This window comes from Shinella sp. HZN7 (genome assembly GCF_001652565.1).
GTDB lineage: Bacteria > Pseudomonadota > Alphaproteobacteria > Rhizobiales > Rhizobiaceae > Shinella > Shinella granuli.
In genome coordinates, this window is record NZ_CP015736.1 from 1,176,734 (window position 1) to 1,288,202 (window position 111,469).

Here is a 111,469-nt window from a genome sequence, read left to right on the forward strand (position 1 = left end):
GTCATGGACCGTGTCGCCCCGGCGCCTTCGGAAAGCGCCAGAACCGTGTTCGTCGTGCCGAAATCAAGCCCGAGTGCCCGTGCCATCGCCGTGCCCCTTCGATCGTCGAAAATGTGTTGAAGCGGAGCGAAAGCCCCGCGCGAAAGGCGCGTCGGCGCGCCCGGAAATGGGAGAGCGCGCCAGATGGCACAGGCGGGCGGGGAAGGCAAGGGGGAAGGTATGATTGCCCCTCAGCCTGATCTTCTCCCCGAGGTGGGAGGCCTGTTGCCTATGGAGTTCGGCGTCGCCCCATCCCCTTCTCCCCCGCAGGGAGAAGGTGCCGGCAGGCGGATGAGGGGGATGGCGAAGGCGCAGACGATCCGTCCGAACCACCTTCTCATCCGACCCTTCGGGCCACCTTCTCCCCGGGGGGGAGAAAGGAAAACGGCAACGGTTTCCTTCCCTGTGCGATGGCCTGCCGGACGAGGGTCGGCCCCCGACACCTCAGACCGAGCGCGCCGCGCCGCCGTCGCAGCGGATGAGGCTGCCGGTGACGTAGCTGGCCGGCGCGCTGCACAGGAAGGCGGCGGTCGCCGCGAATTCCTCCACGGCGCCGTAGCGCCGGGCCGGGATCGCCCGTTCCGAGGCCGCGCGCACCTCGGCGACGCTCCTGCCGCTGCGCTCGGCGGCGGCGGCGTCGAGGCTCTTCAGCCGGTCGGTCAGGATGCTGCCGGGCAGGAGCATGTTGCTGGTGATGCCGTATTCAGCGACCTCGCTCGCCAGCGTCTTCGACCAGCCGGCCAGCGCCGGGCGCAGCGTGTTGGACAGCGCCAGGCCCGGGATCGGCTCGATGACGCCGGAGGAGGCGACCGTCAGGATGCGGCCCCAGCGCTGCTCCTTCATGACGGGCAGCAGCCGGTTGGTGAGCGTGATGATGCGCAGCACCATGGACTGGAAATAGGTGGCCAGCTTTTCCTCGCTCATGTCCTCGGTGGAGCCGGGCGTCGGCCCGCCGGAATTGTTGACGAGGATATCGACCCCGCCGAGCTTTTCCCGCGTCGCCTTCACGAGCGTCTCGACGACGTCCTCGTCGCTAAGATCGGCCTGCACCCAGTCGGCGCGGCCGGGGCCTGCCGCATTGATGGCCGCGCAATTGGCCGCAAGCGTCTCGGCGCTGCGCCCGCACAGGAGGACATGCGCGCCCTCGCGGGCGAGCGCTTCGGCAATGCCCTTGCCGAGGCCGCGGGAGGAGGCGAGGACGAGGGCGCGTTTGCCGGCAATTCCTAGATCCATCGTGGTCTGTCCTATGTTCGGGGCGCGTCGGCGCGATAGGGCACCTTGCCCGGATTGAAGAGGTTTTTCGGGTCGAGCGCGGCCTTGATCGCCTGCGCCACGGCGCGGCGCGATGCATTGCCGTAGCTGAGATAGGCGCGGCGCTTCTCCGTTCCCACCCCGTGCTCGGCGGAAAAGCTGCCGCCGAGCTCCGCGACGCCGGTATAGACGGCGTCCTCGATCGGTTCCTTGACGCCCGGTGCGGCCACGCCGTTGCCGATGACGGAAATATGCAGGTTGCCGTCCGCGACATGGCCGTAGACATAGGCGTCGAAACCCGGATCGACGGCCTTCAGCCGCTGCCGCAGGCCGTCGACATATCCGTCGAGCGCGCCCGGCGGCACGGAGACGTCGAAGGACGGTGCGGCCGGGAAATGCCGGTACATGAAGTCGCCGTCCTCGCGCAGCGCCCAGAAGCGCCGGGCCTGGTCGAGCGAGGCGGCGACGATGCCGCTGGTCAGACCGTGCTCCTCCCAGAGGGCGGCGAGGCCCTCTTCCAGCGCCTCGCGGGCCTCCGCCTCGCTGCCCGCGGACACTTCCATCAGGAGGATGGCGGGCGTATCGGCCTCCAGCCAGCCGAGGTCGAAGCCCTTGTCCGCCGCGCTGTCGCGCAGATAGCGCTGCCACATCAGCTCGGCGCCCTCCAGCTGCAGGGCCGGCCGGCTGCGGAAATGGGCGATGAGCGCGAGGGCGGCCGTGGCGTCGGGCACGCCGACGAGCGCGGTGGCGCGCATCGGGTTGAAGCTTTCGAGCTTCAGCACGGCGCGGGTGACGAAACCGTAGGCGCCTTCCGAGCCGATGAGCAACTGCTTGATGTCAGGCCCGGCGCTGACCTTCAGCACGCGCGTCAGGTCGCTGACGAGGCTGCCGTCCGGCATCACCGCCTCGATGCCGAGCACCTGGTGGCGCATCACGCCGTTGCGGAAGGCGAGGATGCCGCCGGCATTGGTGGCGATCATGCCGCCGATGGTGGCGCTGCCGCGCGCGGCAAGGTCGATGCCGGGAATGAGGCCGACGTCCGCCGTCGCCTCCTGCAGGGCCTGCAGCGTGACGCCGGCGCCGACCGTGACGGTGCGGGCAAGGGGATCGATGGCCTCGATGCGGTCGAGGCGGGCGGTGGAGAGGATGAGCTCGCCCGGCCGGCTGATGCCGCCGCCGACAAGGCCGGTGCGCCCGCCCTGCGGCACGACGGGCACGTCGTTTTCGAAGCACCAGCGCACCACGGCGGCGGCCGCCTCGGGCGTCGCCGGCTCGGCCATGGCGCCCGCGCCGAAATTGCCGGCATGTTCGCCAGGATGCCGGTTCGTCAGCCGGTCGCTTCCGACAAGGTGGAGCGTGTCGCCGAAATCGTTCAAGTCGCGTTCGAGCGATCGGATAATCTCGGACATGTTCCCGTTTCCTCTGCCGATGGGCCGGCTCGAATGCGTAGTGCGGCGGAGAGGCGGAATCAAGCGCGCACCGGCTGATACGGGCGGCAATCGATTGACGTTTACGTGAAAGTCAATAAACTTTCGACCCTGTCATGATGTCATGCGCAAATGCAGGGAAACTCTGTCGCAGAACGGCTCGACAAGACTTTCGGCATTTGCCATGACAGGCTAACCAGAGGGAATTGCCGCGGCTTTTGAGGGGTTGCGGGGTGGAGAGGCGAATGAGCGAAGAAATGGAACTCCCCGAACGCGAAAGCATGGAATTCGACGTTGTGATCGTGGGTGCGGGTCCTGCGGGCCTGTCGGCAGCGATCCGGTTGAAGCAGGTGAACCCTGACCTCACCGTCGTCGTGCTGGAGAAGGGCGCGGAAGTCGGCGCGCATATCCTGTCCGGCGCCGTCGTCGATCCCATCGGCATCGACCGCCTCTTGCCTGACTGGCGCGAGGACGCCGACCATCCCTTCAAGACCGAGGTGACGGACGACCATTTCCTCTTGCTCGGCCCCGCCGGCTCGGTGCGCCTGCCGAACTTCGCCATGCCGCCGCTGATGAACAACCACGGCAACTACATCGTCTCGCTCGGCAATGTCTGTCGGTGGCTCGCGACCAAGGCGGAAGAACTCGGCGTCGAGATCTATCCCGGCTTTGCCGCGACCGAAGTGCTCTACAACGACGAGGGCGCCGTCATCGGCGTCGCCACCGGCGACATGGGCATCGAGCGGAGCGGCGAGCCCGGCCCGAACTACACCCGCGGCATGGCGCTGCTCGGCAAGTACACGCTGATCTCCGAAGGCGTGCGCGGCTCGCTGGCCAAGCAGCTCATCGCGAAGTTCAGGCTGGACGAGGGCCGCGAGCCGCAAAAGTTCGGCATCGGCCTCAAGGAACTCTGGCAGGTGAGGCCCGAGAACCACAGGCCCGGCCTCGTCCAGCACTCCTTCGGCTGGCCGCTCGGCATGAAGACCGGTGGCGGCTCGTTCCTCTATCACCTGGAAGACAACCTCGTCGCCGTCGGCTTCGTCGTGCACCTCAACTACAAGAACCCCTATCTTTTCCCCTTCGAGGAATTCCAGCGCTTCAAGACGCATCCCGCCATCAGGGGCACCTTCGAGGGCGGCAAGCGGCTGTCCTACGGTGCGCGCGCCATCACCGAGGGTGGCTACCAGTCGGTTCCCAAACTGTCGTTCCCGGGCGGGGCGCTGATCGGCTGCTCGGCCGGCTTCGTCAACGTGCCGCGCATCAAGGGCAGCCACAATGCGGTGCTCTCGGGCATCCTCGCCGCGGAGAAGCTGGCGGATGCGATTGCGGCGGGCCGCGCCAATGACGAGCCGATCGAGATCGAGCAGGGCTGGCGCGACAGCGCCATCGGCTCGGACCTGAAGAAGGTCAGGAACGTCAAGCCGCTGTGGTCGAAGTTCGGCACGGCGGTGGGCGTGGCGCTCGGCGGCCTCGACATGTGGACGAACACGCTGTTCGGCGGATCGATCTTCGGCACGCTGAAGCACGGCAAGACGGATGCCGAGAGCCTGGAACCGGCGGCCAAGCACAGCCGCATCGACTATCCGAAGCCGGATGGCGTCTTGACCTTCGACCGCCTCTCCTCGGTGTTCCTGTCGAACACCAACCACGAGGAGGACCAGCCGATCCACCTGCAGCTGAAGAACCCGGAGCTGCAGAAGACCTCGGAGCTCGACGTCTATGCCGGTCCGTCCACCCGCTACTGTCCCGCCGGTGTCTACGAATGGGTGGAGAAGGACGGCAAGGACGTGTTCGTCATCAACGCGCAGAACTGCGTGCACTGCAAGACCTGCGACATCAAGGACCCCAACCAGAACATCAACTGGGTGCCCCCGCAGGGCGGCGAAGGGCCGGTCTATCCAAACATGTGATGTCTGGGAGAGGTCGGGCTGCACGGACCCTCGCCTGAAAGAGCACGGCGAGGGGACGGTCTGTCCTGATATGTGATCTTCGGCCGGCCGCAGGGATGCGTGCCGGAGGCACTGGCGAAGGCCCGATCCATCCGGCCGGGAGCAGGGCAACCGCATGTGGAGTGCGACAATGCCGCTCCTCCCTTCTCCCCTGCGGGGAGGAGGTGGCCCCTACGGGTCTCGCCAGGGGCGAGCCCGAGGACAGGCCCCGGGTCGGATGAGGAGCGGCTTGGGCGGATCGGTTGCGCCTCCGCCATCCCCTTCATCCGCCTGCCGGCACCTTCTCCCCGCGGGGGACAAGGGGGATGTGGCAACGATTTCCTTCCATAGGCGATAACCCTGCGGCCGGGAGCGGTGCGGAGGCGCCTGCCTGTCCTCTTCCGGCAGCTTCAAGTTGCCGGGCCGGCCCTGTATAGTTCTTGCCGAACGGGGGAGGGATCGGCGACATGCAGGCCGGGCCGGTATTCGGAAGGGCTGGGCGCGGGTGGCGAACCGGCATTGCGACCATCATTGGCGCCGTGCTCGTCGTCGTCGGGCTGCTGGCGGCCTGGGGGCTGTGGTCGGTGCATGGCATCTACCGGGACCTGGCCTCGTCCGGCCACACCGTCGAGGCGGAGATGACGGGCTTCGAGGCCGCCTGGGTGGGAAGCCGCGCCAGCCGCCGCGAGGTCTATTACCCGATCCTCGAATTTACGACGGCCGAGGGGCAGCGGATCCGCACCACCTCCTACACCGCCATCGACCCCGCCGGTTACACACCGGCCGCGCGGGTGACGGTCATCTATTCGGCGGCGGATCCGGCGCTTGCCATGCCGGTCTCGGCCCTTTCGGCCTGGCCGGATGGCACGGCCTGGGCGATCGGTGCTTTCAGCCTGTTGTGCCTTCTGGTCGGCGGCATCCTGCTGCGGGCCGGCCTTGCGCGGCCGTGAATGCCGGCGCTTAACCTAGCATTAACCATAAACGCATAATTTTCAGCCCCATAGATGACATATTAGGGGCTTTGGACATGTCGATTTCCCGCCGCGGATTCCTGCTCGGCGCATCCGCACTGCTTGCCGGCTGCGCGACGAACGGCACCAGCGACCGTGCCAATTACGGCGACAGGCTGGACGAGAAATTCCCGCTGAAGGCGATTCCGATCGACAAGATCAAGCCCGAGCTGCGCCGCCAGGAAGTCGCCTATGACACCGGCCATGCCGCCGGCACCGTCGTCGTCGACACGCCGGCCCGCCGGCTCTACTACGTGCTCGGCAACGGCCGGGCGATGCGCTACGGCATCGGCGTCGGCCGGCAGGGCTATTCGCTGGCCGGCAGCGCCTATATCGGCCGCAAGGCGGAATGGCCGAGCTGGACGCCGACGCCGAACATGATCCGCCGCGATCCCAAGAAGAACCTGAAATATGCCGGCGGCGTGCCCGGCGGCCTCAACAACCCGCTCGGCGCCCGCGCCATCTACCTCTACCAGAATGGCAACGATACCATGTTCCGCATCCACGGCACCAACCAGCCGTGGTCGATCGGCGAGGCCATGTCGAGCGGCTGCGTGCGCATGCTCAACCAGGACGTGATCGACCTCTACGAACGGGTGAAGACCGGCGGACGCGTCCACGTCATCCAGGGCCGGCGCATGGCCTGACGGGCGGCACGCTCGCGACAGCGCGCACGTGACGCGCAGCAAGAGGGGTCGGCGTTCGCCGGCCCTTTCGGTGTTTTCATTCTTTGAAAAAACTGAATTGCATCATAACATTGCCGTCGCGACCCCACGCTTGGACAAAGTCGGGGCGGTCTTGCGAATTTGGCCTTTCCATGACGCATAGGGGTCAATGGCAGACGCATTCGTACCGGCATTCGACCGCGTAGCTGCAAAAGTCGAGGATGCGGCATCGTGGAAAGAGAAGGCCCCCGACTGGCCCTGTCCAGGATGGATCCGCAGAGGAATCACGGGCCCGGCGCCGGCGGTGCAGCGGGCCCTTGTCGGCACAATGACACCGCCGAAATGAGGGAACGGACATGAAACATCTACTTGCTTCCACCTGCCTCGTCGCCGGCCTCCTGGCCATGACGGGCGCGGCGCGCGCCGAATGCGGCGACGTGACCATTGCCAGCATGAACTGGCAGAGCGCCGAGGTTCTCGCCGCGCTCGACAAGTTCATCCTCACCGAAGGCTATGGCTGCAATGCCGAAGTCATCGTCGGCGACACGGTTCCGACCATCACCTCGATGATCGAGAAGGGCGAGCCGGACCTGGCGCCCGAAGGCTGGGTCGACCTGCTGCCGGACGTCGTCAACCGCGGCATCGAGGAAGGCAAGCTGATCGGCGCTGCCGTCGCCCTTTCGGACGCCGCCGTTCAGGGCTGGTGGATCCCGAAATACATCGCCGACGCCAACCCGGACATCAAGACGATCGACGACGCGCTGAAGCACCCCGAACTGTTCCCGGATCCGGAGGACAAGTCGAAGGGCGCCGTGCACAACGGCCCGCAGGGCTGGGGCGGCACGGTCGTGACCGGCCAGCTCTACAAGGCCTATGGCGGGGAAGCGGCGAATTTCACGCTGGTCGACACCGGCTCGGCCGCCGGCCTCGACGGCTCGATCGCGAAAGCCTACGAGCGCAAGGAAGGCTGGGTCGGCTACTACTGGGCGCCGACGGCCCTTCTCGGCAAGTACGAGATGGTGAAGCTCGACCACGGCGTTCCCTTCGACGAGGCCGAGTGGAAGCGCTGCAACACGGTTGCCGACTGCGCAGACCCGCAGAAGAACGACTGGCCGAAGGACAAGGTCCAGACGCTGGTGACCAAGGCCTTCTCCGACCGCGCCGGCGCTGACGTCATGGGCTATCTCAACAAGCGCGCCTGGTCGAACGACACGGTCAACAAGCTGATGGCCTGGATGACCGACAACCAGGCGAGCGGCGACGATGGCGCCAAGCATTTCCTGGAGGAGAACGAAGCCCTCTGGAAGGATTGGGTCTCGCCGGAAGCGGCCGAAAAGATCAAGGCCGCGCTCTGACCGGCTGATCGAACCAACCGGGCGGCGCGTCTTCGGGCGCGCCGCCTCACCTTCGTTTCATCACATGCCGCCGGCGCATCATCGGGCGGCATCTATCAGGGTTGGCTTGAAGACCGGCGCAGATCGGTCAAGGCCGGAAGGGGATCGACATGGAATGGTTCACGAAATTTCCGACGATGGACGCAAATAGCCTGCGCGATCTCAAGAAGACGATCGATGAGGGCTTCCGCACCTTCACCCGCGCCTATGGCGACGGCATCGAATCGATCTTCGAGCCGCTGCAGCACTTTCTCATCTGGTCCGAGCGCTTCATGACGCGCACGCCCTGGCCGATCATCCTCCTGCTGATCGCGCTCGTCGCCTGGTTCGCCAGCCGCAACTGGAAGATCGTCGCCGGCGCCATCGGCACGCTGCTGGTGATCGGCTATTTCGACATGTGGGACGACACGATGAAGACGGTCTCGATGATCTTCGTCTGTACCGTGCTGTCCATCGTCATCGGCATTCCGATCGGCATTCTCATGTCGCGCTCGGACCGGGTGCAGAGCGTCGTCAACCCGATCCTCGACGTGATGCAGACGATGCCGAGCTTCGTCTATCTGATCCCCGTCGTCATGCTGCTCGGCATCGGCAAGGTGCCGGGGCTCATCGCGGTGGTCATCTACGCCATCCCGCCGATGATCCGCCTGACCAATCTCGGCATCCGCCTCGTCGACAAGGACGTCCTGGAAGCGGCGGATGCCTTCGGCTCGTCGAGCTGGCAGAAGCTGAAGAACGTGCAGATGCCGCTGGCGCTGCCCACCATCATGGCCGGCATCAACCAGACGATCATGATGGCGCTCGCCATGGTGGTCATCGCCTCGATGATCGGCGTGCAGGGCCTCGGCCAGCCGGTGCTGAAGGCCATTTCCAACCAGTATTTCACGCTCGGCATCTTCAACGGCCTCGCCATCGTCGGCATCGCGATCATCTTCGACCGCGTCAGCCAGGCCTTCGGCAAGCGCCTGCAGAAGCACCGCGAGATCATTCACGGTTGATAACGGGCACAGGGCACGAAGAAGGGCACCCCGGCGAGCGCCGCGGGTGCCTTTCCTGTTTGCCGGTCAGCGTTTCGGCGAGAGGACGCCGGTGGAAAGGGCGACGCCCGCTCCGACGACCAGCGCCGCCGTGATTTCCGCCGCGCCGAAGCTCTCGCCGAGGAACACCGCGCCGCCGAGCGTCGCCAGCACCGGCGTGATGGCGGTGAAGGCGGCGGCCTGGCTGCCGCCGAGCGTGCGGATGGCGGTGCCATAGGCGAAGGTGGCGATAAGGCCGGAAAGGATGCCCTGGCTGGTGACCTGCAGCGCGAGGTCGGGCAGGGAGGCCTCGCCAAGATGCGTGCCGAAGAGCGCGGCCAGGACAAGATGGATCAGGAAGGACCAGACGGCGATGAGGGCCGCGCCCTCGAGGGCCGAGAGGCCCGAGCGGCGGAAGGCATGGGTGAAGCCGGCCCAGAGCACGGCGCCGAGCGGCAGCAGCAGGAAGCCGGTCGTGGTCATGCCGCTCTTCTGCAGGCTGGCGGCAAGCAGGATGACGACGCCGGCGACGATGGCCGCAAGCCCGGCAAGCCGCATGCGATCCGGCCGCTCGCCGAACAGCGTGATGCCGATGAGGGCCGTCGCGAGCGGCATGGACCCGCCGAGCAGGATGCCGCCGGGCGCGGCGGGCGTGGTGTGCAGCGCCGCCGCCGTCACCTGGAAGAACAGCGCGCCGGCGCCCGCAACCATCACGACGACGAGTCTTGCCGGCACATGCTTCGGCATCAGCCCGGTCTTCAGCCAGACCGGCGCGAGGAGGAGGGCCGGCACGCCGTAGCGGATGAGGCCGATATCGATCGTGCCGAGCGGCGTTGCCGCCGTGTGGCGCGTCGCGAGCACCCAGGTCGCCCAGATCAGGACCGTGACGACCGCGCCGGCATAACCGGCGACGAGGGGATTGGTCTTCCCCTCGGAAGAAAGCGAGACCATGGCCATGGCGATGTCCTTTCTGCGCTGTGGCTCAATTCATGGCCGCAACTTAGCGCCGAAGGCCGGGGCATGTCCTTGCGTGTTGTGCCGTCTGAAATGTAGGATGCGCATGATCATGCCAGGAATAGCCAGAAAAGTTCTCGAATATGCCAAATCTGGATAAATTCGACATCGCCATCCTCAAGGTGCTGCAGGAGGATGCGCGGGCGACCAATGTGGAGATCGCCGAGCGGGTGAACCTGTCGCCGTCGCCCTGCCTGCGCCGCATCCGCAACCTGGAGAAATCCGGCGTGCTGCGCGGCTATCGCGCCGATATAGACCGCAAGGAGGTCGGCCTCGGCCTCACCGTCTTCGTGGAGATCAAGGTGGGGCAGCACAGCCGGGAGAATGCGGCCGCCCAGCAGGAGGCGCTGCTCGCCATTCCCGAAGTCGTCTCCTGCTTCCTCATTTCCGGCAATGCGGATTTCCTGGCGGAAGTGGTGGTGGAGGACCTGTCGGCCTATGAGACGCTGCTGACCGAAACCCTGCTCGCCTTGCCCGGCGTCACCGACATCCGCTCCAATTTCGCGATCCGCAGCATCAAGACGGGCGGCCCGCTGAAGCTGCCGACCCTCTGACGCGGAAAACCGCCCCGACGAGCGGCGTCGGGGCGGTTGGGACGGCCGGAGAGGCGGGGCCGTCCTGGGCGGTGCTCCCGGAGAGAGGGAGACGCCGCCCGGCCTGTCGTCAATGCGCAGGGACGACAGGCGCTTTTGAGGATTTCCAGGCGACGACCATCAGCGCGCCGATGACGGTGATGTGCTCCATCACGACGTAGAACTCGATCGTGCGCAGCGGCTCCTGCATGGTCCAGAAATTGTGCGCGATCGGGATGGTGAGGGCGGTGAAGACGGCGAGCATGCCGGCGCCGAGCCAGGTCCAGCGGTTGGCGATGATCAGCGCCGAGCCGACGAGCTGTGTGATGGCGACGGCGATGTTGAAGAGCAGTGCCGGCTCCAGCCCGAAATGCGCCATCTCGGCGACGCCGGCGTTGAAATCGGCGAGTTTGGCGATGCCGGAGAGCCAGAACATCGAGGTGAAGATCGTGCGGGCGAGGACGCCGAAGGCGCGGCTGCCGGTGATGCTGTCGATAAGCGCGGACATGCGATGTCTCCAGGGGTGTTCAGGGGCCTGCGGAGTGTCTTTCGACCGTTCTCCGATTGCAACCCGCCGTTTCATTCGTTGCGTTCAGCGGGTTGCGATGGCCTATATCTACCAGAGTCCCGGCCCGGCCCTGTCACCCCGGTAACAGGGTGCGGAAACGAGAACGGCGCCCGAAGCGGGCGCCGTGCAAGTCGTTTTCCGGTTGTGGCGGGTCACTCGGCCGGGCAGGCCGACGCTGCCGCGCGCTCGGTCTTTTCGAGCGCCAGCGAAACGAGGAAGACGCCGAAGCCGATCACCGCGGTCGCCGCCCCCACGAAGCCCATCGCGCCGTAGCCGTAGCCGGCGCTGATCGCCATGCCGCCGAAGAGCGCGCCGAGCGCATTGGCGACGTTGAAGGCGGAGTGGTTGAGCGCGGCGGCAAGCGTCTGCGCATCGCCGGCGACATCCATCAGCCGAGTCTGCAGTGCCGGGCCGACGACGAAGCTGCAGCCGATGAGGAAGCAGCAGATGCCGAGCAGGACCGGGTTCTCCGCCGTCAGCGACAGGCTGATCAGCACGAAGAAATAGAGCACCAGCGACCAGCCGATGGTGCGCATCAGCGAAAGGTCGGCCAGCTTGGCGCCGAAGATGTTGCCGACGATCATGCCGCAGCCGAAGATCGCCATGATGACCGGCACCATGCCGACATTCAGCCCCGCGACCTCGGTGACGATGGGCGAGATGTAGGAGAAGACCGCGAACATGCCGCAAAAGCCGCTGGCGGCGATGCCGAGCGTCAGCCAGACCTGCTTGCGCTTCAGCGCACCGAGCTCGGTGAGCGCGTTGATGCCCTTCGGCGCCTTGTCGCGCGGCAGGAAGATGGCGATGAGCGCGACGGTCAGCAGACCGGTGATGCCGACGGCGACGAACATGAACTGCCAGTCGAACAATTGGCCGAAGAAGGCGGCGAGCGGCGTGCCGATCAGCGTGGCGACGGTAAGCCCCAGCATGACCTTGCCGACCGCCTGCGTGCGCCTGTTGACCGGCACCATGGAGGCGGCGACGAGCGCGGCGACGCCGAAATAGGCGCCGTGGGGCAGGCCGGAGAGGAAGCGGAAGAGGATGAAGCTCTCGAAGGTGGGCGCGACGGCGCTGGCAAGGTTGCCGGCGGCAAACAGGCCCATCAGCACCAGCAGAAGATCGCGCCTGCGGAACCGCGCGCCGATGACGGCGATGACCGGGGCGCCGACCACGACGCCGAAGGCATAGGCGCTGATGACATAGCCGGCCTCGGCCGTCGTCACGCCGAAGGTGGTGCCGACATCCGGCAGGAGGCCCATGATGGCGAATTCGCCGGTGCCGATGCCGAAGCTGCCGACGGCGAGCGCCAGGATGATGAGGGTGACGGTGAGCGCCGAAAGCGGCGGCTGCCCGGAGGAGAGGGCGGCATGGGGCAAGGCATGTTCGGACACGGGATGGCTCCGCAGGGATTGCCCAGGCGCGACGAACCGGCGACAGACCCGGCACGGGCGGCCACTCCTCCTGGCTGCTGATGCGGTATGGTCCGGCCGGAAAGGCCACGATGGGGAAGGTACAGTCCGGCCGGCAAGCGTACTCCCGACGCAGGCGACCGGGCGGCACTATATCAGAGCCGGCCGCGCTGCCTACTGCGATTTTTAACCCGTCCCCCATTTGGCCATGGGGCGGTATGCTCACGAATTATTGCGCCATGTTTCACGCTCGCCTGCTAATCGCCGCTTTCTCGCTTAATCTAATGGATCGATCATCACCCTTCAGGCGTTCTCGGCCAAGACGCGGAGTATGCGAATGAGAGTACAGGCGATATTCAACAGGGACGGGGGGACGTTCCGCACCACCGACATGGAGGCCTATGCCCGCCACGCGGAGAAGGTCTTCTACGAGGCGGGGCACCACCTCGACTGCGATATCGTGGAGGGGGCCGATATCGAGATGGCGCTGCGCCGCTGTTCGGAGCGCACGGATCTCGACGCGATGCTGGCGGGCGGCGGCGACGGCACGGTTTCGGCCGCGGCCGGCCTTGCCTGGCAGAGCAAGATGCCGCTCGGCATTATTCCCGCAGGCACGATGAACCTTTTCGCGCGCTCGCTGAACATCCCGCTCGACATCTGGCAGGCGATCGACGCGCTGGCCGATGGCGACATCGCGGCGGCCGACATCGGCACGGCGGACGACCGGGCCTTCGTGCACCAGTTCTCCGCCGGCCTGCATGCCCGCATGGTGCGCCTGCGCAATGCCATGACCTACCGCTCGCGCCTGGGCAAGATCGCCGCCAACACCCGCGCTGCCGTCGGCGTCATCCTCGATCCGCCGGAATTCGAGGTGGAGTTCAATGTCGACGGCGTCGAGGAGCATCGAAAGGTCTCCGCCATCAATGTCTCGAACAACCGTTTCGGCGAGAACGGCCTGCTCTATGCCGACGACCTTACCGGCGGCCATCTCGGTTTCTACACGACGAAGCCGCTGAAGCCGGCAGGCGTGGCGAAACTCGCCTTCGACATCCTGCGCGGAAAATTGCGGGAAAATGCCGACGTCACCGAGATGACCGGCACGGAGGTCGACCTGCATTTCCCGAGGGTCGACCGGGCGATCAACTGCGTCATCGACGGCGAACTCTTGCCGATGGACCGCGACGTCTCGATCCGGCTGCATCCGGGCGAATTGAAGGTGATGGTGCCGAAGGTGCAGGCGAAGACCATGGCGACGAGCGAACCGGCGGCGGCTTGAGTCTGGCGCTACCCCCCTCTGCCCTGCCGGGCATCTCCCCCTCAAGGGGGGAGATCGGCAAGGAGCGGGAACTTTGCTCAAATTACCAGTCTATGAGGGGCGAAACGGTGCTCCATCCGATCTCCCCCCTTGAGGGGGAGATGCCCGGCAGGGCAGAGGGGGGTAAGCCGCGTTCGCCCTAAATCCGCGGCAGATAGGTCTGGTAGTCGAAATCCGAAACCGTGCGCAGGTAGACGATCGCCTCCTTGCGCTTCGTATCGCCGTAAAGCTTCTGGTACTCCGCGCCGAACGCATCCTTGATGAAGGGCGAGGCCGAAAATTCTTCCACGGCCGTCAGGAAGTCGTGCGTCAGGCGCTTGGCGTCCGGCGCGTCCTTGCCGGGCTCCGTCACCGGACCCGGATCGAGATCCTCATCGAGGCCGAGCAGGATGCCGCCGAGGATCGCCGTCAAGAGCAGGTAGGGATTGACGTCGGCACCCGCCACGCGATGCTCGACGCGCGCCGCCGGGCCGTCCTTGTCCGGAATGCGGATGGCGGTGCCGCGATGGCCAAAGCCCCAGGTGAGATCGACCGGTGCGAAGGAGCCGGGCTGGAAGCGGCGGTAGGAATTGGCGAAGGGCGCGAAGACGAGCTGCGCGTCGCGCATCGTCTGCAGCATGCCGGCTGAGACCGATTTCAGCTTCACCGGCTCGCCGCCCCGGGCGTCGAGGATGTTCCTGCCGTCCCTGTCGATGACGCTGCAATGCACATGCAGGCCGGAGCCGGCATGCTCGGCATAGGGTTTCGCCATGCAGGTGGATTTCAGCCCGAAGCGGCGCGCGGCCTGCTCGGCGATGCGCTTCAGATAGATGCAGTCGTCGGCGGCGGCGAGCGCATCCGGCCGGTGCAGGAGGTTGATCTCGAACTGGCCGGGGCCGAATTCCGCCGTGGTTGCGTCCGCCGGCAGGTCCATCGCCTTCGCCCAGGCACGCACCGTCTGGAGATAGTCGTCGAGCGCATCGGTCGCGCGCATGTCGTAGAGCTGGAAACCGTTCGGCTGGTCGCGATACATCAGCGCCGCCGGCGGGCGCGGCTTGCCGGTCACGCGAAAATCGTCCTCCACCACGTAGAATTCCAGTTCGGTCGCGACGACGGGTGTCAAGCCCCTGTCTTCGAACCGCTTCAGCATGCGGGCGAGGATGGCGCGCGGGTCCATGAAGGAGGCGGTGCCGTCGAATTCGTGCATCGTGGCGAGCACCTGGCGCGAGCCTTCCGGCGCCCAGGGCATGGCGGTCAGCGAGCGGCGGTCGGGAATGCACACGCCATCCGGGTCGCCGACGGAAAGGGACAGGCCCGTGATGTCGTCATTGTCGTCGCCCCAGATGTCGAGCGACTGGGTGGAGGAGGGCAGGCGCACCGAACCGTCCCAGATCTTCTTCTCGCCTTCCGGCGGAACCTGCTTGCCGCGCAGGTCGCCATTCATGCCGACGAGGAGGATTTCGATACGGGGCGGGGTATTGGCGGGCGGCGAACCGGCTGCCTTGGTGTCGTTTGTCATGGTGCCTGCTTCGGTTTGGCGGGAGGCATGGACAAGAAATTTGCTTTCGCTCGATCTCTTGCCAAATGCCTGTTGTATGGGCATTTTCGTAACCCATTCTGTCCCGCCGTTCAATAAGGCGGGATCTACCCCCAAGGATGTAGTCAAATGTCGAACAGCAGTGCAGCAGCCGTATCCAACCTCGGTGCCCTCGATGCCGCCCATCACCTTCATCCCTTCTCGGACATGAAGAAGCTGAACGCGACCGGCACGCGCATCATCGAGCGCGGCGAGGGCTCGTACATCTTCGACAACCACGGCAAGCGCTATCTCGACGGCTTCGCCGGCCTCTGGTGCGTGAACATCGGCTATGGCCGCAAGGAGATCGCCGAGGCCGTCGTGCGCCAGATGAACGAGCTGCCCTACTACAACACCTTCTTCGGCACGACGACGCCGCCGGCCGTGCTGCTCGCCCAGAAGATCACGTCGCATGCCGGTCCGAACATCAACCGCGTCTTCTTCACCGGCTCCGGCTCGGAAGCCAACGACACCTGGTTCCGCATGGCCCGCGTCTACTGGGGCGCCATGGGCAGGCCGACCAAGAAGGCGATCATCGCCCGCAAGAACGGCTATCACGGCTCCACCGTCGCGGGCGCTTCGCTCGGCGGCATGAAGTGGATGCACGAGCAGGGGGACCTGCCGATCGCCGGCATCCACCACATCGACCAGCCCTTCTGGTATGCCGAGGGCGGTGACCTCTCGCCGGAAGAGTTCGGCCTGAAGATGGCCCGCCAGCTCGAAGAGAAGATCGACGAACTCGGCGAGGACAATGTCGCCGCCTTCGTCGCCGAGCCGATCCAGGGCGCGGGCGGCGTCATCGTGCCGCCGGCCAGCTACTGGCCGGAGATCGCCCGCATCTGCAAGGCGCGCAACATCCTGCTCGTCGCCGACGAGGTGATCTGCGGCTTTGGCCGCACCGGCCACTGGTTCGGCCACCAGCATTTCGGCGTGGAGCCGGACCTCGCGCCGATCGCCAAGGGCCTTTCGTCCGGCTACCTGCCGATCGGCGGCGTGATGGTCTCCGACCGCGTCGGCAATGTGCTGGTGGAAGAGGTCGGCGACTTCAACCACGGCTTCACCTATTCCGGCCACCCCGTCTGCGCCGCCGCGGCGCTGGAGAACCTGCGCATCATCGAGGAGGAAAAGCTCGTCGAGCGCGTGCACGACGATATCGGACCCTACCTAGCCGCGGGCCTGAAGTCGCTGGAAGACCTGCCGATCGTCGGCGAGGTCCAGCAGGTCGGCCTGATGGCCGCCGTCCAGCTCGCCGAGGACAAGTCGACCCGCAAGCGCTTCGAGGACAAGGAAAAGGCCGGCGTCACCGTGCGCAACCATTGCCTGGAAAACGGCCTCGTCCTGCGCGCCACCGGCGACCGCATGCTCTTCTCCCCGCCGCTCGTCATCACCCATGCGGAGGTCGACCAGATGATCGACATCACGCGGAAGGGGCTGGAGCATGCGTGGGAGGTGATGACGGCCTGATTGGCCTTACGCGATCCGAAGGCCGAGATGCTCGGCCATCGGATCGAAATCCCTGTCGGCATGGAGCAGGCTGTGACCGTGCTCCATGCAGTAGGTGCCGATGATGAGATCGGCCGTCTTTCGGATGGTGATGCCCTTCGTACGGAGAAGACGGAAATTCGCGGCGGCTTTGACTGCAATTTCTGGCGAAAGCATCGCGGCTTGCGCGAAGGCCGCCAACTCTTTCTGCAGGTCGGTCGCATGCTTATCGCTACGAGCGCCGCGCAGAACTTCCAATAAGACGATATCGCCAACGATGGTTTGTGCCGGGTTCGGAATTGCCCTGAGCCGCATGACCTCGGGCGTATCGCGGTCATGGATCAGCGCGATCCAAACAGAACTATCGACAGCGATCATTCCGCAGCGTCTGGAAGCAATTCTTCGTCCGGATCGATATCCGTGCGCATTTCGTCGAGGTCGCCCTCCCAGCCCATGCCGCGAAGGTTTTCGAGAGCTTCGCGGCGCTCCCAATTTTGCACGAGTTCACGAAGCGCCAGATCCACGATAGCCTTCTTCGTGGACAGGCCGGTGAATTCTTTTGCTTTCGCAATCAAATCGTCATCGAGATCGATGTTCGTGCGCATGGCGGCCTCGTGTGCATGAAGTAGGAAAATCATACACCAAAATGAGGCAGATCACCACGAAATCACTGAAACGCCGTCTCGAAGAAGCTCCTCAGTTTGCGTGAATGCAGCTTCTCCGTCGGCATGCCCGCGAGCTTTTCCAGCGCCCTTATACCGATCCGCAAATGCTGGTTCACCTGCGTCCGGTAAAACGCCGTCGCCATGCCCGGCAGCTTCAACTCGCCGTGCAGCGGCTTGTCGGAAACGCACAGCAGCGTGCCGTAGGGCACGCGGAAGCGGAAGCCGTTGGCGGCGATGGTGGCCGATTCCATGTCGAGCGCGATGGCGCGGGACTGGGAGAGGCGTTTGACCGGGCCGCGCTGGTCGCGAAGCTCCCAGTTGCGGTTGTCGATGGTGGCGACGGTGCCGGTGCGCATGATGCGCTTGAGGTCATAGCCTTCGAGGCCCGTCACCTCCTCGACGGCGCTTTCCAGCGCCACCTGCACTTCGGCCAGCGCCGGGATCGGCACCCAGACGGGCAGGTCGTCGTCGAGCACGTGGTCCTCGCGCACATAGGCGTGGGCCAGCACGTAGTCGCCGAGCGTCTGGCTGTTCCTGAGGCCCGCGCAATGGCCGAGCATCAGCCAGGCGTGCGGGCGCAGCACGGCGATATGGTCGGTGATCGTCTTGGCGTTGGAAGGGCCGACGCCGATATTGACCAGCGTGATGCCGCCATGACCCTTCTTCTTGATGTGATAGGCCGGCATCTGCGGCAGGCGGGCGAGCGTCAGGTCGGTCTCCGGCTTGTCGGCGCCGGCGGGCGTCACGATGTTGCCGGGCTCGACGAAGGCCGTATAGCCGTTGCCGCCCTCGGCCATCTGCAGGCGCGCCCAGGCGCAGAACTCGTCGACATAGAACTGGTAGTTCGTGAAGAGCACGAAGTTCTGGAAATGGTTCGCGCTCGTCGCCGTGTAGTGGCTGAGGCGGGCGAGCGAATAATCGATGCGCTGCGCGGTGAAGGGCGCGAGCGGCGAGGGCTCGCCGGGGCCGGGCTCATAGGCGCCGTTGGCGATCTCGTCGTCGGTGGTGGTGAGGTCCGGCGCATCGAAGAGATCGCGCAGCGGCAGCTCGATGCCCTCAGCGATCTCCGCCTCCACATAGGCGCCTTCGCCGAAGGCGAAATGCAGCGGGATCGGGGTCGTCGATTCCGACACGATGACGCGAACGCCGTGGTTGCGCATCAGCAGGCCGAGCTGTTCCTTGAGATAGTGCCGGAAGAGTTTCGGGCGCGTGATGGTGGTCGTGTAGACGCCCGGCGAGGCGACATAACCGTAGGACAGGCGGGAATCGACATGGCCGAAGCTGGTCGTCTCGATGGAGACCTGCGGATAGCAGGCGCGGAAGCGCTTGTCCGGGCTGCCGTTCTTGCCGAGCGAGACGAAGGCGTCGGTCAGGAAGGTCGTGTTGCGGTCGTAGAGGGCCTGCAGGGCATCGACCGCGGCCACCGGATCCTCGAAGGATTGCGGCTCATAGGGCTCGGGCGTCGCGAAGGAAAGGGGCTTCGGGGAAAAGATTCGTTTGCTCATGAATCACTATAGGTGTTGCTTTCTGACAAGCAAACGACAACTTCAGCGCGCCCGCAAGACCTAACGCGGGGCCGCCAGGATGATGCCGGCACCGACGAGCGCCAGCGTTGCGCCCGCCATGTCGAAGCGGTCGGGGCGAAGCCCTTCGGCAAACCAGAGCCACAGGAGGGAGGCGGCGATATAGACCCCGCCATAGGCCGCATAGGCGCGGCCGGCAAAGGCGCTGTCGACCTGCGTCAGCAGCCAGCCGAAAAGCGCGAGCGAGACCATGCCGGGCAGCAGCCAGAGGATGGTTTTATCGAGCCGCCACCAGGCCCAGAAGGCGAAACATCCGGCGATCTCGGCAAGGGCCGCGGCGGAAAAGACAAGAAGGGATTTCATCCGTGGCTCCAGGCTCAGGCACGTCGCCATGCGCCCCCTCTTTCGGATTTCCGCTGACGGGAAGGGATATGCGCTGGCCTGACCGGTTTAGCACGAATGGCAGGAGGGAAAAGCGTAATCTCAGCTCATCGACTGGCGCTGGAGCGTGACGAAGAGGACGAGGCCCGCCCCCTGCTTTTCGATGCCGAGACCGCCGGCATTGCTCCAGGCGAGCGCGCCGACCGGGGCGATCATCATCGCCGAAAGAGCGAGGATGCGCAGGGCGGTGGCGCAGGTATGGGCAAGGGCGGTCGTCATTTCGGTGTGTCCAGCAGTCTTGGAGGGAGGATCAGAGCGAGGCGCGGCACATGTCCGGCGTCGCGCAGGCGACGAACTTGCCGGTCGTGTTGTGCGTGCTGCGGCGGTAGTCGGTCTCGACGGCGGCGGCGAGCATGATCGCGAAAATGGCCATCAGCAGGGTGATGATCGTCAGGCGGCGCGCGAGGATGTCCATGGTGTCGTCCCTCATTGACATGTTTCAGTGTGACCCTTGTCGCATTGCGGGACTGAACACTCCCTGAGAGGCCGGTTCATCTCCCGTTCAGGAAAGCTGTGATCGCGCCTTGCGGGGAGGGAACGGGCCGCGTGGAACGGCAGCAGGCAGGGCGCACCAGAAGGGGTGGCCACTCATCGAGTCGGCCGGTTGGCCGGCATCAGGCGGCTATGAGCCCAATATTCGGCCCGGGGGAACTGGCATTTTCATGTGGAGAAACAGATTGGCCCGGGAAAGGGCGAGCAGCGCGCGCCGGCGCGCTGAAAATCGCGGGAACGGCCGAATGCCGGCGCCGGGGCGCCGGCCGGTTTCCTCAATCCTTGCCGTTCAAAGCCGCGACCAGGTCTGCGACTTGCAGAGCACCTTCAGGACGCAGCCCTTCATCTTCAGCGAATGGCCGCTGACCGAACCGGAGCCGCTATAGGTCTTGTCGGCTGCCGGATCGGTGATCGAACCGGTATAGTCCGCGCCGGCGCCCTCCAGCCTGCCGATGCGCTTGCCGGCGAATTTCCCGGTTTTCAATGTGATGCAGAAACTGCCGCCGCATCTGGCGATGGCCGCGGTCTCGCCGCTGGCGGTCTTCCAGGTGCCCTCGATCGGCTCGGCGGCAAGGGCCATGCCGGGAACGACGAACAGCGCCGCGGCCATCCATGTCTTCAGCTTCATTCTTTTCCTCCTCCAGAATGCGGGGAGAACGATATCTTACGCGAACGTAAAGGTAAATATGCCGGAAGGGCGGATTTGCGCGCGTTTTCGCCCTCGGCGCCGACGAAAATTTGCATCCGGGAAAAACCCGACCGGTTTGCGTGGTTAGCGAAAGGTTGAAATCGCCGGTTGAACAATCGGTAAATTTTGAAGCGAATGCGGCGGTTTCCAGCGTTTCCGATGTTTAACGAAAACCCAATTTTACCAAGCGTTTGGACTTTGTTTGTCTCAAATTAAGCATGCATTTTAAGCGCATTTTGAAAGGCCCGCGGCATAGTGGAGCCATAAGACGAGCAGGGAAAACCCGCCGGCAAAACTCCGAAGGAAGACCAAGGCCGCTGAAGACGGCAGGCGCCCAAGGAGGCCCGAAAGGGCAGGTAAAACAGGACAATACGAGCAGAAAAACCAGGTAGACAGGGACAATCGAAATGGCACGCTTTGACTTTCAGAACACCGAAACGGCCGCCATGACGGGCGGCGAGAACCGCGCCGAGATCTTCTGCGACATGGGCCTCATGTATGCCACCGGCCGCGGCTGCGCCGTCGACGTGGTGCAGGCGCACAAATGGCTCAACATCGCCGCCATCAAGGGTTGCGAACGCGCCGCCGAGCTGCGCGCCGACCTTGCCGCGACGATGACGAAGACCGACCTCGCCCTGGCGCTGCGTGCAGCGCGCGAGTGGATGACGGTTCATTGATGGGGGTAGCCAGTAAGCAGTAGGGAACAGGAAGGCACCACGGTCAAAAGAAAAAGCCTTATCCGACCGCGACCGGCCAAATTCCCCTGCCTACTGTCTACTGCCTATTGCCTCCAACACCTGCGGCAACGCCTCCTCCAGCAACGCCATATCGTTTTCCGGCCCGACGCTGATGCGGATGCATCGGTTGAGGGGGGCGATGCCCGGCATGCGGATGAAGACGCCATGTTCCATCAGGCCGTCGACAATGGCGCGGGCGTGGGTGCCGTCCCGGCCGCAGTCGATTGTGACGAAATTGGTGGCGGAGGCGAGGGGGGACAAGCCGTTGGACCGCGCGATCTGCGAGATGCGCTCGCGGGAGGCGCCGATACGGACGATGACGTCCGCAAGATAGGCCTGATCCCTCAGCGCAGCGAGCGCCGCCTGGACCGAGATCCGGGCCATGCCGAAATGATTTCGGATCTTGTCGAAGGCCTGCGCATTGCCGAGCGTGCCGATCGCATAGCCGATCCGCGCGCCGGCAAGACCGTAGGCCTTCGAGAAGGTGCGCATGCGCAGGATGTTCGGCTGGCCGATCAGCGCGCCGATCGGGGGAATGGTGCCCGCCGGCGCCGTCTCGCCATAGGCCTCGTCGAGAATGAGCAGCGTCGTTTCCGGCAGCGCCCGCGCGAAGGAGACGACGCTGTCGGCGTCCCACCAGCTTCCCATCGGATTGTCCGGATTGGCGAAATAGACGAGCGGCGCATTCTCCCGCCGCACGGCTTCGAGGAGGCCGTCGAGGTCCTCCCGGTCGTTGACATAGGGCACGGTGACGAGCCGGCCGCCGAACCCGTTCACATGGTAGTTGAAGGTCGGATAGCCGCCGAGCGAGGTGACGACCGGCGTGCCCGGCTCGACGATCAGCCGCACGATCTCGCCGAGCAGCCCGTCGATGCCGCCGCCGATGGCGATGTTGTCGCGCGAAATGCCGTGATGAAGGGCAAGCGCCTCCCGCAGGTCGAAATTCTCCGGATCGGCATACATCCAGGTCGTGCCGGCGGCAGCGCCGATCGCCGCCAGGACGGACGGCGCCGGGCCGAAGCCGCTCTCGTTCGCGCCGATGCGGGCGCGCACGGCAAGGCCGCGATTGCGCTCGATGGCTTCCGGCCCGACGAAGGGCACGGTTGCGGGCAGGGACTGGGCGAGGGCGGTGAAGCGGGAGAATGCGGACATGGGACCTGCTGGGATCGATCGACACGGATGCGGGAGGCCGCTGCCGATGCGCCGCAAGATCGCGCCGCCGGAATCGGTTCCCGGCGGGCAGCCTAGCCAATAATATCGTGACGCGAAACGATCAGTTGGCGGCCGAACCGATGCCGGCTTTCTCCACGCCCACCATGTAGCGCCGTTCCGGCTGCTTGAGGCGGCCGGTGATGCCGCCGGTGAAATAATCGGACCGCACGATCATGCGCAGGAGCTCCTCGTCGATCTCCTTGATGAACTGCACGCCGATGCGGTTGTCGTTGCGATAGACTTCCGCGCAGCCGATGCGCGAGGCGACGCCGACGATGGAGAGGTAGTAATGCAGCGGCAGGCCGATCGTCGTGCCGACGGTAAAGCTCGCGCCGCCGAGCGATATGTCGATCAGCCTGCAACTGCGCGTCTTGGGTGCCATCAGGTCGAAGCCGACCGTCATCAGCATGCCCTGCCGGTTGACCGCGAACCGCTCCCATTTCCGCTCGTAGAGGCCTGCGCCTGTGCGCTGCTTGGCGTCGTCACTCATTGCCGCTTTCTCCCAAAGAGGACGTCATGTCCGACAGAGACGGGCAGAGTGTCGCAGGCGATTATTTTGTTTCGTTGAAACAAATATTTAAAAGTTTAAACGCTCCGCTTTTCGGCGCAGGCGCCGCTCAGGCCTCGTGGTCCTGCGGCGTGCGGCCGAGCACCAGATCGAGGAAATCCGCATCCAGGAACATGTTGAAGCGCACCACCAGCTCCTCGCCGTCGCGCTTGAATTCCGTGCAGGGGATTTCGTCGCGGATGCCGTGGATCTCCAGGTAGAAGTTCTCCGGCAGGGTCAGCGCCTTGTTGATCGAAAGCACCGCGCCGGCGCTGGAAATGCTGCGGATGAGGCAGGTATAGCGCATCGCCGTGCTGAGATGGTGGCCGATCGGCGTGACGAAGCCGGGCCTGTCGATGCGATACTGGACGAAACTGCGCTTGGGATGGCGCAGGCGAAGCTGGTCGTGGACGTGTTCGAGGGGCATGGCTCCCTCCCGCTCCTGTGGCTCGTGACCGAGTGTACCGAAACGGGATGGACAAAACGTGAAGACGGCCGCTTGCATTCGAACAAGCGGCCGCCGGATGGGTAAAGGGCTGCGGCTTACTGGAAGGCCTGGAGACCCGTCTGGGCGCGGCCGAGGATGAGGGCATGGATGTCGTGCGTGCCCTCGTAGGTGTTGACCGCCTCCAGGTTCATGACGTGGCGGATGACGCCGTATTCGTCGGACACGCCGTTGCCGCCATGCATGTCGCGCGAGACGCGGGCGATGTCGAGCGCCTTGCCGCAATTGTTGCGCTTCATCAGCGAGATGAGCTCGGCCGGGGCGCGGTGCTCGTCGAAGAGGCGGCCGAGGCGCAGCGCGCCCTGCAGGCCGAGGGCGATCTCGGTCTCCATGTCGGCGAGCTTCTTCTGGATGAGCTGCGTGGCGGCGAGCGGCTTGCCGAACTGCTTGCGGTCGAGCGTGTACTGGCGGGCGGCATGCCAGCAGAACTCGGCGGCGCCCATGGCGCCCCAGGCGATGCCGTAGCGGGCGCGGTTGAGGCAGCCGAAGGGACCGGCAAGGCCGGCGACCTCGGGCAGCAGGTTCTCCTCGGGCACGAAGACGTCCTGCATCATGATCATGCCCGTCACCGAGGCGCGCAGCGAGAACTTGCCCTCGATCTTCGGCGTCTCGAAGCCCTTCATGCCGCGTTCCAGCACGAAGCCTTTGATCTTGTTGTCATGCGCGTCGGATTTCGCCCAGACGACGGCGACATCGGCGATCGGCGAATTGGTGATCCAGTTCTTGGCGCCGGAGACGAGGTAGCCGCCGTCGACCTTCTTGGCGCGGGTGATCATGGAGGAGGGGTCCGAGCCGTGGTCGGGTTCGGTGAGGCCGAAGCAGCCGACCCATTCGCCGGAGGCGAGCTTGGGCAGATACTTCTTGCGGGTCTCTTCCGTGCCGTAGGCGAAGATCGGGTGCATGACGAGCGAGGACTGCACGGACATGGCCGAGCGGTAGCCCGAATCGACGCGCTCGACTTCGCGGGCGACGAGGCCGTAGGAGACGTAGTTGGCGCCGACGCCGCCGTATTCTTCCGGGATCGTCGGGCCGAGCAGGCCGAGTTCGCCCATCTCGCTCATGATCTCGCGGTGGAAGATCTCGTGGCGGTTGGCCTCGGTGACGCGCGCGGCGAGCTTGTCCTGGCAATAGGCGCGGGCCGTGTCGCGGATCATGCGCTCTTCGTCGGTGAGCTGGTCTTCCAGGAGGAAGGGGTCTGCCCAGTCGAAGGGCGCCATCTTGGCGCGGGCCTGCTGCGGGGTGGCGCTGTGATGCTCGCTCATGGATGTCCTCCTGTCGCGGTTTTGTCGTTGCAGAAGTGCTACATCAGCTCGCCCCTCTTCGAAAGGCCGGGAACGAAAGGGATCGCCAAACCCTTTGGCTATTTGTGAATGCCCTCATGAGCCTGGAGAATGAGCCATCCCCCGCATTTTTCCCGTTCCGCCTTGATCCTGCCGTGCCGGATGAGCAAATACCTGACGATGAGCAATTCCACGAAAGAGAGGCCAAGCATGCGGGACCGTTTCAAGCGATCGGTCGAACGGCTGCTGCCGACCGAAGCGCGCCTGGGTGACCTGTTCTGGCCGTTTCACCGCAACCCGGAGCGCAAGGCGCCCACCGCCCGGCGGCGCCCGGCCGGCGCCTCCAGGCTTGCCGAAGTCGCCGGCTTCGGCAGCAATCCGGGCTGCCTTCTGATGTTCGAGCATATTCCGGAGGACCTTCCGGCAGGACGGCCGCTCGTTCTGGTGCTGCACGGCTGCCGGCAGGATGCCGAAAGCTATGATCGTGGGGCCGGCTGGGCGTCGCTGGCGGAAGAGCGCGGCTTTTCGGTCGTCTATGCCCAGCAGCGCGAGGCGAACAATCCGCGGCGCTGTTTCACCTGGTTCCGGCCGAGCGAGGTGACGCGCGACCGGGGCGAACTGATGTCGATCCGCCAGATGGTGGCCCATACGGCCGAGCGTGCGGCAAGCGATCCGGAGCGCGTCTTCATCACCGGCCTTTCGGCGGGCGGCGCGATGACGGCGGCGATGCTTGCCAACTATCCCGAGCTCTTTGCCGGCGGCGCGATCATCGCGGGCCTGCCCTTCGGCGCCGCGCGCGACGCCACCCGCGCCTTCGACGCGATGGGCGAGGCGCCGGAGAAGAGCCCGCGCGAATGGAGCGAGCTGGTGCGCACCGTCTCCCCGCGCATCTCGCGCAAGCCGGCCATCTCCATCTGGCACGGCACGGCGGATGAAACCGTCGCCCTGTCGAACGGCCTCGCCCTGGTCGAGCAATGGCGCGACCTCTATCGCCTGCCGCAGGAGGCCTTCGTGGAAAAGCGCATGAAGGGCCGCCGCACGCGCATCTGGCCGGACAGGGAGGGCAAGCCCCTCGTCACCTTCCATGAAATCGACGGCATGGGCCACGGCACGCCGGTGGAGCGCGGCGAGGGCGGCGGTTACGCCGCCACCGTCGAGCCCTTCATGCTGGAGGCCGGCTTTTCCTCGACGCTGGAGATCGCCAGGACCTGGGGCCTGACGCGCAGGTGGAAGCGGTAGCCGGCGCTCACGCCAGCAGCCACTCGTGCTCCTTGGCGTTGTGGAACTTCCACACGCGCTTCGGCCCGGCCATCACGTTGAGATAATAGAGATCGTAGCCGTGGATGGTGGCGCAGGGATGGTAGCCCTTCGGCACCAGCGTCACGTCGCCGTCCTCCACCGCCATCGCCACGTCGAGCGAACGGTCGTCCGTATAGACGCGCTGGAAGGCGAAGCCCTGCGGCGGGTTGAGACGGTGGTAGTAGGTCTCCTCCAGGAAACTTTCGTGCGGCAGGTTGTCCTGGTCGTGCTTGTGCGAGGGATAGGACGAGGTGTTGCCGCTCGGCGTGATCACCTCCACGACGAGCAGCGAATGGGCCGAATTGTCGTCTTCCGGCATGATGTTGTGGACATGCCGGACATTCGAGCCCTTGCCGCGGCTGATCTTCGGATGCGTGCCCGGCGGAATGGCCTTGGCCCTGTAGTCGCCGCCGCCCGGGGCCGAGCAGACGGCGAGCTCCAGGTCCGTCTCCGCCGTCACCGACCAGTTGGAATCGGCCGGGATGTAAAGCGCATGCGGGGCGCTGTCGAAGGGGCTCATGCGCTCGCCGAGGATGCCGAAATCCTCGCCCGCCGCCGTCGCCTTGCCCTTGCCGGAGATCCACACGAGGCAGACCTCGCGGCTTCCCGTCTCGGCCGCCAGGATCTCGCCCGGCTTCATGCGGTGCAGGTCGAAGCCGACATAGGTCCAGCCGGCGCTTTCGGGTGTCACATGGCTGACGCGGCCATGGTTGCCTTCGGGTTTGATGATGAGGGTCGACATGGCTTCTTCCTTTCAGTCGGCATCGGGGGAGGATTATCCTTTCGGAAACCCTTCCGTCTCCACGGTATAGCCCGCCGCCGTCATGACGCGCATCAATTCCGCATGACCGACCTCGGCCATCTTCTGCGGCGGCGCTTCACGCGGATCCTGCTCGGCCTCGACGACGAACCAGCCTTCATAGCCATGATCGGCGAAACGCTGCACGATGGCGCCGAAATCGAGCGAGCCGTCACCCGGAACGGTGAAGGCGCCGAGCGCCACGGCGTCGAGGAAGGACTGTTTCGTGCGGTCGAGCCCGTCGACCACGGACCGGCGGATGTCCTTGACGTGCACATGGTTGATGCGGGCGTGGTGGTTGTCGATGGCGCGCAGCACGTCGCCGCCGGCAAAGGCGAGATGGCCGGCATCGAGCAGCAGCGGAATGCCTTCGCCGGAATTCTTCATGAAGGCGTCGAGCTCCGGTTCGGTCTCGACGACGGCGGCCATGTGATGGTGGTAGGACAGCGGCATGCCCTGGTCGGCGCACCATTCGCCGAATGCGGTGAGGCGGCGGCCATAGGCCTTCATCTCGTCGTCGGAAAGGCGTGGCTTGGTGGCGAGCGGCCTGGAGCGGTCGCCCTGGATGGACCGGCCGACTTCGCCATAGACGATGCAGGGCGCGTTGACCGCCTTGAACAGCTCGATCATCGGCAGGATGCGGTCCTTGTTGGCCGCAAGCTCCTCGTCGACCAGCGTGCCGGAGAACCAGCCGCCGCACAGCGTCACGTCGGCCGCGCGCAGGATGGGCAGCATGACGGCGGGATCCTCGGGGAAGCGGCGGCCCTTCTCCATGCCGGTGAAGCCGGCGCTGCGGGATTGCCGCAGGCACTCTTCCAGGGATACGTCGTCGCTGAGTTCCGGAAGGTCGTCGTTCCACCACGCGATGGGCGACATGCCGAGTTTGGCTTTCATTATCGTCTCCTTGGCGGGAAGCGGGACTTCCCTTGCATTGTCATTATCTCTTCCCTCTCTTTCGTCATCCTCGGGCTTGACCCGAGGATCCACGCATCCGCACCGTCCTGCCTGTGGCATGGATCCTCGGGTCAAGCCCGAGGATGACGGTGGAGAGGAGGAGAGGGCGTTATCTATCCTAGCCGATCCGCTGGGCTTCGAGCGCCTTCACATAGGCCTCGCGCGCCGTGTTGACCTCGTCGCGCGCGCTGACTTCCGGAACCGCGACATCCCACCAGTGACCGCCGTCCTTCGTGGTGATCAGCGGGTCCGTGTCGATGACGATGACAGAGGTGCGGTCGTTGCCCTTGCTTCTCTCGATAGCGGTTTCGAGGTCGGCGATCGACGACACCTTCACCGCGACCGCGCCCATGCTCTCGGCATGCGCCCTGAAGTCGATGTCCGGCATCGTCTCGATCATCGAGTCCTTCAGCAGGTTGTTGAAGTTCGCGCCGCCGGTCGCCATCTGCAGCCGGTTGATGCAGCCGTAGCCGCGGTTGTCGAGCACGACGATCGTCAGCTTCTGGCCGAGCATGATGGAGGTCGACAGCTCGGAGTTCATCATCATGTAGGAGCCGTCGCCGACCATGACGACGACATCGGCCTCCGGCCGCGCCAGCTTGACGCCGAGGCCGCCGGCGATCTCGTAGCCCATACAGGAGAAGCCATATTCCATGTGGTAGCCGCCGGGCCTGTTGGCCCGCCACAGCTTGTGCAACTCGCCCGGCAGGCCGCCGGCGGCGCAGACGAGAACCGAATTGTCGCCGCCGATCGCGCGCTGCACCGCGCCGATGACCTGCGCATCGGAGGGCAGGGCCGCGTTGGTGGCGGCGGTCGCCCGGTTGGCGGCGGCCATCCATTCGTCCTTGCGGGACTTTGCGGCCGCCTCCACCGCGGCCGGCGCCTTCCAGCCGCCGAGCGCCTCGGACAGCAGCGTCAGGCCCTCGCGCGCATCGGCGACGAGCGGCTGGCTGTCGTGCTTGGCGGCATCGAAGGCGGCGGTGTTGAGGCCGATCATCGTCACGGCGTCATTTTTGAAGAGCGACCAGGAGCCGGTGGTGAAGTCCTGCATGCGGGTGCCGACGGCGAGGATGACGTCCGCCTCCTCGGCAAACGCATTGGCGGCCGAGGTGCCGGTGACGCCGATCGAGCCCATGCAGAGCGGATGGTCGTCCGGCAGCGCCGATTTGCCGGCCTGGGTGACGGCGACCGGAATGCCGTGCATGCCGGCAAAGGCCTTCAGCTCGGCGGTCGCCTGCGAATAGAGCACGCCGCCGCCGGCGATGATCAGCGGCTTTTCCGCCTTGCGCAGCGTGGCGATGGCGGCGGCGAGCTCGTCGCTGTCCGGGCGCGGCCGGCGGTGCGTCCAGACCTTCTCTTCGAAGAGGCTCGCCGGATAGTCATAGGCTTCGGCCTGCACGTCCTGGCAGAGCGAGAGCGTCACCGGCCCGCAATCGACCGGATCGGTCAGCACCTGCATGGTGCGCTTCAGCGCGGGGATGATCTGCTCCGGCCGGGTGATGCGGTCGAAATAGCGCGAGACGCAGCGGAAGGCGTCGTTGACGGAGACGGTGCCGTCGCCGAAATTTTCGATCTGCTGGAGGACCGGGTCGGGAATGCGGTTGGCGAAGACGTCGCCGGGCAGGAAGAGCACGGGCAGGCGGTTGACATGGGCGACGCCCGCCGCGGTGATCATGTTCAGCGCGCCGGGGCCGATCGAGGTCGTGCAGGCCATGAAGCGCTGGCGGAAGCTCGCCTTGGCGAAGGCGACGGCGGCATGCGCCATGCCCTGCTCGTTGTGGGCGCGCAGCGTCGGCAGATCCTCGCGCACCTGGTAGAGCGCCTCGCCCATGCCGGCGACGTTGCCGTGGCCGAAAATGCCCCAGACGCCCGCGAAGATCGGCACCTTCTTGCCGCTCTCGACCGTCATCTGCGCCTTCAGGAAATGCGCGACGGCCTGCGCCATCGTCAGCCGGATCGTCTTTGCCATGGTCTTCCTCCCGAATTCTCTTGCTTGCCGCAATCCCTGACCGGGCGAACCGCCTCACGTCTTGCGGGATTGCCCTGTCCCTTAAAGGCCGCGCGTCCGCAGCCAGGCGTCGGTCAGCGCGCGGAAGCGGCCGGCCATGTCCGATATCGCCGCCTCGTCGTCCATCTTTCCGGCCATCCAGGCACGGGCGGCGTCAACGAAGATCGTGCGGCCGACGGCAAAGCCCTTGACGGCCGGCGCCACCCTGGTCGCCTCGAAGGCCTTCACCAGCTCCTCGGTCGGCGCTTCGAGGCCGAGCAGCACGATGCCGCGGCAATAGGCGTCGTTCCTCGCGATGACGGCCTCGATGTTCTCCCACGCGCCGCTGGAGGCCTGCGGCTCCAGCTTCCACCAGTCCGGCTTGATGCCGAGGTCGTAGAGCTCCTGCAGCGCCGTCGACACCGTATCATCCTTGAGCGGCCCGTTCTTGCCCGCGATGATCTCGATCAACAGTTCGCGTCCGACGCGGCGCGCGGCTTCGAAGAGCGCGCGCAGCTTCTCCTGCTGCTCCGTCTTGAGCGCGGCCGGATCGTCGGGATGATAGAAGCACAGGCACTTGATGCAATGGTCGAGCGGCCATTCGACGAGCTGCGAGCCGATGTCCTGGCTGAACTCGAAGCGCAGCGGCCTGGAGCCCGGCAGCTCGACCGGCCGGCCGAGCCAGGAGAAATTCTGCGTCGCGGCGTCGAAGAAGGCGTCGCGGCCGAAGCGCTCGTCGATCAGCATGCCATAGCCGGGGCGGCCGTCCGCGACCCGCGCGGCGGCCTTGACGGTCAGGCGCTTGAATTCGGAAATCTTCTCGTGCGGCACCTTCAGCTCGTCGGCGACGTCGACGAGCTGCATGCGGTGGTCGCAGGCAAGCGCCATCAGCAGCGGGATGTCGTCCTGCTTGCGGTTGGTCGCCCAGTGGATGTGGTTGATCGCCTCGTCCTTGCGCAGCGCCCGGTGCTTGCTGCCGTTCGCCAGGAAGAAGGCGAGTTCGTCCCAGCTCGGATATTCCGGCGAGCAGAGCAGGCGGGAGACGGCGAAGGCGCCGCAGGCATTCGCCCAGGTGGCGGAGGTCCTGTGATCCTCGCCCTTCAGCCAGCCGCGCAGGAAGCCCGACATGAAGGCGTCACCCGCGCCGAGCACGTTGTAGACCTCGATCGGGAATCCCTGCCCGACGACGCCGTCCTCCAGGTCGTCGGAGATCGGGCCGTCATAGACGATGCAGCCCATGGCGCCGCGCTTCAGCACGATCGTCGCCGACGAGACGGCGCGGATCGCCTTCAGCGAGGAGAGCACGTCGTCGGCACCCGAGGCGATCATGATCTCCTCCTCGGTGCCGACGATGAGGTCGCAATCCGGCAGCACGGATTTCAGGATGGCGGAGACGCGGTCGGATTTCACATAGCGCTCGAAGCCTTCCGCATGGCCGGCAAGGCCCCAGAGGTTCGGGCGGTAGTCGATGTCGAAGATGACCTTGCCGCCGCTCTCCTTGGCGATGCGGATCGCCTTGCGCTGGGCGGCCTCGGTGTTGGGGCGGGAAAAATGCGTGCCGGAGACCAGCACGGCGCGGGAGGAGCGCACGAAGGCCTCGTCCACGTCGCCCTCGTCGAGCGCCATGTCGGCGCAGTCGGTGCGCACGAAGATCATCGGCGAGACGCCTTCGGCCTCGATGGCGAGCAGCACGAGCGCCGTCAGCCGCTCCTTGTCGGTCCTGATGCCCTCCACATTCACGCCTTCGCGGGCGCATTGCTCGCGGATGAAGCGGCCCATCTGCTCGTCGCCGACGCGGGTGATGAGGGCGGACCGGAGACCGAGGCGGGCGGTGCCGATGGCGATGTTGGCCGGGCAGCCGCCGACGGATTTGGCGAAGGAGGCGGTGTCCTCCAGGCGCGTGCCGAGCTGCTGGCCGTAGAGATCGACGGACGAACGGCCGATCGTGATGACGTCGAGCGTCTTGTCCTGGCCCTGGTCAGTGTGCGGCATGTCTTCCTCCCGGTCTCGCGACGCCGTCATTCAGGGTGCGGCGGTCCGTGCGGAAAATGAAACATGAATTCCATAATTATGTCAATTCGGAATATACATTCCGTTTCTATTCCACAGCATTTCCCTTCGAGGAACGCTTGAGGCTGCGCCGCTTTTCGGCAATGGCGACCGGCAGCGCCATGGCGAGCGCCATGGAGGCCGAGAGCGAGCGGAAGCCGGCATAATCCGCCTCGGAAACCTCGAACCAGTGGGTGGCGGAGGCGGCCAGCGGCGAGAAGACCGAGTCGGTGATGGCGACGATCGGCACGCCGCGGGCGGCCAGTTCCTGCGCCTGCGCCAGGCTTTCGGCGGCATAGGGGGCGAAGCTGGCGGCGATCACCGCATCCTTGCCGGTGGCGAACTGTGCCATCTCGGCGTCGATGCCGTTCGGCGAGGCGATGATCTGGTGGCGGATGCCGAGCTTGCCGAGGGCGTAGGCCATGTGCGCGGTGAGCGGGTAGGAGCGGCGCTTGGCGACGAGATAGATCGTCTCGGCCCGCGCCAGAAGCTCGACGGACCTGGAGAAGGTCTCGCCGTCGATGGTGCTGGCAAGCCGCGCGACGGACTGGCTGGCGGCGGTGAGGAAGCCGGAGAGCAGCTCCGTGTCGCTGTTGGACGCCGGCCCGGCCTCCAGGGAGAGCAGGCGTTCCTCATAGGAGAGCGTGCGATCGCGCAGCCGGGCGCGAAAAACGTTCTGCAGGTCGGAAAAGCCTTCATAGCCGAGATGGTGGGCAAGGCGCACCAGCGTGGAGGGTTGCACGTCGGCCGCCGTCGCGATGCTCGCCGCCGTGCCGAAGGCCATCTCGTCGGGATTGGAAAGCGCATAGGCCGCCACCTGCGCCAGGCGCTTCGGCATGCTCACCTTGCGCTCGATGATGACGCTGCGCAGGCTGTCGAAATCACGGGGCACGCGTGCCAGGGCCGCTTCGGTGCTGTTCATGGTTCTGTCCTCCCTCGTGCGGCCATTCTGCGACAAACGAAATAAATATTCTATTTTATCGGAAAAGATAGTTTTCGTTCCAAATCTTTCCCGCTATGCATGGTGCCGAAGACGCCCATGCGGCGAGGTATAGAGCAAATCCGGCGCGAATGCGTAGCGGTTTTGCAGCCGCATTCGCGTGGAAAGGCAACCCCGGCAGATGGAGGAGACGGCATGAAGGCCTTGGGAATAGGACTGATCGGTACCGGCTACATGGGCAAGTGCCATGCGCTCGCCTGGAACAATGTCAGCGCGGTCTTCGGCGACGTGGAACGCCCGCGCCTCGTGCATCTGGCCGAGGCCAATGCGGCGCTTGCCGCCAGCCGCGCCCGCGAATTCGGCTTTGCCAGATCGACCGCCGACTGGCGTGATCTCCTCGCCGATCCCGAGGTCGACGTGATCTCGGTGACGACGCCGAACCAGTTCCACGCCGAGATGGCGATCGCTGCGCTGGAAGCCGGAAAACACGTCTGGTGCGAAAAGCCGATGGCGCCGGCGCTGGCCGATGCCGAGCGCATGCTCGCCGCCCAGCGTTCCTCCGGCAGGGTCGCGGTCATGGGCTACAACTATATCCAGAACCCGGTCATGCGGCACATCCGTTCCCTCATCGACGAGGGCGCGATCGGCACGGTCAACCATGTCCGCGTCGAGATGGACGAGGATTTCATGGCCGATCCGGAAGCGCCGTTCTACTGGAAGAGCGAGGCCGCTTCCGGCTACGGTGCGCTCGACGATTTCGCCGTGCATCCGCTCTCGCTGCTGTGGAGCCTGTTCGGCCATGTCGAGGCGGTGATCGCCTCGCTGGCAAAGCCCTATGCCGACCGCCCGCTGAAGGAGGGCGGCCGCCGCGCCGTGGAGAACCACGACATCGCCAGCGTGCTGATGCGCCTTCCCGGCGGCATTTCCGGCGTGCTGATGGCCAACCGTTCCGCCTGGGGCCGCAAGGGCCGCATCGCGCTGCAGGTCTACGGCTCGAAAGGCTCGATCCTCTTCGATCAGGAGCGCATGAACGAGTTCCAGCTCTATACGGTGGACGGCCGTGCGAGCGAGCAGGGCTTTTCCACGATCCTGACGGCCCCGCACCACAAGCCCTACGACCGGTTCATCCCGGCCCCCGGCCACGGCCTCGGCTTCAACGATCTCAAGGTCATCGAATGCCGCGAGCTGATCGCCGCCATATCGGGCATGGCCTCGCATTCCATCGACTTCAACCATGGCCTGCGCATCGAGAAGTCCGTTCATGCCATGGCGCAATCTTTTCGGGAAGGCCGCTGGGTCGAGATCGCCGCCGCGTGATTTTTTCGGCGGCCGGACCAAAAAAATCCGGCCGCCCGCACATTGAAACGGCAGGGGCCATACGTAATACTCTCGGCAATAATGCCGGAGGGAAGGGCATGATCAAGCAATTGCAGAGACGCTGGGCGCCGGTCCTCTTCGTCTCGGTTGCTGTCGTCGTGTTGAATGCGGGCGCCGCCGAGGCGAAACGCGTTGCACTGCTGATAGGCAACCAGAAATACGAAGAGACCGCCCAGCTCAACAACCCTGCGAACGACGTCGAGCTGATGCGCGCCTCGTTCGAAAATGCAGGCTTCGATTCCGTCAGGACCGTCCACGATCTCAACCGCGCCGCCATGGTGAAGGCGCTGCGCGAGTTCGAGGACGATTCGATGGATGCGGAAATGGCGGTGGTCTACTATTCCGGCCACGCCATGGAGATGAACGGGATCAACTACCTGATCCCCGTCGACGCGGCGCTGAGGAGCGACCGGGACGTCGAGGACGAGAGCGTCGCCATCGACCGCGTGCAGCGCTCGCTGGAAGGCGCCAAGAGACTGAAGCTCTTCATCCTCGATGCCTGCCGCAACAATCCCTTCGCCGCCTCGATGACGCGGTCGATCGGCACCCGCGCCGTCACGCGCGGCCTTGCCCGCGTCGAGCCCGAATCGGCCGACACGCTGATCGCCTTCGCCTCGAAGGCCGGCACGGTGGCGCTGGACGGCGAGGGCAGGAACAGCCCGTTCGCGACGGCACTCTCCAAATACCTGACGGAACCCGGCCTCGACGTGCGCATCGCGCTCGGCAAGGTGCGCGACGAGGTGGTGGAAGCCACCAACCGCGAGCAGGAGCCCTTCGTCTATGGTTCGCTCGGCGGCGCGCAGATCTTCCTGAACATCAAGGAAGTGAACATCAACGTCACCAACAGCGGCAACACGCAGGAGGTCTCGCCGAACGGCCAGTCCGAGGCGGCGGCCGACTGGCAGAACATCCGCGACCTTGCCGACGAGGACCTGATCGCCGCCTTCATCGCCAAGCACGGCAAGGATCCCGTCTACAAGATGCTGGCCGAAAAGAAGCTCGCCAGCCTCAAGGAGGCCACCCAGAACGACGGCCAGGACGCGGCCGGCATCGCATGGGAGGCCCTGAAGGGCTCGACCGACGCGGCCGCGCTCCAGCGCTTCATCGAGCGCTATCCGGACAGCCAGCACCGCAGCGATGCCGAACAGCTCATCGCCGCGCTGGAGCCGAAGAAGGGCCTCAGCGTCGACGTCGCCGGCAAGGAGACGCCGGCCTCGCGCGACTGCTTCCTGCTCGCCGGCGAGCCGCAGTCGCTGCCCGGCTTCATGGGCGTCAACTTCCTGAAGATCGATGCCAAGCGGGCGCTCACCGCCTGCGCGCAGGCCGTCAACGAGAACCCGTCCGACGGCATGCTCGTCAACCTGCTCGGCCGCGCGCACGACGCCGACCGCAACTATGTCGAAGCCCGCCGCAACTACGAGAAGGCGATCGAGCTCGGCAACATGTACGCCATGACGAACCTTGCCTGGTTCTCCGTCTACGGCACGGATGGCCCGGTCGACGTCGCCAAGGGCCTGTCGATGTTCGAGAAGGCCTCGATCGCCGGCAATTCCTATGCGCAGGCCTCGCTCGGCTGGCTCTACCGCGAAGGCTACGGCGGCACCCGCCAGGACTATAACGAGGCGGTGAAATGGTACCAGCAGTCGGCCAACCAGGGCTATGCCAATGCCATGGCGACCATGGGCTGGTTCTACCGCGAAGGCCTCGGCGTTTCGCAGGATTACGTCCAGTCGCTCAACTGGTACCGCAAGGCGGCGGAGGCCGGCGATGCCAACGCCATGTCCTCGCTCGGCTGGGCCTACCAGAACGGCCTCGGCACGGCGCAGAGCTATACGGAGGCCAAGGTCTGGTACGAGAAGGCCGCCAATATCGGCGATTCCTACTCGATGGCCTCGCTCGCCTGGCTCTATGACGTCGGCAACGGCGTGAAGCAGGACTATGTCGAAGCCCGCTACTGGTACGAGAAGGCCGCCAATGCCGGCAGCGCCTATGCCATGGGCAACCTGTCGCGCCTTTACGACCAGGGCCTCGGCACGCCGGCCGACGCCAAGGAAGCCGTCCGCTGGGCGGCCGCCTCCGTCGAAAGCGGCGATGCCAACAAGCTGACGGAGCTCAAGGACAATCCGGGCAACTTCACCGTCGCCTTCCGCAAGGAGATGCAGAACCTCCTGAAGGAGCGCGGCTATTACAGCGGCTCCTCGGACGGCGAATTCGGCCCGGCGACGCTCGCCGCCATCGACAAGCTGGCGACCGGCCGCAACGAGAGCAGCTCGCTGACGAACACCAACACGACCACCACCACCGACGACAGCCAGTCGACGGTGACCCTCGGCGGCTCGGATACCGACCAGTGCTACGAGCTCGCCGGCGAACCGAACCTGCGCCCGGGCTTCCTCGGCAAGCTCTTCGCGCAGATCGACTACGGCCGTGCGATCCCGGTCTGCGAGGCGGCGCTCAACGCCAATCCGACGGACAACTCGATCCGCAACATGCTGGGCCGCGCCCATGACGCCGCGCGCAACTTCCCGAAAGCGCGCGAGCTGTACCAGAAGGCCGCCGACGAGGGGAACCTCTACGCGCTGACCAACCTTGCCTGGTACTCGATCTACGGCACGGACGGCCCGGTCGACATGGCCAAGGGCACGCGCATGTTCGAGCAGGCCTCGAATGCCGGCAATCCCTACGCCCAGGCCTCCCTCGGCTGGCTCTACCGCGAAGGCTACAACGGCACGCGCAAGGACTATGACGAGGCGATCAAGTGGTATCGCAAGGCCGCCGAGCAGGGCTATGCCAATGCGCAGGCCACGATGGGCTGGTTCTACCGCGAAGGCCTCGGCACGCCGCGCGACTACAATGTCTCGCTCGACTGGTACCTGAAGGGCGCGGAAGGCGGCGACGTCAACGCCATGTCCTCCGTCGGCTATGCCTACCAGTCCGGCCTCGGCGTCGCGGTCGACTATGTCGAGGCGCGCAAGTGGTACGAGAAGGCCGCGGGCTTCAACGACTACTATTCGATGGCCTCGCTCGGCTGGCTCTACGACGTCGGCAACGGCGTGAAGCAGGACTATGCCGAGGCCCGCAACTGGTACGAGAAGGCGGCCAACGGCGGCAACACCTATGCCATGGGCAATCTCTCGCGCCTCTACGACCAGGGTCTCGGCACGCGCGCCAACGCCAAGGAGGCCGCCCGCTGGGCCGCCGCCAGCGTCGAGGGCGGCGACCAGGGCAAGCTGCAGGAACTCAAGGGTTCGCCGGCGAACTTCACGCCGCAGTTCCGCAAGGAGTTCCAGCAGATCCTCAAGGATCGCGGCTACTACAGCGGCCCGATCGACGGCGACTTCGGCACCTCGACGCAGAACGCGATCGACCGCCTGGCCGCCCGCACGTAAACACAGCACCGGCCCAGCACCCGGAAAGAAAACCGCCAGCGTCCGAAAGGGCGCTGGCGGTTTTCGTTGAGGAACGGCTTTCCGAAGTGCCGATGATTCGGGCGCTGCAAAGAGAAATGCCGCACGCGTTGCTGGCGCGTGCGGCATGACAAGCTCGGGAGCGCCCCCTGTGCCAGGGGCGGAGCTTAGAGCAGGAAGTCGCTCGAATAGTAGCGCGTGAGGCCGGCGTCAATCTCGAAATCGGCGCGGCCGTCGCCATTCACGTCGCCGGAGATGATCGTGCCGGAGTAGCGCAGTTCGCCCGCCGTGCCGGAGAAGGCATCCTTGCCGATGAAGGTGAAGGCGTTGTTGCCGCTTCGGCCCGTATTGGCGTCGATGTCTCTGAGGTCGATGACGTCGCCCTCGCTGTCCGGCTTGAAGTCGTCGATCACGTCGCGCTGCGAGCCGACCTTGCTGTCGGAAACGCGGGTGAAGCGGAACGTATCGGCGCCGGAGCCGCCGACGAGGAAATCGTTGCCGCTGCCGCCGACCAGGAGGTCGTTGCCCGCGCCGCCGAGAAGGTCGTCATTGCCCGAACCGCCGTAGAGCTTGTCGTTGCCGCTGTCGCCGTAAAGGTCGTCGTTGCCGTTGTCGCCGTAAAGGATATCCTTGCCGGCGCCGCCATAGAGCCTGTCGTTGCCGCCGAGGCCTTCCAGTTGGTCGTTGCCGTTGCCGCCGCGCAGGATGTTCTTGCCGCCGGTGCCGATCAGCGTGTCATTGGAGCCGGTGCCCGTGGCGTTCTCGATGCTGGTCAGCTTCTCGTTGCGCCCGTCGACGGCCTTGGCGAAGCCCTTGTCGAGGTCGACATAGATGCCGCGGCCTTTCTCGCTGGAGGAATCCTGCAGCGAATAGTTGACCGTGTCGGTGCCGGAGCCGCCGTTGAACGCGTTGCGGTAGCCGACGGAGTAGAAGGTGTCGTTGCCGCTGTCGCCCCAATAGTCGCTGGCATAGGTCTTCACTTCGAACCGGTCGTTGCCGTCGCCGCCGTGGACCTTGTCATATTCGCCGCTGGCCCTGGCCGCGCCGCTGTGCTTGTAGACGTCGTTGCCGGAGCCGAGGAAGATATCGTTGCCGCCCTCGAAGCTGTTGCGCACGAGATCGTTGCCGCTGCCGGCCTCCACATAGTTGAGGCCGCCCCGGCTGTCGGTCCGGTTCAGAACGATTTCGTCATCGCCGCCATAGGTGTAGATTTCCACCTCGGTGCGAGAGTTCTGGACGACGTAATCGTCTCCATTCGTGCCTCTGTATACATAGGCCATGTCCTCGTTCCTTTCTGCAACCACGTGCCGTTGTCCGACTTCTAGCGCCGGCAAGCTGAACCGCTGTTGAACAAAGTGGGGAGACAGAAGGCATTTTCGAGGCCGGTTGCCAAAAAATCCGCAGCCGCAAGCCGGCGCGGCCAAAGCGGAAAACCTGCCGGGCCGCCGCCCGGGAGAATCACATTCCCGGAAAGTCGCTGGTTTCGAGGCAGATCCGAAAGCACGAAAGGCCGTTTGCCGGCCGCGTGCCGCAAGGTCTTCTTTCTGTGGGGGAACTGGCGGAGAAGAAGTCCGCTACACTCGCATACGCGCTTGTTCATCCCCGTTCAAAATAATCCTTATTCCCCTATGGTCCGCGCCGTGGCATGTTCGGCGGCGTTCACTTTTGTTCACGTCTAGCCGCGAATGAAAATGGGGAAGGAAGTGGGGAAGGATGGCAAGGGCCCTCAACATACTCAACGATGTGAAGGCGAAGAACATCAAGAAGGCCGGCCGGCATAGTGACGGCGGAGGGCTGTACCTCAATGTCGCCAAGGGTGGCTCAAAAAGCTGGCTATTTATGTGGACCCGCGACGGCAAGCGGCGCGAAATGGGCTTAGGGGCGTATCCGGCCATCGGCCTCGCCGCGGCACGGGCCGCCGCAACCAAGTTTCGCGAAGTCGTTGCCCTGGGCGGAGACCCCATCGCGGATAAGGCGAAGGAGGAAGAGCCGACCTTTGCACGGTGCGCAGAGATGTTCCTGGAAACCATGAAATCCGGCTGGCGGAATGAAAAGCATCAGGACCAATGGGAAATGACGCTCGGGGACGCCTACTGCAAGGATATTCGTTCGCTCCGGGTTTCTCTTATTGGCACCGACCATGTTCTAAAAGTGCTTTCCCCGATATGGACGGAAAAGGCTGAAACTGCCTCGCGGCTGCGGGGTCGCATTGAGCGCGTGCTCGACTTCGCAAAGGCTCGTGGCTGGCGCTCCGGCGAAAATCCTGCCGCCTGGCGAGGCAATCTCAAGCTCCTCCTCCCATCCCGAAAACGGCTCACTCGCGGGCACCATAGTGCAATGCCATATGCTGTCCTGCCATCTTTTATGGCGACCTTACGCGAGACCGAAGGCCTTTCAGCACGCGCCTTGGAATTGCTTATTCTCTGCGCCAACCGCTCCGCGGAGGTACGTTTGGCCGAATGGTTAGAGTTCGACCTTGACGCCAAATTGTGGATTATCCCCGCCGTGCGGATGAAGATGGGCAAGGAACACCGCGTTCCCTTATCAGATGCCGCGATCGATATGCTTCGTCAGCTCCATCAGCAGCGCCACGGGGACTATGTGAGAGCGGCGGTGCAAAAGTCGGCCACGGTAGCGGCGGCATAATGCTGCTGCGGGCGGAGTAAAATCCGGCCACCTATCTTCCTTCTGCAATGATCGCAGGAGGGACAGGGGATCTACACCGTGGAACTATATCTGAAGGTTCGTCTGGCTGTTTCGGAAGGGATGACGCAGCGTCAGGCGGCGAAGCATTTCAACATATCGCGCGACAGCGTGGCGAAGATGGTGTCGTATTCGACGCCACCCGGTTACCAGCGGCGATCACCGATCCGGCGCCCGAAGCTGGATGCGTTTGTTTCGACGATCGAGCATTGGCTCGACGAGGACCTGAAGGTGCCGCGCAAGCAGCGCCATACCGCCAGGCGGGTATTTGACCGCCTGCGCGACGAGTGCGGGTTCACCGGCGGCTACACGATCATCAAGGACTACATGCGCGAGCGGGATCAGCGCCGGCAGGAAGTGTTCGTGCCACTTGCCCATCCGCCGGGCCACGCGCAGGCCGATTTCGGCGAGGCGATGGTGGTGATCGGTGGTATAGAGCAGAAGGCCCGCTTCTTCGTGCTGGATCTTCCGCATAGTGATGGCTGCTATGTTCGGGCCTATCCGGCGGCGGTGGCCGAGGCCTGGGTGGACGGTCACATCCATGCATTCGCCTTCTTCGGGGGCGTGCCGCAATCGATCGTCTATGACAACGATCGCTGCCTTGTTGCCAAGATCCTGCCCGACGGCACCCGCAAGCGGGCGGCGTTGTTCAGCGGCTTCCTGTCCCACTACCTGATCCGCGATCGATATGGCCGTCCCGGAAAGGGCAATGACAAAGGGAATGTCGAGGGCCTTGTGGGCTACGCCCGGCGCAACTTCATGGTGCCGATCCCGCAGTTTGCGACATGGGATGCGTTCAACGCCTTTCTGGAGGAGCAGTGCCGCAAACGCCAGCGCGACAGGCTGCGCGGCGAGAGCGAGACGATCGGCGAGCGCCTGCAGCGGGATTTGGCGGCCATGCGTCCATTGCCGGCATCACCCTTCGATGCCTGCGATCAGGCCAGCACAAGCGTAACGGCCCAGTCTCTGGTACGCTACAAGACCAACGACTATTCCGTGCCTGTCGCCTACGGTCATCAGGACGTCTGGGTGCGGGGCTATGTCGACGAGGTGGTGATCGGCTGCCGTGGCGAGATCATTGCTCGCCATCCGCGATGCTGGGATCGGGAAGACGTCGTCTTCGACCCTATCCACTACCTGCCGCTGATCGAGCAGAAGATCAATTCTCTGGATCAGGCTGCACCTCTCCAAGGCTGGGACCTGCCCGGAGAGTTCGCCACACTGCGTCGCCTGATGGAAGGTCGCATGGCCAAGCATGGGCGGCGGGAATACGTGCAGGTTCTGCGCCTGCTGGAAAGCTTCGAACTCGCCGATCTGCATGCGGCCGTTAAGCAGGCCATTCAACTCGGCGCGATCGGTTTCGATGCGGTGAAGCATCTGATCCTGTGCCGGGTCGAGCGCCGGCCACCGCGGTTGGATTTGGCGATCTATCCTTACCTGCCACGGGCGACGGTCGAGAAGACCTCGGCAAAGGCGTATATGCGCCTCCTGTCGCCTGATGCGGGAGAAGCGGCATGAGCACTGAAGCACCCGAGATCCTGCTCGCGCACTATCTCAAGGCCCTGAAGCTGCCGACCTTCCAGCGCGAGCACCAGAAGCTGGCCCGGCTATGCGCAACCGAGGGCGTCGATCACGTCGGCTACCTGTTCCGGCTTGCCGAACGGGAAACGATCGAGCGGGATCGCCGCAAGGTCGAACGCCGGATCAAGGCGGCCAAATTCCCTGTCGTCAAAAGCCTCGACAGTTTCAACTTCGCCGCCATCCCCAAGCTCAACAAGATGCAGGTGCTGGAACTGGCGCGCTGCGAATGGATCGATCGGCGCGAGAACGTCATCGCTCTCGGTCCCAGCGGCACGGGCAAGACGCATGTGGCTCTCGGCCTCGGCCTGGCCGCCTGCCAGAAGGGCTTGTCCGTCGGCTTCACCACGGCCGCCGCCCTGGTCAGTGAGATGATGGAGGCGCGTGATGAGCGGCGTCTTCTCCGCTTCCAGAAGCAAATGGCGGCCTACAAGCTACTGATCATCGACGAGCTGGGCTTCGTCCCGCTATCAAAGACCGGCGCGGAGTTGCTGTTCGAGCTGATCTCGCAACGCTATGAGCGCGGTGCCACCCTGATCACCAGCAATCTGCCTTTCGACGAATGGACCGAAACCCTGGGATCCGAGCGTCTGACCGGCGCCCTGCTCGATCGCATCACCCACCACGTCAACATCCTCGAGATGAACGGCGACAGCTACCGTCTCGCCCAAAGCCGCGCCCGAAAGGCCGGCTGAAGCCTTCTCTGAAAATCGCCGCGCGCGCCTGAGACCCCCGCTCGGGCTACGCCCTCCCGGCGGTCTCAGGCGCGCGCCAAGGTGGCCGACTTTTGCTCCGCCCCGTGGCCGGTTTTTACTCCGCCGTTGACAGATGAACGCACATGACGAAAATCGCTGTAACTCTTCCTGAAGCCGTAGCGCTGAGCGGCATCGGTCGGACAAAGCTCTATCAGCTTTTCAAGGACGGCACGCTGAAGCCGCGGAAAATCGGTTCGCGCACTCTCGTTATCGTGGAAGAGCTTGAGGCCTACCTCAAGAATCTTCCGGTTGCCGCTTAACGGAGGCAACCATGAAAACGACGAACCCGGCGGCGCGAGCAGGCGCCAACCGGGTCCAGAATGTCAAAGCGTTTCACAGCAGCATCGACAATCTGGACCTTACCGAAAACACCCTCAAAAATCAATCTGAAATGCTGGCGGCCCACTCCGTCATGCGTAGGTTCGGCGTGTCGTATTTCCACGCCCTGACCGTCTGCCAGCTCTCCGGCCTTGGAGGTACGGCAGCATGACAAAGCTCACCTTGCGCGCAGTCATCACACTTCCGGACGGCTCCGAAAGCCTTCCCGTCACCGTCGTGGGTAGGGATGCATGGCTTTTGGATCAGCTTATCGAAGTCGGCTCCCGCGGCCTGACATCGATCGAGCGGCCCGCTCCTCGAATTGCCCACTACTGCTGGAAGTTGCGGGGCTTCGGCTTCGACATCGATACCGAATATGAAGAGCATGCCGGCCCGTTCCCCGGCAAACACGGTCGTTATCGCCTCCTCTCCAAAGTCCGCATCATTGCGGACAGTCGGAAGGCGGTGGCAGCGTGAAGAATATCAAAGCTCGCCACATCGGTAGCAAAGAAATCAACGGCCGGCCGGTGGGGTTCTTTACCCCGCCGCACGGCGAACCGGATTTCCTCTGGGTCGAGGTCGAGGCTTTGGCCGGGGCGTTCTTGCCAGAAGATGCAGCGCGCCGGATGCTGGAGCATTGCCAAAACTTCGACCGGGATAATCGGCCCGTAGTAGCTGCTCAAAACGGTAGCTCAATCGTGACGATCATGTGCCACGCCATGGCGCAAGGCCTCTGCGGCGCAATCGATCAACTACTACACGACTATCAGAAATCCGATGATGAATGGGGCGGCGGCCCGGCAGAAACCGCGTACTGCGTAGCTGCTGGCCAGATGATGGCTGACCATTGGCCGCTGCCCATCGTGCAGCTTGCCGAAGCCTTTCACAATCAGGGCGGCCCATTCATGCGGGGTGGAAAATGAGCACCGCCCTCGACGCCAGCTATATCCCTGAACTGGAGCAAGAGGTGCTTGGCGCGCTCCTCCTCTCCGGTGACGTCAAACATGTACCCGGCTCTTTGGAGCCGGGACACTTCATCGAGCCATTCCACCGCGAACTGTTCGCCAGCATGAAGCAGGCGGCCGACCAATACCGCTCCATCCGCCTGGATCTCGTTCGCAACGTGCTGGCCGCGACCGTCGACATGGAGGGGGTAGCAAAGCAGCTCGGCATTCCCGTGCCGGAATACCTCGCCCGCCTGGTCGGTGGCACCGTGCGCGGCGCCGCCGGCCTGAAGGACAGCGTTCCTGCCATGATGCACCAGTGGGCGCGCTTCTCGTTGGGGCGCGAGGCCGAACGCGTGCTGCTCGCCGCGGCTGATCCGGGCACCAGTCCGGCGGATATCATCCGCACTGCGACCCAGGCCTTCGATGAAGTTTCGTCCGCTCTCCGGCGCGGCAAGCATCGCAAGACCCTGTTCAGCATCGGCGAAGCTTCAGAGAATGCTGTCTCGGCAGTGTCCGACGCGATGAAGCAGGGCGGCGGCCTCACGGGCACGACCTGGGGCCTCGCCGACGTAAACCGCGCCACGGGTGGAATACAGGCGGGGGAGATGACCATCATCGGCGCCCGCCCGTCGATGGGCAAGACGGCGGTAGCCCTCTCCATCGCCATCCAGGCGGCGCAGGCCGGTGCCGGTGTCGGGTTTATCTCGCTGGAAATGGCAGCTCGCTCCTTGGCCTTGCGTGCCCTGACCGACATTGCCTTCAACGAACATGGTGTGTTTCGGCATGGAATAAGGACCCCGCAAATGGGGTGATCGGCGTCCAAACGGGACCCCCATCTGCGATGGGGTTACAACAGCCTCCGGTTTCATTGGAGGCTTTTTATTTGGATGCTTGTTGTGGAGACAATTCTGAAGATACGTCGGCTTTCCCGTGTGCAGGGCAAGACGATCAAGGCGATCTGCCGGGAGTTGGGTGTATCGCGGAAAGTGGTGCGGAAGGTTCTGCGCAGCGATGAGACGGAGTTCAAGTACGAGCGGACCCGTCAACCTCAGCCGAAGCTCGGCCCCTGGCGCGATCAGCTCGATGGAATGCTGCTCGCCAATGCGGCCAAATCCTCTCGCGAACGGCTGACACTGATCCGGCTGTTCGAGGACTTGCGCGACCTCGGCTACGAGGGCGGTTACGACACCGTCCGGCGTTACGCCCGAACCTGGGCGAAGGAACGCGGCTCGGTTACGGCGGAAGCCTACGTGCCGCTCTATTATGCGCCGGGCGAGGCTTACCAGTTTGACTGGAGCCACGAGATCGTCGTGCTGAACGGCGTGACGACGACGGTAAAGGTGGCGCATGTCCGGCTCTGCCACAGCCGGATGATGTATGTGAGAGCCTATCCGCGCGAGACGCAGGAGATGGTCTTCGATGCCCATGACCGGGCATTTGCGTTCTTCGGCGGGGCCTGCACGCGCGGCATCTACGATAACATGAAGACGGCGGTGGAGACGGTCTTCGTCGGCAGGGAACGACAATACAATCGCCGCTTCCTGCAGATGTGTAGCCATTACCTGATCGAGCCGGTGGCCTGCACGCCGGCGTCGGGGTGGGAGAAGGGCCAGGTCGAGAACCAGGTCAACCTGGTGCGGGAACGCTTCTTCACGCCACGGCTGCGCTTCAAGTCCTACGATGAACTGAATGGCTGGTTGCTGGACAAGTGCATCAGCTATGCCCGCGCCCATAAGCATGTCGATCAAACGGAGCGCACGATCTGGGAGGTGTTCGATGGGGAACGGCCGCACCTGGTCGGCTATCCCGGCAAGTTCGACGGCTTCCACGCGGTGCAGGCCTCGATCGGCAAGACCTGCCTCGTGCGTTTCGACAACAACAAATACTCGGTGCTATCCACGGCAGTCGGCCGCCCGGCCGAGATACATGCCTATGCAGATCGCATCGTCATCCGGCAGGATGGCGTGGAGATCGGCCAACACGATCGCTGCTTCGGCCGTGGCGAGACGATCTATAATCCCTGGCATTACGTGCCGGTCCTGACCCGCAAGCCGGGAGCACTGCGCAACGGTGCGCCATTCCACGACTGGGTTTTGCCCGCCGCCATGGAGAAGGTGCGCCGCCGGCTGAAGTCCATGCATGACGGCGACCGGCAGATGGTGTCGATCCTCGAATGTGTGGGCCTGGACGGGCTCCCCGCCGTCGAAGCGGCCTGCCAGGAGGCGCTCGATCAGGGCGTGTTCTCGGCTGCCGTCATCATCAACATCCTGGCCCGCAAGCGTGATCCGCAGCCGGCCGCCATCCTTTCCATTCCCGATGCGCTTCGCCTGACCCACGAGCCTCTGGCCGATTGCGCGCGTTACGACAGCCTCAGGAGGGCAAGCTGATATGGAACGATCCCAAATCCTCGACATGATGGGCACGCTGAAGCTGTTCGGCATGCGCAGCGCTTATGACGAGATCATGGCCTCCGGCATCAAGCGGCAGCACGAACCGCCGCGCATCGTGGGTGACCTGCTACAGTCGGAGATCGCCGAGAAGCAAGCACGCTCCATCAAATACCAGATCACCGTCGCCAAGCTGCCGCTGGCCAAGGACATCGACGACTTCGACTTCACCGACACGCCGGTCAACGAAGGGCTCGTGCGCCAGCTTGCGACAGGAGCCTTCCTCGCCGAGCAGCACAATATCGTTCTGGTCGGCGGAACCGGCACGGGGAAGTCCCACTTGTCCATCGCCCTTGCTCGTGCTCTGATCCGCAACGGAGCACGCGGTCGCTTCTTCAACGTCGTCGACCTCGTCAATCGGCTTGAGACGGAGGCACGTAGCGGAAAGCAGGGGCGGCTGGCCGACTTCATCACCAGGCTCGACTTCGTCATCATGGACGAACTCGGCTACCTCCCATTCGCTCAGGCCGGCGGCCAGCTCCTCTTCCATCTGATCAGCAGGCTCTACGAGCGGACCTCGATCATCGTCACGACAAACCTGGCGTTCGGCGAGTGGCCCGCCGTATTCGGCGACGCCAAAATGACCGCCGCTCTGCTCGACAGACTAACCCACCATTGCGAGATCGTGGAAACCGGGAACGAATCCTGGCGCTTCAAAAACCGCTCTCAAAGCTAAAGCCGAAAAGACAAACAACCCGCGCCCGCAGGCCCCTGCGCTAAATGGAGAGCTCCGGGCCTACGCGCGCTGACCCGATGCAACCAGAGGCAGGGGTCCCTTTTGGGAGCCGATAGGGGGTCCCGTTTCGATGCCGATTGACAGCAAAAAAAATCGCACCGCCTTAACAGAGACGTTACAGGGCCCACGGAATGAAGCACGCTCAGGCTCACCGCTTCGCGGCGACGTCGCTTTCATCGCGCGTCAGGAACTGCAGCGTCACGGCGCCGATGTTCTCCTCAAGCCATTTTGCCATTGCAAGCTCCTCATCGAGGATGCGACGGCAGACGGTAGCCGTCTCCTCATCGCCAACGTATTCGGCCGTGGCAATCAGAATTCTGTAGCTGGCGATTTCCATATGTTCGAAGGTGTAACTGGCAAGCGAGCCTTTGACCACTTCATCGCTGGCGAAAACGCCCCCCATCCCCTGAGCCATTGCCGTGAGTTTGCCGGCGGCGTCTTTGAAAGCCGAGTTGCCTTCGCCTAACCTGTCCAGGCACCCCTTGAGTAGCAGTGCTTGCTGCTTCGTTTCATCGATATGCTTGCCGATCCGGGCTTTCAACTCGGGATAATTTTCCAACCGTTCGAACTGCGCGTTCAGCATCGTCTCGGCCTGCTCTTCCATTGCGTGGGCGTCTCGAAGCCATGCGATCAGATTATCTCGGGCGCTTGTAGCCATTTGCTTTTCTCCTCTTGTGAAGAGAGCGGAACCATGGCGCCGCTGCATTGTTCCCATGATGAAAGGAGAACAACGATGTCAAAGCCCGACAAGACCGAAACCGTCTCGCCCACGCCTTCGGTCGAGGATCCACACCCCGGCAGCATCTCTGACGGTACGCACCCTGCAGCAAGGGAACACAAGCAACCAAACTCGACTGAAACCAGAAGCGCGGAGCGTGTTTCCGGAAGTGGCGGGAAGCCGGCGCCCAAGGATGAGGGGAGACGGATCAATTCTGAAGCTCCAAGACACCCGAATAAGGGTGCCTACGGGACTTGAGAGCCGCACATCCAGCCCAGCATCAGTGTCGGCCTAGGTTAAGGCGAGGCTGTCAGATGAGAAGGGTCGCTCGAACACGGCTACAAATTTTTGTTGCCCCGCCGAACGATGACTCCCACGCAAACGAACATCGCGGCCGCGGCGAGCGAGGCAAACACCACAAGCGGATGCGCGGCGGAAACGGGGGCGACACCCGAAAATGCGAGAAGGGGAAGGAGTATGAGAACGATGGTCCCCGCAAAGTACAGATAGGCTATTCGTTTTCCGAGCTCGTTCATTTATCTGCTTTCGGTTTCGCCATCCGCACTCCCTTCCCCTCCGTATAGCTATGTCAGTTATCCAAACCGATCAGGGAGCAGAGTCAAGCCCATCCGATTGGAATAGCATCCCGGGTCGTTCAAGCTATGTCAAATAGCCCGCCTCAGTTGCGGCCGCTAGAAAAGCCTCTCGCGCCTTTTGGGGCGGCGCCTTACCCTATAGGGCCAGCAAGCAGACGGACTTTACAGTGCGAGTGCGTCGCCTTCATCGACTGGCCACTCTCCTAGCAAGATGAGGGCCGCTTCGGCGGCGCTGGAGACCGACTGATTTCGACCCAGCTTGGATGTGTCGATCGTTACAGGTGGGTTCCAGTACCCGCAATTCATCGCTCTCCTGCGCCCAAAGCGAAGGCCCGCCGGAGCGGGGCAGGTAGAAAAGATATAGTGAACGTGTCGGCGAACGCAAAGCCGGAGACGTTGTTCCCCTAGAGAGAATTTATGATAGGAGCTGGTCGCTGAGTAAAGCGAGAGCTGTTGATGTCACGGCTGACCCGGTGCATCTGCATCTGGCCGTCGATATGGTGAGTGAGGATGCCCTTGAGGTTTTCCTTCGGAGTGGCCGGGTTCAGCCACCCCTCGAAAACCTCGGGATCGAGGATGACGGGCATACGGTCGTGGATCTGGCTAATAGGTGCCACTGCCGGCGCGGTGATGATGGTGCAGCTGGTCACGTCGAGTTTGCTGTTGTGCGCCCAAAGGCCGGCGAAGGCGAAGGGCTTCTCCCCCGGCATCTGGATAAGCCATGGGTCCTTGCCGCCATCGTTGGCCTTGGTCCATTCGTAGAAGCCATCTGCGGGGATCAAGCAGCGCCGCGACTTGAACGCGTCCCGAAAAGCCGGCCCGGTATCGACGGTCTCGATCCTCGCATTGAACATCGCGGCCTTGGGCATCTCCTTGGCCCAGTGAGGCACGAGCCACCACCGGCCATCATCGACGACCTGGTTGCCGTCATCATCAATTCGGACAAACGGGACGGTCTGGGTCGGGGCGATGTTATAGCGCGCCTCGGTGTTGCGGATCACATACTTGTCGGTCAGGCGGTAGAGCGAAACGAGCTCCCGCCATGACAGCATCTGCGTGAAGCGGCCGCACATATCCCTCCCCCCTCAGTCTCGAAGCTTCCTGATCGAGACGCTTGTCCGGTTGTTGCAATCGATCGCCAGGATGTGATGGTCCGCCAGGGAGGCGATAGCCGCGCAGGCCTCGCCCTCATCCCATCCTGCCTTGATCGCCTTCCAGACAAGCGCCTGGAATTCTGCCTCTAACGCCTCTTCGCATTGGAGAAACCGGTCTTGTTGGCTGCTGGTCGCGCGAGGTTCGGTGATTGGCATGCGATGGAGGATAGGGCGCTGGCGTCGGGCCGACAAGATAGTGCCGGTACGCGTCGATCGGCATCGTAGGCCACCGGTTCCTAGTTTCGTAAGGCGCGTTAGCCGAAATCCTGAAGAGCCGAGGCGATTACGACGGCGTTCATAAACAGCAACAGCCCGATCATTCCGACTGCAAGTGCAATCGATATCTGCCTGCCAGCCGAAATGCGGTGCCGTTTCTTCAATAGATTAACCTTCCAATAAAGACCTCGGTTAAAGGCTAATGGGCAGGCAACACTTTCGTTCCGCAATGGATGGAACCGCTGCGCCCTAGCCGCATTGGTGATGCGGGCAAAGGATTGATACCTATGGCTTTGATAACACCGCCTAGAGAACTGCCGGTGCAAGGCGACCGGTCGCTTGAATGCGAACTTGCGCTAGACCTTCCACTTCGCCAGTTGGTCGACGACGCAATATCAGCCGGATGGGAGCCCAACGAGGTATTCGGCGCGCTCACCAGGCTCACGGAGAAGGCGTGCGCGAGCACGTCTGACCAGTGTGTTCGACTTTGAAAAGCAGTGTCTCAAGCTCTCTAGCGCTGAAGCTCGATTCGAGCCTACGTTTTGCTTCGTCCACCAAAACCTGATCCGGCACTTCGGATGCAGTATTGATTGGGACAAGTGCCAAGAGTTCATGCCCCGGCTGATTTCGATAAGCTCTTACGATTAATAGGTTCGCCATTTCTCTCCCCTTTTTCGTCTACGGCGATAGTACGTTGACTGCTTGCATCGTGGACGTGTGAGAATGGGGGCTTATTCGAGTGTCGAAGAGTTTCATATTCTCGGCATTGCCTAGGCGATGCCAGAGTTCTGCGAGCAATACGCGCACGCGCGCGAGGGGATGTGCGGCGCCAGTGTCGAGACAGGAGAAAACGATGGCTAACCGTAACGACCTGAACGACCACATCAACCGCCTCCGCGACCAACTCCGTCTGTTGGCATTAGCTGCACGGTCACTAGAGGATTCTGACGACGCGAGTGCAATGCATCTCGGCGTCTCCCAGGCGAAGATGGTCGCTGATGAGATCAAAGCCCTGTTGGTGAATGATATCGGCCCCGCCACATCCACGAGCGAGGAGCACTAGCTATGGACGCATCCGGTAGCCGGGTGGATTTCCAAATCAGCGCTGGCGGTAATGTGCCCGTGGGGCACATTTATACGCCGAGGCGTGGCGGTCGGGGCCTCAAAGAGGGTGATGCTAGCGCGGCGGCTATTTCGATCGGCTGTTTCTCTTCGCCGAACCCAAGAGCCGGCGGTATGCGCCAGTGTAATCGGGCTGGACCGGAAGCTCGCTCATCCATTGCTGCACATCCGCCATCCGCCAACGCACGGCTTTGCCTCCCAGGCCAATTGGACGAGGGAACGTCCCGTCCTTGATCTTACGGTAGATAGTCGCCGCGCTGTACTTCGTTATCTCCTTGACTTCACGCATACGGAGCAAAGACTCGAGACCGAGCTGTAGTGATGGCGCCTCAGGCGCCAGGTTGGGTGGTGGTGGCGATTGCGGCACGGCTCGCCTCTTCGCTTCGTCTTCGGCGTCCATTCGCGCCCTTCGTCGAGCTAGAGCCTTGACCAAGTCCGTTAGCGCCTTTTCCACATCCTGTAGAAGCTCTCGATCCATCTTTTCTCTTCCGCTAGAACCAAGTCGCAAAACGAGGCAGATGGCATTTTCGGTGATAGTGAATGCCCGCGTGAAGGCCATCTTGAAAACAATCAAAATTAATCAAGTTGGGAAAGCGCCCAGATCCGCTACGCGTGGAAATTAGAGAATCATCGCTCACCCAAAGCAAGCGGTCAAACTGATCACGGAAATGTGAAGTGGGGAAAGGTGTGGGGAAGGCCAATTCCCGGCGTCAGTTTAATGATGGATTACAACGCTCTAGGAAAAGAAACTGGCGGAGAAGAAGGGATTCGAACCCTCGATACCGTTTCCGGTATACTCCCTTAGCAGGGGAGCGCCTTCGACCACTCGGCCACCTCTCCGCTCGCGGTTTCACTATGCGGCAGAGCTTGCGATTGCAAGGCCTTTTTGTTTTTCGCCCACATTTTGATGACAGCGCCGGGCCTTCGGGGTGAAAGCCGGATGGCGGCGCTGCCGAATTCGGCCTCCTGCGCGCAAGGCCGTTCCTGAAAGGGATGCCCGGCGGACAGCGGCGTCGGCTCCGAGGCGTGATTCACGGCGCGGGCGGGTTCGAAAGGGCGTTTTCGCGCACGGCCGGGTCGCAGGTTTGCGACCTTATATATAGGGTCGTGTCGGAGGGCCTGTTCCCAGGCCCATGATCCCGGCGGGCGAACCGCCTCGTTGGAGCCGGAAAACCCGCCGCGTGATTCCCCGAATCGAAACGCGAAAAGCGGATGTCCAGGCCTCCGGTTCGGGCTGCCGCGGCGTCTCCGGCGGGCGGGCGGCGGCGCGCAAATCGTCTTCGTGCCACGGGAAAGGGCGGTCCTTGCCCTTCTTTTGCCTGGTCTATGGCAAGGGAATTGAGGAAATCCGCTTCGCTAAGTGCCCGCTTCATAAGGCCTTTTGTTAATGATCCATAAACTTTTAGCGATCCGCCCGGCCATTTTGTGTCCTTTCCGCAACAGCGCGGGGCGAAGGCTGACACAAACCCGACCTGCTTTCAGTTTGGAGATTGCTTACGGAGGCGCGTCTTGTATTTTCACCTTCGGAAGCAGGGGCGGTTGATCGTCCGCTTCCTGAACTTGGGGATGGGGCAGGGAACGCTGTCCTTCAGCAAAAAACCCAGACCCGTTTGAAACTTTTTGACTGGAGGTCAGAAATGAACATCAAGAGCCTTCTTATCGGCTCCGCTGCTGCACTTGCAGCAGTATCCGGCGCCCAGGCTGCCGACGCTATCGTTGCTGCCGAGCCCGAGCCGCTGGAATATGTTCGCGTTTGCGACGCATTCGGCACGGGTTACTTCTACATCCCGGGCACCGAAACCTGCCTGCAGATCAGCGGCTACGTCCGTTTCCAGGTAGACTTTGCTGAAGATTCGGCTGGCATTAACAGTGACGACTGGGGTTACCGCGCTCGTACCCGTGGTTACCTCTCGCTCGACGCCAAGAGCGACACCGAGCTTGGCACGCTGACCGGTCACATCGACCTTCAGGCCGACTCGCACCAGGACACGTTCCTTGACGGTGCATGGATCCAGCTCGGCGGCTTCAAGGCTGGTTACTTCTACACGGAATGGGATAAGGGCATCAACGGCGAGACCGATTGGCTCGATGGCGACGGCATTGGCCTTCTGGGCGGCGCTGCAGGCGGTCACACGCTGCTGAACGCCGTATCGTACAAGTACGAAGGCGGCGCCTTCGCTGCTACCGTTGCTCTCGAATCCTTCAACAACGCCCGTGACGGCTTCGCTGAATTCGAAGACGGCCTCGGTATCTCGGGTGTTGTCACCGGTTCGTTCGGCGCCGTCAGCGCTGACTTGCTCGGCTCCTACGACTTCGACGCTGAACAGGGCGCCATTCGTGGCCTCATTTCTGCTGACGTCGGTCCGGGCACGCTGCAGGCTGCTGCTGTCTGGTCTTCGGGCGCAAGCCGTTACTGGGATGCTTCCGAATGGTCGGTTGCTGCTTCGTACAAGGCTAACATCTCTGAAAAGCTGGCAATCACCCCCGGCTTCCAGTACTGGGGCACGATCGACCACGCTGGCCTCGGCGGCGACTACATTGGTGACCGCGACGCTTGGCGCGCTGGCGTTACGCTCGATTACACGATCGTAACTGACCTGGCCCTGAAGACTACGGTTAACTACACCGACATCGATGAAAACGGCCCTCTCCGTTCTGTCAAGGGTGACGGCAGCGACCGGTGGTCGGGCTTCGTCCGTCTGCAGCGTTCGTTCTAATCTGACGTTGGTTGGATGAAACAGCCCGCAGCCTCCGAAGGCTGCGGGCTGTTGCGTTTATGACACACAAGTTGCCGCATATACTGTCGAAAGTTGAAGGCAATTCAGTCTCCCCTTGAAAAGCCCGAGGGTCATGTGAGGCACTGCCCACAGACACTTGCTTTACGAGATGACTGTGGTTCGTTCGGCGAAAGACGACGATAGCAGCAGTTTCGGGCATCCCGCATCGGGTGCCTACAGCTTGCACTATCAATTCTCGCTCGGCGCTTCTGTCCGAGCGGTGAAACACGTCACTTTGAAGGAGTTGCTCAAGCGGTACGTCGACATTCTCTGGGAGCCAGGGTCACATAAATACAACGTGACATCATTCGTCCTGGAGCTCGATGAAATCCGGCTTGGTAGCGAATTCACTGTTTTTACCGACGAAATGGTCGACGAACTTATCGCCTCACTTCGCAAACGCGGCAACAGCAACGCAACCATCAATCGCAAGATGGCTGCGCTTAGCAAATTGCTGCGGAAAGCGTACAAGATGGGCGACATTCATAGCCTGCCAGAGTTCAAGCGCCAGAAGGAAAAGGCTGGCCGTATCCGTTTCCTTGAGCCCGAGGAGGAGGCACGGTTGTTCAATGCGATCGCCGCCCGTAACGAACTCTACGGTCGCTTCTGCATATTCCTTGTTGATACAGGCGCGCGACTTGGGGAGGGCATATCGCTCCAGTGGCAGGACATCCGCAAAGGCCGGGTGACCTTCTGGATAACGAAATCCGGCAAAAGCCGTTCTGTGCCCCTGACTGCTCGAGCCCTGGCTGCTTTGAAAGCATCGGACAGAGCAAAACGCGGTCCGTTTTATGGGATCGAACAGGCCCAATTCCGTGCCGAATGGAACAAGGCCAAGGAAGAGGTCGGCCTCGGCCATGACGATGACGTTGTTCCTCACGTTCTCAGACACACCTGCGCATCGCGACTTGTTCAGGGCGGTGTTGATTTGCGACGTGTGCAGACGTGGCTGGGTCATCAGACCCTGCAGATGACCATGCGCTATGCGCACCTGGCGTCGCACGACCTCGACATGTGCGTTCCTATTCTCGAGCGTGCTGCTCAACCGCAGCCCCCCGGTAGGGAATACGACGACTAATCTCACCAGTCGCTGTTCTAACTGCACTCTGATCCCAAACGAAAAATTCCATTTTTTGACTGGAGGTCAGAAAATGAACATCAAGAGCCTTCTCATCGGCTCCGCTGCCGCTCTCGCAGCAGTATCCGGCGCCCAGGCCGCCGACGCTATCGTTGCCGCTGAGCCGGAGCCGCTGGAATACGTTCGCGTTTGCGACGCATTCGGCACGGGTTACTTCTACATTCCGGGCACCGAAACCTGCCTGCAGATCAGCGGTTACGTCCGTTTCCAGGTTGATTTCCAGGATGACGTTGTCGGCAACGACGCTGGCTACCGCGTTGGTACGCGTGGTTACATCTCGCTCGACGCCAAGAGCGACACCGAGCTCGGCACGCTGACCGGCCACATCGACCTCCAGGCTGACTCCCACCAGGACGTCTTCCTCGATGGCGCATGGATCCAGCTCGGCGGCTTCAAGGCCGGTTACTTCTACACCGAGTGGGATAAGGGCATCAACGGCGAGACCGACGCTCTCGACGGCGGCTTCCTGAACCTCATCGGCGGCAACTCGCTGCTGAACGCCATTTCGTACAAGTACGAAGGCGGCGCCTTCTCCGCTACCGTTGCTCTCGAGTCCTTCGCCAACAAGGCTTGGTCGCGCTTCGAAGACAACCTCGGCATCTCCGGCGTTGTCACCGGCTCGTTCGGCGCTGTCAGCGTTGACCTGCTCGGCTCCTACGACTTCGACGCTGAAAACGGCAACATCCGCGGCCTCGTTTCCGCTGACCTCGGTCCGGGCACCCTGCAGGGCGCAGTCGTCTGGTCGTCGGGCGCAAACCGTTACTGGGACGCTTCCGAATGGTCGGTCGCTGCCTCGTACAAGGCTAACCTGACCGACAAGCTGGCCATCACCCCCGGCTTCCAGTACTGGAACACGATCGACTACAACGCCAATGGCGACTACCGCGGCAGCCGCGACGCCTGGCGCGCTGGCGTAACGCTCGACTACACGATCGTTACGGACCTGACCACCAAGGTCAGCCTGCAGTACACGGACATCGACAACGGCGCTGGCAACAAGGGCGCTGGCGACGACACCTGGGGCGGTTTCGTCCGTCTGCAGCGTTCGTTCTAATCTGATCTGACATCTGTCAGTGATGGGAGACCCGGCTTTCGAGCCGGGTCTTTTTCGTTTCAGGATGCTGGATTGCGGAATGCGCGCGCCTCCTCCACGCCTTGCAAAAGGCGCGGGCGGATCCGGCGAAACGGGGTAGGGGTCAGCCCAGGCCGGAGAGGAATGCCCTGACCGACGGGAAGACATCGGCGTGGTGCAGGAGCGGGGCGTGGCCCTGGCCCGGCGCGGTCAGCGTCTGGACGGTTGCGGCATGGGCGGCCATGCGGGCGAGCGTCTGCCGGGAAAACAGGCGGGAACGTTCGCCGCGCACCACGAGCAGCGGCTTTTTCGCCAGGAGCTCGAACTGCGGCCAGAGCGTCGGCAGCGGCTTTGAAAAGTCGATGGCCTTCAACTGGTCGGTCAGCCTCGGGTCGAAGTCGGCGACGATCCGGCCATCCCGCTCGGCATAGATCGCTTCGGCCATGTCGTGCCAATCGGCGGGCGCAAGGGCGGGAAAGGTGGCGCCGTGAATGGCCTTGAGCCCTTCGGCCGCCGCCTCGAAACTGGCGGGAGCGCTCGTGCGCGAAAGATAGTCGTTGATCTCCCTGAGACCGTCCGCCTCGATTTGCGGTCCGATATCGTTGAGAATCGCGCCGGCAATGCACCCGGGTTCTACGGCCGCCATGACATGCAGGATCAGCCCACCGCGCGAGGTTCCCGCAAAGAGCGCGCGGGTGAGGCCAAGGGCGGACAGGACGGTGAGGGCGTCCCGGCATTCCACCGCGACGTTGTAGCTGGCTGGATCGGCCTCACGCCCAGACAGGCCGCGCCCGCGATAATCGAGGGCGATGACCCGGCGCGGCTCTGCGGCATCCCGCGCGAGGCGCAGGGCGAGCGGGTGGAAATCGCGCGCGTTGCGGCTGAGGCCGGGCAGGCAGACGAGCGGCAGGCGGCCGCCGGCCGTGGCCGGTGCATAATCGCGTGCATGCAGCAGCACGCCGTCCTCGGCGGAAAAGAAGCGGCTTTCGAATCCGTCCATGTCTGTGCACTCGCCTCGGCAACGGGGAAGGACGCTCGTGGAGTTGCCCCCAAAAGACCGGACATGCTCAGGTTTGAGATTGCGAGCTGATGAACTCGCGCGGTGATTGATATCCTAAAGCACTGTGCGGGTGAAGATTGTTGTAGTGCTCGAACCAGAGCGGCAGTTGCGCGATGACGGTTTCGGCATCCGGGGTGGGGTTCACCGCGACGTAGTCGCGCTTGAAGGTTTTGACGAAGGCCTCGGCCATGCCGTTCGATTGCGGGCTGCGCACGGGCGTCGTGCACGGCTCCATGCCGATGTCGCGGAGCAAGGATGCGGTATCCCTGGCGACGAAGCACGAACCGTTGTCGGTGAGCCATTCGATGGGCTCGGACAACATGTTGATGCGACCGAAGCGGTTCTCGACGGCGGTGATCACGAGGTCCTGCACGTCCTGGCTCTTGATGCCCTCCGTGGTGGCGACATGGGCGATTGCCTCACGGTCGCAGCAGTCGAGGGCGAAGGCGACACGGACCTTCTCCTTGTTGTCGCAGCCGATCTCGAAGCCGTCCGAGCACCATCGGATGTTGGAGCGTTCGACAGCGACCTGACCATCGTGGCGGCGATCATCGACCGCTCCGGTGTGGCGCACCAGAAGCAGGTTGTGCAGCTTCATGACCCGATAGACGCGCTTGGCGTTGGGCCACGAACGCCCGTCTTTCCGGGCATTCCGGCGCAGGATGGCATGGACCCGCCGATAGCCGTAGGTGGGCATGTCGGCAATGACGGCCCTGATTTCTTCCACCAGCTCCCGATCCGGGAGTGGCGGCCGTCCTCTGGCTCTGGAAGCGGAACCCGTGGCACGCGCAGCGATATTCGAGCGGGCGACACCCAAGGTTTCGCAGATGGTCTTCATTCCAAAATCCCTCTCGGCAGAGAGATCGAGCGCAACATCCGTTTTTTTGGGCCACCGGCGATTTCGAGGGCTTCCTTGAGGATTTCGCTCTCCATCGTCTTCTTGCCCAGCAGGCGTTGCAACTCCTTAACCTGGGCCTGAAGCGCCCGGTATTCGGATGCCGGAACGACCTCCTCTTCGGCGGCCGTCGCCGTCAGTGCTCCCTGGGATGCCAGCTTGCGCCAGGCGAACAACTGGTTCGGCTGGATGCCGTGCCGACGCGCGACGATGCTCACCGTTGCGTCCGCCTCGTAGGTCTCTTGAATGATCGCCAGCTTCTCTGCCGTGCTCCAGCGCCGCCGACGTTCCGGCCCGGAGAGAACTTCCATCTTAAAATTGCTACCAGTCATATTACCAACATTACTCCTACCCACTTAGCTAAGTGGGGGAGCATGTCCGGGCCTTTCGGGGGCTAATTCAGCTCGGGCCTGGACCGCGCCGAGCGGGAAGAGGAAGGCCAGCCTAGAGCATTTCCCGCCGCAGCGGTATCGTTTCGGTGCCGGATAATGCGGCAGGAACAAGAGTCGGTTTCGCGCCGGCAATCGCAGCGAGACGAAAGGTGGCGTCTTTGCGATTCGGAAAAAAGCCGAAAGGCGCCGGCGGCTGTGCAGTCGGCAGGGCCTGTGGCCGGCCGCGTCAGCGGCCGACGCGGAGGTCGTGCACGATATCGGCCTTCTGGCCAAGGCGGGTCTTGTAGACCTGGTAGTTCTCCATCACGCGCTGGACATAGCTGCGGGTTTCGGAAAAGGGGATGCGCTCGATCCAGTCGACGACCTCGTCGATCGGCTTGCCGCGCGGGTCGCCATAGCGGGCGATCCATTGCGGCACGCGGCGGGGGCCGGCGTTGTAGGCGATGAAGGTCAGCACATAGGAGCCGCCGAAATCGCTGATCTGCTCGCCGAGATAGTGGGCGCCGAGCGTGGCATTGTAGGCGGCGTCCGTCGTCAGCCGCTCCTTGGAATAGGCAAGGCCATGGCGTTTTGCCACGCCCTGCGCCGTGCCGGGCATCAGTTGCAACAGGCCCTGCGCATTGGCGGGGGAGACGGCGGCCGGGTTGAAGGCGCTTTCCTGCCGGGCGATGGCATAGGCGAGCGCCTTGCCGGAACCGGCAATGTCGGCGCTGTCGGGGATGACGCCGATCGGGAAGGCCAGCGCCGCCACATCGATGCCGCGCCCGAAGGCGATCTTGCCGATCTGCAGCGAAAGCTGGTGGTTGCCGCCCTTTTCCGCCTGCGCGGCGAGAAGTGCAAGTTCGCCCGGGCTCATCAGCTCGCCGGCGAGCGCCCGGTAGAGGCTGTCGCCACGCCAGCCGTGGCCGGCGGCCTGCAGGCGGGCGATCGCCTGCACCGCCTCGCGCTGGTTGAAGCGGGCGCGCTCCTCGACGGTCGGCTTCGGATAGGCGACGTTCAGCGCCGTGCGGCCGAGTCGCGCGGCGGCAAGCTGGCCGTAGAAGGTGCCGGGGAAGTTCGCCGCCTTGGTGAAATACTCCCTTGCCTCCGCCGGATTGCCCTTTTCCGCCGTCCGTCCCAGCCAGTACCAGGCGCGGGAGACGGAGAGCGGCCGGTCGGAGACCTGCAGGATGCGCTGGAAGTGGCCGGCCGCGGTCCTGGGATCGTCGAGATCGCGCAGCGCATACCAGCCGGCATGGAACTCCGCCTCGACGATGTCGGTCGGCTCGTCCGCGCCGTGCCGGGCCGCGACGCGATAGGCATCGCGGAAATCGCCGAGATCGGCGAGGCCCCGGCTGACGATGCGCTGCTCGTTCCACCAGGCGCCGGGATTGATCAGCCGCGCCGGATCCTCCGGCATGGCGGAGAAGAGTTTTCCGGCCGCACGATATTCCTCGTTGTTGCGCAGATGGCGGATGCGCAGGAACGTATAGGCCGGGTCCTTCTGCCAACTGGCATCGACGGCCTTGATGAGCGCGCCCGCGGTCTTGTTCTTGCGGATGACCGCCGCCCAGGCGCGGTAGAGCGACTGCGCCTTGCCGAGATCGCCGAAACGCTGCGCCTGGTCGGCGCGGTCGCGATAGAGCAGCATCTCCATGCGAAACTTGTGGTCGGCCTCGGTCAGAAGCGCGCCGAACTCATCGAGAATCTTCGTCTCGATATCCTTGGAAAGCGTCTCCTTCCGCCAGAAGGATCGCAGCACCTCGCCGGCGCGCGCCGTGTTGCCGCCTGCAACGAGCGCGCGGCAGAGCACGATGGCCCCTTCGGCCGTTTCCGGACGCGTCGTGCCGAAGGCGGCGATGACGTCGGCGCTCGGCGGGTTTTCGCGGGCGAGCGCCCGTTCGGAATGGGCGCGCAGCGCCTTCAGGCCCGGCCAGCCCTTCAATTCGTTCTGCGCGGCGGCGATTTCCCAGGAGGGCACGCCGCGCTGGCCGGAAACGGCGATCGCCCAGGTCAGGATATGCCGGTCGAGGCTGTCCTTGGGTAGGCGGTTGCGGGCGGCAAGGGCGGTGGCCGCGTCGCGGTTGGAAAGCGCATCGAGCCCTTTGCGCAGTTCCGCGCTTGCCGGCTCCAGGCTGTCCGCGCGCGGAATGGCATTGGTGATGATGTCCTTCGACGGCATGTCCGCGGCAAAGCCGAGCGGCTTCATCGCCGGAACGACGCTATTGTCCGCCTCGACGGGCGAGGAGCGCAGCGCAAGGCCGGCCACACCGGCAAGGAGCAAGGCGCAAAGGGCGAAACTGTTTCTCGAGATCATGTCATATCCCGGTGCCTGGCCGGCGGCGCGTTGCGAACGTCATTTTCCGCCGGATCCTTGACAATCAATTAACCCTTTGTTGCCTTAACGAAACCTTAAGCGCAGCGCTCACCAAGCCGTGAATGGGCCCGCTTTCCAGGCGACGGATCAGAGGAGGCGAATATTCGCGCATCCGCCGCCCTTCCGCCTTGATCATGCATGAAAAACGCCCCTCGCGCCGCTTGCCGCAAGACTGTCACATGATTATTGTGCGGGCGTTTTTAACCACGGAATACGGCCAAAGCATGTAAGCCCACGGGCGGCTCTGGCCTCAGGAGTTCTCGATGCTCAAGGGATCCTTTCCCGCTCTCGTCACCCCGTTCACCGATGCCGGCGCCGTCGATGAAGACGCCTTTGCCGCGCATGTCGAATGGCAGATCGGCGAAGGCAGCCACGGCCTCGTACCGGTCGGCACGACCGGCGAGTCGCCGACGCTGTCGCATGACGAGCACAAACGGGTGGTGGAACTCTGCATCAAGGTGGCGGCCGGCCGCGTGCCGGTGATCGCCGGCGCCGGCTCGAACAACACGAAGGAAGCAATCGACCTCGCCCAGCACGCCGAAAAGGCGGGCGCGGACGCCATCCTCGTCGTCACGCCCTATTACAACAAGCCGACGCAGAAGGGGCTCTTTGCGCATTTCGCGGCGGTCGCCGAGAACGTGAAGCTGCCGATCGTCATCTACAACATTCCCGGCCGCTCGGTGGTCGACATGTCGCCGGAGACGATGGGCGCGCTTCACAAGGCGCATCCCTCGATCGTCGGCGTCAAGGATGCGACCGGCAAGATCGAGCGCGTTTCCGAACAGCGCATCACCTGCGGCAAGGAATTCGTCCAGTTTTCCGGCGAGGACGCGACCGCGCTCGGCTTCAACGCCCATGGCGGGACGGGGTGCATCTCGGTGACGGCCAATGTCGCCCCGCGCCTGTGCGCGGAGTTCCAGCAGGCGACGCTTGCCGGCGATTATGCAACGGCGCTAGAATATCAGGACAAGCTGATGCCGCTGCACAAGGCGATCTTCCTCGAGCCCGGCCTCTGCGGCGCGAAATATGCGCTGAACCGTACGCGCGGCATGAACCGCTTCGTCCGTTCGCCGCTGCTTTCCGCGCTGGAGCCGGCCACGGAGGCGGCCATCGACGCGGCGCTTCGCCACGCCGGCCTCTTGAACTGACATGGCGACGAAAGCGCGTCCGACGACGGTCAAGAAGATTGTGGCGGAGAACCGGAAGGCCCGCTTCAACTACGAGATCATCGATACCTACGAGGCCGGTCTTGTTCTGACCGGCACGGAGGTCAAGTCGCTGCGCGAGGGCAAGGCGAACATCGCGGAATCCTACGCCTCGGACGAGGGCGGCGAGATCTGGCTGATCAATTCCTACCTGCCGGAATATCTGCAGGCCAACCGCTTCAACCACGAGACCCGCCGGCGGCGAAAGCTCCTGCTGTCGCGGCGGGAAATCCACCGTCTGCGCAATGCGATCAACCGCGAGGGCATGACGCTGGTGCCGCTGAAGATCTACTTCAACGATGCCGGTCGGGCGAAACTCGAACTCGCGCTCGCCAAGGGCAAGAAGCTGCACGACAAGCGCGAGACGGAGAAGGAACGCGACTGGAATCGCCAGAAGAGCCGCCTGCTGCGCGACCGCGGCTGAGGCGTCTTCTTCCCCGCTTCTTTCCCTGGAGCAATTCCAGCAAAAGTGCGAAGCGGTTTTGCGTCCGAAATTGCGTAAAAACAAACAGATAGAGCGTTTTCGCGATTCGAAGAAAAGCGGAAATGCTCTAGAACTGGTTGTAGAGCTGCGCGATGACCGACTGGCGCGCGCTGCGGGCAAGCTGTTCGTTGCCGACCTCCGCGGGCACGTCCGGCGAGGCGGCCGGGTTGGCGCTCGGCGTGCGGGCGGTCAGAAAGCTCGACATCAGGCTGTTGAGGTCGTTGCTGTCGATGGCAAGGCGCGCGGTCGGGTTGCTGCCGCCGGTGACGCGCCCATCCGCCGCCGCCTGCGAGGGCGGAACGGCGTAGGAGGGCAGGGCGGAGACGCCCGGCAGCCCGTTCGACGTGTAGAGGAAGCCGAGGTCGCCGATCTCCTCGGCGATGTCGGATGGGGTCGAGACCTGGGTGACCGGCTGCGGCGCGGCAAGCGCGGCGAGGGCGGACACCGCGGGGCGGGTTTCCGCCGCCATGGCCGGTGCGCGCATGTCGAGCGTGCCCGATGCTCCCCGGTAGCTGTTTGCCGAAAGCGATACTGCGTCCACCATCGTGCCGATGTCCCAATGCGAAATGACTGTCCGGTATCGGGAATAGCAGGGGAGTCTTGAAGAACCTTAAGACCCGGCGGGGGAATTTGATTCAATGTTTAAGGAAAGCTTGAGAAGCCTGGTTTTCGGGGACTTTGCCCTCATGGAATCCACAGCCGCACCCGGAGCATGGATGGTCGGGGCGAACCCGACCACGACGAAGGAGAGGCAGGCAGGCCTGCAAGATCGCCTCAATCGGCGACATTCTCCACCGGCTCCACGGCGCGCTGCGGGCGCTCGGACGGATCGCGGCCGATCTCGGCCTTCAGCGAGCCGAGATCGATGAAATAGTCGGCCTGGCGGCGCAGGTCGTCGGCGATCATCGGCGGCTGCGTCTGCATGGTCGAGACGACGGAGACCTTGCGGCCGCGGCGCTGCAGCGCCTCGACGAGCGTGGTGAAATCGCCGTCGCCGGAGAAGATGACGAGGTGGTCGACGGTTTCGGACTGTTCCATCGCGTCGATGGCCAGTTCGATGTCCATGTTGCCCTTGATCTTGCGGCGGCCGAGCGAGTCGGTGAATTCCTTGGCCGGCTTCGTGACGACCTTGTAGCCGTTGTAGTCGAGCCAGTCGATCAGCGGGCGGATGGAGGAATATTCCTGGTCTTCGATCAGCGCCGTGTAGTAATAGGCGCGCAGCAGATAGCCGCGCTTCTGGAAGGCCTTCAGGAGCTTTCTGTAGTCGATGTCGAACCCGAGTGTCCTGGAAGCCGCATAGAGATTTGCACCGTCGATGAAGAGGGCGATTTTCTCGCGGGGGTCGAACATACTGCGAAATCCTTTTAAATAGAAGTTGATGTAAACGGTTGGGTTTTGGCCAAGTGCCGAGGTGGCCGGATGCACTATCCGGTTGAATTAACTCTTTTTCATATAATCTTCATTTAGGGCAGAGGGCCCGGCTTTCCAAGCAAATCTAGGTTGCGAAGGCGATTTTTCCCTCCGGCATCGTTTCAGCAAATTCGGGTCCTCCGGAATTGGGGAATAGTTCCCGCGCTTTATCCTATTTGTCCGATATTTCGGCCTTTTACTTTCCGTAACGTGAGGGCTAAATCAGAAGTTACATGGGCAGCCTTACGACACGCGCCGCAGCGGCACGGGGAAGGAAAAACTTGAATTTGCCTTCCATTGCCTGTATCGGGCATGCAAACTCATGAAATTCTCGATCACAAAGGACAGGCAATGGCCCGTGTCACCGTTGAAGATTGCATTGACAAGGTAGACAACCGCTTCGAGCTGGTTCTCCTTGCAAGCCATCGCGCCCGCCTCATCTCGCAGGGCGCCGCCATCACCATCGACCGCGACAACGACAAGAACCCCGTCGTCGCGCTGCGCGAGATCGCCGACGAGACGCTTTCGCCCGACGACCTCAAGGAAGACCTGATCCACTCGCTGCAGAAGCATGTGGAAGTCGACGAGCCCGAGCCCGATCCGGCAAGCCTGGTCGCCGATGCCGCTTCCGGCATCGCTGCGATCGAGGAGGACGAGGATCAGCCGGAAACCATCGCCTTCGACCGCATGTCGGAAGAAGAGCTGCTGGCCGGCATCGAAGGCCTCGTGCCGCCGGAAAAGAGCGACGATTATTGATGCCGGGGCAGGCAGTGCGCAGTAGGCAGTAGGCGTTGCGCCCACAAGACGGCCGACATGCCAATCCCTATTGGCTATTGCCTAATTCCTATTGCCTATTTTTATATTGCGGATGCCGGTGCGCCCCTCTTAAGGTCGGGGCGCACTTTTTTTTGCCCCGCCGCGCCGGGGAGGGAGCCGACCGAGAATGATGCGTCAATATGAACTCGTCGAACGGGTTCAGAAATACAAGCCGGATGCCAACGAGGCCCTGCTGAACAAGGCCTATGTCTATGCCATGCAGAAGCACGGGCAGCAGAAGCGGGCGAGCGGCGACCCCTACATTTCGCATCCCCTCGAAGTCGCCGCCATTCTCACGGACATGCGCCTCGACGAATCGACGATCGCCGTCGCCCTGCTGCACGACACGATCGAGGACACGAGTGCGACGCGTGCCGAGATCGACGAGCTGTTCGGCGAGGATATAGGCACGCTGGTCGAAGGCCTCACCAAGATCAAGAAGCTCGATCTCGTCTCCAAGAAGGCCAAGCAGGCGGAAAACCTGCGCAAGCTCCTGCTCGCCATTTCCGATGACGTGCGCGTGCTCCTCGTCAAGCTCGCCGACCGGCTGCACAACATGCGCACGCTCGACCACATGACGCCGGAAAAGCGCGCCCGCATCTCCGAGGAGACGATGGACATCTATGCGCCGCTCGCTGGCCGCATGGGCATGCAGGACATGCGCGAGGAGCTGGAAAACCTCTCCTTCCGCCACATCAACCCGGAAGCCTTCGACACCGTCACCCGCAAGCTGGAGGACCTTTCCCAGCGCAACGAGGGCCTGATCCGCAAGATCGAGGACGAGCTGCGCGAGCTGCTGGTGGTGAACGGCCTGCCGGACGCTCTCGTCAAGGGCCGGCAGAAGACGCCCTATTCGGTCTTCCGCAAGATGCAGTCGAAGTCGCTGTCCTTCGAGCAGCTTTCCGACGTCTACGCCTTCCGCATCCTCGTCGACGACATTCCCGCCTGTTATGCGGCGCTCGGCATCGTGCACACGCGCTGGCGCGTCGTGCCCGGCCGGTTCAAAGATTACATCTCGACGCCGAAGCAGAACGACTACCAGTCGATCCACACGACCATCGTCGGTCCGTCGCGCCAGCGCATCGAGCTGCAGATCCGCACCAAGCGCATGCACGAGATCGCCGAATACGGCATCGCCGCCCATTCGCTCTACAAGGACAAGGAAGTGGTGAACGGCGACGAGCGCACGCGTTCGCCCCGCTCCAACGCCTATGCCATGCTGCGCCGGACGATCGAATCGCTGGCGGAAGGCGACAATCCCGAGGAATTCCTGGAACACACCAAGCTGGAGCTCTTCCAGGACCAGGTCTTCACCTTCACCCCGAAGGGCCAGCTCATCACCCTGCCGCGCGGGGCGACGCCGATCGACTTTGCCTATGCGGTGCACACCAATATCGGCGATACCTGCGTCGGCGCGAAGATCAACGGCCGCATCATGCCGCTCGTCACCCGCCTCAGCAACGGCGACGAGGTGGAGATCATCCGCTCGGGCATCCAGGTGCCGCCGCCGGCCTGGGAGGAGATCGTCGTCACCGGCAAGGCGCGCGCCGCCATCCGCCGCGCCACCCGCGCCGCCGTGCGCAAGCAATATTCCGGTCTCGGCTACCGCATCCTGGAGCGCACCTTCGACCGCGCCGGCAAATCCTTCTCGCGCGACGGCCTGAAGCCCGTGCTGCACCGGCTCGGCCAGAAGGAGGTGGAGGATGCCATCGCCGCGGTCGGCCGCGGCGAGCTCTCCTCGCTCGACGTGCTGCGCGCCGTCTTCCCGGATTACCAGGACGAGCGCGTCACGGTGAAGCCGAGCTCCGACGACGGCTGGTTCAACATGCGCAGCGCCGCCGGCATGGTGTTCAAGCTGCCGGGCAAGACCAAGGCGGCTCTCGAAGGCGCGGCCCAGGAGACCGGCCCCGAGGCCCTGCCGATCCGTGGCCTCTCCGGCAATGCCGAGGTGCATTTCTCCGCCGGCGGCGCCGTGCCGGGCGATCGCATCGTCGGCATCATGGAAAAGGACAAGGGCATCACCATCTACCCGATCCAGTCGCCGGCACTGCAGAAGTTCGACGACGAGCCGGAGCGCTGGATCGACGTGCGCTGGGACCTCGACGAGGCGAACAACACCCGCTTCATGGCGCGCATCATGATCAATGCGCTGAACGAGCCGGGCACGCTTGCCGAAGTCACCCAGACGATCGCCACCAGCGACGTCAACATCCGCTCCATGTCGATGACGCGGGTCGCGGCCGACTTCACAGAGGTGCATATCGATCTGGAGGTCTGGGACCTGCGCCAGCTCAACCAACTGATGAGCCAGCTCAAGGAACTCCAGTGCGTCTCGACGATCAGCCGGGTCTTCACATGACGGTTCTATGCAAAAATGTGGCATCCTGCCCTGAATAAGGCAGGTTTGCCCAAGATTTGACCAGTCATTATGCGCGCCTTGCATAGCTGTATTGGCATAGTGTCGCTGGTGTCTTTGGGGTGGAGATCCTATCTTCTGCATCGGGAGGTCAACCGAAAGAGGTTTACCAATGTTGAAGCAGATCAAGAATTTCACCCGCGCCCTGCGCATCCCGACCGCCGAAGACCGCGAAATGGCCTACCTCAATGGCGCCATCGACCGGATCGACCTGGAATACCGCCAGCGTCAGATCGACCGCGGCCTCTTCCGCAAGTCCTACTAAGCCCGCGGAACCGTGTGGCGCCCCTCCGGCGCCACGGCGACCGCCCTATGTGGCGCCATGAGGGCGCCATTGAAATGCCACTAACGGATCGGCTATGTCTGGGCCATGTTGTTCCGACGCCGAAAGAAGGCCGGCTGGCTTGACCGATTGCGCGAATTCTTCTGGCCGCGCAAGGGCTTCACGCGTCCGGCGCGCTATCTCGCCAAGCGCATTCTGCGCCTGTCCGCCTCGCCGCATGCCGTGGCCGCAGGTGTTGCGGCCGGCGCCTTTTCGGCCTTCACGCCGCTCATCGGCTTTCATGTCATCCTGGCGCTGGCGCTCGCTTATCTGATGGCCGGCAACCTGCTCGCCGCCGCGCTCGCCACCACCATCGCCAACCCGCTGACCATTCCGCTCATCGCGCTCGCGACCTTCCGCGTCGGCGAGGCGCTGCTCGGCATAAAATCCGCCGAGGCGGTGACGGCCGCTGAACTCTTTCACCGGCTGGAGCACCTGGAACTGTCCGAACTCTGGCAGCCCGTCCTGAAGCCCATGCTGGCCGGCGCCGGCCTTCTGGGCACGGCCGCCGCCGTGCTGGCCTACGCCGTTACGCGCTTTGCCGTGCGCTCCTTCAAGGCCCGCCGCCATGCGCGTCTTCTGGAGCGCGCCGGTCTTGCGGCGGCCAGCCCCGTCCTTTCCCGTGGAGACAAATCCCTATGATCATCGGCATCGGCAGCGACCTCATCGACATCCGCCGGGTGGAGAAGTCGCTGGAGCGGTTCGGCGAGCGCTTCACGCAGCGCTGCTTCACCGAGATCGAGCGGGCGAAGTCCGACAAGCGCAGGAACCGCGCCGCCTCCTATGCCAAGCGCTTCGCCGCCAAGGAAGCCTGTTCCAAGGCGCTCGGCACGGGGCTCGCCCAGGGCGTGTTCTGGAAGGACATGGGCGTCGTCAACCTGCCGGGCGGCAAGCCGACCATGAAGCTCACCGGCGGCGCGCTGGAGCGGCTGAAGCAGATGATGCCCGCGGGCCACGAGGCGCGCATCCACATCACCATCACGGACGACTTCCCGCTCGCTCAAGCTTTCGTGATCATCGAGGCGCTGCCGGTCGGAACGCCGGGATAAGGGGCGCGATTTGCTGACGAACCTTGCCCACCCACCGACGCCATCCTCGGGCACGCCCCGAGGATCCACGCGGCACCCGCGGCTGTGGATGGTCGGGTCAAGCCCCACCATGACGGAGGAGGGGTTGGCGGCTTTTGCCGGCAGCGGGAGCTCGGACAACCGGCACCGGCGACTTTTTGGCCGACACGATTTCCAACAGGCAACCTTTCCTCTATAGAGGGCCCCATGTTTGCAGATAAGGACAGATCCGGCGTGGCAGAGAAGACTGAGAAGGCCGAAGGCGGCCTGTGGGAAAATGTCAAGGTAATCATCCAGGCGCTGCTGCTCGCCGTCGTGATCCGCACCGTGCTTTTCCAGCCCTTCACCATTCCTTCCGGATCGATGATGCCGACCCTGCTCGTCGGCGATTATCTCTTCGTCAACAAGTTCTCCTACGGCTATTCGAAATATTCGCTGCCGTTCTCGCCGAACCTGTTCTCCGGCCGCATCTTCGCGAGCGAGCCGACGCGCGGCGACATCGTCGTCTTCCGCTTCCCGCCGAACCCCGACATCGACTACATCAAGCGCCTCGTCGGCCTGCCGGGCGACCGCATCCAGGTGCGCGACAGCGAGCTTTTCGTGAACGGCGTGCCGGTCAAGCGCGAGCACAACGGCTTCTTCCGCGCCGATGACCAGTACGACACCGGCGAGGACGTGCCGGTCTTCCGCGAGACCATGGACAATGGCGTTGCCTACGACACGCTGGACACGCGTCCCGGCACCGTCGGCGACAACACGCGCGAGTTCATCGTGCCGGAAGGCCACTATTTCATGATGGGCGACAACCGCGACAACTCGGCCGACAGCCGCTTCGACGTCGGCTTCGTTCCGGCTGAAAACCTGATCGGCCGCGCCAGCCTGATCTTCTTCTCGCTCGGCAACGACACATCCTTCAGCGAGGTCTGGAAATGGCCGACGAACCTGCGCTGGGACCGCCTGTTCAAGGTCGTTGAATGAAGGGCGCCATTCCGCTGAACGACGTCAACCGCAAGGCTCTCGAAGAGCTGATCGGCTACGTCTTCACCGACAAGGACCGTCTCGACCGGGCGATCACCCATGCCAGCGCCCGGCCCGGCAAGGGCAGCAATTACGAGCGGCTGGAATTCCTCGGCGATCGCGTGCTCGGCCTGTGCGTCGCCGAAATGCTGTTCCGCACCTTTCGCGAGGCGAAGGAGGGCGAGCTTTCGGTCCGCCTGAACCAGCTCGTCAGCGCGGAAAGCTGTGCGGCGGTCTCCGATGACCTCGGCCTGCACCGCTTCATCCGCACCGGCGCGGACGTGAAGAAGCTCACCGGAAAAGCCATGCTGAATGTGCGGGCCGATGTGGTAGAGTCGCTGATCGCCGCGATCTATCTCGACGGCGGGTTGGAGGCGGCGCGGGGTTTCATCCTCTCCAACTGGGAGGGCAGGGCCGCCCGCGCGGAAGGCGCGCGGCGCGATGCCAAGACCGAATTGCAGGAATGGGCGCATGCCAGGTTCGGCGTGACGCCGAACTACCGGGTGGACGAGCGCTCGGGGCCGGACCACGATCCCCGCTTCACCGTGACGGTGGAGATCCGGGGCGTCGCGCCGGAAACCGGCATCGACCGCTCGAAACGGGCCGCCGAACAGGTGGCCGCGACAAAGATTTTGGAACGCGAAGGCGTCTGGCCGAAAAGCCAAGCCACGGATTGACGGATATCATGAGCGAAGAACAGAACAACCCCGCCGAAGGCAGCACGAGCGGCGAGGGCCCGACCCATTCGGGCTTCGTCGCGCTCATCGGCGCGACCAATGCCGGCAAGTCGACGCTGGTCAACCGTCTCGTCGGCGCCAAGGTGTCGATCGTCAGCCACAAGGTGCAGACGACGCGCGCCATCGTGCGCGGCATCGCCATCCACAACAATGCGCAGATCGTCTTCATGGACACGCCCGGCATCTTCAAGCCGCGCCGCCGGCTCGACCGCGCTATGGTCACGACCGCTTGGGGCGGGGCGAAGGACGCCGACGTCATCATGTTCCTGATCGACAGCGAGCGGGGCCTCAAGGGCGACGCCGAGGCGATCCTGGAGGGGCTGAAAGAGGTCCACCAGCCGAAGATCCTCGTCCTCAACAAGGTCGACCGCGTCAATCCGGAAGACCTGCTGAAGCTTACCGCAGCGGCGAATGAAGTCGTGAAATTCGAGCGCACCTTCATGATCTCGGCGCTGAACGGCTCGGGCTGCGAGGATGTGATGAACTATCTTGCCGCCGCGCTCCCCGAAGGCCCGTGGTATTATCCGGAAGACCAGATCTCCGACCTGCCGATGCGCCAGCTCGCGGCGGAAATCACCCGCGAGAAGCTTTTCCTGCGCCTGCACCAGGAGCTTCCCTATTCCTCGCATGTCGAGACGGAGAAGTGGGAGGAGCGCAAGGACGGCTCGGTGCGCATCGAGCAGGTGATCTATGTCGAGCGCGACAGCCAGAAGAAGATTGCGCTCGGCAAGAACGGCGAGGCGATCAAGGCCATCTCCATGGCCTCGCGCAAGGAGCTGTCGGAAATCCTCGAACAGCCCGTGCACCTCTTCCTCTTCGTGAAGGTGCGTGAGAACTGGGGCGACGACCCCGCCCGCTTCCGCGAGATGGGCCTCGACTTCCCGACCTCGTGACGGGGCTTACGGCCGTGCCTTGACGGCGGGGCCGATCTCCAGGATGCGGTTCGTCCAGACATAGCCGGGGAAGTCTTCCGGCAGGTCCTCCACCTGCCCGGCCGTGTCGATGCCGACCGTGCTGCCGCCGGTATAGGGGCCGATGAGGACCACGTCGCTGCCGGCGTCCTTCATGCGCGTCAGGAAGCGGTTCGGCCAGCCCCAGAACAGGAAGGCGTAGTTGCTCGGCACCGGCACCAGCGTGTTGCGGCAGGCCTCCGGCACATAGCCGATCCAGCCCGTGCCGAAATAGCGCAGCAGGCAGGCCTTCACCGAGGTCTTCGTGTAGCCCTTGAGGCCTGGCACCGCGGCGAGCGCCGCGTCCGTCGGCTCCGCCCCGCCATAGATGCCGAAGACCTTGTCCTTCCAGGCTGGATTGGCCGCCAGCAGCGCGGCCAGCGCCTCGCCTTCCTCCGCCCGCCGGCTCTTGAAGTTGATCAGCAGCTTGCCGGCCGGATCGGCGGCGAACATGTCTTCCAGCATCGGCATCTGCCCGACGCCGTTGCCGCGGAACGGGTAGGTCTTGCCGCCGTCGGGCGTATAGCCGTAGCCGATGTCGAGCGTCTTCAGCGTGGCGCTGTCCGTCTCTTCGGTCACGCCCTGGCCGTCCGTCCGGCAGTCGAGCGTCCAGTCGTGGAAGACGGCGAATTTTTTGTCGGGCGTCAGGTGCACGTCGATCTCGACGACCTCGGCGCCCGCGGCAAAGGCCGCCTGCATGCCGGCGACGGTGTTTTCCAGGAAATCGTGCCTGGGCGGGTCGATGAGGCTTGCCGTGCAGGTGTCGTCGTCGATCCCTTCATGGCTGAAGGTCTGGTGCGCGCCGCGATGGGCCATCAGCTTCGTTGCGCCCTCCGGCGCGCTGGCGATCAGCGAACTGTTGAAGGACCAGATGAGCAGGGCGAAGCCCAGAATGAAGATCGGCGCGTTTCGCATAAAAGTCCTCCTGCGGTCCCGGGAACAGGGATAGGGGCTCGCAGGAGAGACGGCAAGTGGCGGAAAGTATCAGGCGCGGGCGCGGCGATCGGGGCTCTGGGCGGCCTCGCGGGCCTTCTCGACAAGCCGCTGCATCGCCCAGATGCCGATCTCCTCGAGGGAGAGGGGACGGCTGATGAGATAACCCTGGTAGAGGTCGCAGCCTGCGGCGGCGAGCAGCGCCATCTTCTCCGTCGTGTCGACGCCCTCCGCGATCACCGACATGTCCTGCGCATGGCAGAGCGCGACGAGCGCGCGCAGCGTCGGAAGGGCGGCGGAGCGGGTGAGGCTTTCGACGAGCTCGCGGTCGAGCTTGATGGTCTCGGCGGGATATTCGATGATCTGCTGCACGGAGGTATAGCCCGCGCCGAAATCGTCGATGGAGATGCGGAAGCCGCGGGCGCGCAGGATCTCGATGTTGCGGCGCGACTGCTCGCCGAGCTTGACGGCGAAGGTCTCGGTCAGCTCGATCTCGATCATGCGGGCATCGATGCCGTGCCGGTCGGCGCTGTCGCAGAAATGGTCGCTGATCGACTTCGTGTAGAGCTCGGCGGACGAAATGTTGATGCAGAGGATCGTCTCGGCGCCGAAGAGTTTCCTGATCTGCCCGTATTCCGCCATCGCCCGGTCGATCACCCACCAGTCGATCTTGCTGAAGAGGCCGGTCGTCTCGGCGATCGGGATGAATTCGTCGGGCGTCACGCGGCCGAGAACGGGCGAGGTCCAGCGCAAGAGCGCCTCGCAGCCCGTCACCTTGCCGTGGCCGTCGACGATCGGCATGTAGACGAGGTGGAATTCGCGGTCGGGATCGAGGACGCGCAGCTCCTCCTCGATGCGGCGCTGGCGGTTGCGCTTCTCGTGCAGCGAGCGGGAATAGCGGGCCGAACCGTTCTTGCCCTGGGATTTCGCCTGGTACATGGCCGCATCGGCATTGGCGACGAGTTCGGCCAGCGTACGGGCATCTTCCGGATAGACGGCGATGCCGATGCTGGCGGTGACCGGATAGGCCTTGTCCAGCACCTCGAACCCCTCGGCAAAGAGGGCGAGGATGTTCTCGGAGATTTCCGTGATTGTGCCGCTGCCTGGCTGGCAGCGCAGCATGATGGCGAACTCGTCGCCGGAAAGCCGGGCGAAAAGTCCGTCCGGCAGGCCGCGTTCGGAAACGACGCGGGCGACGATGGCGGAGATGCGGTCGGCCAGCGTCTTCAACAGCTCGTCGCCGATCTTGTGGCCGTGCTTGTCGTTGACGAACTTGAAGTTGTCGACGTCGATGAAGAGCAGGGTGCAGCCGATATCCTCGGCCTCCGCTTCCTCTAGGATCTGCGTGGAGCGGATGTTGAAATATTCCCGGTTTGAAATGCCCGTCAGCGTATCGGTCCAGGAGGCGTTCTGCACGAGATCGAAGGACTGCATGGACTGGTCGTGCAGCCGCTTGACGTTGGCCGAGAGGCGGCCGATCTCGCCGATCTCGTTCATCTCCGGCAGGGCGCTGCGGTTGCCGGTCATCACGTCGGTGAGCTGGCGGTCGAGCCGGGCGATCGGATTGGTGATGTAGCGGCGCACCAGGCCGAGCACCAGGATGATCGTGCACAGGCTGAGCGCGATGGCGCCGAGCGCGAGCAGCGACTTCAGCGTCCACAGCCGGTTCTCGATGAAGGCCGGATCCGGCGTCAGCCGGGCGAAGAGAGACGGGCTCAGCGTCGCGGTCGCGGAAAGACCGCCCTGTGCCAGAAGCTGGTGCTGGCCGATTTCGATCGCCGTGCCGTATTCCTTCTCCAGCGCCCGCTTCATGTCGAGGAAGAGTTTCGGCCGCACCGCGGTCTGCACGAGGATCGCGCCGCTCTTGGCGCTGGCGACCGGGCGGTTGAAGGTCAGCGGGTCAATGAACTCGGAATGCACGATCAGCGGTTCGATGCCGGCGGCGTTGAGATAGGTCCAGGAGGAGAGCCGCGGGCTCTCGATCACATGCCTTGCATGCCGGATCTGCTGCGGCGTGATCTCGGCGAACGGATCGTCGCTGTCCTCGAAATAGTAATCGACCGTCAGCGGCGGGCGGATGATCGCCACGGAGATGAAGCGCTTGCGGTCGTCGGAGAGCGAGGTGATGCTTTGCTGCAGACGCACGCCGAGCGCGGTGTTGCGATAGGCCGCATCCGGCTCGTTGACGAACAGGCGCACCGCGCCGCCCTCGACGAGCGAATAGATGAAGCTGCGGTTCTGCGTCACCTCGTTCTGGAAGACAGCGGTGAGCAGGCCCATCTGCTGCCAGAGGCGGGCGCGTTCCAGCGCCAGGATGGAGGAACTCTGCACGTAGTAGATCAGCGAGGCGGCGAGCACGTAGCCAGCAAGCACGACCGGGAAGATGAGGGAAAGGGCGCGTTTACCGAGCGTCACTGATCTGGGCCAGACTGCTGATGATGCGGCGGCGGGCCTGGACCGATTGCACGGTCAGTTCCTCCTGGAACTGGCTCTTGGCCAGGATTTCCGGCGCGGCATAGATTTCGGGATTGGAACGCATGTCTTCCGGCAGCAGGGCGAGGGCGGCGGAGCTGGCGGTCGGCATGTTGAGCTTGATGGCGTTGCGGGCGCCGTTCTCGGCATTGCTGATATAGTCGACCAGTTGCAGCGCCAGCGCCTTGTTGTGCGAGCGCTCGCTGACGGAGATGCAGTCGAGCCAGGAGAGCGTGCCCTCCTTCGGCACCACGTAGCGCCAGAGGCCGGGCGAGGCGACCTTGTCGTTCAACGTGTACTGGTCGCCGCTATAGCCGAGCGCCATGTGGATGTTCGGACCCTTGTCGGGGCTCTGCACCGAGGTGACCACATAGTCGTAGGTGAGCACATAGGGCGCCTGTGCCTTCATCAGCTCGTAGGCCGCCTTCAGCGTCTCGTTGTCGTTGGCGTTCACCGACTTGCCGAGCAGGACGAGCGGCGCGACGAAGGCCTCGGCGTGATCGTCGTACATGGCGATATGGCCGTGCAGGCTTTCGGCCGGCTTCATCAAGTCCGCCCAGGAGGTCGGCGGCGTCGTGATCTTGTCGGAGCGGTAGAGGATGCCCATCGTGCCCCAAAGATAGGGCACGCCGTAGCCGCCGCAGCGGCTCGCCCAGCCCTCCGCATAGTCCTTCAGGGACGGCACGTTGTTCTGGTCCAGCGCGGCGATGACGCCGCGCTTGCCATAGAGCCGGGCGCCGTTCTCGTTGGTCACGACGACGTCGACATTGCTGTTCGGGTCGGCGAGGATCTCGTCGCGCACGTCGCCGCTGTCATAGAAGGTCTGGCGCACCTCGATACCCGTTTCGGCGGTCCAGTCGGCAAGGATCTGTTCGTCGATATAGGCTTCCCAGATCAACAGGTTGAGGGTTGCCGCGCGCGCGGGACCTTCCGCGGGGAGGGCCGCCAGTGAGACTGCTGCAAGAAAAGCGCCGCGCATACCGAAGGCCCCGTTGCCGTTACGTGCGGTGAGGATAGACGGCAAGACTTTATGAAGCGTTACAACCTCTAAGCCTGTATTAACGGGCGTTCAACCGTGGCACAGTCCTGCCGACCTTTATGGCGGTGATATATATTGTGGACGTGGTCGCGGGCTCACGGGCCTGCAGTTGGCCTCCCGCCGGCCGCGCACTATGGTCGCCGACCGCGCCAACCAGAGGAATTCGACATGGCCCCGACACCGCTCAAGATCGCGAACCTGATCGCCGCCGAGATCAAGGCGACCTCCGCGCAGGTCTCCGCCGCCGTGGCGCTCATCGACGAGGGCGCGACGGTGCCCTTCATCGCGCGCTACCGCAAGGAAGTGACCGGCGGCCTCGACGACACGCAGTTGCGCACGCTGTCCGAGCGACTGACCTATCTGCGGGAGCTGGAGGCGCGCCGCGCCTCGATCCTCGAATCGATCGCGGGGCAGGGCAAGCTGACGGACGAGCTTTCGGCGAAGATCGCCGCCGTCACGACCAAGGCGGAGCTTGAGGACATCTACCTGCCCTACAAGCCCAAGCGCCGTACCAAGGCGGAGATCGCCCGCGAGCGCGGCCTCGGCCCGCTCGCCGAGCAGATCCTGGCCGACCGTGCGCCGGTGCCGGCGGAGCTGGCCGAAACGTTCCTCTCGGCCGAGGTGCCGGACGTCAAGGCGGCGCTGGAGGGCGCACGCGACATCGTCGCCGAGCAGTTCACGGAAAATGCCGATCTCCTCAAGCGCCTGCGCGACTACATGAAGGACAATGCCTTCCTGCGCTCGCGGGTCGTCGAGGGCAAAAAGGAGGCCGGCGCGAAGTTCTCCGACTATTTCGACCATACCGAACGCTGGGCGACGGTGCCCGGCCACCGGGCGCTCGCCATGCTGCGCGGCTGGAACGAGGAATTCCTGTCGGTCGACATCGTCGTCGACCAGGACAGCACCGAGGCCGTCAAGCCGGTGGAGCGCATCATCGCCTCCTTTTATGCCATCGGCACGAAGCCCGGCGACAGGTGGCTGGCCGAGGTGATCGGCTGGACCTGGCGGGTGAAACTCTCCATGTCGCTCTCGCTCGACCTGATGCGCGAGATGCGCGAAAGGTCCGAGGAAGAAGCGATCCGCGTCTTTGCCCGCAATCTCAAGGACCTGCTGCTCGCCGCCCCCGCCGGCACGCGCGCCACGATGGGCCTCGATCCCGGCATCCGCACCGGCGTGAAAGTCGCCGTCGTCGACAATACCGGCAAGGTGGTCGAGACGACGACCGTCTATCCCTTCCCGCCGAAGAACGACGTGCGCGGCACGCAGGCGGAACTCGCCAGCCTCATCCGCAAGCACAAGGTCGAGCTGATCTCGATCGGCAACGGCACCGGCAGCCGCGAGACGGAACGGCTGGTTGCCGACATGCTCGCGCAACTGCCTGCGCCCAAGCCCACCAAGGTCATCGTCTCGGAGGCCGGCGCCTCGGTCTATTCCGCCTCGGAAACGGCGGCCGCCGAATTCCCCAACCTCGACGTCTCGCTGCGCGGCGCCGTCTCCATCGCCCGCCGCCTGCAGGATCCGCTCGCCGAACTGGTGAAGATCGAGCCGAAGTCGATCGGCGTCGGCCAGTACCAGCACGACGTCGACCAGGGAAAACTCTCCCGCTCGCTGGATGCGGTGGTGGAAGACGCGGTGAACGCCGTCGGCGTCGATCTCAACACCGCCTCCGCGCCGCTGCTTGCCCGCGTCTCCGGCCTTGGAAAATCCTCGGCCGAGGCGATCGTCGCGCATCGCGATGCCAATGGCCCGTTCGAAAGCCGCAAGGAACTGATGAAGGTCCCGCGCCTCGGCGCGCGCACCTTCGAGCAGTGCGCCGGCTTCCTGCGCATCCCGAACGGCAGGGAGCCGCTGGACGCCTCCTCGGTGCATCCGGAAGCCTATGGCGTCGCCAAGAAGATCGTCGCGGCCTGCGGGCGGGACGTGCGCACGCTGATGGGCGACAGCGCGGCGCTGAAGACGCTCGACCCGAAGGTGTTCGTCGACGAGCGCTTCGGCCTGCCGACGGTGAAGGACATCCTCGCCGAACTGGAAAAGCCCGGCCGCGACCCGCGCCCGGAATTCCGGACCGCGACCTTCGCCGACGGCGTCGACGACATCAAGGACCTCAAGGTCGGCATGCTGCTGGAGGGCACGGTGACGAACGTCGCCGCCTTCGGCGCCTTCGTCGACATCGGCGTGCACCAGGACGGGCTCGTGCACGTCTCCCAGCTCGCCGACCGCTTCGTCAAGGATCCGCACGAGGTGGTGAAGGCCGGCGACGTGGTGAAGGTGCGCGTCACCGAGGTGGACGTGCCGCGCAAGCGCATCGGCCTCACCATGCGCAAGGACGGCGGCGCGCCCGCCGCCCGCGACAATGCCCCGCGGGGCGACAGGAGCGCCCAGATGAAGCCGAAATTCAGCCAGGCGGCACCCAAGCAGCAGGCGCCCGCGCAGGGCGCCTTCGGCGCGGCGCTGGCCGAGGCGATGAAGCGAAAATAAGGCAATGCCCTAGTTTTCCTAATGGCTGTCGGCAGAAATCGTCGTTTGTCCTGAACCGCCCCGCCGTCCATAGTCGCGGCGTGGGCGGGCTCAAGCGGGCCGGGCGCTGCAAGGCGTGCCAGGTGTCCGACAGACAGGAAACTAGACATGACGATCACGATTTCCCGCCGGCAGGCCATGGCCGGCGCTCTTCTTGCCATTCCTGCGGTTTCGGCGCTGACGGCCGGCACCGGCCTTGCCGCCGGCGAGGACCGCGCGCAGCGGCTTGCCGCGCTGGAGGCGCGGCACGGCGGGCGCATCGGCGTTGCCATACTTAATCTCGCGACAGGCGCGCGCCTCGGTCACAACACGGAGGAACGCTTCCTGATGTGCAGCACCTTCAAGGCGCTGCTGGCGGGCCACATCCTCGCCCGGGTGGATCGGGGCGAGGAGACGCTGGACCGGCGCATCGTCGTGAAGGAAGCGGACCTCGTGGACTGGTCGCCGGTGGTGGAGAAACGTGTCGGCGGGGAGGGTATCTCGATTGCCGAACTCTGCGAGGCGACGATCACGCTCAGCGACAATGCCGCCGCCAACCTGCTGCTCGCCGCATCGGGCGGGCCGAAGGCCGTCACGGCGTTCCTGCGCGGTTTCGGCGACACGGTGACGCGGCTCGACCGCACGGAGCCGACGCTCAACTACCATGAGGCGCCGGACGACGAGCGCGACACGACGACGCCGACCGCCATGGTGGAAACGTTGCGCAGGCTGCTCTTCGCCGAGGTGCTGTCGGCCCGCTCGAAGGCGCAGCTTGCCGCCTGGCTGGTGATGAACAAGACGGGCGACACGCGGCTGCGCGCCGGTTTTCCGCCCGGCTGGATGACCGGCGACAAGACCGGCACGAACGGCGACAAGGCCGGCAATGCCAACGATGTCGCCGTCGCCTGGTCGCCGGACCGTGGCGCCGTCATCGTCGCCGCCTTCTGCGAAATCCCCGGCATTTCCGGCGACGCGCGCAATGCCGTCATCGCCGAGATCGGGCGCATCGCCGCCGAGGTCTGAGACGGGGGCGCCGTCCTTGCGGCGGCGCTTCAGCCCCCCAGCTCGCCCTTGAGCGCCGAAAGAACGCTCATCGCGTGGCCGGCATACTGGCTGATCCAGCGGTCGTGGATCGCCTGGATCGGCAGGGCATTGAGGTGGTTCCAGCGTTCGCGCCCCTCACGGCGGGCGACGATCAGGTCCGCTTCTTCCAGCACCTTCAGGTGCTGCATGACCGTGCAGCGGTCCATATCCGCGAAACGCTCGCACAGCGCGCCCGTCGTCAGCGGCGCATCCTTGATCGCATCCAGCATCTGCCGCCGTTTGCCATTGGCCAGCGCCTTGAAAACGGCGTCCTCTTTCGATTCGCTTGACATGTTATATTTTTATAACATATTTTGGCGGCAGGCAAGATCGAGAGGGGCAGTGCGCCCCGGGAGGAGGACGGCATGACGCTGGAATTTCGTGTGAACGGGCGCATCGGCAAGCAGGTCGCCGAGGTCTTCGACGCGGTGGTCAATCCAGAAAAGCTCAGCGGCTACTTCACGACCATCGGCGGGGCGAGCGCCCCGCTGGTCGAGGGCACGACGGTCACCTGGTGGGGCATGGCCCCGGTCATCGTCGACAGGGTGGAGGAGAACGCGCTGATCGTCTTTCGCTGGGATGCGATGGTGGACGAGGGGGAGGCGCCCTACAAGACGCGCGTCGAGATGCGCTTCAAACCGCTGGAGGACGGCGGCACGATGGTGACCATCGCCGAGACCGGCTGGCGCGACAACGCCCGCGGCCAGAAATCGTCCTACATGAACTGCGAGGGCTGGTCGCAGATGCTGGCCTGCATGAAGGCCTATGTCGAATACGGCATCAACCTGCGCGAGGGCTATTACCCGAGCGAGCTCAAGGGCGTCGTCGCCTCCGAGCAGCAGGATTTCACATGAGACGGGAGGTTGCCATGACGGCTGAAATCAAGGGCGGCATCAACATCGCCATGAAGGTCCCCTCGCACCAGTACGAGGCGACGCTCGCCTTCTACCGCGACGTCGTCGGGCTGGAGCCCTTCGACGACAAGGCCCCGGCAAGAGGCTTCCTGCTCGGCCCGAACCGGCTGTGGATCGACGAGGCGCCGGGCTACAGCCAGGCGGAGGTCTGGCTGGAGCTCTTCACACCCGACCACAAGGTCGCCCTCGGCCATCTGGAGCGGAACGGCGTCGTGCGCTGCGATCCCATCGAGGATCTGGGCGCGGGCTTTCGCGGCGGCTGGGTGATGAACCCGGCCAACATCGTGCACATGGTGCGCGAGCCCGACGCCTGGTGACGAAGACGGTCCGGGGACGGGCGCAAGGCCGCCCCCGGAAAATGCCTCAGATGGCGGCGGGCGGCGTCAGGCCGTCGGCGGCGGCCATCGGCACAGGCTGGTCGGCCGGCGCCTGATGCTGCAGCACGACGACGCGGCTGCCGGTCGGCACGCGGCCGTAGAGGTCGATGATGTCCTGGTTGAACAGGCGGATGCAGCCGCTCGACACCGCCTTGCCGATCGACCACGGCTCGGACGTGCCGTGGATGCGGAAGAGCGTGTCCTTGCCGTCCTTGTGCAGGTAGAGCGCGCGCGGCCCGAGCGGGTTGGTGAGCCCCGGCTCCATGCCGCCGGCCCATTTCAGGTTCCGCTCCGGCTCGCGCGCGATCATGTTCTGGGTGGGCGTCCAGCGCGGCCATTCCGCCTTGCGGCCGATGCGCGCGCCGCCCTCGAACTCCAGCCCCGCCTTGCCGACGCCGATGCCGTAGCGCATCGCCATGCCGTCGCCCTGCACGAGGTAGAGGAAGCGGTTCTGCGTGTCGATGACGATGGTGCCGGCCGGCTCCGCCGTCTGGTAGGCGACCTGCTGGCGGAAATATTTCGGATCCACCTTGCTGATATCCATCGCCGGCAGCGGGAAGCGCTCTTCCGGATGTGGCCCGTACATGGCGACATGCATCGGGTCCGGCCCCTTCTTCACCGGCTTGGCGGTGGTGGCGCAGCTTGCAAGCGTCGCCGCAAGGGCAAGGAGGGCGAGGGGCGGAGAGCCGCAAAAGCGCGGGCGCGGGACACACACATGAAGGGGGCACCTGTCGTTCTTCAATTCCGGAATCTGGCTTGAAAGCCTTGCGCGGGGTTCTTTGTCGGCAAAGCGGGCACCGGCGCGGCGAGAAAAAAGCGAAACTGTGGCAATGGCTTGGGTGTGTCCCTGCGGCCACGCGTCGTTCCGTCGCATGCTGCGGCCCGCTTGCCCCGGCGCCGGTGAGGGCGTAAGGCTTTGACCATGCAATGGAGTGAGGAAGCCATCGTTCTCGGCGTGCGGCGCCACGGCGAAAGCTCTGTCATCGCCGAGGTGATGACACGCAGCCGTGGCCGGCATCTCGGCATGGTGCGCGGCGGGCGCTCGCGGACCATGCAGCCGGTGCTCCAGCCCGGCAACTCGGTCGACATCACCTGGCGCGCGCGGCTCGACGAACATCTCGGCGAGTTCCGCATCGAGCCGCTGGAGCTGCGCGCCGGCCGGCTGATGGAGACGGCGACCGCCGTCTACGGCGTGCAGGCCATGGCGGCGCTGCTGCGCTTCCTGCCGGAGCGCGACCCGCATCCCCATCTCTACGAGGCCCTTTCCGTCATCCTCGACCACCTGCACGAGCCGGCCGATGCCGGCGAGCTCTTCGTGCGCTTCGAGCTTGCCGTGCTCAACGATCTCGGCTTCGGCCTCGACCTCTTCGAATGCGCCGCCACCGGCACGCGTGAGGATCTCTGCTACGTCTCGCCGAAATCGGGCCGCGCCGTCTCGCGCGCGGCCGGCGCGCCCTGGGCGGGCAAGATGCTGGCGCTGCCGGCCTTCCTCGGCGACGAGAGCCGGCACGCCGCCGATGCCGCCGCCCTTGCCGACGGCTTCCGGCTGACGGCCTTCTTCCTCAACCGCCATGTCTGCGAGCCGCGCGGGCTGGAGCTCGCCAGCGCCCGCGACGGCTTCATCCAGGCGGCGCTGAAGGCGCTCGGCGCGCCGCGACACGATCAACCCGAAGAGGCGCATGCATGACGGTCGAAATCTATCCGGGGCTGACGGTCGCCGGCGTCGGCACGCTGCCGCTTGACGTGGTGAGGCGCGACGGCGGGCTGAAGGTGTTGCAGGCGATGCTGGCCGGGGATCTGCCCGCTCCGCCGATGGCCAAGACGCTCGCCTTCAGCCTGACGGAGGTGGAGGACGGCCGCGTCGTCTTTGCCGGCCTGCCGTCGGTCGATCATCTCAATCCGCTCGGCACGGTGCATGGCGGCTGGACGGCGACGGTGATGGATTCGGCGCTCGGCTGCGCCGTCTTCTCCGTCGTCAGGCCGGGCGAGGCCTATACGACGATCGAGTTCAAGCTGAACCTCGTGCGCCCCGTCCTGCCCGGCATGGGCGAGGTGTTCTGCGAGGGCAGGATCGTGCATCGCGGCCGCACCATCGCCACGTCCGAAGCCTGGCTGCGCGATGGAAGCGGCAAGCTGCTGGCCCACGGCACGGAAACCTGCGCGATCTTCCCGATCGAAAACCTGATGCGCTGATTCGGGCCTGTCACCGGCGGGTTCGGGTGGAAAGCACTTCCCAATGCGCGCGCGTCGCGGCGAAGTCGCCGCCGGCTTCGATGATCTCGACGACATGGCTGAACCGGTCGCCCTCGCCGGACAGCCGGAGGCGGACCGTGCCGGCCTGCGCGTCCGCCGCCACGTCCCGGATGCCGTCCAGGCGGGTGGGACGGCGCGCTCCGGTCCGGGCGTCCGCCGGCCGGGCGGCGACCGGCATCCATGTCAGCGTGCCGTTTTCCATCACCAGCGGCGCGGCGCCGAACGCGACGGGCATCCAGTCCTCCTCGCCATCGGCCGAAAAATGCGCGACATGGAGGGTGCCGTCATCGAGGCGGTCCGGCTGCCCGGCGTGGTTTGCGACCAGTTTGTAGAGGTGCCCGCCATCGCCGCAATAGGTGACCACGCGGTCATGCCCGTCGACGCGGCAGGCGAGGGCATAGGCATGGCCGAAGCCGTCCTCGGGCCGTCGGTCCCCTTGCGGAGCGTCGGCGTTGCGAAGGATCTGGGACATGGCGGGCTCCGGACTGGTATCGGGAAGAGGCTATTGTGCCCGCCTTGCATGAAAACCGTGCGACAAGCTGAAGAGAACGCCGGCCTCAAACGTAACCCCGTTTAGTCTTTGGAAAAAACCGGGTAGTCTTCGCGCCCGGACAATGCCCGTGTTGGAGTCGCAATGCTCGAAATCCTCTCCCTGGTCGCTCTCGGCCTGGCGCTCTATACCCTCAATGCATCGCGAAACAGTGCGCAGAAACTCGGCGAAGAGGTGATGCGGCTGAAGCGCGAGGTCGAAATGCTGAAGGCCGGGGGCCTGGCCGCACCGGTGGAGACGGCGACCGCCGACACGGCCGAGGCCATCCGCGAGGAGGACGCCGAGGAGGAGGAGGCGCCGGCCGATTTCGCGAGCCCCTGGGCCGCCGCGCAGGCGGCTGGTACCGACGAGGCCGCGAAGGGCCGCGCGATCTTCGGCGGCAGTACGCCCGCCGTTCCGGCCGAAGCCGTTGCGAGCGAGACTGCGGAGGAGGCTGCCGCGGCGGCTTCCGCCGTTCCCGCGGCTGCGGCAAAGCCGAAGGAGAGCTTCGAAAGCCGCATCGGCGCGCGCTGGGCCGTCTGGGTGGGCGGCATCGCGCTGGCGCTCGGCGGCATCTTCATGGTCAAGTATTCCATCGAGGCGGGGCTGCTCAGCCCGGCCGTGCGGCTGTCGCTTGCCGCCGTCTTCGGTCTCGTTCTGACGGCGGTGGGCGAGTTCGTGCGCCGCCGCACCCTGCCGGTCATCGCCAATGCCTTCCAGAACGCCATGATTCCCGGCGTGCTGACGGCTGCCGGCGCCATCACGCTCTTCGCCGTCACCTATGTCTCCTACGAATTCTATGGCTATTTCGGCCCGCTGACCGCCTTCGTGCTGCTTGCCGCCGTTTCCTTCGCGACGATCGGCCTGTCGCTTCTGCACGGGCAGGCGCTTGCCGGCCTCGGCCTGCTCGCCTCCATGGCCACGCCCGCGCTGGTCGCGACGGAGGAACCGAGCGCCTGGGGCCTTTTTGGCTTCCTCTCGGTCGCCTGGCTTGCCACCTTCGCTGCCGCGCGCATCCGCCGCTGGCAGGTCGTGCCGGCACTCGCCAATGCCGGCATGGCGCTCTGGGCGGTGCTCTATCTCTCGCAGGCGAGCGCGGTCGAGGTTCTGCCGGTGCTTCTCGCCATGCTCGTTCTCGCCGTCGGTCATGGCCTCATCTGGCCGGGAAATGTCACGGCGGACGACTTGCCGCCCGCGACGGGCGCTGCCTCCGCCGATCCGCTGGACCGCCTGTTTGCCCCGCCGGCCGTCGCGGTATCGCTGACCGGCGCCCTTGCCCTGGTCTTCCCGGCATTGGTTCTGGCCAATGCGGTTCCGGCGCTGTCCCGGGCGGATTACGCTTTCGCCGCGGTCGTGATGGCGCTCGCCGTGCTCGGCGCGCTACGCGGCTGGGCGGTCTATCCGGCGCTCTTTTCCGCCATCGCGGCGGTGGTCGGCGTCGGTGCGATGGTGGTCTCGCCGGGCGGCCTGCTGTTCGAGGATTTCTCCACGCTCGCCCCGCCGACGCTGGAGGGCGCGTCGACATTGCCGGTACCGGTACTCGGCCTCGTGCCGGTCAACCTGCTGCTGGCGCTCGCCGTCGCCTATGCTGCGGTCGGCCTTGCGGCGGTGCGCCTGCGCCTGGCAGGATCTTCCGCCTTTGCAGCGCTCTGGAGCCTCATCGCCCCGGCGGCGCCCTTTGCCATCCTCGCCATGAGCTTCCTCAATTTCGGCAATCTCTCCTTCGATCTGAAGCATGGCCTGCTTGCGGTGGTGCTCGGCCTTGTCTTCCTCGCTGCTGCGGACGCCTTTTCCCGCGGGCGGGGAGAGGAGGAGGGTGTCTTCCTTCCGCAATGGGCGCTCGTCGCCGGCGGCTTCGCCTTCCTCGTGCTGGCGCTGCATGCCATGACGGACGGCCTTGCCACGACGATCGGCATTGCGGTCCTCGGCGCCGCCGCCGTCTTTTCGACGCGCCTTCGCCGCTGGCCGGTCCTGCCCTGGCTGATGGCCGGGGCGGCCGCGATCGTTGCCGGCCGCATCGGCTGGGAGCCGACCATCGTCGGCGCGGCAAACCTTTCCAAGACGCCGGTCTTCAACCAGTTGCTCGCCGGCTACGGCATCCCGGCCGCTCTGCTCGCGCTCTCGGCCTTCGAGCTGCGCCGCTGGCCGGGAACGCAAATCCGCAATCTCCTGCAGGCGCTGGCCAGCCTCTTCCTTCTGCTGACGGCGGCGATCCTCGTGCGGCACGGCATGAACGGCGGCGTGCTCGACAGTTCCGTGCCGACGCTCGGCGAACAGTCGATCTACACGCTGCTGGTCATCGGCGCTTCGGCGATCCTGATGTCGCTCGACCTGAAATCGCCGAGCCCGGTCTTCCGCTACGGCTCCATGGTGGTCGGCGGGCTCTCGATCCTGTCGATCCTCAGCGCCCATTTCGTCGGCCTCAACCCCTATTTCACCGGCGAGCTGCTCGGCAAGTGGCCGCTCCTGGATCTGCTCTTCGTCGGCTATCTGCTGCCCGGCATCGCCTATGGCGGCCTTGCCTTCCATGCACGGGGCCGGCGGCCGATGCCCTATGTGATCATGCTGGCGCTGACCGGCGTGGCGCTCGCCTTCGCCTGGGTCACGCTCAGCGTGCGCCGCTACTGGCATGGCGAGGGCATCGCCGACTGGAAGGGGTTCCTCCAGCCGGAGACCTATACCTATTCGGTCGTCTGGCTGCTGCTCGGCGTGCTGCTGCTGGCGGTCGGCTCGAAGTTCGATTCCAAGAGCATCCGCCTTGCCTCCGCCGGCCTCGTGCTGATCGCGGTCATCAAGGTCTTCCTGATCGACATGGCCAATCTCGAAGGCATCCTCCGGGCGCTCTCCTTCATCGGGCTTGGCGCGGTGCTGATCGGCATCGGCCTGTTCTACCAGAAGATCCTCTCGGGAAAGTCCGGGACCGGCGAAAAGGCGGAATTGAACGCCGAGGCGTGACAGGCTAGGTCATGGGCAACCACTTGCGGATCGCCCATGACCTTCGCCTGCCTCGCTGCTGCCTTTTCGCCCCTCGGTCCCCTTGCCGAGCGCCTGCTGCCGCAGGCCTTTTCCGCCGATGACGGCTCGCACGACGCCGCGCACCTCATCCGCGTCTGGAAGAGCGCGCGCCGCATCCAGGCGGAGGAGGGCGGCGACCCGCGGCGGCTGGCGGCCGCCGTGCTGCTGCACGATTGCGTGGCGGTGGAGAAGAATTCGCCGCTGCGCGCCGAGGCCTCGCGCCTTGCTGCTGAGAAGGCGGCCGGCCTGCTTGCCGCCGAAGGCTGGAGCAAGGAGGACGTGGCCGCCGTCGCCCATGCCATCCTCACGCACAGCTTCTCCGCCAATCTTCCGCCGGAAACCCTGGAGGCAAAAATCCTGCAGGATGCCGACCGGCTCGATGCGATCGGCATGATCGGCGCCGCGCGCTGCTTCTACATTGCCGGCCGCATGGGCAGCGGCCTCTACGATCCCCTGGATCCGCTCGGCGAAAACCGCCCGCTCGACGACAAGGCTTTCGCCATCGATCATTTCGAGGTCAAGCTGTTCAAGCTGGCGGAAGGGTTCCAGACGGCGGCGGGCGCGCGCATGGCGGAGGAGCGGACGGAGCGCCTGCGGGCGATCCGCGCCATGCTCCTGGATGAAATCTGAAGAAAAACATGCTTTTGTGCCGCCGTATTGAATCTGTCCGGCAGGCCGTTGAATCAACGTTTCAGGAAAGGTCGCCCGCATGAAGGTCGAGGGTCTCAACATCCACCCGCTGAAGAGCGGCCGGGCCATCCCCGTCGAAAGCGCCGGCGTGCGCCTCGACGGCCTTGCCGGCGACCGGCGCTTCATGGTCGTCGAGCCGGACGGCCGCTTCATCACCCAGCGCGAGCTGCAGGCGCTGGCCCGCGTCGAGGCGACGGCGGTCGGCGAAAGCCTGCATCTCGAAATGGAGGGCCGCCAGCTCCTTGCCAGCTTCGATCCCGAGGATCGTCTCGACGTGACCGTCTGGGACAGCCCGGTCAATGCCGCCGTCGCCGACGAGGCCGTCAACGACGTCCTGTCGGACTGGCTCGCGCGCCCGGTCAGGCTCGTGCACATGGATGCGCGGGCCGAGCGGCTGGAGGGCGAGGACTGGGCCGGCAGCCCGGCGCCGGTCGCCTTCGCCGATGGCTTCCCGGTCCTCGTCACGACCACCGGCTCGCTCGCCGACCTCAACCGCACCCTTCTCGCCAAGGGCCAGGAGCCCGTCGGCATGGACCGCTTCCGCACCAACATCCTCGTCTCCTGCGAGGAGCCCTGGGCGGAGGACCTGTGGGAATCGATCGAGATCAACGGCATCGCCTTCGATTTCGTCAAACCCTGCGCCCGCTGCATCATGACCACGCAGGACCAGATGACCGGCGAGCGCATCGGCGGCAACCCGATCCAGGGCCTTGCCGAAAAGCGCATGTCCGCCGACCGCCGCGTGCCCGGCGTGCTCTTCGGCTGGAACGCCGTGCCGCGCGGCGAGGGCGAGGTCCGCCTCGGCGATACGGTGCGCGTGACGCGGACGCGCAGCGAGCGCTGGCCGATGAAGGTGCGGGCTTAAACCCACCCGCGTCGCTTGAAGTAGAGGAACGGCATCAGCGCCGAGATGATCATCAGGCCGATCGCGTAGGGATAGCCGAAGTGCCATTGCAGCTCCGGCATCAGCTCGAAGTTCATGCCGTAGGCCGAGGCGACCAGTGTCGGCGGCAGGAAGACGACCGAAGCGACGGTGAAGATCTTGATGATCTGGTTCTGCTCCAGGTTGATGAGGCCGAGCGTCGCGTCGAGCAGGAAGTTGATCTTGCCCGACAGGAAGGCGGCGTGGTCGCCGAGCGAGGCGGCATCGCGCTGCACCAGCTTGACGAGCTGGCGGATTTCCTTGGAGGGCCGGCGGGTCGGGTTCTCCACCGCCGCATGATAGGCGACGAGGCGCGAGATGCTGACGAGGCTTTCGCGCACGCCGCTGAGGAAATCGCCCTTGCGGCCGAGCTGCTCGATCAGCGCCTCCAGGTCGCGCGTCTTCTTGGTGGAGGAACCCGTCTTGCTGCGGAAGACCTCGCGCGAAATGCCGTCGATCTCGTTGCCGAGCCGTTCCAGCACGTCCGCCATGCGGTCGATGACCGCCTCGATGACGCCGAGCATCACGTCCTCGCCGGTCTCGTAGCTGTGGCCGTTGCCGCGCAGCGCCCGGTTGCAGAAGGTCGTGAAGGGCTTTGCGTCGGCATGGCGCACGGTCACCAGCGTCGGGCCGGTGAGGATGAAGGTCACCGGCATCTTCGTCGGTTCGTCGCCGTCGAGATTGGTGAGCGCCGTCATCGTCATGAATTCCGCGCCGTCCTCCTGGTAGAGGCGGGCGGAAAGCTCGATATCCTCCATCTCCTCCCGCGTCGGGATGGAAATGTGGAGCGCCGCCTCCACGTCCGTCACCTCTTCGGGCGTCGGGCTCAGGAGGTCGTACCAGAGGGCAGGGGCGATCGCCTGCTCGATGGCCGGGTTGGAAATTTCACGCAGGCAGAAGCGGTCCGCCCTGCGGGCATAGATTTGCAGCATGCTTCACTCCTTGAGGCATTCTCGCCGTCCGGAGCGAAGCCTTTTCGGGGCTCCTACCGGATCGGTCGCTCGATTGCTCTCGATAGTCGACTGTCGGGGTCCATGATCTTATCCGGGTTCGGTTGGCGCTATGTGACGCCTGACGGGGGCATGCGCTCAAAATGCCGTGGCGTCAAGCACATCCGGTGGAGCGCGGCGCATCGGGCTTTCATCAATCCGGCTGATCGTCCGGTCAATTAAATTCGCTTTTGTTCATGCATGGCGCGGCGTAGGGTCCGGGCCTGATTTCCGGAGACGCACCATGTCCACCCCATCCGTCGTTGCGGCGCCTGCCGCCAGCCGGCCCATGCCGTGGCTCATCATTCTCGCCGGCTCGCTGATCGCGGTGCTCACCTTCGGCCCGCGCTCGGCGATGGGCTTCTTCCAGTTGCCCATGCTGCAGGATACCGGCTGGGACCGCACCACCTTCGGCCTCGCCATGGCGCTGCAGAACCTTGCCTGGGGCGTCAGCCAGCCGTTCTTCGGCGCCATCGCCGACAAGTTCGGCACCTGGCGCGTGCTGCTCGTCTCGGGCCTCGTCTATGCGCTCGGCCTGTTCCTGATGTCGCTCGGCACCTCGCCGCTCTGGCTGCATGTCGGCGGCGGCGTGCTGGTCGGCCTCGGCGTCGGGGCCGGCTCCTTCGGCATCCTGCTCTCGGCCTTCGCGCGCAATGTGACGCCGGACCAGCGCTCCATGGCCTTCGGCATCTGCACGGCGGCGGGCTCGGCGGGCATGTTCCTCTTCGCGCCGCTGTCGCAGGGCCTCATCAGCGCCTATGGCTGGTCGGACAGCCTCGTCTATCTCGGCGTGCTGATGCTCATCGTCCCGCTGCTCGGTATTCCACTGCGCGGCAACTCCTCTTCCGGCATCACCGCGGCGAGCGAATACAAGCAGACCATCGGCGAGGCGCTGCGCGAGGCGCTCGGCCATCGCAGCTACGTGCTGCTGGTCGCAGGTTTCTTCGTCTGCGGCTACCAGGTCGCCTTCATCACCGCGCATTTCCCGGCCTATCTCGGCGATATCGGCATCGATGCGCGTTATGCCGTCATCGCGCTGGCGCTGATCGGCTTCTTCAACATCATCGGCTCGCTCGCCGCCGGCTTCATCGGTCAGCGTTATTCGAAGCCCTATTTCCTTGCCTATATCTACCTTGCCCGCTCGGTCGCGGTGGCGGCCTTCATCCTCTTGCCGAAGTCGCCGGCCTCGGTCATCATCTTCGCCATCGTCATGGGACTGCTGTGGCTTTCCACCGTGCCGCCGACCAACGGCCTCGTCGCCATCATGTTCGGCACGAAGCATCTCGGCCTGCTCGGCGGCATCGTCTTCTTCTCGCACCAGGTCGGCTCGTTCCTCGGCGTGTGGATGGGCGGCTATCTCTACGACCATTTCGGCACCTACGATCCGGTCTGGTGGCTCGGCGCGGCGCTCGGCATCTTCGCGGCGATCGTGCACTGGCCGATCGAGGAGAGGGGCGTCGCACGCCCGGCCGCCGCCTGATCCGGAACCTTGCCCCGCCCGAAGGAATTCGGACGGGGCTTCTTGCAAACCGTCACAAAAGTTTCTAAATCTGAACCACCGGCAATGCCGGTTTTGTTTTGAAGCTATTATGCTCAAATTGAGCAAAATAGCCTTTCCGCCGGAGGGCGGCGGAAGAAAGGGAGGGTTCCATGACCGTTCTGGCCCAGCATGCGGGGATGGCCGAAGCCGCTCGTCCGCTCACCGCCGCGGAGCGCTTCGGCGTCGTCGAGAAACCGGACCTCACCTTCACGCCCGAGATCGCCCGCGAGACCGAGCACCTCTACGAGAAGGTGAAGCAGTTCATCCCCGCCTTCGAATGGCCGGTCTATGCGCCCTATGTCGCCGCCATCAACCGGCTGAAGAAGGAGCGCGGCGCGGTCATCCTCGCGCACAATTACCAGACGCCGGAAATCTTCCACTGCGTCGCCGACATCGTCGGCGATTCGCTGCAGCTCGCACGCGACGCAACCAAGGTGGATGCCGAGATCATCATCCAGTGCGGCGTGCATTTCATGGCCGAGACCTCCAAGCTGCTGAACCCGGAAAAGACGGTGCTCATTCCCGACGCCAAGGCCGGCTGCTCGCTGTCGGATTCGATCACCGGCGAGGACGTGCGCCTGCTCAAGCAGCGTTATCCCGGCGTGCCGGTCGTCACCTATGTCAACACCTCGGCCGACGTGAAGGCGGAGACGGACATCTGCTGCACCTCCTCCAACGTGCTCGCCGTCGTCGAGAGCCTGGAGAGCAATACGGTGCTCTGCATCCCGGATGAGTACCTGGCGATGAATGTCGCCAAGCAGACGAACAAGAAGATCCTCACCTGGAAGGGCCACTGCGAGGTGCACGAGCGCTTCACCGCGGCCGAGCTGCTCTCCTACAAGGAGGCCCATCCCGGCATCGAGATCATCGGCCACCCCGAATGCCATCCCGACGTCATCGCCGTCTGCGATTTCGCCGGCTCCACCTCGGGCATGATCAACTATGTGAAGGACCACCGTCCCTCGCGCGTGCTGCTCGTCACCGAATGCTCCATGGCCTCCAACATCCAGGCCGAGCTGCCGGGCGTCGATTTCGTCAAGCCGTGCAATCTCTGTCCGCACATGAAGCGCATCACGCTGCCGAAGATCCTCGACAGCCTGGTGCACATGACGGAAGAGGTCGTGGTCGACCCGGCGATCGCCGATCGTGCCCGCCTTGCCGTCGAGCGGATGGTGAACCTGAAGCAGTAGAGTAGCGCGTCAGCGCGAAATTTCGAGAAAGGCAGCGCCGAAGAGCCATTACGCCGATCCGTTGCCGCTGCCCCTCATCCCCTGCCGGGACCCTCTCCCCGCAAGCGGGGAGAAGGCGGAAAGCGGCGAGCCCAGCGCTCCTCGCCCCGCTTGCGGGGAGAGGATGCCGGCAGGCAGGTGAGGGGCATACTGGCGGACCGAAGCGTCGGAGGAGTATGACATGCCCATTGATAGTTTCCGCCCGCAATCCTGGAACGGCATCGACGATATCGTCATCGTCGGCGGCGGCCTGGCTGGCCTTTTCTGCGCGCTGAAACTCGCGCCGCGTCCCGTCACCATCCTCGCCGCCGCGCCGATCGGCCAGGGGGCGTCCTCCGCCTGGGCGCAGGGCGGCATCGCGGCGGCGATGAGCCCCGGCGACACGTTCGAAAAGCACGTTGCCGACACGCTCGAGGCCGGTGCCGGCATCGTCGACGAGAAGATGGCGCGCTTCATGGTCTCCGAAGGCCCGGCGCGCATCCATGACCTCCTCGAATATGGCGTGCCCTTCGACCGCGACCTCGAAGGCAAGCTGCTGCTCTCCCGCGAGGCCGCCCATTCGGAGCGCCGCATCGTGCGCGTCAAGGGCGACATGGCCGGCAAGGCCATCATGGAGGCGCTGATATCCGCCGTGCGGAAAACGCCGTCGATCCGGGTTCTCGAAGGTTATGTCGTCGAGGAGCTGGTGCGCGAAGGCCGCTTCATCTCCGGCGTCGTCGCACGGCCGGATGCCGGCCAGTCGAAGAACCGCGTGCATTTCCCGGCCCGCGCCGTGGTGCTCTGCTCGGGCGGCGTCGGCCATCTCTATGCCGTCACCACAAATCCGTGGGAGGCTTGCGGCCAGGGCGTCGGCATGGCCGCGCGCGCAGGCGCCATCATCGCCGATCCGGAATTCGTGCAGTTCCACCCGACGGCCATCAATATCGGCCGCGACCCGGCGCCGCTCGCCACCGAGGCGCTGCGCGGCGATGGCGCGCACCTCATCAATTCCGCCGGCCACCGCTTCATGCTGGATATCCACGAGGACGGCGAGCTCGCCCCGCGCGACGTCGTCTCGCGCGGCGTCTTTGCCGAGGTGCAGGCCGGTCGCGGCGCCTTCCTCGATTGCACCAAGGCGGTCGGCGCCCATTTCCCCGACATGTTCCCGACGGTCTACGCCTCCTGCATCGCCGCCGGCATCGATCCCGTCACGCAGCCGATCCCCGTCGTGCCCGCCGTGCACTACCACATGGGCGGCGTGCTGACGGATGCGGAGGGGCGCACCTCGATCGACGGCCTGTGGGCGGCCGGCGAGGTCACTTCCACCGGTGTACACGGCGCAAACCGCCTTGCCTCGAACTCGCTGCTCGAAGCCGTGGTCTTCGCCGCGCGCATCGCGGAAAACATCAAGGGCATGCTGCCGGAGCCGAAGATCAACGACTGGGGCAAGAATGCCGGCGAGAGCGACGACCTCGTCACCATCGAGGACAGCCCGGCGCTGAAGCGCCTGCGCCGCGTCATGAGCGACCATGTCGGCGTCATCCGCAGCCGCGAGGGCCTCAAGACGGCGATCCGCGAGATCGCCGCGCTGGAGCGCGAAAACAGCCGCATGCGCTTCCACAACATCGTCACCACCGCAAAGCTCATCGCGACGGGCGCCTATCTGCGCGAGGAAAGCCGCGGCGGCCACTTCCGTTCCGATTTCACCGAGCAGAAGGCGGACTGGAAGCACCGCACCTTCCTCACCCTCGCCGATGCCGAGAAGGTGGTTGCGGACCTTTCGGAAACGGCGGCGGCTTGAGGCTTGGCAAAAATTGACAATCGCTCTTCCCTCGCTAGAATCGGGCGAAAGGATCGCACGATGCCGACGCTGAATGTCAGCCTGACCCCGGAATTCACCGATTTCATCGAGGAAGCCGTCGCAAGCGGCTCCTATGTCTCGGCAAGCGAGGTCGTGCGCGATGCGTTGCGCCTGATGCGCCAGGAGCAGGAAAGCGAGGCGGCCAAGCTCGCGCTCCTGCGCAAGGCGGTCGATGCCGGGCTGGCTCAGTCGGAGCGGGGCGAGTTTTCCGGCCGCTCCGTCACGGACATATTCACCGCTGCCATCGGCGAGAAATGACCGTTCGGCTGACGGTTGAGGCCGGGCGGGACCTTGCGGAGATCGCGCGCTACACGGTGACGGCCTTCGGCGTTGCCCAGGCCATGCACTATGCCGCGTTGATCGAGCATGCCATGGGCCTCCTGGCTGAAAACCCGCTCCGGCCGGCGTCGCGTGCCCGCGACGAGCTTCGCCCCGGCGTGCGCTCCATGCATCTTTCCCGCGCCGCAGCCCGGCGCCACGCCGCTGCGCATGTCCTTTATTATCATCTTGTCGCGGGCCCGGATGAGGCACAGGATATCGTCATTCTCCGCGTCCTGCATGAACGCATGGAGCCGCTGAAGCGGCTCGTCGACGCCAACAGCCCTGAAAAGGATTCTCCGCCATGACCACCCCCTATCTCCCCGTTCTCTCGCCCCTGATGGTGGAGGACCAGGTGCGCGCGGCGCTGTCGGAAGACCTCGGGCGCGCCGGCGACATCACCAGCCAGGCGACCATCGCGCCGGAGCGTTCGGCGCGGGCGGAGCTGAATGCGCGCGAGGACGGCGTCGTCGCCGGCCTCGATCTCGCCCGCGCGGCCTTCCGGCTGATGGATCCCGAAATCCGCTTCGAGGCCTTCGTGAAGGACGGCGACCGGCTTGCGCCCGGCACGGTGATCGCGCGGGTTTCCGGCCCCGCCCGCGCCGTGCTTTCGGCCGAGCGGGTGGCGCTCAACTTCCTCATGCACCTTAGCGGCGTGGCGAGCTACACGGCGCGTTTCGCCGCCGAGATCGCCCATACGCCGGCCAGGGTCTGCTGCACGCGAAAGACCATTCCGGGCCTGCGCGCGCTCGAAAAATATGCCGTGCGCATGGGCGGCGGCTCGTCGCACCGTTATGGCCTAGACGACGCGATCCTCATCAAGGACAACCACATCGCCGTCTCCGGCGGGGTCGCCGGCGCCATCCATGCCGCGCGCGCCTTCGCCGGCCATCTCGTCAAGGTGGAGGTCGAGGTGACGACGCTGGAGGAACTGGAGGAGGCGCTGGAGGCGCAGCCGGACGTCATCCTGCTCGACAATATGGGGCCGGAGCTCCTGCGCCGCGCCGTCGAGATCAATCGCGACTGCGCGGGGCTGAGCGAGGCGGCCTATGCCGCCGATCCGCGCCGCGTGAAGCTGGAAGCCTCCGGCAACGTGAACATCAAGACCGTCCGCGCCATCGCCGAAACCGGAGTCGACTACATCTCGACCTCCAAGATCACCATGGCCGCGCCGACGCTCGACATCGGCCTCGACGTCGTCGTGAGCTGACCCGTCCGGAACACCCCGGCGGACGATGCGTTCCGGTTCCATGGACAATGGCAATCGGAAGGATGCATCATGTGGAAGATCGTTGCAGGCGCGGTGCTGGCCGCCCCGCTCATGAGCCTGCCCGCCGCCGCCCAGCAGGCGACGGATACGGCGCGGGCGAATTTCGTCGATCGTGACGGCAAGGAGACCGGCCGCGCGCAGGTGACCGCCGGGCGCGACGGCGTGCTGTTCGAGGTGGAGGTTTCCGGCCTCGAGCCGCGCAAATGGGTGGCGCTGCACATCCACGAGAACGGAACCTGCGAACATGCGGGCGGCCACGAATCGGCGGGCAGCCATTTCAATCCGGATGAAAAGAGCCATGGCTTCGTCTCGGCGGACGGTCCCCATGCCGGCGACCTGCCGAACCAGTATGTCGCCGAGGATGGCGTGCTGCGGGCGCAGGTCTATTCGACGATGGTGCGCCTCGACGATGCCGAGCGCGGCATCCGCGGCCGCGCGCTCGTCGTGCATGCCGGCTCGGACGACTACCGCACCGATCCGGCAGGCGGCGCGGGCGACCGTCTCGCCTGCGCCGTGATCGAATAGGGCCTATTCGGCCGGGGCCGCATCCGGCTCCGGCCCGCCGGGCTTCTGCCCGAAGGCGATGCGCACGCGGCGGTTCATTTCCCGCGTCGTCTTGAACCATTGCGGCGTCGACACCCAGTAGCGCAGCGTCAGGATGGCCGCGCTCTCCTCCAGGCTGTCGACGAAGACCTGCGGCGGCGGCACGGATTCGATCATGGGATCTTGCTTTGCGATCGACAGCAGCCGGTCGATCTCGTCGTCGATGTCGCGGTCGTTCGGCACTTTCACCTGGAGATCGTGCTTGCGGGTGCGTTCGCGGCTATAATTGGTGACGGGCGTGTTCCAGAGCGTCGAATTCGGCGCCAGGCGATAGAGGCCGTCGCTTGTCCTGAGTTCGGTGGCGAAGAGCCCGACTTCGGTGATCGTGCCGGAAACGTCCTTCGTCTCGATATATTCGCCCACCCGGAAGGGGCGCAGCACCAGAAGCATGATGCCGGCGGCGATGTTCTGCAGCGTGCCCTGGAGGGCGAGGCCGATCGCGAGGCCTGCGGCACCGAGAGCGGCGATGATCGAGGCCGTCTGCACGCCGAACTGGCCGAGCACCGTCACGAAGACGAGCACGAGCACCGCATAGCGCAGGATGTTCGCGAAGAAATGCGCGAGCGTCGCATCGATGCCGCGCACATGCGAAAGCCCGGTGAGCGCCCAGCGGTGCAGGATGCGGGAGAGAAACCAGCCGAGCACGAGCAGCACCATCGCGCCGAGGATGGAGAAGGAATATTGCACGGCAAGCGCGCTTGCCTGCGCCAGCGCCGCCCGCGTTGCGACGATGATGTCGGTTGCCTGTTGTTCCATGAACCTTTCCCCGTTGATATCGAAGGGGAAATGGCAGGATGCAGGATAAGTTCCGGCTAGCGCATGCCGACCTTGAGCCCCGGGGCCGGTCGCTCCTCCAGAATGCGGCGGCGGAAGCGGAAGAGCGCGGCGGGGCGCCCGCCGGTGGCGGCGGTGGAGCCGCCCGTCGCCTCGACCAGTTCGGCGCCCTCGACCAGCCGGCGGAAATTCTGCTTGTGCAGGTGCCGTCCGGAGATCGCCTCCACCGTCGCCTGCAGCTCCGTGAGCGTGAATTCCGGCGCCATCAGCTCGAAGATCACCGGGCGGTACTTGATCTTGCCACGCAGCCGCGCCATCGCGGTCGCAAGGATCCGGCGGTGGTCGTGGCGCATGGCGATGCCGGGCGCGGGGTGGCACGATCCGGTGCGACCGTCCGTCACCGCCTCCTCGGCAAGGCCGGCCTCGTAGAGAAGCTCGTAGCGTTCCAGCACGCGCTCCTCGTCCCAGGGGAAATCGTCGAGGCCGAAGGCGAGGCGCAGGCGCGTGCGCATCGAGGGCAGGGCGCTTGCCCGTTCCTCGCGCGTGTTGTCGGCCGCAAAGGCCTTCAGGGCGGGCAGGATGAGCTGGTCGATCAGCGCCGGCCGCCCCTGCCGCCAATCCTCCCAGGGAAGGTAGGTGTACCAGTCGCGCCAGGCGGCGCCGGCTTCCGCCAGCCGCTCGTTCGCCTCCGCATCGGTGCGGGTGAGAGCGATATAGCCGACGGAGACCATGTGCGTGCCGGCCTCGTCCGGCAGCTTCTGGCGGCCGCGGTCGCCGAAGGTGTAGAGCTGCTCGATATAGCCGAGCTTCAGCGCCGTCTGCGCCTCGACGCTGGCGCGCAGGCTCGTCTCGAAGGTGCGGTGCTGGCGCGGGTCGAAGGGGCCGAAGGGCAGGGCATCACGGCCGCCCGCGCCCCCGCCGATGGCGAGGATGCAGGGGCTGCGGCCGGAAATCGCGACGACCGCCGCGTTGAGGCCGATCTCGACCGGCGGGCGGGCGCGGCTCTCCGTCATGGCAGCAGCGTCTGCGGCGCGGCGGAAAAGACGAAGGGGCTGTCGCCGACATAATCGGCTCCGCGGCCGATGGCCCGGACGGCGGCGACGAGCCGTCCGCCGCGCGACAGCACATGGTCGCCGATCTCGACCAGCCGGGCATTCGGCGTCGCCTGCGCGGAGGCGCGGCGAAGGCGCATTGCGAGTTCGTGCTCGTCCTGGTCCGGTTCCACGGCGAGCGCGGCGATCAGCGCGGCGGCGGGGGAGCGGGAAACGCCCATCATGCAATGGACGAGCAGCGGCGCCTGCCGGTCCCAGCCGCGCGCAAAGCCGACGATCGCGGCCACATGCTCCTCGCCGGGCGCGACGAGGTCGCCGGTGCCGGCAAAGGCGATGTCGTTGACGCCGACGATCAGGTGGCGATCGGCGGCGATGATGGCCGGGCGGTGGAAATTCTGCTTCGGCGCGACAAGGCTCAGCATGTCGCGGCAGCGGTGGCGCACGGCCAGTTCCGCGATCTTTCCGAGCGGCGCGACGACGATCGTACCCATCGCGTCACACCGCCGCGGCGAGCGGGCCGCGCTCCCGCTCCAGCGCTTCGAAGCGATCGGCGAAGCGCTGCTGCGCGAGGGTGGCGGGCAGCGGCGCGATCTCGATCATCTCCAGCGTGATGCCGCGCGGCGCGCCGAAGAACTTGACCGCCTCGGCATGGGAGAAGCCGGCAAGCTCCGTCGCCTCGAAGAAGGCGGCGACCTGGTCGGCCTTCTTGATCTTTGCCTTCAGGCTCGCGGGGGTGGCGGGCGGCAGGCCGAAGCGCAGGTGCACGGCCGCCTCCAGCCGCTTCTCCACCGTCTTGTAGCCGCCGCCGACCACCGCCTTGAAGGGCGAGATCATGTCGCCGATCACGTATTCCGGCGCGTCGTGCAGCAGCGCCATCAGGCAGTCGTCGGCACTGCAGCGGTTCTGCTGGCGGAAGATCGCCTCGACGACCAGCGAATGCTGCGCGACCGAAAAGGCATGGTCGCCATTGGTCTGGCCGTTCCAGCGCGCGACGCGGGCGAGCCCGTGCGCGATGTCGGACAGCTCGATGTCGAGCGGCGAGGGATTGAGCAGGTCGAGGCGGCGGCCGGACAGCATGCGCTGCCAGGCCCGCGGCTCCGTCTTGGCGCGGGCGGCTCCGCTCATTGCGCCGGCACCTCGGCGGTTTCCTGCGGGAAGGCGAGGCCCGTCCATTGCGGCAGGGCGACGGTGACGGGCGTGCCGTCTGCGGTGATCGGCGTGCCGCCATGGATGGCGTCGGCCGCGCGGTCGATGCGCACGATGGCAAGGCCGCGCGTGCTGGACACGCTGCCGAGCGTGCCGATCGGCTTGCCGCCGGCCAGAAGCTCGGTGCCCGTGGCGGGAAGGGCGGTCTCGCCGCTGACGATGACGGGGCGGCGGCGCGCTGTGCCGCGGTGCTGCATGCGGGAGACGACCTCCTGGCCGATATAGCAGCCCTGGCGGAAGGAAAGGCCGCCGGTGAGGTCGAGCAGCACATCGTGCGGGAAGGCATCGCCGAGCGCATAGTCGCGGCCGGCTTCGACAAGCCCGGCGCCGATGCGCAGGGTTTTGTAAAGCGCCGGGTCGTCGCTGCCGCCCGCACCCGGGCGGCGGGAGACGGCAAGGCCTGCCTTCGCGAAGCGGCCGTCCCGCGGGGTGTCCGCCTCGGGCGCGTCCCAGCTTATCGTCACCTCGTTCCCCTCGACGGCGGCGAGGTCGACCGCGGCGCGCAGCTTGTACATGGTCAGCCGCTTCAGCAGCGCATCGCGCTGCTCGTCCGTCGTCTCGATCAGGAAGGCGCCGTCGCCGTCGCGGCTTATCAGGAAGTCGAACAGGATCTTGCCCTGCGGCGTCAAGAGGGCGCCGGGGCGGATCTCGCCGGCCGAGAGGTCGGGCAGGTTGGTGGTGATGAGCGATTGCAGGAAGGTTTCGGCATCGGCACCGGAAATGCGGAGGAAGGCGCGGCCGGAAAGCGTGACGGAAGGCATGATTCGATCCAGGTTTTGCGCCCGCCGGCACCATGCGGCAGCGGGCGGTGCATGATCGCACCCGTTGAAACAGAGGTAGAACGACCGGGCGCCTTTCGCAAGGTCGCGCCGTCTTGCCCTCTGCTTCCGGATGGGCCAGCGCCTGGAGCGAGGCCTTGTAAGGCTCAGTCGCCGGTGACGAAGAACTTCCACTGGCCGTCCGGCGTGATGCCGACGCGGTAGAAATTGTAGCTGCCGAATTCCTTCATGTCGGCGAAGTCGCCGGCCGTCACGATGCGCAGCAGCTCCACCTTTTCCGGCGGCGTCAGCGTTGCGAGCGGCTTTTCGGCGAAATAGGGCCAGACATAGAGCTCCTCCGCCGTCCCCTTGCCGACATGCACGAAACCGGTCGCCAGCACGTCGAGCAGGATCGCCAGCACCTCGATGCCTTCGTCGTCGCCCGACTGGCCCTTGAGGGTCTCGACGGGACCTTCGTCGGTCTCGACGATCGAGACCTGCGTTTCCGTCATGCCCTTGCCGAGAAGGGGGCGCAGGCGCTCGATATCGCCGGAGGCGGCGGCCTCCACGATGAGCTCGCGCATGCGGCGTACGGGCTCCGGCGCCTTGGCGATGTCGGAGAAGAACTCGACCGGAACCTCCGGTTCGTCGGCGGCCTTGTCGCCCGCGGCGGGCGCGCCGTCGGAGGGCTCGGTCACGGCCTGGTCGCGGCGAATCAGCGGGTCGGGCATCGGCAGTTCGAGAGGACCGGTCTCTTCCTGCTCCTCCTCGACGGGCGGCGTCTCGCCGTCCTCGGCCGGGGGCTGCTGCACCTGGCCCTGTTCGTCCTTCAGCTCGCTGAGGGCAAAGGCAGGGCGGACGGGCGCCACCAGCGCCGTCGTCGCGAAAAGCACCGACAATACGATGAGGCTGCTGCGAAACAGCGTTTTGCCGTCAGGCGACGTCTGCATGACCTGTCTTTCCAGCCTATTGCAGGATGCGCTCGGGGGAGAATTCTCCGGCCAGCATGCGCTCGTGCAGCGATTCGAGCATCGCCTCCGCGCCATGTTCGCCATGGATGCGGATCGTCTCGCGCATGGCAAGCGCGATTGCGGCATCGGCGATGATTTCCGGTTCGATGCCATCAGCCATGCCGTCGGCCCAGGCCTCGTTCTGGTATTCCAGAGCGGCCTGCATCTTCTCGTGCACGATCATCTCGTCGATATCGTTGAGAGTAGGTTCCATTGATCGGTCCATGCGAGGCATTCAGTTCTTACTTGACTGTTAACGACCTTAGCAGCCTTTTCCCAAAACGGCACTGGGTCCTGTAAAAAGAGGTTAATTAACCGCTAATTTCCGAAGCGTGCGGTAATTTCTGTGGCAAGTGTTGCACCTTCGTTACGGTATCTCTCTTCTGCGACAACGGCCGAGTCGGTGCAAGCGGTATAGATGGCCGCGAAGGAACGATATCCACGGTTGAATGCGGCGGTCAGTTTTTCCTGCCTTTTCGGCTCGTTGGCGGCTTCCAGCTCGATGAGGCGCTGCATGGAGGCCCGCCAGCCGTCCTCGGGCTTGTCCATGCACAGATTGCGCAGGTAGTGCACGGCGCCGAGGATTTCCGAGAGCCGTTCCAGCCGTTCGTCATAGGGCGCCGGCTTTTCCTCGACGACGACCGCCGGCGGCGTTTCCTTGGCATCGCCCTTCTTCTGGGCGAAGGCGGGCGCGGCGAGCGCCAGGCCGAGGAGGAGGGCGAGCCGAATCACCGTCATGCCTCCTGTCCCGTCCGTTCCGCTTCGAGGCGCCGGATGCATTCGCGCACGCTGTCCGGCGCCGGCAGCGTCTCGATCTCCTCGGCCGTATACCAGCCGACCGCCGCCGCATCGTCCGAGGCGACGGCGATGGCCGTGGCATCCGCCTTCACCTTGAAGACCGAGAGGCGGAACGACGGGCTGCCGGGGCCGTCCTCGCGGCCGGGCAGGTCGTAGGTCGCGAAAAGCTTGGGTTTTTCGGCGCGGATGCCGGTTTCCTCGAAGAGTTCGCGCAGCGCCGTCTCGGCCGGCGTCTCGCCCTCTTCGCCGCGTCCGCCCGGAAAGGCGTACATGTCGGCAGAGGGCGGGTTGCTGCGCAGGACCAGGAGATAGCGTCCGTCACGCTCGATGATGGCGGAGGAGGCGGGCTGGGGCGTCTTGGATGTCTTCATCGCGGTCCGGTTCGGTTGCGCTCGATTGACCCCTTATAGGCAAAGTGCGATGACGATGCCATGTGTGGACGATTTGCATTGCTGGCCAAGCGGGATCTTGCGCGCGACTATTTCGACCTCGCCGACCTGGACGACCTGCCCGAGCGCTACAACATCGCCCCGACGCAACCGATCCTGGTCATCGTCGCGGGCGAACGGCAACAGCCCGGCAGCAACCTGCCGGAGCGCAAGGCCATGCTGGTGCGCTGGGGCTTCATGCCCGGTTGGGTGAAGGACCCGCGCGACTTCCCGCTGCTCATCAATGCGCGTGCCGAGACGGCGATCGGCAAGGCCTCCTTCCGCGCCGCCATGCGCCACCGCCGCATCCTCGTACCGGCGTCCGGCTTCTTCGAATGGCGCCGGCCGGAGGGCAAGGGCGCCAAGGCACAGGCCTACTGGATCCGGCCGAAGAAGGGCGAGATCCTCGCCTTCGCCGGGCTGATGGAGACGTGGTCCTCGGCCGATGGCTCCGAGGTCGACACCGGCGCGATCCTGACCACGGCGGCGAACAACGACATCGCCCGTATCCACGACCGCATGCCCGTCGTCATCCGCCCGGAGGATTTTTCGCGCTGGCTCGACTGCAAGACGCAGGAGCCACGCGACGTGACCGACCTGATGAAGCCGATCGACGACGGCTTCTTCGAGGCGATCCCGATCTCCGACAAGGTGGGCAAGGTCGCCAATATGGGGCCGGATATCCTGGAGCCGGTGGAGGAGCGGGCCGAGGAGGCGCCGGCGGAAACGAAAAAGGGCGCAGACGCGCCCCCATCATCACCCGACCAGCTTTCGCTGTTCTGATATTCTGCCTGCAAGACGGTCTTGAAGCGGCTCAGTCGTAGAGCGGCTGGAGCACGGCCGGGATGTCGCGCTTGGGACGCTTGTCCGCGGTCTTCGCCTCGGGCTTGCAGCGCGTGGCGGCCACGACGGCGGGCAGGCCGAGCGGCTTGTAGCGCGCCTGCAGGGTTTCGTTCGCCGCATGGTTCGGCGGCTGCTTTCTTACGGTCGACATTGTCTTTACTCCTGAAGTGTCAGGCAGCCCCGTATGAATCCCCCGGTTGCTACCCCCAATGCGCTATGCATTTACGCGACCCATTCGGCCAAATTCTGCTCAAACTTTGATCGCTCTGCGGCAAGCGACTGAAAATACAGGCTTTCGCGATCAATTATTGTGACCGTCGCAAACATTCATTTCCTGGGAGCCCGCCGCACCTTGCTCATCAGGGCTGCCGCGACGACGGCGCGGATGCCGATCGGATTGTAGCGGGTGGCAAGGTCGGTCTCGGGGCGCGTGTCTGTCTTCCGGGTCTTCATGGTCCTGTCCCTTCGGTTTGCCGGCGGGTTCCGCCGGCCTCGTCCTTCTTTTCCCATGCCGGCAGGGGCGGGGTGTCACCGCGGGAACAGGATGCCCCGGCGAGATTTTCGTCCGGGAGGGCGCCGCGCCCGCTTGACCGGACGCGCGCAGGGCGCGATAAAGCAGGCCATGAAAACGGTACTCTGCATTCGCCGGAGCATTATTCGCTAGCGCACGCGCTGGCCCGGCCGTTTTCGTCCCTCAAAATCCCCGGATGACAACGACCCGGCCAGCCGGGTCTACGCCTTTTGGGGAGATTTCCATGGCCGAAAAGCCGGTCCTGACGCTGTACAACACGCTCACGCGCTCGAAGGAGCCCTTCGCTCCCATCGATCCCGACAATGTGCGCATGTATGTCTGCGGCCCGACGGTCTACGACTTCGCCCATATCGGCAATGCGCGGCCGGTCATCGTCTTCGACGTGCTGTTCCGCCTCCTGCGCCATGTCTACGGCGAGGACCACGTCACCTATGTCCGCAACATCACCGACGTCGACGACAAGATCAACGCCCGGGCGCTGCGCGATTTCGGAAAGGAGATCGAGGGCGGCGCGCTCTCGCTCAACGAGGCGATCCGCCGGGTGACGGAGAAGACGGCGAACCAGTTCCACGCGGATATCGCCGCGCTCGGCGCCATGCAGCCGACGCACGAGCCGCGCGCCACCGAGTTCGTCCAGCCGCGCGGCGACGGCAAGGTGGACATGATTACGCTGATCGAGCGCCTCATCGAGCGCGGCCACGCCTACCAGGCGGGCGGCGAGGTGCTGTTCGACACGCAGTCGATGGCCGATTACGGCCAGCTCTCCAAGCGCAACCTCGACGAACAGCAGGCGGGCGCCCGCGTCGCCGTCGACGCGCACAAGAAGAATCCCGGCGATTTCGTGCTCTGGAAGCTCTCCTCGCCGGAAGAGCCCGGCTGGGAAAGCCCCTGGGGCCGCGGTCGCCCGGGCTGGCATATCGAGTGCTCCGCCATGTCCGCCGCCTATCTCGGCGAGACCTTCGACATCCATGGCGGCGGCCTCGACCTCATCTTCCCGCACCACGAGAACGAGATCGCCCAGTCGCGCTGCGCGCACGGCACGCCGGTCATGTCGAATGTCTGGATGCACAACGGCTTCCTGCAGGTCGAGGGCCGCAAGATGTCGAAGTCCGAGGGCAATTTCTTCACGATCTCGGAACTCTTGCACGAGGAGAAGTTCGGCGGCCGCACGTGGCCGGGCGAGGTGCTGCGCCTCGCCATGCTGATGACGCACTACCGCGAGCCGATCGACTTCAGCGTCAAGCGGCTGGAGGAGGCCGAACGCCTGCTCGCCAAATGGCCGGCCGGCGGCAATCCGGCCGAGGGCCGCGTGGACGAAAGCGTGCGCGCGCCGCTCCTCGACGATCTCAACACCGTCGCGGCCGTGCAGGCGCTGCACGCGCTCGCCCAGTGCGCCAATGCCGATCCGCTGATGCTGCCGGTCTTCGCCGCCAGCGCCGAGCTGCTCGGCGTCCTGCCGAAGAAGGCCGAGGTTTCCAAGGCGCTCGAGGACAGCATCGAAACGCTCATCCAGCTCCGCCTCGAAATGCTGAAGGCGAAGAATTTTGCCGAAGCTGACAAGATCCGTAACGACCTCGCCGAAAAGGGCATCCAGTTGAAGGACGGCAAGGACCCCGGGACGGGCGAGCGCGTGACGACGTGGGAGGTGAAGCGGTGAGGTTGTGTCTGCTTTGGTAGAGGCATATGCTTAGGCCTATGCCTTTGAATGATGGAGGTCACGATGAATGCAAGACCTAAGGAAGCGCCTGATGTGGTGCAGGGGCGGGAGGTGAAGCTCTTCCGTAACGGCCGCAACCAGGCCGTCCGGATTCCGGTGGAATTCGAACTGCCGGGAAACGAGGCGGTCATGCACAAGGAAGGTGACCGTCTCATCATCGAGCCAAAGCCGAAGAAAATGGGGCTCGCCGCGTTGTTGGCGACCTTCGAAACCTGGGAAGGGGACTTTCCGGAACTCGACGAGACGCAGCCGCCGCCGGAGGATGTCGAGCTGTGACGGCCTTTCGCTACATGCTGGATACGAATGCCATCTCGGAGATGGTCCGCAATCCTGATGGGACGCTCGCTGATCGGGTGAAGGCCGCGCCGACGGACGCATTGTGCACGAGCGCCATCGTGGTTTCGGAGCTGCGTTACGGTCTGCGGAAAAGGGGAGCGGTTTCGCTCGCCCGTCGTGTCGAGGCCGTCCTGGGGGAGATTGCGATCCTCCCCTATGATACGCCCGTTTCCTTCGCTTATGCGCAAACGCGCGATGCACTGGAGAGAAGGGGCCAGCCGATCGGCTATACCGACCTTTTCATCGCCGCCCATGCTCTCTCGCTGGAACTCACGCTCGTCACCGCCAATATCCGTGAATTCTCGCGTGTCGAGGGCCTGAAGGTCGAGAACTGGCTGGAGGCAGGTCCATGACCACACCCTTCTACACCGGCGGCTGCCAGTGCGGGGCCGTGCGCTTTCATGTCGAGGGCGCGCTTGGCGATGCGTCGGTCTGCCATTGCCGCATGTGCCAGAAGGCGAGCGGCAATTTCTATCTGCCGCTGGTTTCCGTGCGGCAGGCGAAGCTGACCTGGACGCGGGGGGAGCCGAGGCGGTTCCGCTCGTCGAACCACGGCTATCGCGGCTTCTGCGGCGATTGCGGCACGCCGCTGACCTATGAGGCGCCGGACGGCGTGGCGCTGACCATCGCCGCCTTCGACGATCCGGCCGGGATTGCCCCGCGCATCCAGTGGGGCATCGAGGCGAAGCTGCCTTATGTGGACGCGATCTCCGACCTGCCGGGCGAGGAGACGATGGCGGACCAGGACGCGGCGTCCTTCCTCGCCGACCTCGTCTCCTACCAGCACCCGGACCATGACACGGACGCATGGCCGCCGGAGCGCGAGCCATGAGCATTTCTCGCATCTATACCGGCGGCTGCCAGTGCGGCGCGGTGCGCTACCGGGTGGAAGGCACGCTCGGCGATCCGCATCTGTGCCATTGCCGCATGTGCCAGAAGGCGGCCGGCAACTATTTCCTGCCGCTCGCCAATGCGCCGCGCGACCGCTTCTCCATGACGCGCGGCGAAGCCGGCTGGTTCCAGTCCTCGGAAATCGTGCGCCGCGGCTTCTGTCGCGATTGCGGCACGCCGCTGTTCTACGATGCGCTCGCCGCCGACCATATCAACGTGACGCTCGGTTCGCTCGACGATCCGGACGATGTGCGCCCGATTGCCCAGGCGGGCGTCGAATCGCGGCTCGTCTGGTTCGCGCAACTGGCGAAGCTGCCCGAGAGCGAAAGCGACGAAGGGGAGTTCGGCGAGGCGCGCCATATCGTGGTTCGCGCCTCCAACCGCCAGCACCCGGACTATGACACGGACCATTGGCCGCCGGAGGACATTCCATGACCGCGCCCCGGCCGGAACTCGGCTTTCCCCGCAAATGGCTCTATCTCATCGCCGGCAAGCTGGTCCTCATCACCGCCGTGGTGGTCGCCGTCGTCGTCTATTCCTCTTATCGTTGAAGGAGCCGTCATGAGCGTCGAACAGGAAGAGACAAGAACCGGGGGCTGCCAGTGCGGCGCCGTGCGTTTCCGCATCAAGGGCGGGCTCGGCCGCCCGTCGATCTGCCATTGCCGCATGTGCCAGAAGCAGTTCGGCGGCTTCTTCGGCCCGCTCGTCACCGTCAAGGGCGAGGTGGAATGGCCGCGCGACGAGCCGGCCTATTTCCAGTCCTCGATCAACATCGCCCGCGGCTTCTGCAAGCAATGCGGCACGCCGCTCACCTACAGGCACCCCGGCGGGCTGGAGATCGCCATCGGCGCCTTCGACAAGCGTGACGACCTCGTCCCGCAGATCCAGGTGAATTTCGACGCGCGGCTTGCCTGGGTCGAGACGATCTTTTCCGCGCCCGTTCACCAGGACCCGGACTATTACAGCCAGCAGGAGAAGATCATCTCCTTCCAGCACCCTGATCATGAAACCGAAAACTGGCCTGCCCACGGAATGAAATTATGAGCGAGACCCTGCGTAGCCTCTATCCCGAAATCGAACCCTATGCCTCCGGCCATCTCGATGTCGGCGACGGGCACAGCATCTATTGGGAGCGCGTCGGCACGCCCGGCGCCAAGCCGGCCGTCTTCCTGCATGGCGGCCCGGGCGGCACGATCTCGCCGAACCACCGCCGCCTGTTCGATCCCAAGCTCTACGACGTGACGCTGTTCGACCAGCGCGGCTGCGGCCAGTCCACGCCGCATGCGGCGCTGGAGGCCAACACGACCTGGCATCTCGTTTCCGATATCGAGCGGCTGCGCGTCATGGCCGGGGCGGAAAAGTGGCTGGTCTTCGGCGGCTCCTGGGGCTCGACGCTGGCGCTCGCCTATGCGGAAAAGTACCCGGAGCGGGTGTCCGAACTCGTGGTGCGCGGCATCTATACCCTCACCAAGGCCGAGCTCGACTGGTACTACCAGTTCGGCGTCTCGGAAATGTTCCCGGACAAGTGGGAGCGTTTCATCGCGCCCATCCCGCCGGAAGAGCGACACGAGATGATGCATGCCTATCATCGCCGCCTGACGAGCGACGACAAGGCGACGCGCATCGCCGCCGCCAGGGCCTGGAGCCTGTGGGAAGGCGAGACCATCACGCTGCTGCCGGAGCCTTCGACGAGCGACAAGTTCGGCGAGGACGAGTTCGCCCATGCCTTCGCCCGCATCGAGAACCACTTCTTCGTCAATGCCGGCTGGCTGGAGGAGGGGCAGCTCCTGCGCGATGCGCACAGGCTGCAGGGTATTCCCGGCCTCATCGTGCACGGGCGCTACGACATGCCGTGCCCGGCAAAGCAGGCCTGGGCGCTGCACAAGGCCTGGCCGGAGGCGGAATTCTACCTCATCGAGGGAGCGGGCCACGCCTATTCGGAGCCCGGCATCCTCGACCGGCTGATCTACGCGACGGACAAGTTCGCGGGGAAGATCTGAGAGGCTGCCCCTCACCCTGATCCTCTCCCCGCTTGCGGGAGGGTGGCGGCAACCGGATGAGGGGCGGATCTGAAATGCTCAATGGGTTCCCAGGGAGGGAACAGATGAAAAAAGACCGTATCTACCTTTTCGACACCACGCTTCGGGACGGCCAGCAGACGCCCGGCATCGACTTTTCCGTCGAGGACAAGATCGCCATTGCCGGCATGCTGGATGCGTTCGGCCTGGACTATGTCGAGGGCGGTTATCCCGGCGCCAATCCGACGGATACGGCTTTCTTCGCGAAGAAGCGCACCGGCCGCGCGAAATTCGTCGCCTTCGGCATGACGAAGCGCGCCGGCATTTCCGCCTCCAACGATCCGGGCCTTGCCGCGCTCCTCGATTCGAAGAGCGACGCGATCTGTCTTGTCGCCAAGAGCTGGGACTATCATGTGCGCGTGGCGCTCGGCTGTTCCAACGAGGAGAACCTGGAGAGCATCGCCGAATCGGTCAAGGCCGTCGTCGCCTCCGGCCGCGAAGCCATGGTCGACTGCGAGCATTTCTTCGACGGCTACAAGGCCAATCCGGACTATGCGCTGGCCTGTGCCACCACGGCCCATGCCTCCGGCGCGCGCTGGGTGGTGCTGTGCGACACCAATGGCGGCACGCAGCCCTCCGAGGTGCAGGCGATCGTCGGGGCGGTGATCGCCGCCGGCGTGCCGGGCGAGAACCTCGGCATCCACGCCCATAACGACACGGGGCAGGCCGTCGCCAATTCGCTGGCCGCCGTCGAGGCCGGCGTGCGCCAGATCCAGGGCACGCTGAACGGCATCGGCGAGCGCTGCGGCAATGCCAACCTGGTGACGTTGATCCCGACGCTGGCGCTGAAGGAAGCCTATGCGGAGCGCTTTTCGATCGGCATCGACACGGAGGACCTCACCGGCCTCACCAAGCTGGCGCATACCTTCGACGAGCTGCTGAACCGTTCGCCGGACCATCAGGCGCCCTATGTCGGGGCGTCCGCCTTCGCCACCAAGGCCGGCATCCACGCCTCGGCGCTCCTGAAGGATCCGCGCACCTACGAGCATGTGACGCCGGAAAGCGTCGGCAACCTGCGCAAGGTCATGGTGTCCGACCAGGGCGGCAAGGCGAATTTCATCAACGCGCTGAAGCTGCGCGGCATCACCGTCGGCAAGGACGATCCGAAGCTCGACCGCCTCATCCAGATCGTCAAGGAGCGCGAGGCGACAGGCTATGCCTATGAGGGCGCGGATGCGAGCTTCGCGCTGCTTGCCTACCGCACGCTCGGCACGGTGCCGGATTTCTTCCACGTCGAGAGCTTCCGCGTGATGGTCGAGCGCCGCTACGATGCCAACGGCCAGCTCAAGACCGTGTCGGAAGCCGTCGTGCGCGTCGTCGTCGACGGCGAGACGATGATGTCGGTCGCGGAAGGACATGGCCCGGTCAACGCGCTCGACCTTGCGCTGCGCAAGGACCTCGGCAAGTTCCAGGCCGAGATCGCCGACCTGGAACTGGCGGACTACAAGGTGCGCATCCTCAACGGCGGCACCGAGGCCATCACCCGCGTCCTGATCGAATCGACCGATGCGACGGGTGCACGTTGGTGGACGGTCGGCGTTTCCGACAACATCATCGACGCCTCCTTCCAGGCGCTGATGGATTCCATCGTCTACAAGCTCATGAAGAACCGCGGAGAGGCGGGGCGTGTGGCGGCCGAGTAGGTTCAGCGCCGCTCATCCTCGCTATCACCGGAATGAATTGGTGCATTCACGGCCATTGGAGTATCCCGTCAAAAAATCCATAAATTGACGGGATACCTCACCATGGCCGACGCAAATTCCTCCAGCGGCCCCCAGACCGGCGATTCGCCGCGCGGTTTCGCCTTCGCCTTGACGGCCTATGTGCTCTGGGGTTTCCTGCCCTTCTTCATGAAGGCCGTCGCCCATATCCCCGCCGCCGAGGTGGTGGCGCACCGCATCGTCTGGTCGGTGCCGCTTGCCGGCCTGGTGCTGGTCTGGCTCGGCCGCACGGGCGATATCAAGGTGGCGCTGCGCTCGCCGCGCATGCTTGCCATGGCGACGCTGACGGCGACGCTCATCACCATCAACTGGGGCATCTATGTCTGGGCCATCGGCGCCGGCCGGGCGATCGAGACGGCGCTCGGCTACTACATCAACCCGCTCTTCTCGATCTTCCTCGGCGCGGTCCTCCTGAAGGAGAGGCTCGATCGGGCGCAGATGCTGGCGATCGGGCTTGCCGCCCTGGCGGTGACGATCCTCGCCTTCGACGCCGGCGGCCTGCCGTGGGTGTCCATCGGCCTCTGCATCTCCTGGGGATTCTACGCCTTCTTCCGCAAGACGCTGCCGGTCGGCCCGAACCAGGGCTTCTTCCTGGAGGTGCTGCTGCTGAGCGTGCCGGCGCTCGGCTACATCCTCTGGCTCGAATCCTCGGGGCAGGGCCATTTCGGCGATACCGGCCTTGCGGATGTGCTCTGGCTGCTCGCCTGCGGCGTCGTCACCGCCATCCCGCTGATGATCTATGCCAACGGCGCGAAACTGCTGCGGCTTTCCACCATCGGCATCATGCAATACGTCGCGCCGACGATGATCTTCTTCATCGCCGTCTTCGCCTTCAATGAGCCCTTCGGCACGACGAAGCTCATCGCCTTCGCCTTCATCTGGGCCGCGCTCATCCTCTATTCCGGTTCCATGCTGCGCACGGCGCGGGCAAGGCGCCTCTCGGCGGGAGAGCTCAAGCCGGCGGAATAGACGTTGGCCACCTTGCAGACGATGCGTCTGACGCTCCGTCCTTGCCGCCCGGGCGACCGCGCGGATTTCATCGGCCTGGAGCGTGATCCGCAGGTCATGCGCTTTCTGAACGGGGGATACGCCGTCGATCGGGAGACGGCCGGTCCGAATGCGACGTTCCTCATGCCCACGGGCACGGAGCCCCATGTCTGGACGGCGCGCCGGACGGCGGGCGGTGCCTTTGTCGGGTGGTTCTGCCTATGGCCGGAAAGCGAGACGCTGGCCGAACTCGGCTATCGCCTGCGCCGGGCGGAATGGGGCCAGGGGCTGGCTGCCGAAGGCGCTGCGGCCCTCCTCGGCTGGGGCTTCGAAAATGCCGGTTATGAAAAGATCGTGGCGACGACGATGGCGGTGAACCACGCCTCGCGCCGCGTCATGGAAAAGATCGGCATGCGACACGTGCGAACGGTCTCCGGCGACTTTCCCGATCCGATCCCGGGCAGCGAGCACGGCGAAGTGTGGTACGAGATCGAACGTCCGCGGCGGCGCGGCGAATGACCGTCCGCAAGACGGGCTTCGGCAGCGTCCGATAAGATCAGAGCCGGGCGATGATGTCGGCTTCGCCCTCGCGGTCCACCTGGCTCGCCCAGTGGTCGACGAGCGCGGCGACGATCTCTTCCGGTTCGTCGATCACCATCGGCTGGACGAGATGGGCCGTGTGGATGAAACCTTCGTCCGCCATGTGGCGGATGAGTTTGAGCATCGGGTCCCAGAAGCCGCCGATATTGGCGAAGATCATCGGCTTGCGGTGACGGCCGAGCTGCGCCCAGGTCATCACCTCGACGATCTCTTCCAGCGTGCCGATGCCGCCCGGCAGCGCCACGAAGGCGTCGGCGCGCTCGAACATCTTGTGT

113 protein-coding genes, 1 tRNA gene and 3 pseudogenes (2 of these 117 cut by a window edge) are annotated in these 111,469 nt (G+C 64.8%); 63 read left to right on the forward strand and 54 right to left on the reverse strand.

Annotation, left to right across the window (positions count from 1 at the left end; genetic code table 11):
* The 3 genes from shn_RS05635 to shn_RS05645 form a co-directional block, all read right to left on the reverse strand.
* Positions 1-86: the 5' portion of an Hsp70 family protein gene (locus tag shn_RS05635; protein ID WP_064329531.1), read on the reverse strand. Its footprint begins 1,207 nt before the window's first position; only the first 86 of its 1,293 coding nucleotides appear in the window; its start codon is at positions 84-86; its stop codon lies off the left edge, out of view.
* Between the two features lie 397 nt (positions 87-483).
* Positions 484-1,272 (reverse strand): SDR family oxidoreductase, encoded by a 789-nt coding sequence (locus shn_RS05640; RefSeq protein WP_064329532.1) that lies wholly within the window; start codon positions 1,270-1,272, stop codon positions 484-486.
* Between the two features lie 11 nt (positions 1,273-1,283).
* Entirely contained in the window at positions 1,284-2,699 is a 1,416-nt protein-coding gene (locus shn_RS05645) for an FAD-binding oxidoreductase (RefSeq protein ID WP_084437810.1), read from the reverse strand.
* A 263-nt stretch (positions 2,700-2,962) separates the two neighbouring features.
* Here shn_RS05645 and shn_RS05650 point away from each other — a divergent pair, with 263 nt between their 5' ends.
* The 5 genes from shn_RS05650 (at position 2,963) to shn_RS05670 (ending at position 8,712) form a co-directional block, all read left to right on the forward strand.
* Entirely contained in the window at positions 2,963-4,627 is a 1,665-nt protein-coding gene (locus shn_RS05650; RefSeq protein WP_064329533.1) for an electron transfer flavoprotein-ubiquinone oxidoreductase, read from the forward strand.
* 557 nt (positions 4,628-5,184) lie between these two features.
* Entirely contained in the window at positions 5,185-5,595 is a 411-nt protein-coding gene (locus shn_RS05655) for a DUF3592 domain-containing protein (RefSeq protein ID WP_168168894.1), read from the forward strand.
* A 77-nt stretch (positions 5,596-5,672) separates the two neighbouring features.
* Positions 5,673-6,302 (forward strand): L,D-transpeptidase, encoded by a 630-nt coding sequence (locus shn_RS05660; RefSeq protein ID WP_064332464.1) that lies wholly within the window; start codon positions 5,673-5,675, stop codon positions 6,300-6,302.
* Between the two features lie 374 nt (positions 6,303-6,676).
* Positions 6,677-7,675 (forward strand): ABC transporter substrate-binding protein, encoded by a 999-nt coding sequence (locus tag shn_RS05665; RefSeq protein WP_064329535.1) that lies wholly within the window; start codon positions 6,677-6,679, stop codon positions 7,673-7,675.
* Positions 7,676-7,824: 149 nt separating this feature from the next.
* The gene (locus shn_RS05670) at positions 7,825-8,712 is read left to right on the forward strand and encodes a proline/glycine betaine ABC transporter permease (RefSeq protein ID WP_064329536.1); all 888 of its coding nucleotides are present in this window, start codon (positions 7,825-7,827) and stop codon (positions 8,710-8,712) included.
* 66 nt (positions 8,713-8,778) lie between these two features.
* Here shn_RS05670 and shn_RS05675 read toward each other — a convergent pair whose 3' ends face one another.
* Positions 8,779-9,687: a DMT family transporter gene (locus shn_RS05675; protein WP_064329537.1), complete on the reverse strand. Its 909-nt coding sequence runs from the start codon at positions 9,685-9,687 to the stop codon at positions 8,779-8,781.
* Between the two features lie 140 nt (positions 9,688-9,827).
* Here shn_RS05675 and shn_RS05680 point away from each other — a divergent pair, with 140 nt between their 5' ends.
* The gene (locus shn_RS05680; RefSeq protein WP_064329538.1) at positions 9,828-10,298 is read left to right on the forward strand and encodes an Lrp/AsnC family transcriptional regulator; all 471 of its coding nucleotides are present in this window, start codon (positions 9,828-9,830) and stop codon (positions 10,296-10,298) included.
* A gap of 109 nt (positions 10,299-10,407) precedes the next feature.
* Here the strand turns inward: shn_RS05680 and shn_RS05685 are convergent, their stop codons facing one another.
* Positions 10,408-10,824: a DoxX family protein gene (locus shn_RS05685; protein WP_064329539.1), complete on the reverse strand. Its 417-nt coding sequence runs from the start codon at positions 10,822-10,824 to the stop codon at positions 10,408-10,410.
* 212 nt (positions 10,825-11,036) lie between these two features.
* Complete coding sequence (locus shn_RS05690; RefSeq protein WP_064329540.1) at positions 11,037-12,275, reverse strand: MFS transporter; 1,239 nt, start codon at positions 12,273-12,275, stop codon at positions 11,037-11,039.
* Between the two features lie 355 nt (positions 12,276-12,630).
* Here shn_RS05690 and shn_RS05695 point away from each other — a divergent pair, with 355 nt between their 5' ends.
* Entirely contained in the window at positions 12,631-13,569 is a 939-nt protein-coding gene (locus shn_RS05695) for a diacylglycerol kinase family protein (protein WP_064329541.1), read from the forward strand.
* Between the two features lie 178 nt (positions 13,570-13,747).
* On the opposite strand, the gene shn_RS05700 is transcribed toward shn_RS05695, so the two are convergent.
* On the reverse strand, positions 13,748-15,106 hold the full coding sequence (locus shn_RS05700; protein ID WP_064329542.1) for a glutamine synthetase family protein: 1,359 nt from the start codon (positions 15,104-15,106) through the stop codon (positions 13,748-13,750).
* A 147-nt stretch (positions 15,107-15,253) separates the two neighbouring features.
* Between shn_RS05700 and shn_RS05705 the strand changes: the two genes are divergently transcribed.
* A complete protein-coding gene (locus tag shn_RS05705) occupies positions 15,254-16,627 on the forward strand; it encodes an aspartate aminotransferase family protein (protein WP_064329543.1) in 1,374 nt (457 codons plus the stop codon).
* A 6-nt stretch (positions 16,628-16,633) separates the two neighbouring features.
* Here shn_RS05705 and shn_RS05710 read toward each other — a convergent pair whose 3' ends face one another.
* From shn_RS05710 to shn_RS05735, 7 genes are all read right to left on the reverse strand, one after another.
* Complete coding sequence (locus shn_RS05710; protein ID WP_064329544.1) at positions 16,634-17,023, reverse strand: PIN domain nuclease; 390 nt, start codon at positions 17,021-17,023, stop codon at positions 16,634-16,636.
* A complete protein-coding gene (locus shn_RS05715; RefSeq protein WP_064329545.1) occupies positions 17,020-17,250 on the reverse strand; it encodes a type II toxin-antitoxin system VapB family antitoxin in 231 nt (76 codons plus the stop codon). Before shn_RS05715 ends, shn_RS05710 begins: the two co-directional genes overlap by 4 nt.
* A 62-nt stretch (positions 17,251-17,312) precedes the next feature.
* Positions 17,313-18,815 (reverse strand): AMP nucleosidase, encoded by a 1,503-nt coding sequence (locus tag shn_RS05720; RefSeq protein WP_064329546.1) that lies wholly within the window; start codon positions 18,813-18,815, stop codon positions 17,313-17,315.
* 60 nt (positions 18,816-18,875) lie between these two features.
* On the reverse strand, positions 18,876-19,196 hold the full coding sequence (locus tag shn_RS05725) for a YnfA family protein (RefSeq protein ID WP_064332465.1): 321 nt from the start codon (positions 19,194-19,196) through the stop codon (positions 18,876-18,878).
* A gap of 120 nt (positions 19,197-19,316) precedes the next feature.
* Positions 19,317-19,493 carry a hypothetical protein gene (locus shn_RS36335; protein ID WP_162852968.1) on the reverse strand — a complete coding sequence of 59 codons (177 nt, stop codon included), beginning with the start codon at positions 19,491-19,493 and terminating at the stop codon, positions 19,317-19,319.
* A 31-nt stretch (positions 19,494-19,524) separates the two neighbouring features.
* Entirely contained in the window at positions 19,525-19,704 is a 180-nt protein-coding gene (locus shn_RS05730; protein ID WP_064329547.1) for a hypothetical protein, read from the reverse strand.
* 351 nt (positions 19,705-20,055) lie between these two features.
* A complete protein-coding gene (locus shn_RS05735) occupies positions 20,056-20,394 on the reverse strand; it encodes a DUF2147 domain-containing protein (protein ID WP_064329548.1) in 339 nt (112 codons plus the stop codon).
* A gap of 467 nt (positions 20,395-20,861) precedes the next feature.
* Here shn_RS05735 and shn_RS05740 point away from each other — a divergent pair, with 467 nt between their 5' ends.
* Positions 20,862-21,131, forward strand: a complete 270-nt coding sequence (locus shn_RS05740; protein WP_024270734.1) for a sel1 repeat family protein — start codon at positions 20,862-20,864, stop codon at positions 21,129-21,131.
* Between the two features lie 90 nt (positions 21,132-21,221).
* On the opposite strand, the gene shn_RS05745 is transcribed toward shn_RS05740, so the two are convergent.
* The 4 genes from shn_RS05745 to shn_RS05760 all read right to left on the reverse strand — a co-directional run bounded on the left by shn_RS05745 (position 21,222) and on the right by shn_RS05760 (position 24,717).
* Entirely contained in the window at positions 21,222-22,343 is a 1,122-nt protein-coding gene (locus shn_RS05745) for a pyridoxal phosphate-dependent aminotransferase (protein WP_064329549.1), read from the reverse strand.
* Positions 22,344-22,464: 121 nt separating this feature from the next.
* The gene (locus shn_RS05750; RefSeq protein ID WP_064329550.1) at positions 22,465-22,893 is read right to left on the reverse strand and encodes a PilZ domain-containing protein; all 429 of its coding nucleotides are present in this window, start codon (positions 22,891-22,893) and stop codon (positions 22,465-22,467) included.
* Positions 22,894-23,020: 127 nt separating this feature from the next.
* Positions 23,021-23,377 (reverse strand): hypothetical protein, encoded by a 357-nt coding sequence (locus shn_RS05755; protein WP_064329551.1) that lies wholly within the window; start codon positions 23,375-23,377, stop codon positions 23,021-23,023.
* A 116-nt stretch (positions 23,378-23,493) separates the two neighbouring features.
* Positions 23,494-24,717: an acyl-CoA dehydrogenase gene (locus shn_RS05760; RefSeq protein WP_064329552.1), complete on the reverse strand. Its 1,224-nt coding sequence runs from the start codon at positions 24,715-24,717 to the stop codon at positions 23,494-23,496.
* A 228-nt stretch (positions 24,718-24,945) separates the two neighbouring features.
* On the opposite strand from shn_RS05760, the gene shn_RS05765 reads away from it, so the two are divergent.
* Complete coding sequence (locus tag shn_RS05765) at positions 24,946-25,974, forward strand: PHB depolymerase family esterase (RefSeq protein ID WP_064329553.1); 1,029 nt, start codon at positions 24,946-24,948, stop codon at positions 25,972-25,974.
* Positions 25,975-25,981: 7 nt separating this feature from the next.
* On the opposite strand, the gene iolB is transcribed toward shn_RS05765, so the two are convergent.
* The 5 genes from iolB to shn_RS05790 form a co-directional block, all read right to left on the reverse strand.
* Positions 25,982-26,776 (reverse strand): 5-deoxy-glucuronate isomerase, encoded by a 795-nt coding sequence (iolB, locus tag shn_RS05770; protein WP_064329554.1) that lies wholly within the window; start codon positions 26,774-26,776, stop codon positions 25,982-25,984.
* A gap of 33 nt (positions 26,777-26,809) precedes the next feature.
* Positions 26,810-27,727 carry a myo-inosose-2 dehydratase gene (iolE, locus tag shn_RS05775; RefSeq protein WP_064329555.1) on the reverse strand — a complete coding sequence of 306 codons (918 nt, stop codon included), beginning with the start codon at positions 27,725-27,727 and terminating at the stop codon, positions 26,810-26,812.
* Positions 27,728-27,905: 178 nt separating this feature from the next.
* Positions 27,906-29,756: a 3D-(3,5/4)-trihydroxycyclohexane-1,2-dione acylhydrolase (decyclizing) gene (gene iolD / locus shn_RS05780; RefSeq protein WP_064329556.1), complete on the reverse strand. Its 1,851-nt coding sequence runs from the start codon at positions 29,754-29,756 to the stop codon at positions 27,906-27,908.
* Between the two features lie 81 nt (positions 29,757-29,837).
* Entirely contained in the window at positions 29,838-31,766 is a 1,929-nt protein-coding gene (gene iolC, locus shn_RS05785) for a 5-dehydro-2-deoxygluconokinase (protein WP_064329557.1), read from the reverse strand.
* 106 nt (positions 31,767-31,872) lie between these two features.
* Positions 31,873-32,745: a MurR/RpiR family transcriptional regulator gene (locus tag shn_RS05790; protein WP_064329558.1), complete on the reverse strand. Its 873-nt coding sequence runs from the start codon at positions 32,743-32,745 to the stop codon at positions 31,873-31,875.
* 213 nt (positions 32,746-32,958) lie between these two features.
* On the opposite strand from shn_RS05790, the gene shn_RS05795 reads away from it, so the two are divergent.
* A complete protein-coding gene (locus shn_RS05795) occupies positions 32,959-34,080 on the forward strand; it encodes a Gfo/Idh/MocA family protein (protein ID WP_064329559.1) in 1,122 nt (373 codons plus the stop codon).
* A gap of 98 nt (positions 34,081-34,178) precedes the next feature.
* Positions 34,179-37,529 (forward strand): caspase family protein, encoded by a 3,351-nt coding sequence (locus shn_RS05800; RefSeq protein ID WP_064329560.1) that lies wholly within the window; start codon positions 34,179-34,181, stop codon positions 37,527-37,529.
* Between the two features lie 185 nt (positions 37,530-37,714).
* Here shn_RS05800 and shn_RS05805 read toward each other — a convergent pair whose 3' ends face one another.
* Positions 37,715-38,827: a calcium-binding protein gene (locus tag shn_RS05805; RefSeq protein WP_064329561.1), complete on the reverse strand. Its 1,113-nt coding sequence runs from the start codon at positions 38,825-38,827 to the stop codon at positions 37,715-37,717.
* Between the two features lie 433 nt (positions 38,828-39,260).
* On the opposite strand from shn_RS05805, the gene shn_RS05810 reads away from it, so the two are divergent.
* From shn_RS05810 to istB (shn_RS05850), 10 genes and pseudogenes are all read left to right on the forward strand, one after another.
* Positions 39,261-40,193, forward strand: a complete 933-nt coding sequence (locus shn_RS05810; RefSeq protein ID WP_064329562.1) for an integrase arm-type DNA-binding domain-containing protein — start codon at positions 39,261-39,263, stop codon at positions 40,191-40,193.
* Positions 40,194-40,313: 120 nt separating this feature from the next.
* Positions 40,314-41,768, forward strand: coding sequence for an IS21 family transposase (gene istA, locus shn_RS05815; protein ID WP_084437716.1), 1,455 nt, complete (start codon positions 40,314-40,316; stop codon positions 41,766-41,768).
* Positions 41,765-42,523 carry an IS21-like element helper ATPase IstB gene (gene istB / locus shn_RS05820; RefSeq protein ID WP_064328977.1) on the forward strand — a complete coding sequence of 253 codons (759 nt, stop codon included), beginning with the start codon at positions 41,765-41,767 and terminating at the stop codon, positions 42,521-42,523. The genes istA (shn_RS05815) and istB (shn_RS05820) overlap by 4 nt, the downstream gene beginning before the upstream one ends.
* Positions 42,524-42,666: 143 nt before the next feature.
* The gene (locus shn_RS34910) at positions 42,667-42,843 is read left to right on the forward strand and encodes an AlpA family transcriptional regulator (protein WP_084437816.1); all 177 of its coding nucleotides are present in this window, start codon (positions 42,667-42,669) and stop codon (positions 42,841-42,843) included.
* Positions 42,844-42,854: 11 nt separating this feature from the next.
* Complete coding sequence (locus shn_RS05825; protein ID WP_064329563.1) at positions 42,855-43,073, forward strand: hypothetical protein; 219 nt, start codon at positions 42,855-42,857, stop codon at positions 43,071-43,073.
* Positions 43,070-43,378: a hypothetical protein gene (locus shn_RS05830; RefSeq protein ID WP_064329564.1), complete on the forward strand. Its 309-nt coding sequence runs from the start codon at positions 43,070-43,072 to the stop codon at positions 43,376-43,378. The genes shn_RS05825 and shn_RS05830 overlap by 4 nt, the downstream gene beginning before the upstream one ends.
* The gene (locus tag shn_RS05835; RefSeq protein ID WP_064329565.1) at positions 43,375-43,824 is read left to right on the forward strand and encodes a hypothetical protein; all 450 of its coding nucleotides are present in this window, start codon (positions 43,375-43,377) and stop codon (positions 43,822-43,824) included. The genes shn_RS05830 and shn_RS05835 overlap by 4 nt, the downstream gene beginning before the upstream one ends.
* Positions 43,821-44,660: a DnaB-like helicase C-terminal domain-containing protein gene (locus shn_RS05840; protein WP_064329566.1), complete on the forward strand. Its 840-nt coding sequence runs from the start codon at positions 43,821-43,823 to the stop codon at positions 44,658-44,660. Before shn_RS05835 ends, shn_RS05840 begins: the two co-directional genes overlap by 4 nt.
* A 75-nt stretch (positions 44,661-44,735) precedes the next feature.
* Positions 44,736-46,304: pseudogene (gene istA, locus shn_RS05845) on the forward strand (IS21 family transposase).
* A complete protein-coding gene (gene istB, locus shn_RS05850; protein ID WP_003501246.1) occupies positions 46,237-46,971 on the forward strand; it encodes an IS21-like element helper ATPase IstB in 735 nt (244 codons plus the stop codon). Before istA (shn_RS05845) ends, istB (shn_RS05850) begins: the two are co-directional and overlap by 68 nt.
* Before the next feature lie 208 nt (positions 46,972-47,179).
* Here the strand turns inward: istB (shn_RS05850) and shn_RS05855 are convergent, their stop codons facing one another.
* The 4 genes and pseudogenes from shn_RS05855 to shn_RS05865 all read right to left on the reverse strand — a co-directional run bounded on the left by shn_RS05855 (position 47,180) and on the right by shn_RS05865 (position 49,418).
* Positions 47,180-47,689 (reverse strand): ferritin-like domain-containing protein, encoded by a 510-nt coding sequence (locus shn_RS05855; protein WP_064329567.1) that lies wholly within the window; start codon positions 47,687-47,689, stop codon positions 47,180-47,182.
* 720 nt (positions 47,690-48,409) lie between these two features.
* Positions 48,410-48,454 (reverse strand): annotated as a pseudogene (locus shn_RS37580) (hypothetical protein); the annotation flags it as partial.
* A 53-nt stretch (positions 48,455-48,507) separates the two neighbouring features.
* Positions 48,508-48,651 carry a DUF982 domain-containing protein gene (locus shn_RS37585; RefSeq protein WP_145925877.1) on the reverse strand — a complete coding sequence of 48 codons (144 nt, stop codon included), beginning with the start codon at positions 48,649-48,651 and terminating at the stop codon, positions 48,508-48,510.
* 98 nt (positions 48,652-48,749) lie between these two features.
* Positions 48,750-49,418, reverse strand: a complete 669-nt coding sequence (locus tag shn_RS05865; RefSeq protein ID WP_064329569.1) for an SOS response-associated peptidase — start codon at positions 49,416-49,418, stop codon at positions 48,750-48,752.
* 1,150 nt (positions 49,419-50,568) lie between these two features.
* Here shn_RS05865 and shn_RS05875 point away from each other — a divergent pair.
* The gene (locus shn_RS05875) at positions 50,569-50,778 is read left to right on the forward strand and encodes a hypothetical protein (protein WP_064329571.1); all 210 of its coding nucleotides are present in this window, start codon (positions 50,569-50,571) and stop codon (positions 50,776-50,778) included.
* A gap of 126 nt (positions 50,779-50,904) precedes the next feature.
* On the opposite strand, the gene shn_RS05880 is transcribed toward shn_RS05875, so the two are convergent.
* Both shn_RS05880 and shn_RS05885 read right to left on the reverse strand, forming a co-directional pair.
* Positions 50,905-51,237 (reverse strand): AlpA family transcriptional regulator, encoded by a 333-nt coding sequence (locus shn_RS05880; protein WP_084438284.1) that lies wholly within the window; start codon positions 51,235-51,237, stop codon positions 50,905-50,907.
* Between the two features lie 350 nt (positions 51,238-51,587).
* A tRNA-Ser gene (locus shn_RS05885) sits at positions 51,588-51,677 on the reverse strand.
* Positions 51,678-52,474: 797 nt separating this feature from the next.
* On the opposite strand from shn_RS05885, the gene shn_RS05890 reads away from it, so the two are divergent.
* The 3 genes from shn_RS05890 to shn_RS05900 all read left to right on the forward strand — a co-directional run bounded on the left by shn_RS05890 (position 52,475) and on the right by shn_RS05900 (position 55,806).
* Positions 52,475-53,554, forward strand: coding sequence for a porin (locus shn_RS05890; protein ID WP_064329572.1), 1,080 nt, complete (start codon positions 52,475-52,477; stop codon positions 53,552-53,554).
* A gap of 169 nt (positions 53,555-53,723) precedes the next feature.
* Positions 53,724-54,692, forward strand: a complete 969-nt coding sequence (locus tag shn_RS05895) for a site-specific integrase (RefSeq protein ID WP_064332467.1) — start codon at positions 53,724-53,726, stop codon at positions 54,690-54,692.
* 73 nt (positions 54,693-54,765) lie between these two features.
* Complete coding sequence (locus shn_RS05900) at positions 54,766-55,806, forward strand: porin (RefSeq protein WP_064329573.1); 1,041 nt, start codon at positions 54,766-54,768, stop codon at positions 55,804-55,806.
* Positions 55,807-55,948: 142 nt separating this feature from the next.
* Here shn_RS05900 and shn_RS05905 read toward each other — a convergent pair whose 3' ends face one another.
* The 3 genes from shn_RS05905 to shn_RS05920 all read right to left on the reverse strand — a co-directional run bounded on the left by shn_RS05905 (position 55,949) and on the right by shn_RS05920 (position 60,467).
* The gene (locus shn_RS05905) at positions 55,949-56,824 is read right to left on the reverse strand and encodes an alpha/beta fold hydrolase (protein WP_064329574.1); all 876 of its coding nucleotides are present in this window, start codon (positions 56,822-56,824) and stop codon (positions 55,949-55,951) included.
* A 67-nt stretch (positions 56,825-56,891) separates the two neighbouring features.
* A protein-coding gene (locus shn_RS05910) for an IS3 family transposase (protein ID WP_145925838.1) occupies positions 56,892-58,111 on the reverse strand; the annotation gives its coding sequence in 2 pieces (ribosomal slippage) (positions 56,892-57,775 and positions 57,775-58,111; 1,221 coding nt in all).
* Positions 58,112-58,397: 286 nt separating this feature from the next.
* The gene (locus shn_RS05920) at positions 58,398-60,467 is read right to left on the reverse strand and encodes a lytic transglycosylase domain-containing protein (protein WP_084437818.1); all 2,070 of its coding nucleotides are present in this window, start codon (positions 60,465-60,467) and stop codon (positions 58,398-58,400) included.
* A gap of 323 nt (positions 60,468-60,790) precedes the next feature.
* Between shn_RS05920 and dapA the strand changes: the two genes are divergently transcribed.
* Together dapA and smpB are read left to right on the forward strand one after the other, a co-directional pair.
* On the forward strand, positions 60,791-61,675 hold the full coding sequence (gene dapA, locus shn_RS05925; protein WP_064329575.1) for a 4-hydroxy-tetrahydrodipicolinate synthase: 885 nt from the start codon (positions 60,791-60,793) through the stop codon (positions 61,673-61,675).
* Between the two features lies 1 nt (position 61,676).
* Positions 61,677-62,156: an SsrA-binding protein SmpB gene (gene smpB, locus shn_RS05930; RefSeq protein ID WP_064329576.1), complete on the forward strand. Its 480-nt coding sequence runs from the start codon at positions 61,677-61,679 to the stop codon at positions 62,154-62,156.
* A 127-nt stretch (positions 62,157-62,283) separates the two neighbouring features.
* Here the strand turns inward: smpB and shn_RS05935 are convergent, their stop codons facing one another.
* Entirely contained in the window at positions 62,284-62,760 is a 477-nt protein-coding gene (locus shn_RS05935; RefSeq protein ID WP_133033201.1) for a hypothetical protein, read from the reverse strand.
* Between the two features lie 230 nt (positions 62,761-62,990).
* Entirely contained in the window at positions 62,991-63,566 is a 576-nt protein-coding gene (locus tag shn_RS05940) for an NYN domain-containing protein (RefSeq protein ID WP_064329578.1), read from the reverse strand.
* A 411-nt stretch (positions 63,567-63,977) separates the two neighbouring features.
* Here shn_RS05940 and rpoZ point away from each other — a divergent pair, with 411 nt between their 5' ends.
* The 8 genes from rpoZ (at position 63,978) to era (ending at position 70,894) form a co-directional block, all read left to right on the forward strand.
* Positions 63,978-64,382 (forward strand): DNA-directed RNA polymerase subunit omega, encoded by a 405-nt coding sequence (gene rpoZ, locus shn_RS05945; protein ID WP_064329579.1) that lies wholly within the window; start codon positions 63,978-63,980, stop codon positions 64,380-64,382.
* Positions 64,383-64,569: 187 nt separating this feature from the next.
* The gene (locus shn_RS05950; protein WP_064329580.1) at positions 64,570-66,801 is read left to right on the forward strand and encodes a bifunctional (p)ppGpp synthetase/guanosine-3',5'-bis(diphosphate) 3'-pyrophosphohydrolase; all 2,232 of its coding nucleotides are present in this window, start codon (positions 64,570-64,572) and stop codon (positions 66,799-66,801) included.
* Between the two features lie 169 nt (positions 66,802-66,970).
* A complete protein-coding gene (locus shn_RS34795) occupies positions 66,971-67,123 on the forward strand; it encodes a DUF3563 family protein (RefSeq protein WP_064496053.1) in 153 nt (50 codons plus the stop codon).
* A 105-nt stretch (positions 67,124-67,228) separates the two neighbouring features.
* Positions 67,229-67,822, forward strand: coding sequence for a DUF2062 domain-containing protein (locus shn_RS05955; RefSeq protein WP_064329581.1), 594 nt, complete (start codon positions 67,229-67,231; stop codon positions 67,820-67,822).
* On the forward strand, positions 67,819-68,229 hold the full coding sequence (gene acpS, locus shn_RS05960) for a holo-ACP synthase (RefSeq protein WP_064329582.1): 411 nt from the start codon (positions 67,819-67,821) through the stop codon (positions 68,227-68,229). Before shn_RS05955 ends, acpS begins: the two co-directional genes overlap by 4 nt.
* A 225-nt stretch (positions 68,230-68,454) precedes the next feature.
* On the forward strand, positions 68,455-69,225 hold the full coding sequence (gene lepB / locus shn_RS05965; protein ID WP_162852970.1) for a signal peptidase I: 771 nt from the start codon (positions 68,455-68,457) through the stop codon (positions 69,223-69,225).
* On the forward strand, positions 69,222-69,941 hold the full coding sequence (gene rnc / locus shn_RS05970) for a ribonuclease III (protein WP_064329583.1): 720 nt from the start codon (positions 69,222-69,224) through the stop codon (positions 69,939-69,941). Before lepB ends, rnc begins: the two co-directional genes overlap by 4 nt.
* Positions 69,942-69,949: 8 nt before the next feature.
* Positions 69,950-70,894 (forward strand): GTPase Era, encoded by a 945-nt coding sequence (gene era, locus shn_RS05975; RefSeq protein ID WP_064332470.1) that lies wholly within the window; start codon positions 69,950-69,952, stop codon positions 70,892-70,894.
* 6 nt (positions 70,895-70,900) lie between these two features.
* On the opposite strand, the gene shn_RS05980 is transcribed toward era, so the two are convergent.
* The 3 genes from shn_RS05980 to shn_RS05990 form a co-directional block, all read right to left on the reverse strand.
* Positions 70,901-71,866 (reverse strand): glycerophosphodiester phosphodiesterase family protein, encoded by a 966-nt coding sequence (locus shn_RS05980; RefSeq protein ID WP_064329584.1) that lies wholly within the window; start codon positions 71,864-71,866, stop codon positions 70,901-70,903.
* A gap of 69 nt (positions 71,867-71,935) precedes the next feature.
* Complete coding sequence (locus shn_RS05985; protein WP_064329585.1) at positions 71,936-74,299, reverse strand: bifunctional diguanylate cyclase/phosphodiesterase; 2,364 nt, start codon at positions 74,297-74,299, stop codon at positions 71,936-71,938.
* Positions 74,286-75,335, reverse strand: coding sequence for a PotD/PotF family extracellular solute-binding protein (locus shn_RS05990; RefSeq protein WP_064329586.1), 1,050 nt, complete (start codon positions 75,333-75,335; stop codon positions 74,286-74,288). Before shn_RS05990 ends, shn_RS05985 begins: the two co-directional genes overlap by 14 nt.
* Positions 75,336-75,563: 228 nt before the next feature.
* On the opposite strand from shn_RS05990, the gene shn_RS05995 reads away from it, so the two are divergent.
* Both shn_RS05995 and bla read left to right on the forward strand, forming a co-directional pair.
* Entirely contained in the window at positions 75,564-77,873 is a 2,310-nt protein-coding gene (locus shn_RS05995; protein ID WP_064329587.1) for a Tex family protein, read from the forward strand.
* A gap of 147 nt (positions 77,874-78,020) precedes the next feature.
* Entirely contained in the window at positions 78,021-78,914 is an 894-nt protein-coding gene (bla, locus tag shn_RS06000) for a BKC/GPC family carbapenem-hydrolyzing class A beta-lactamase (RefSeq protein ID WP_064329588.1), read from the forward strand.
* 29 nt (positions 78,915-78,943) lie between these two features.
* Here the strand turns inward: bla and shn_RS06005 are convergent, their stop codons facing one another.
* A complete protein-coding gene (locus shn_RS06005) occupies positions 78,944-79,267 on the reverse strand; it encodes a helix-turn-helix transcriptional regulator (RefSeq protein ID WP_064329589.1) in 324 nt (107 codons plus the stop codon).
* 72 nt (positions 79,268-79,339) lie between these two features.
* Between shn_RS06005 and shn_RS06010 the strand changes: the two genes are divergently transcribed.
* Entirely contained in the window at positions 79,340-79,828 is a 489-nt protein-coding gene (locus shn_RS06010; RefSeq protein ID WP_064329590.1) for an SRPBCC domain-containing protein, read from the forward strand.
* A 14-nt stretch (positions 79,829-79,842) separates the two neighbouring features.
* Positions 79,843-80,205 carry a hypothetical protein gene (locus tag shn_RS06015; RefSeq protein WP_064329591.1) on the forward strand — a complete coding sequence of 121 codons (363 nt, stop codon included), beginning with the start codon at positions 79,843-79,845 and terminating at the stop codon, positions 80,203-80,205.
* A 46-nt stretch (positions 80,206-80,251) separates the two neighbouring features.
* Here the strand turns inward: shn_RS06015 and shn_RS06020 are convergent.
* Positions 80,252-80,982 (reverse strand): annotated as a pseudogene (locus shn_RS06020) (L,D-transpeptidase).
* Positions 80,983-81,187: 205 nt separating this feature from the next.
* Between shn_RS06020 and recO the strand changes: the two are divergent.
* Both recO and shn_RS06030 read left to right on the forward strand, forming a co-directional pair.
* The gene (recO, locus tag shn_RS06025; RefSeq protein WP_064329593.1) at positions 81,188-81,952 is read left to right on the forward strand and encodes a DNA repair protein RecO; all 765 of its coding nucleotides are present in this window, start codon (positions 81,188-81,190) and stop codon (positions 81,950-81,952) included.
* The gene (locus shn_RS06030) at positions 81,949-82,458 is read left to right on the forward strand and encodes a PaaI family thioesterase (RefSeq protein WP_064329594.1); all 510 of its coding nucleotides are present in this window, start codon (positions 81,949-81,951) and stop codon (positions 82,456-82,458) included. Before recO ends, shn_RS06030 begins: the two co-directional genes overlap by 4 nt.
* 10 nt (positions 82,459-82,468) lie before the next feature.
* On the opposite strand, the gene shn_RS06035 is transcribed toward shn_RS06030, so the two are convergent.
* Positions 82,469-82,990 (reverse strand): alkaline phosphatase PhoX, encoded by a 522-nt coding sequence (locus shn_RS06035; RefSeq protein ID WP_064329595.1) that lies wholly within the window; start codon positions 82,988-82,990, stop codon positions 82,469-82,471.
* A gap of 162 nt (positions 82,991-83,152) precedes the next feature.
* Here shn_RS06035 and shn_RS06040 point away from each other — a divergent pair, with 162 nt between their 5' ends.
* The 3 genes from shn_RS06040 to shn_RS06050 all read left to right on the forward strand — a co-directional run bounded on the left by shn_RS06040 (position 83,153) and on the right by shn_RS06050 (position 87,617).
* Complete coding sequence (locus shn_RS06040; protein ID WP_064329596.1) at positions 83,153-86,002, forward strand: DUF2339 domain-containing protein; 2,850 nt, start codon at positions 83,153-83,155, stop codon at positions 86,000-86,002.
* A gap of 36 nt (positions 86,003-86,038) precedes the next feature.
* Entirely contained in the window at positions 86,039-86,692 is a 654-nt protein-coding gene (locus shn_RS06045) for an HD domain-containing protein (protein ID WP_064329597.1), read from the forward strand.
* 79 nt (positions 86,693-86,771) lie between these two features.
* Positions 86,772-87,617: an MOSC domain-containing protein gene (locus shn_RS06050; protein ID WP_064329598.1), complete on the forward strand. Its 846-nt coding sequence runs from the start codon at positions 86,772-86,774 to the stop codon at positions 87,615-87,617.
* On the opposite strand, the gene shn_RS06055 is transcribed toward shn_RS06050, so the two are convergent.
* A complete protein-coding gene (locus shn_RS06055) occupies positions 87,614-88,606 on the reverse strand; it encodes a magnesium transporter CorA family protein (RefSeq protein WP_064329599.1) in 993 nt (330 codons plus the stop codon). The two genes, shn_RS06050 and shn_RS06055, sit on opposite strands and share 4 nt — an antisense overlap.
* 301 nt (positions 88,607-88,907) lie before the next feature.
* Between shn_RS06055 and shn_RS06060 the strand changes: the two genes are divergently transcribed.
* From shn_RS06060 to shn_RS06090, 7 genes are all read left to right on the forward strand, one after another.
* Positions 88,908-90,143: an MFS transporter gene (locus shn_RS06060; RefSeq protein WP_064329600.1), complete on the forward strand. Its 1,236-nt coding sequence runs from the start codon at positions 88,908-88,910 to the stop codon at positions 90,141-90,143.
* A 170-nt stretch (positions 90,144-90,313) separates the two neighbouring features.
* Positions 90,314-91,393 carry a quinolinate synthase NadA gene (gene nadA / locus shn_RS06065; RefSeq protein WP_064329601.1) on the forward strand — a complete coding sequence of 360 codons (1,080 nt, stop codon included), beginning with the start codon at positions 90,314-90,316 and terminating at the stop codon, positions 91,391-91,393.
* A gap of 220 nt (positions 91,394-91,613) precedes the next feature.
* Positions 91,614-93,212, forward strand: a complete 1,599-nt coding sequence (locus shn_RS06070) for an L-aspartate oxidase (RefSeq protein WP_064329602.1) — start codon at positions 91,614-91,616, stop codon at positions 93,210-93,212.
* 60 nt (positions 93,213-93,272) lie between these two features.
* Positions 93,273-93,530 carry a type II toxin-antitoxin system ParD family antitoxin gene (locus tag shn_RS06075; protein WP_206362200.1) on the forward strand — a complete coding sequence of 86 codons (258 nt, stop codon included), beginning with the start codon at positions 93,273-93,275 and terminating at the stop codon, positions 93,528-93,530.
* Entirely contained in the window at positions 93,527-93,898 is a 372-nt protein-coding gene (locus shn_RS06080) for a type II toxin-antitoxin system RelE/ParE family toxin (protein WP_064329603.1), read from the forward strand. Before shn_RS06075 ends, shn_RS06080 begins: the two co-directional genes overlap by 4 nt.
* Entirely contained in the window at positions 93,895-94,800 is a 906-nt protein-coding gene (gene nadC / locus shn_RS06085) for a carboxylating nicotinate-nucleotide diphosphorylase (protein WP_064329604.1), read from the forward strand. Before shn_RS06080 ends, nadC begins: the two co-directional genes overlap by 4 nt.
* Before the next feature lie 69 nt (positions 94,801-94,869).
* Positions 94,870-95,385: a superoxide dismutase family protein gene (locus tag shn_RS06090; protein WP_064329605.1), complete on the forward strand. Its 516-nt coding sequence runs from the start codon at positions 94,870-94,872 to the stop codon at positions 95,383-95,385.
* A gap of 3 nt (positions 95,386-95,388) precedes the next feature.
* Here shn_RS06090 and shn_RS06095 read toward each other — a convergent pair whose 3' ends face one another.
* From shn_RS06095 to shn_RS06135, 9 genes are all read right to left on the reverse strand, one after another.
* Positions 95,389-96,219, reverse strand: coding sequence for a mechanosensitive ion channel family protein (locus tag shn_RS06095; RefSeq protein ID WP_064329606.1), 831 nt, complete (start codon positions 96,217-96,219; stop codon positions 95,389-95,391).
* A 56-nt stretch (positions 96,220-96,275) separates the two neighbouring features.
* Entirely contained in the window at positions 96,276-97,250 is a 975-nt protein-coding gene (locus tag shn_RS06100) for a hypothetical protein (RefSeq protein ID WP_064329607.1), read from the reverse strand.
* Positions 97,247-97,780 (reverse strand): tyrosine phosphatase family protein, encoded by a 534-nt coding sequence (locus shn_RS06105; RefSeq protein ID WP_064329608.1) that lies wholly within the window; start codon positions 97,778-97,780, stop codon positions 97,247-97,249. Before shn_RS06105 ends, shn_RS06100 begins: the two co-directional genes overlap by 4 nt.
* Positions 97,781-97,784: 4 nt before the next feature.
* Positions 97,785-98,414 carry a YfbR-like 5'-deoxynucleotidase gene (locus shn_RS06110; protein ID WP_064329609.1) on the reverse strand — a complete coding sequence of 210 codons (630 nt, stop codon included), beginning with the start codon at positions 98,412-98,414 and terminating at the stop codon, positions 97,785-97,787.
* On the reverse strand, positions 98,411-99,256 hold the full coding sequence (locus tag shn_RS06115) for a folate-binding protein YgfZ (RefSeq protein WP_064329610.1): 846 nt from the start codon (positions 99,254-99,256) through the stop codon (positions 98,411-98,413). The genes shn_RS06110 and shn_RS06115 overlap by 4 nt, the downstream gene beginning before the upstream one ends.
* A 164-nt stretch (positions 99,257-99,420) precedes the next feature.
* Positions 99,421-100,203 (reverse strand): hypothetical protein, encoded by a 783-nt coding sequence (locus shn_RS06120; protein ID WP_064329611.1) that lies wholly within the window; start codon positions 100,201-100,203, stop codon positions 99,421-99,423.
* Between the two features lie 16 nt (positions 100,204-100,219).
* Positions 100,220-100,489 carry a hypothetical protein gene (locus shn_RS06125; protein WP_064329612.1) on the reverse strand — a complete coding sequence of 90 codons (270 nt, stop codon included), beginning with the start codon at positions 100,487-100,489 and terminating at the stop codon, positions 100,220-100,222.
* A 92-nt stretch (positions 100,490-100,581) separates the two neighbouring features.
* A complete protein-coding gene (locus tag shn_RS06130) occupies positions 100,582-101,001 on the reverse strand; it encodes a TIGR02301 family protein (RefSeq protein WP_064329613.1) in 420 nt (139 codons plus the stop codon).
* Positions 100,998-101,432: an NUDIX hydrolase gene (locus shn_RS06135; RefSeq protein WP_064329614.1), complete on the reverse strand. Its 435-nt coding sequence runs from the start codon at positions 101,430-101,432 to the stop codon at positions 100,998-101,000. The genes shn_RS06130 and shn_RS06135 overlap by 4 nt, the downstream gene beginning before the upstream one ends.
* Positions 101,433-101,492: 60 nt before the next feature.
* Here shn_RS06135 and shn_RS06140 point away from each other — a divergent pair, with 60 nt between their 5' ends.
* Positions 101,493-102,272, forward strand: coding sequence for an SOS response-associated peptidase (locus shn_RS06140; protein ID WP_064329615.1), 780 nt, complete (start codon positions 101,493-101,495; stop codon positions 102,270-102,272).
* A gap of 31 nt (positions 102,273-102,303) precedes the next feature.
* Here the strand turns inward: shn_RS06140 and shn_RS06145 are convergent, their stop codons facing one another.
* Both shn_RS06145 and shn_RS37405 read right to left on the reverse strand, forming a co-directional pair.
* Positions 102,304-102,483, reverse strand: a complete 180-nt coding sequence (locus shn_RS06145) for a hypothetical protein (protein ID WP_064329616.1) — start codon at positions 102,481-102,483, stop codon at positions 102,304-102,306.
* A gap of 176 nt (positions 102,484-102,659) precedes the next feature.
* The gene (locus shn_RS37405; RefSeq protein WP_256388507.1) at positions 102,660-102,785 is read right to left on the reverse strand and encodes a hypothetical protein; all 126 of its coding nucleotides are present in this window, start codon (positions 102,783-102,785) and stop codon (positions 102,660-102,662) included.
* Between the two features lie 302 nt (positions 102,786-103,087).
* Between shn_RS37405 and cysS the strand changes: the two genes are divergently transcribed.
* The 10 genes from cysS (at position 103,088) to shn_RS06195 (ending at position 111,113) form a co-directional block, all read left to right on the forward strand.
* Positions 103,088-104,521 carry a cysteine--tRNA ligase gene (cysS, locus tag shn_RS06150; RefSeq protein ID WP_064329617.1) on the forward strand — a complete coding sequence of 478 codons (1,434 nt, stop codon included), beginning with the start codon at positions 103,088-103,090 and terminating at the stop codon, positions 104,519-104,521.
* Between the two features lie 63 nt (positions 104,522-104,584).
* Positions 104,585-104,857: an antitoxin gene (locus shn_RS06155; protein ID WP_064329618.1), complete on the forward strand. Its 273-nt coding sequence runs from the start codon at positions 104,585-104,587 to the stop codon at positions 104,855-104,857.
* Positions 104,854-105,270: a type II toxin-antitoxin system VapC family toxin gene (locus shn_RS06160; protein ID WP_064329619.1), complete on the forward strand. Its 417-nt coding sequence runs from the start codon at positions 104,854-104,856 to the stop codon at positions 105,268-105,270. Before shn_RS06155 ends, shn_RS06160 begins: the two co-directional genes overlap by 4 nt.
* Positions 105,267-105,749 (forward strand): GFA family protein, encoded by a 483-nt coding sequence (locus tag shn_RS06165; protein ID WP_064329620.1) that lies wholly within the window; start codon positions 105,267-105,269, stop codon positions 105,747-105,749. The genes shn_RS06160 and shn_RS06165 overlap by 4 nt, the downstream gene beginning before the upstream one ends.
* Complete coding sequence (locus tag shn_RS06170; RefSeq protein WP_064329621.1) at positions 105,746-106,243, forward strand: GFA family protein; 498 nt, start codon at positions 105,746-105,748, stop codon at positions 106,241-106,243. The genes shn_RS06165 and shn_RS06170 overlap by 4 nt, the downstream gene beginning before the upstream one ends.
* Before the next feature lie 126 nt (positions 106,244-106,369).
* Positions 106,370-106,852, forward strand: coding sequence for a GFA family protein (locus tag shn_RS06175; RefSeq protein WP_064329622.1), 483 nt, complete (start codon positions 106,370-106,372; stop codon positions 106,850-106,852).
* On the forward strand, positions 106,849-107,808 hold the full coding sequence (gene pip, locus shn_RS06180) for a prolyl aminopeptidase (protein ID WP_064329623.1): 960 nt from the start codon (positions 106,849-106,851) through the stop codon (positions 107,806-107,808). Before shn_RS06175 ends, pip begins: the two co-directional genes overlap by 4 nt.
* 104 nt (positions 107,809-107,912) lie before the next feature.
* Positions 107,913-109,529 carry a citramalate synthase gene (cimA, locus tag shn_RS06185; RefSeq protein WP_064329624.1) on the forward strand — a complete coding sequence of 539 codons (1,617 nt, stop codon included), beginning with the start codon at positions 107,913-107,915 and terminating at the stop codon, positions 109,527-109,529.
* Between the two features lie 102 nt (positions 109,530-109,631).
* Entirely contained in the window at positions 109,632-110,576 is a 945-nt protein-coding gene (rarD, locus tag shn_RS06190; RefSeq protein WP_064329625.1) for an EamA family transporter RarD, read from the forward strand.
* A 3-nt stretch (positions 110,577-110,579) separates the two neighbouring features.
* Positions 110,580-111,113 (forward strand): GNAT family N-acetyltransferase, encoded by a 534-nt coding sequence (locus tag shn_RS06195; protein ID WP_145925878.1) that lies wholly within the window; start codon positions 110,580-110,582, stop codon positions 111,111-111,113.
* Positions 111,114-111,150: 37 nt separating this feature from the next.
* On the opposite strand, the gene shn_RS06200 is transcribed toward shn_RS06195, so the two are convergent.
* Positions 111,151-111,469, reverse strand: the 3' portion of a protein-coding gene (locus tag shn_RS06200) for a TIGR00730 family Rossman fold protein (RefSeq protein WP_064329626.1). Its footprint extends 302 nt past the window's final position; only the last 319 of its 621 coding nucleotides appear in the window; its start codon lies off the right edge, out of view; its stop codon occupies positions 111,151-111,153.

Coding starts and splice junctions, on each gene's coding strand:
- shn_RS06075 (WP_206362200.1), top strand. CDS start 93,273: ATGCCGACGCTGAATGTCAGCCTGACCCCGGAATTCACCGATTTCATC.
- recO (WP_064329593.1), top strand. CDS start 81,188: ATGCAATGGAGTGAGGAAGCCATCGTTCTCGGCGTGCGGCGCCACGGC.
- shn_RS05895 (WP_064332467.1), top strand. CDS start 53,724: ATGACTGTGGTTCGTTCGGCGAAAGACGACGATAGCAGCAGTTTCGGG.
- shn_RS06125 (WP_064329612.1), bottom strand. CDS start 100,489: ATGGACCGATCAATGGAACCTACTCTCAACGATATCGACGAGATGATC.
- shn_RS06035 (WP_064329595.1), bottom strand. CDS start 82,990: ATGTCCCAGATCCTTCGCAACGCCGACGCTCCGCAAGGGGACCGACGG.
- shn_RS05810 (WP_064329562.1), top strand. CDS start 39,261: ATGGCAAGGGCCCTCAACATACTCAACGATGTGAAGGCGAAGAACATC.
- shn_RS05875 (WP_064329571.1), top strand. CDS start 50,569: ATGGCTAACCGTAACGACCTGAACGACCACATCAACCGCCTCCGCGAC.
- shn_RS06165 (WP_064329620.1), top strand. CDS start 105,267: ATGACCACACCCTTCTACACCGGCGGCTGCCAGTGCGGGGCCGTGCGC.
- shn_RS05855 (WP_064329567.1), bottom strand. CDS start 47,689: ATGGCTACAAGCGCCCGAGATAATCTGATCGCATGGCTTCGAGACGCC.
- shn_RS05750 (WP_064329550.1), bottom strand. CDS start 22,893: ATGAGTGACGACGCCAAGCAGCGCACAGGCGCAGGCCTCTACGAGCGG.
- shn_RS05740 (WP_024270734.1), top strand. CDS start 20,862: ATGGCACGCTTTGACTTTCAGAACACCGAAACGGCCGCCATGACGGGC.
- pip (WP_064329623.1), top strand. CDS start 106,849: ATGAGCGAGACCCTGCGTAGCCTCTATCCCGAAATCGAACCCTATGCC.
- shn_RS05755 (WP_064329551.1), bottom strand. CDS start 23,377: ATGCCCCTCGAACACGTCCACGACCAGCTTCGCCTGCGCCATCCCAAG.
- iolD (WP_064329556.1), bottom strand. CDS start 29,756: ATGGCAAAGACGATCCGGCTGACGATGGCGCAGGCCGTCGCGCATTTC.
- shn_RS06100 (WP_064329607.1), bottom strand. CDS start 97,250: ATGACGGAGAGCCGCGCCCGCCCGCCGGTCGAGATCGGCCTCAACGCG.
- shn_RS05720 (WP_064329546.1), bottom strand. CDS start 18,815: ATGAGCAAACGAATCTTTTCCCCGAAGCCCCTTTCCTTCGCGACGCCC.
- shn_RS05900 (WP_064329573.1), top strand. CDS start 54,766: ATGAACATCAAGAGCCTTCTCATCGGCTCCGCTGCCGCTCTCGCAGCA.
- shn_RS05805 (WP_064329561.1), bottom strand. CDS start 38,827: ATGGCCTATGTATACAGAGGCACGAATGGAGACGATTACGTCGTCCAG.
- shn_RS05790 (WP_064329558.1), bottom strand. CDS start 32,745: ATGAACAGCACCGAAGCGGCCCTGGCACGCGTGCCCCGTGATTTCGAC.
- shn_RS05800 (WP_064329560.1), top strand. CDS start 34,179: ATGATCAAGCAATTGCAGAGACGCTGGGCGCCGGTCCTCTTCGTCTCG.
- nadC (WP_064329604.1), top strand. CDS start 93,895: ATGACCACCCCCTATCTCCCCGTTCTCTCGCCCCTGATGGTGGAGGAC.
- shn_RS05880 (WP_084438284.1), bottom strand. CDS start 51,237: ATGGACGCCGAAGACGAAGCGAAGAGGCGAGCCGTGCCGCAATCGCCA.
- shn_RS05940 (WP_064329578.1), bottom strand. CDS start 63,566: ATGTTCGACCCCCGCGAGAAAATCGCCCTCTTCATCGACGGTGCAAAT.
- shn_RS06155 (WP_064329618.1), top strand. CDS start 104,585: ATGAATGCAAGACCTAAGGAAGCGCCTGATGTGGTGCAGGGGCGGGAG.
- era (WP_064332470.1), top strand. CDS start 69,950: ATGAGCGAAGAACAGAACAACCCCGCCGAAGGCAGCACGAGCGGCGAG.
- istB (WP_003501246.1), top strand. CDS start 46,237: ATGGAACGATCCCAAATCCTCGACATGATGGGCACGCTGAAGCTGTTC.
- acpS (WP_064329582.1), top strand. CDS start 67,819: ATGATCATCGGCATCGGCAGCGACCTCATCGACATCCGCCGGGTGGAG.
- shn_RS05700 (WP_064329542.1), bottom strand. CDS start 15,106: ATGACAAACGACACCAAGGCAGCCGGTTCGCCGCCCGCCAATACCCCG.
- shn_RS05710 (WP_064329544.1), bottom strand. CDS start 17,023: ATGATCGCTGTCGATAGTTCTGTTTGGATCGCGCTGATCCATGACCGC.
- dapA (WP_064329575.1), top strand. CDS start 60,791: ATGCTCAAGGGATCCTTTCCCGCTCTCGTCACCCCGTTCACCGATGCC.
- shn_RS06040 (WP_064329596.1), top strand. CDS start 83,153: ATGCTCGAAATCCTCTCCCTGGTCGCTCTCGGCCTGGCGCTCTATACC.
- shn_RS06010 (WP_064329590.1), top strand. CDS start 79,340: ATGACGCTGGAATTTCGTGTGAACGGGCGCATCGGCAAGCAGGTCGCC.
- shn_RS06095 (WP_064329606.1), bottom strand. CDS start 96,219: ATGGAACAACAGGCAACCGACATCATCGTCGCAACGCGGGCGGCGCTG.
- rarD (WP_064329625.1), top strand. CDS start 109,632: ATGGCCGACGCAAATTCCTCCAGCGGCCCCCAGACCGGCGATTCGCCG.
- shn_RS06110 (WP_064329609.1), bottom strand. CDS start 98,414: ATGAGCGGAGCCGCCCGCGCCAAGACGGAGCCGCGGGCCTGGCAGCGC.
- shn_RS06140 (WP_064329615.1), top strand. CDS start 101,493: ATGTGTGGACGATTTGCATTGCTGGCCAAGCGGGATCTTGCGCGCGAC.
- rpoZ (WP_064329579.1), top strand. CDS start 63,978: ATGGCCCGTGTCACCGTTGAAGATTGCATTGACAAGGTAGACAACCGC.
- shn_RS05890 (WP_064329572.1), top strand. CDS start 52,475: ATGAACATCAAGAGCCTTCTTATCGGCTCCGCTGCTGCACTTGCAGCA.
- shn_RS06055 (WP_064329599.1), bottom strand. CDS start 88,606: ATGCTGCAAATCTATGCCCGCAGGGCGGACCGCTTCTGCCTGCGTGAA.
- shn_RS06105 (WP_064329608.1), bottom strand. CDS start 97,780: ATGGGTACGATCGTCGTCGCGCCGCTCGGAAAGATCGCGGAACTGGCC.
- shn_RS05725 (WP_064332465.1), bottom strand. CDS start 19,196: ATGAAATCCCTTCTTGTCTTTTCCGCCGCGGCCCTTGCCGAGATCGCC.
- rnc (WP_064329583.1), top strand. CDS start 69,222: ATGAAGGGCGCCATTCCGCTGAACGACGTCAACCGCAAGGCTCTCGAA.
- shn_RS05760 (WP_064329552.1), bottom strand. CDS start 24,717: ATGAGCGAGCATCACAGCGCCACCCCGCAGCAGGCCCGCGCCAAGATG.
- shn_RS06175 (WP_064329622.1), top strand. CDS start 106,370: ATGAGCGTCGAACAGGAAGAGACAAGAACCGGGGGCTGCCAGTGCGGC.
- shn_RS06080 (WP_064329603.1), top strand. CDS start 93,527: ATGACCGTTCGGCTGACGGTTGAGGCCGGGCGGGACCTTGCGGAGATC.
- shn_RS06015 (WP_064329591.1), top strand. CDS start 79,843: ATGACGGCTGAAATCAAGGGCGGCATCAACATCGCCATGAAGGTCCCC.
- shn_RS05705 (WP_064329543.1), top strand. CDS start 15,254: ATGTCGAACAGCAGTGCAGCAGCCGTATCCAACCTCGGTGCCCTCGAT.
- cysS (WP_064329617.1), top strand. CDS start 103,088: ATGGCCGAAAAGCCGGTCCTGACGCTGTACAACACGCTCACGCGCTCG.
- nadA (WP_064329601.1), top strand. CDS start 90,314: ATGACCGTTCTGGCCCAGCATGCGGGGATGGCCGAAGCCGCTCGTCCG.
- shn_RS06060 (WP_064329600.1), top strand. CDS start 88,908: ATGTCCACCCCATCCGTCGTTGCGGCGCCTGCCGCCAGCCGGCCCATG.
- shn_RS36335 (WP_162852968.1), bottom strand. CDS start 19,493: ATGACGACCGCCCTTGCCCATACCTGCGCCACCGCCCTGCGCATCCTC.
- shn_RS05640 (WP_064329532.1), bottom strand. CDS start 1,272: ATGGATCTAGGAATTGCCGGCAAACGCGCCCTCGTCCTCGCCTCCTCC.
- shn_RS05660 (WP_064332464.1), top strand. CDS start 5,673: ATGTCGATTTCCCGCCGCGGATTCCTGCTCGGCGCATCCGCACTGCTT.
- shn_RS05730 (WP_064329547.1), bottom strand. CDS start 19,704: ATGAGGGACGACACCATGGACATCCTCGCGCGCCGCCTGACGATCATC.
- shn_RS34795 (WP_064496053.1), top strand. CDS start 66,971: ATGTTGAAGCAGATCAAGAATTTCACCCGCGCCCTGCGCATCCCGACC.
- shn_RS05765 (WP_064329553.1), top strand. CDS start 24,946: ATGCGGGACCGTTTCAAGCGATCGGTCGAACGGCTGCTGCCGACCGAA.
- lepB (WP_162852970.1), top strand. CDS start 68,455: ATGTTTGCAGATAAGGACAGATCCGGCGTGGCAGAGAAGACTGAGAAG.
- shn_RS37585 (WP_145925877.1), bottom strand. CDS start 48,651: ATGAATTGCGGGTACTGGAACCCACCTGTAACGATCGACACATCCAAG.
- shn_RS05980 (WP_064329584.1), bottom strand. CDS start 71,866: ATGCGAAACGCGCCGATCTTCATTCTGGGCTTCGCCCTGCTCATCTGG.
- shn_RS06090 (WP_064329605.1), top strand. CDS start 94,870: ATGTGGAAGATCGTTGCAGGCGCGGTGCTGGCCGCCCCGCTCATGAGC.
- istB (WP_064328977.1), top strand. CDS start 41,765: ATGAGCACTGAAGCACCCGAGATCCTGCTCGCGCACTATCTCAAGGCC.
- shn_RS05795 (WP_064329559.1), top strand. CDS start 32,959: ATGAAGGCCTTGGGAATAGGACTGATCGGTACCGGCTACATGGGCAAG.
- shn_RS06005 (WP_064329589.1), bottom strand. CDS start 79,267: ATGTCAAGCGAATCGAAAGAGGACGCCGTTTTCAAGGCGCTGGCCAAT.
- shn_RS06120 (WP_064329611.1), bottom strand. CDS start 100,203: ATGCAGACGTCGCCTGACGGCAAAACGCTGTTTCGCAGCAGCCTCATC.
- shn_RS05745 (WP_064329549.1), bottom strand. CDS start 22,343: ATGTCCGCATTCTCCCGCTTCACCGCCCTCGCCCAGTCCCTGCCCGCA.
- iolC (WP_064329557.1), bottom strand. CDS start 31,766: ATGCCGCACACTGACCAGGGCCAGGACAAGACGCTCGACGTCATCACG.
- shn_RS05680 (WP_064329538.1), top strand. CDS start 9,828: ATGCCAAATCTGGATAAATTCGACATCGCCATCCTCAAGGTGCTGCAG.
- shn_RS05645 (WP_084437810.1), bottom strand. CDS start 2,699: ATGTCCGAGATTATCCGATCGCTCGAACGCGACTTGAACGATTTCGGC.
- shn_RS05865 (WP_064329569.1), bottom strand. CDS start 49,418: ATGTGCGGCCGCTTCACGCAGATGCTGTCATGGCGGGAGCTCGTTTCG.
- shn_RS05650 (WP_064329533.1), top strand. CDS start 2,963: ATGAGCGAAGAAATGGAACTCCCCGAACGCGAAAGCATGGAATTCGAC.
- shn_RS06030 (WP_064329594.1), top strand. CDS start 81,949: ATGACGGTCGAAATCTATCCGGGGCTGACGGTCGCCGGCGTCGGCACG.
- shn_RS34910 (WP_084437816.1), top strand. CDS start 42,667: ATGACGAAAATCGCTGTAACTCTTCCTGAAGCCGTAGCGCTGAGCGGC.
- shn_RS05665 (WP_064329535.1), top strand. CDS start 6,677: ATGAAACATCTACTTGCTTCCACCTGCCTCGTCGCCGGCCTCCTGGCC.
- iolE (WP_064329555.1), bottom strand. CDS start 27,727: ATGAAAGCCAAACTCGGCATGTCGCCCATCGCGTGGTGGAACGACGAC.
- shn_RS05920 (WP_084437818.1), bottom strand. CDS start 60,467: ATGATCTCGAGAAACAGTTTCGCCCTTTGCGCCTTGCTCCTTGCCGGT.
- shn_RS06145 (WP_064329616.1), bottom strand. CDS start 102,483: ATGTCGACCGTAAGAAAGCAGCCGCCGAACCATGCGGCGAACGAAACC.
- shn_RS05715 (WP_064329545.1), bottom strand. CDS start 17,250: ATGCGCACGAACATCGATCTCGATGACGATTTGATTGCGAAAGCAAAA.
- shn_RS05695 (WP_064329541.1), top strand. CDS start 12,631: ATGAGAGTACAGGCGATATTCAACAGGGACGGGGGGACGTTCCGCACC.
- shn_RS05735 (WP_064329548.1), bottom strand. CDS start 20,394: ATGAAGCTGAAGACATGGATGGCCGCGGCGCTGTTCGTCGTTCCCGGC.
- shn_RS06130 (WP_064329613.1), bottom strand. CDS start 101,001: ATGACGGTGATTCGGCTCGCCCTCCTCCTCGGCCTGGCGCTCGCCGCG.
- iolB (WP_064329554.1), bottom strand. CDS start 26,776: ATGTCGACCCTCATCATCAAACCCGAAGGCAACCATGGCCGCGTCAGC.
- shn_RS05685 (WP_064329539.1), bottom strand. CDS start 10,824: ATGTCCGCGCTTATCGACAGCATCACCGGCAGCCGCGCCTTCGGCGTC.
- shn_RS05955 (WP_064329581.1), top strand. CDS start 67,229: ATGTTGTTCCGACGCCGAAAGAAGGCCGGCTGGCTTGACCGATTGCGC.
- shn_RS05990 (WP_064329586.1), bottom strand. CDS start 75,335: ATGCGCGGCGCTTTTCTTGCAGCAGTCTCACTGGCGGCCCTCCCCGCG.
- shn_RS05675 (WP_064329537.1), bottom strand. CDS start 9,687: ATGGCCATGGTCTCGCTTTCTTCCGAGGGGAAGACCAATCCCCTCGTC.
- shn_RS06135 (WP_064329614.1), bottom strand. CDS start 101,432: ATGAAGACATCCAAGACGCCCCAGCCCGCCTCCTCCGCCATCATCGAG.
- shn_RS06045 (WP_064329597.1), top strand. CDS start 86,039: ATGACCTTCGCCTGCCTCGCTGCTGCCTTTTCGCCCCTCGGTCCCCTT.
- smpB (WP_064329576.1), top strand. CDS start 61,677: ATGGCGACGAAAGCGCGTCCGACGACGGTCAAGAAGATTGTGGCGGAG.
- shn_RS06115 (WP_064329610.1), bottom strand. CDS start 99,256: ATGCCTTCCGTCACGCTTTCCGGCCGCGCCTTCCTCCGCATTTCCGGT.
- shn_RS05840 (WP_064329566.1), top strand. CDS start 43,821: ATGAGCACCGCCCTCGACGCCAGCTATATCCCTGAACTGGAGCAAGAG.
- shn_RS05950 (WP_064329580.1), top strand. CDS start 64,570: ATGATGCGTCAATATGAACTCGTCGAACGGGTTCAGAAATACAAGCCG.
- istA (WP_084437716.1), top strand. CDS start 40,314: ATGACGCAGCGTCAGGCGGCGAAGCATTTCAACATATCGCGCGACAGC.
- shn_RS05905 (WP_064329574.1), bottom strand. CDS start 56,824: ATGGACGGATTCGAAAGCCGCTTCTTTTCCGCCGAGGACGGCGTGCTG.
- shn_RS05935 (WP_133033201.1), bottom strand. CDS start 62,760: ATGGTGGACGCAGTATCGCTTTCGGCAAACAGCTACCGGGGAGCATCG.
- bla (WP_064329588.1), top strand. CDS start 78,021: ATGACGATCACGATTTCCCGCCGGCAGGCCATGGCCGGCGCTCTTCTT.
- shn_RS05825 (WP_064329563.1), top strand. CDS start 42,855: ATGAAAACGACGAACCCGGCGGCGCGAGCAGGCGCCAACCGGGTCCAG.
- shn_RS05670 (WP_064329536.1), top strand. CDS start 7,825: ATGGAATGGTTCACGAAATTTCCGACGATGGACGCAAATAGCCTGCGC.
- shn_RS05830 (WP_064329564.1), top strand. CDS start 43,070: ATGACAAAGCTCACCTTGCGCGCAGTCATCACACTTCCGGACGGCTCC.
- shn_RS37405 (WP_256388507.1), bottom strand. CDS start 102,785: ATGAAGACCCGGAAGACAGACACGCGCCCCGAGACCGACCTTGCCACC.
- shn_RS06070 (WP_064329602.1), top strand. CDS start 91,614: ATGCCCATTGATAGTTTCCGCCCGCAATCCTGGAACGGCATCGACGAT.
- shn_RS05995 (WP_064329587.1), top strand. CDS start 75,564: ATGGCCCCGACACCGCTCAAGATCGCGAACCTGATCGCCGCCGAGATC.
- cimA (WP_064329624.1), top strand. CDS start 107,913: ATGAAAAAAGACCGTATCTACCTTTTCGACACCACGCTTCGGGACGGC.
- shn_RS06050 (WP_064329598.1), top strand. CDS start 86,772: ATGAAGGTCGAGGGTCTCAACATCCACCCGCTGAAGAGCGGCCGGGCC.
- shn_RS06170 (WP_064329621.1), top strand. CDS start 105,746: ATGAGCATTTCTCGCATCTATACCGGCGGCTGCCAGTGCGGCGCGGTG.